This window comes from Acidovorax sp. SUPP1855 (assembly GCF_030158955.1).
Lineage (GTDB): Bacteria > Pseudomonadota > Gammaproteobacteria > Burkholderiales > Burkholderiaceae_C > Paracidovorax.
Map to the genome: position 1 here is coordinate 57,672 of NZ_BQXI01000003.1, position 112,939 is coordinate 170,610.

Here is a 112,939-nt window from a genome sequence, read left to right on the forward strand (position 1 = left end):
ATCCTGCAGCCACCGCAGTTGCAGCGCCGCCCGCCGCCACACCACCTGCACCGGCTCGCGCAGGCCTTCCCACAGCACGGCCGTGCGCAGAATGTCGTGCCGCGCAATCACGGCGTTGAAGCTGGCCGCAAAGTGCTCCAGTCGCTCGCGGCTGTCGAACAGCAGTTCGTGCGAGGTCACGTAGGCATCGTGCTGCGTGTCCAGCATGTGGTGGAACAGCATGCCCTCCTGCAGCGGCGCCAGCGGGTAGATGTCCTGGATGTTGGCCGCGCCCCCGGGCACCACGGCTGCGATGCGTGCGATCTCCTGGGCATCGAGTTCCACCAGGGTCAGCATCTGCGGCGTGATCGCCGTGCAGCCTTCGGGGATCAGATTGGGTGGCACGTCGATCTCGCCGGTACCCGGCTCCTGCGCCTGCCCCTGCTCCCGCTGCAACGCCTGTGCAAACTCCGCCAGCCTCGGGTGCTGGAACAGCATGCGCACCTGCACGCGCAGGCCCTGGGCGCGCACGCGCTCCAGCAGGCCCAGGGCCAGCAGCGAATGCCCGCCCAGTTCGAAGAAGCCGTCCCGGCGGCCCACGCGCTCCACGCCCAGCACCTCGGCCCAGATGCGCGCCAGCATCTCCTCCAGCTCGCCTTGCGGTGCCTCGTATTGCTGCACCCCGGCCATCTCCGGCTCCGGCAGCGCCTTGCGGTCTACCTTGCCGTTGACCGTTAGCGGCAGGGCATCGAGCACCACGAGGGCGGACGGCACCATGTAGTCGGGCAGCACCTGACCCAACCGCTCCTTCAGCGCCCCTTCCTCGACCGCATCGTTCAGCGAGACATACGCCACCAGCCTTGCGCCGCCCGGCCCCTCCTGGGCCAGCACCACGGCCTCGCGCACCTCGGGCTGGGCCAGCAGCTGCGACTGCACCTCGCCCAACTCGATACGGAAGCCCCGGATCTTGACCTGCTGATCGGCTCGGCCCAGGTATTCGAGTTCGCCCTGTGCCGTCCAGCGCACCAGATCGCCTGTGCGGTACAGGCGTTCGCCGGTGTTCGTGAACGGATTGGCGATGAAGCGCTCCGCGCTCAGGCCTTGCCGGTTCAGGTAGCCCCGCGCCAGGCCTTCACCCGCCACGTACAACTCCCCGGCCACGCCCTGCGCCAGCAGGTTCAGGCTGCCATCGAGCACGTACAGGCCCAGGTCCGCAATCGCCACGCCCACAGGGCTGCGCCCGCCTTCCAGGTCCGCCTGCGTGATGGGCCGGTACGTCACATGCACCGTGGTCTCGGTGATGCCGTACATGTTGATGAGCCTGGGGCTCTGATCGCCGAAGCGCTCGAACCAGGCCCTCAGGCTCTCGGGCTCCAGTGCCTCGCCGCCGAAGACCACATGGCGCAGCGACAGGCCCGCACCGCCCTGCCCTTCATGCCCGTCCTGCTCCACCGCATGCACCAGTTGCCCAAAGGCCGAGGGCGTTTGATTGAGAACCGTGACGCGCTCGGCTCGCAGCAAGGCCAGGAAGTCCTGCGGCGAGCGGCTGACCCAGTACGGCACCACCACCAGGCGCCCGCCCGTGCACAGCGCCCCAAAGATCTCCCACACCGAGAAGTCGAAGGCGTAGGAGTGAAACAGCGTCCACACGTCGTCGGGCCCGAAGCCGAACCAGGCCTCGGTGGCATCCAGCAGCCGCGCCACGTTGCGGTGACTCAGTTGAGCGCCCTTGGGGCGGCCTGTGGAGCCGGAGGTATAGATCACATAGGCCAGCCCGTCCGGGCTCACCTGCACCTGCGGGTCGGTGTCCGGCTCGCCCGACAGGTCCAGCGTGTCGATCTCCAGCACCTGCAGCCCGGCCGTGCCGGGAATGCGTTCACGCACCGACGAATGAGCAAGCACCAGGCCGATGCCGCTGTCCTGGACCATGTGCGCCAGGCGATCGGCAGGGTAGTCCGGGTCCAGCGGCACATAGGCACCACCGGCCTTGAGAATGGCCAGCAGCCCCACCACCATCTCCACCGAGCGCTGCATGGCAATGCCCACCCGGGTCTCCGGCACCACCCCCAGCGCCATCAGGCGGTGGGCCACTCCGTTGGCTCTCGCGTTGAGCTCTCCATAGGTCAGGCTCTGATCCTCGCAACGCAATGCAACGGCGCCAGGCTGGTTGATTGCCTGCCGCTCCACAAGACGGTGCAAGGGAGAGTGACCTTGCGTTTGCTTGTGTGTGGTTCGGGCCAACGCGTGCAACTGTGCCGTTTCCGCTGCGGGCAGCAAATCGGCGGACCCCACGCAACAGTCCGGCCGGTCTGCGAACACCGACAGCATATGGACCCACTGGTCCGCAAGCCGGGCGATGCGCGAGGGCTCGAACAACTCGCGCGCATAGCTGAACCTTGCATGCACGCTGCCGTCGGGCCGCTCCGTGGTCTCCAGCATCCACTCGAACTGCGCAGCCTTGTCGGCAGCGTCGCAGAGCTCGGCGTCCAGGCCCGGCAGTTGCTGCAGCGCCCGGTAGTCCTCGCGCAGGTGGTTGAACATGACCTGGAACAGCGGGCTGCTACCCAGGCTGCGCTCGGGCTGCAGGGCTTCCACCAGCCGCTCGAAAGGCAGGTCCTGATGGTCTTGCGCCTCCAGCGCCGCCTGGCGGACCTGGTCCAGCAGTTGCCCGAATGGCATGGACTCGTGCAGCCTGGCGCGCAGCACCTGGGTATTGACGAAGAAGCCGACAAGTCCTTCGGTCTCCACGCGATGCCGGTTGGCGACGGGCACCCCCACGCGGATGTCCTCTCCGCCGGTATGCCGGTGCAGCAATGCCTGGAATCCCGCCAGTAGCACCATGAACAGGCTGGCGCCATGCCGGTCGGCCAGCGAGCGCAGCCGTTTCACCAGGTCGGCCGACAGGGCCAGACCATGGCGCGCTGCCTGGTATCGCCCGTCGCTGCTCCGTTGCTGGTCTGCCGGCAGCTCAAGAACCGGGTGCTCGTCGCCCAACTGCTGCTGCCAGTACAGCAGTTGCCTGTCTGCCTCACCCGCGTCGAGCCAGCTTTTCTGCCACAGCGCATGGTCGGCATACTGCACCGCCAGCGGCGCCAGGGCTACGGCCTCGCCCAGAACCACGGCTCGGTAATGCTGCGCGAACTCGTTGACCACGATCTGCAACGACCAGCCATCGGCAACGATGTGGTGCATGACCACCACGAATAGATGCTCCTGGGGCGAAAGCCGAAGCACCACGGCCCGCAACAGCGGTCCCCGGGCCAGGTCGAACGGCTGGCTGCAGATGCGCTGCATTTCCGCTTGCTGCGTGTCTGCCTGGCCAGGCTCGCCCAAGTCCAAACAGCTGAAATCGACTTCGGCATGTTCGCGGATGAGCTGCTGGAGCTGGCCCTGCTCTCCCATCCTGAACACCGTGCGCAGCGATTCATGGCGCTGCACCACACCGGAGAGCGCTGCTCTTGCCGCCTCGACATCGAATTCACCACGCAGCCGCATCACACCCGCCAGGTGGTAGGCCGTGCTACGGGGATCAAGCTCCCACAGAAACCACTGTCGCGCCTGGGCCGCCGAGGCTGCGCATTCGCCAGAGGCCTTCGCGTCGCGTAGCAGGACGGGAAATTGGCCGATAGACAGCCCCTGCGCCTTGAGTTGCTGGTAGACGAGGCGGCGCTTTTCATCCGAAAGCCCTGCGAATTTTTCCGCGACATACCGCACATGATCGAGGCCCATCAAACGTTCTCCAGACTGTCGACAAACGAGGCCATCTCGCGCAACTTTGCGCGCTGATCGCCTGAGGTGGCAATGCGAGCGGCCATGGCGGACAGCTCAGGGGCTTCGAACACGTCCTTGACGGCAAGGCCGGTCTGCATGGCGCTTTGAACGCGCGCCACCATCTGCGCCGCAAGCAGAGAATGGCCGCCCAGTTCGAAGAAGTTGTCGCCGCGACCCACGCGCTCCACCGACAGCACCTCACGCCAGATCCGCGCCAGCCCTTGCTCTGTATCGCCAGACGGCTCTTCATGGGCACGCGACGATCCCCCAGCGGGATCGGGTAGCCTGACCCTGTCCACCTTGCCATTGGCATTCAGGGGTAACGCCTGCAGTTCGACAAAGGCCGAAGGCAGCATGTAGTCGGGCAGGGAAAGCCGCAGGCTTTCACGCAGCGCGCCAGTGTCTACCGCAGCGCCAGGCTGCCCAACGACATAGGCCACGAGCCGGCTGGTGCCTGCCAGTTCCTGGGCCACAACGACAGCCTCTCGCACCGGCTCCAGCTCCAGCAGGGCCACCTCCACCTCGCCGACCTCCACGCGAAAACCTCGAATCTTCACCTGGTGATCGACCCGCCCCAGGTATTCGAGTTGCCCGTACTCATCCCATCGCGCCAGGTCCCCCGTCCGGTACAGACGGCCAGCATGGGGGCCCAGGGGGTCCGCCACAAAGCGCTGCGCCGTGAGCGCAGGTCGGCCCACATAGCCTCTGGCGAGTGCACCGCCCAGGTACAGCTCGCCGACCACGCCCGGCGACACCGGCTGCAGCGCGGTATCCAGCACGCGCAGAATGGCCGTCGAGGCGGGCGATCCGATAGGAGGCAGCGTCCGGCCATCGCCGGCATCCACATCGAAGCTGCTGACCACGTGGGTTTCCGTGGGGCCGTATTGGTTGACCAGCCGGCACCGGGGCATCCGCTGAAGCCAGGCCCTCAGTTCCTCGGTCAGTTTCAGTTGCTCGCCGGCCGTGATGATCTGCCGAAGCGCTGGCAGGTTTCTGTCCAGGCGCAGCGCCGCTTCGGCCAACAGTTGGAGCACGGCATAGGGCAGGTACACGCGCTCCACCGCCCGCTCCTCCATCAAGGCCAACAGCAAGGAAAAATCCCTTCTCTGGGCGGCGTCCGTTTGGACCAGGGTAGCGCCTGAGCACAGGGCCACGACGACCTCCTGGTAGCCCACATCGAAGCAGGGCGAGGCGAACATCAGCGTGCGCGCGGCCCCCGGCATGCGGTCGATCTGCCATGCGGCCAATTGCGAGAGCACGCCTTGCCGCATCGCAATGCCCTTGGGCCGCCCGGTGGAGCCGGATGTGAACAGGATGTACAGCAGGCCATCCGCATTCAGCGCAACGGTCGGATTGCTTCCCGACAGATGCTCCCATGCCACGCGGCGAAGGTCGATGGCGACCAGCCCGCCGAAGACACCCGACAGAGCAGCCCCCACATCCGCGTGATGGATGAAGGCATCGGCCCGGCTGTCTTCGAGCATGACGGCGATTCTGTCGGCAGGGTACTCCAGGTCCAGCGGCACATAGGCGGCGCCCGCCTTGAGGATGGCCAGCAAAGCCACCACCGAATCGACGCCGCGCTCCAGCGCCACGGCCACGCGACGCTCAGGGCCGATGCCCCTTTCCAGCAACAGATGGGCCAATCGGTTGGCACGAAGGTTCAGCTCGCCGTAGCTGAGGTTTTGCCCCGCGCATTCGATGGCGACCGCCTGCGGCTGCAGCTCTACCTGGTTCTCGATCATCTTCACGAGAGAGGCAGGGCCGGCGCCGTGCTCACCTGCCCGGCTCCACGCATCGAGCTTGCGGATTTCGGTGGCGCCGAGGATGTCGATCTCGGACAGCCGCGCTCCAGGCGTTTCCACCAACGCCGCCAAGATCTGGTCAAAGCTGCCCGCCAGGCGTTCGACCATCGGCGCATCGAACAGCTCCTGCGCATAGCTGAACTGCGCGCTGATGCGGCCATCCTCCCACTCGACCGTGTCCAGCATGAACTCGAAGATGGTCGATCTTTCGATGTCCAGATAGCCCTCGAACCGCAGCCCGGGAAGCTGCTCCAGCACCTGGTGGCCTTTTCTCTGGTGGTTGAACATCACCTGGAACAGGGGACTGACGCTCAGGCTGCGCTGCGGATGCAGCGCCTCCACCAGCTGTTCGAAGGGAAGGTCCTGGTGCGCCTGGGCCTGCGCCACGGCATCCCGGGCCTGCGCCAGCAGTTCGGACAGCGTCAACTGGCCATGCAGCTGTCCCCGCATCACCTGCGTATTGACGAAAAAGCCCACGATGCCCTGGCTCTCCGCCCTGTGCCGATTGGCGGTGGGCACGCCCACACGGATGTCCTGCAAGCCCGTGTAGCGGTGAAGCAGCGCCTGAAATCCTGCAAGCAGCACCATAAACAGGCTCATGCCCTGGGCCTGTGCTCTGCGCTGCAGGCCTCGCACCCGGTCTGCGGACAGCGTGATGGCGTGCTGAGCTGCCCGGTAGCGGCCATCGGCTCGGCGTGGCCTGCTGGCGGGCAATTGCATGACAGGGTGCTCGTTGCCCAGCCTATCCCTCCAGTACGCCAACTGCCGCGGCCCTTCGCCGGCTTCCAGCCATCCCTTGTGCCATGCCGCGTAGTCCGCATACTGCAGGCGCAGCGCCGGCAGGGTCAGGCGCGGCCCCGCAAGGCGCGCTCGGTAACGCTGCGCGAACTCTTCGACAATGATCTGCATGGACCAGCCGTCCGAGACGATGTGGTGCATGACCACCACCAGCACATGCATGTGCTGTGCCGCGCGGATCAGCGCCAGCCGCAATAGCGGCCCACGGGACAGATTGAAAGGCGTGGCGATGGTGTCGAGCGCCTGCCGCTGCACGGCAGCATCACGCTGGTCCTCGGGCAGGGCCGAGAAATCAATCAATGGCATCGCGGCCCCAGGCAACTCGGCAGGCGCCTGGACCTGCTGCCACACCTGACCCTGCTCGTCTGCGCTGAACACCGTGCGCAGTGATTCGTGGCGCGCCACCAGTTCATCGAAGCTCGTGCGCAGGGCGTCCAGGTCCAGCTCACCGGCCAGCTTCAGAGCGCCTGCGATATGGTAGGCACTGCTGTGAGGGTCCAGTTGCCAGAGGAACCACTGGCGCATTTGGGCGTGCGACGGCACGAGCGGCTTGTTGCGCAGTTCCTGGGCCAGCACAGGGATCGCTTGGTCCTGGTCCTGCACCGGACAGGCCACCGTGGACTGTCCTGCCACTGGAGGTGCCTGCAGCATCTCGGCCAATTGCTGCAGGCTGACCTGCTCGAACAATTGCTTGGGCACCAGCTTGAGCCCGTGCTTTCGCGCCTTGGCCACCACCTTGAGGGCCAGGATGGAGTCTCCGCCGATCTCGAAGAAGTTGTCCCTGCGGCTGACGGGCTCGCGCCCCAGCACCTCCGACCAGACCGCTGCCAGCGTTTGCTCGGTCGGCCCCACCGGCGCCTCATGGCCGCCGCACTCGGCCGTCTCTGGCTCCGGCAGGGCATGGCGATCGACCTTGCCATTCATGGTCAATGGCAGCCGCGGCAACACCACGATGGCCGCTGGCAGCATGTAGGGCGGCAGGGTGCGCGCCAGGGACTCGCGCAGCGCGGCCACATCGATCACCTGCCGTTCCTGCGCGACGACGTAGGCCAGCAAGCGTTGCTGCCCGTTTTCGGCCTCGCGCACAATGGCTTCGGCACTCGCGACACCGGGCAGCTTTCGCAACGCCTGGGCCACTTCACTGAGCTCGACGCGGTAGCCGTGCAGCTTGATCTGGTCGTCGTTCCGACCCAGGAATTCGATGCTGCCATCCTCGAGTTGCCGCACGCGGTCCCCGGTGCGATACAGGCGCTGGCCCGCGCACCAGGGGTCCGCTACGAAGCGCTCACAGGTCTGGCCATGCCTGCCTTCGTAGCCACGTGCCAAGCCTGCCCCACCCAGGTACAGCTCGCCGGCAAGGCCCTGCGGCACGGGGCTCAGCCATTCGTCCAGCACATGGGCGCAGCTGTTGCGCAGCGGCAGGCCCAGCGGCACCGTGCCTGCCTCACGGGCGGCCGCAGCGGCCTCCTGGGTCAGCACCCCGACCGTGGTTTCCGTCGGGCCATAGTGGTTGAGCACTTTGGTGAAGGGGCTCAGGGCGGCGATCTGTGTGCACAAAGGCCAGCCCGTGGCCTCACCGCCCAGCACCAGGCGATGGCGTGGCAGGACCTGCTCAGGCCGGGCCGCGCTCAGCAGGGCCTGCAAATGGCTGGGCACGATCTTGAGCACATCGATCTGGTGCGTTTGCATGTAGTCCGCAAAGGCGTCTGGATCGAAAGCGCGCTCAGGGGAGATGAGGTGCAGCAGACGCCCAGAGCACAGCGCGCCGAAAAGCACCGTATGCCCCAGGTCTGCAGCCACTGTCGACACCATGGCCATGCTGGACGCATCGACCGGCAGGTCCAGCCGGGCCAGCACACCCTGCACATAGTTGGCCAGCGCGCCGTGCGTGATCACGACCCCCTTGGGCTGGCCCGTGGAGCCCGAGGTGTAGATGAGGTAAGCGGCCTGGTCCCGGTGAAGGGTCGCGGTCTCCAGCGCATCGGCCTCGAGTTCTGCGGGTTCCGAAAGCGCCAGCGGCCATACCGGGACCCCCGGTTGCCATGCAGGAGGCTGCAGGGCCAGCACCAGGCGGGCGCCGCTGTCGCGCAGCTGATAGGCCAGCCGGTCGGCCGGCAGCTCGGGGTCCAGCGGCACATGGACGCAGCCGGCCTTGAGTACGGCCAGCATACCCAGCACCATTTCCGGCGAGCGCGGTGCCAGCACCCCGACGCGGGTTTCCGGACCCAGACCTTGCGTGCGCAGCCGCGCCGCAAGCTGGTTTGCCGCCTTGTCCAAGTGCCCGAACGATGCAGTGCGCGATTCGGCACGCACCGCCAAGCCCTGGCCCTGGCTGGCCACGGCGGCATCCCAAAGGGAAAGCACCGTTATGGCCTGCGGACTTGCGGGCTGCGACACGGCAACCGTCTGCAGACCCTCGGCCGGGTCAGTCAGCGCAAGGGCCGCCAATGCCCTGTCGGGCGCCGTCACCACCTGCTGCGCACAACGGGTCAGGCCTTCCGCAAAGACCGCAATCCGCTGCGCATCAAACAGGCCCGTGTCGTAGATGAAAACGCTTTCGATGCCTTCGGCCCGATCTGTGAAATCCAGGCTCAGATCGAAGTGCGCATGGCCTGCGGTCATGGCCTGAATGCGCACGTGCAACCCGGCGACGCTGCGCTCGCGCTCCATCGCGTCCTGTTGCGTGCACTTGACCTGAAACAACGGATGCACGCCCGGCTGGCGCTCCGGCGCAAGCGCCTCGACCAACATGTCAAACGGCAGGTCGGCATGTTGCTGCGCGTCGAGCACAGCATGCCGCACCTGCTCCAGCAGTTCGCCAAAGCCCATCTGTGGCGCGACATCGACCTGCACCACTTGGAGGTTGAGCAGATAACCGATCAGCCCATGGGTCTCGGCCTTGCCCCGGTTGGCGATGGGCGTCCCAACGCGGATGCGGCGCTGGCCGCTCAGGCGGTACAGCAACAGGTCGAGCAAGGCCGTCATCACCATGAACAGCGAGGCACCACGCGCTCGCGCCATGGCACGCACCGCATCGGACAATTCAATGGGCCAGACGAAACGGTGGCGACCCTCGGCCGCATCCGTTACCGCGCCGCGTACATGGCTCAGGGGCAGTTCCAGCGGCTCATGCGCGCTGCCCAGGCGATCGCGCCAGTAGCGCAGTTGTCGTTCGCGCTCGCCGCCGTCCAGGCGCTGGCGTTCCCAGGCCGCGTAGTCGGTGAACTGTATGGGCAGCGGCGCCAGCGCATGCGGCCGGGCGCCGAGCCTGGCGGCGTAGCACTGGAAAAGCTCGTCCACGAGAATGCGCAACGACCACCCATCCGCCGCAATATGGTGCAGGGACAGCGCCAGCACATGGTGCTGTTCGCCCAGGCGGTACAGGCAGGCGCGCAGCGGCACCTCCCGGTCAAGGGCAAAGGGCGTCTGCGCGAAGTCGGCCAGCGCGTCTGCCAACGCGTCTTCGATCCTGGCCTGCTCGCGCAGATCGACCACTGGAAGTTGCAGCGGCACACCCGCCTGCGGTTGCACGGCCTGCAGCGCCTGACCGTCGCCACCGATCGTGATCAGCGTGCGCAGGATGTCGTGCCGCGCCACCAGGTCACCCAGCGCTGCGCTCAGCGCCGACGCGTCGAGGGGGCCGTCCATTTCCAGACTGCCTGCCAGGTTGTAGGCCGGGCTCTCGGGAGCAAGCTGCCAGGTCAACCAAAGGCTGCGTTGCGCATGGGAAAGCAGCGCGGGGGTGGCCGGGTCCCGGCGCGGAATGTCCTGACCACCACGTGGCGCTGCTCGACCACCGCCGCGCAGGCGGGCATCGAGTTGGGCGCGCTGCTCGGGGCTGAGCCGGGCGCGCAGGGACTGTATATCTTGCGGTGCTGTCATGGCAATCTTACGAATAGAGTGGCGAGGCGGTTGTCGGACTGGGCTCGGCTTCGGCGTCCAGAAACTGGATTTCCTCGATCAACCGGGTTTCAACGAATTCGGCCAGCCGCCGCACCGTGGGCGTGCGCAGCAAGGCCGCAGGATGGATTTCGACGCCATAGGCCTGGCGCACGCGCGCCAGCAGTTGGATCGCCATGAGGGAGTCGCCGCCGAGCTCGAACAGGTTGTCCTCGGCGCCCACAGGAGCCACGCCAAGGAACCCGCTCCAGAGCGCGGCCAGCCCGGTCTCCAGCTCGCCCTCGGGTGCTACGAAGCCGGCCAAACCACCGGGCCGCGCCTGGACGCATGGCGACTCGGCCGCCACTGCCGAGGCCACAGGCAGTGCCTGAGTCAGCAACGCGGCGAGGTCGGCATGGCGGCGCGCTTCGAGGTCTGTGGTGGATACGCAGACATGGGACCGCACCGGGCTGGCCAGGATGTGCTCGAACAGGCGCACGCCCTGCTGCGGCCCGATGCCTACGCCCTCGGGCATGGACGTCTCCGCAGCCATGCCCACACCGCGCCACCCGTCCCAGCCCACAGAAATCAGCGGCCAGCGGGCCCCGCGGCCATGCGCGACGGCCAGGGCATCCAAACAGGCATTCGCAGCCGCGTAGTCGATGCGGCCCAGGCCACCCGCCACGGCGGCCAGCGAAGAGCACAGCAGCATGAAGTCCAGCGGCTGCCCGTCAAGGGCCGCCAGCAAGGCCCGCGTTCCCTGGAGCTTGGGTGCGAGCACCTGCATCACGGCGGGTGCCAGCTTGTCTGCAAGCATGCCTTCGCCAGCCAGACCGGCCGCGTGAATGACGCCATGGATTTCGCCGAACGCGCACCGCACCTGAGCGAACGCGGCGCGCAATTGGGATTCTTCGCCCACATCGGCTTCCACCAGGCAAAGCTGCGCGCTCAGGCCTTCGATGTCCAGCAATTGCTGCAGCCGGGCGCGCAGCGCGGGTGCCGTCTGCGCATCCTGCACCAGCGCCTGCCACTGGCTACGCGCAGGCAGCGGCGAGCGGCCCAGCAACACCAGCCTGGCCTGCCAGTGCTCCGCCAGGTGCCGGGCCAACGCAAGCCCCATGCCGCCCAGGCCACCAGTGATCACATAGCAGCCGCCACGGCGCAGGCGTGGCGCGGGCGTGGAGGAGGTCTGCATCGCGATTCGCTCGTAGCGCTTGGCCCAGCGGTGTGGGCCGCGCAAGGCTACGCAGGCCTGTGCGGGCTCGTTGAACTCCGCGAGAATGCGATGCGCCAGCGCAGTGGCTTCATCAGCCGCACACTCCTGCGCAGGCAACACATCCACGATGCGGCAGGCCATGCCCGGCAGTTCCTGCGGAATCACGAGGCAGGGGCCATGAAGCATGGCCTTGGCAGGCTGCAAGGCCTCGGTGCCTGTCACGTCCTCCAACCCGTCCGTGACCAGCAGCATCTGCAGCCCATCGGCTGCATGCACCGCAGGAAGGGAGTCCAACGCCTGGGCCAGGGCCAGCGGGGCCAGCAGGCAGCGCTCGGCAGCCTGTGCGTCATCGAACGGGCCCAGGCTCCAAAGGTGGCAGATGTGTGCCACGGGGCCGACCTCGGCCGCAATCTGCTCCAGCGCGCTCATCCAGTCGCCACGCTCGGCCATGCGCAGCGCATGGTGCCCAGCGCCCAGACGCTCGTGGCGCAGGCCGGGCTCGATGCGCACCAGCGGGGCGGACTGGGTGACGGACCAGACTTGCGCCAAGGACTCAGCCAGCGCCGATCCGGACTCGGCCAGCAGCAGCAAGCAGCCACCAGCCTGTGCGACCGCGGCTTGGAAGTTAGGCAAGGCGCGTTGCCAGACCGGGGCATACAGCCAGTCGAGGGGATCGCGTCGGGTCTCCGCCATGGAAGACATCGGGGACACCGTTGTCTCCTGGCCTCGTCCTGCGGCGGCAACCCAGTGCGATTCACGCTCGAACGGATAGCTAGGCAAAGGCACGCGACGCGCACCCTGCGCGCTGCGCAGGAGTGGCGCCTGGGCCGCTTCCAGGCCCGCTGTCCAGAGCTGGGCCAGGCAGCGCGCTGGCTGGTCGGACTGGAGTTCCTCGCGATTGACTCCGGCCTGCGAGGCCAGCACGGGACGCGAGCCGGCCTGGGGATGGCGCCGGGCCAGGCTGGTGAGACTTTGGCCGGGGCCGACTTCCAGCAGGATGCGGTCGCTTTTTTCCAGCAGCGTGTCCAGCCCCTGGGCGAAGCGCACCGTGCCACGCAGGTGTCGCAACCAATAGCGCGGGTCCTGGGCCTCTTCATCACCGATCCAGCGGCCGCTGAGATTGGAGACGAAGGGAATGGCGGGCCGGCTGAACGCAACCCGGGCCATCTTCTGAGCGAAGGCGTCAAGCGCGGGATCGAGCAGCGAAGAATGGAAGGCGTGTGACACCTGCAACCTGCGCAGCAGCACGCCTGTGCCTGCCAGTGCCTGCTCGGCTGCCGCAATGGCTTCGGGCCGACCCGAGAGCACGCACAGATCGGCCGCATTGACGGCGGCGAGATCGCAGCCTCGACCCAGCCAGTCCTGCAAGGCAGACTCGGGCAGGCCGACCGCCAGCATGGCGCCAGGCGACGTGGACTGCAGGATGCGGCCGCGCGCAACGACCAGATCCAGCGCATCGCCGAGCGTGAAAACCCCCGCAATGCAGGCCGCCACGTATTCGCCAATGCTGTGACCCAGCATGGCCTCAGGCTGCAGGCCCCAGGACATCCACAACCGCGCCATGGCGTATTCGACGATGAACAGCGCGGGCTGCGTGGCTTCGGTCCGGGCCAGCGCCCGCGCTGCCTGCTCGTCGGACGCATGCGCCAGCAGCCAGGGCCGCAGGTCCATGCCGGTCTGTCCCCTCACCGTGTCACAGCAGCGGTCCACGATGTCGCGGAACACGGGCTCCTGCGCGTGCAGGCAGCGCGCCATGCCCGCATGCTGTGCACCCTGGCCCGGGAACAGAAAAGCCACGCCGGGCTGCGGCGAAAGCACGCTGCCCTTGAAATGCACCGGGGCCGCCGGACGGCCCAGTGCCTCGATGGCCTGGGGCACGTCCTGAGCCAGCACGGCCAGTCGATGCGCATGGCGCTTGCGGCCCACACGCAGCGTGTGCGCCACATCGGCCAGGGCCAACCCCGGGTGCTGCTCCAGATGCCGGGCCAGTTGGCTGACCGAAGCCTGCAACGCCTGGGGTGTTCGGGCCGATAGCAGCAGCAATTGAGGGGCCTGTTCGATTGCCCCAGGTGGAGAGGCTTGCAGCATTGCGGGGACCTCCTCCAGCACCACATGCGCATTGGTACCGCCCATGCCGAAGGAGCTCACGCCTGCACGCCGGGGAAACGGGCCGGCAGGCCAATCCTGCGCCTCGGTCTGGACGCGGAAAGGGCTGGTGGCGAAGTCCACGCGCGGATTGGGTGTGGCGAAATTCAGACTGGGTGGCAGCGTGCGGTGGCGCAGCGCCATCACGGCCTTGATCAGGCCGGTCACGCCGGCCGCTGCGTCCAGATGGCCGACATTGGTCTTGACCGACCCGAGGGCACAGTGGCCAGGCGCGCGCCCTGTCGTGCCAAAGGCTTGGGTCAACGCCGCGATCTCGATGGGATCGCCCAGCATCGTGCCCGTGCCATGGGCCTCGATGTAGCCCACGGAAGCCGCATCGACCCCAGCCATGGCCTGGGCCGCGCGTATGGCCTCGGCCTGACCATCCACGCTGGGCGCGTTGTAGCCGATCTTGCGTGCGCCGTCGTTGTTCACGGCACTGCCACGGATCACGGCATGGACGGTATCTCCGTCGCGCAGCGCGTCGTCCAGCCGCTTGAGCACGACCAAGCCCGCACCGCTGCCCAGCATGGTGCCATCGGCGCGCGCATCGAAGGCACGGCAATGGCCATCCGAGGAAAGGATGGCGCCCGCCTGGTGCAGGTAGCCCGCGCCTTGCAGCAAGTTGAGCCAGACACCGCCGGCCAGGGCCATGTCGCACTCGAAGCCCAGCAGCGACTGGCAGGCCATGTGCACGGCCACCAGCGAGGTGGAGCAGGCCGTCTGCACCGTCACTGCCGGGCCGCGCAGGTTGAGCTTGTAGGCCACGCGCGTGCACAGCGCATCGGCCGCATTGCCGTTGAGCAAGGCGATCAGTTCGGCAATGCCGCCGCTCCACTGTGCACGCCCCAGCAGATGTCGCATGAGGTAGAGATTGGCGCCCGCACCCGCGAACACGCCGGCCGCCACATCCAGCCGCTCGGCGTCGTAGCCCGCGTTCTCCAGTGCTTGCCAGGCGCTTTCGAGGAAGATTCGCTGCTGGGGATCGATCTGGCCAGCCTCGCGCGGCGTGTAGCCAAAGAAGCCGGCATCGAACCAGTCCATGCCCTCGAAAACCACACCGGCCTTCACGCAGGCCGGGTCGTCCAGCAAGGCCTGGTCCGCGCCATGGGCCCGCAACGCTTCATCGCTGAAAACGGTCACGGATTCGCGGCCTTCGCGGATATTGCGCCAGAGCGCGTCCACACCGTCCGCACCCGGAAACCGCCCGCCCATGCCGATGATGGCGACTTCCACGCCACTGTAGCCCGCATCCTGAGCACGCATCAATTCACCTCCTCGGTCAGGCCGCGGCGGCCCAGCAACGCCGCGCGACGGCGCTGGGCGCGTTCGTCGGCCTGCAGGTCCTGCGCAGCGCCAGACACAGATCCGACACCGGCGCCACGTTGCGCTTCGATGCGACGCGCCAGCGTGGCCACGGTTGGGTACTCGAACATGTCGATCACCGAGAGACCGCTACCCAACGCATCCTCGATCAGCCGGTGCGCGCGGATCAGCAGCAGCGAATGCCCGCCCAGGTCGAAGAAGCTTTCGTTGGCGCCTACGCGTTCGAGTTGCAGCAACTCGCGCCAGATGGCTGCAATGGTTTTGGCCACGCCACCTTCGGGCGCCTCGAACGGCCGCGTGCCGTCGCCATGTGCAAACGTGGGCACCGGCAGCGCCTTGCGGTCCACCTTGCCGTTGCTGTTGAGCGGCAACGTGTCCAGACGCACGAAGAGGGCCGGCACCATGTAGTCGGGCAGACTGCGTACCAGCTGCGCCTTGAGCGTGCCCGGGTCCTGCAGCGCAGCGCCCTCGCCGGTCAGATAAGCCACAAGCCGACTGCCACCTTCGGTCGGCGCCGCGACCACCACCGCCTCGCGCAGACCTTCGACGGCCAGCAGGGCCGCCTCGATCTCGCCCAGCTCGACACGGAAGCCGCGGATCTTGACCTGGTGGTCCAGGCGGCCCAGGTACTCGATCTCGCCCTGCTCGTTCCAGCGCACCAGGTCGCCCGTGCGGTAGGCGCGCTCGCCGGACTCGGCCGAGGGGCTGGCCACGAAGCGCTCGGCCGTGAGCGCGGGCCGGCCCCAGTAGCCCCGCGCCAGCGCCAGACCGCCCAGCAGCAACTCGCCGGCCACGCCACGCGGCACGGGGTGGAAGCCGGCGTCGACAACATGCACCTGCACATGGTCCAGCGGCCGCCCGATGGGCACTGCCTGAGGGCCGGGCTCGCGGCAATCGTGGTAGGTGACTTCGATGGCTGCTTCAGTGGGCCCGTAAAGGTTGAGCAGGCTGGCGCCGGGCAGCATGGCCAGCGCACGGTCACGCAGCTCGGCCGGCAGCGCCTCTCCGCTGCAGACGATGTGCCGCAGCCCCGAGCAGGCCTGGGCATGGCCGCTGGACAGAAAGGCCTGCAGCATGGAAGGCACGAAGTGAATGCAGCTGACGGCGTGGCATTCGACCAGGGCCGCAATGCGCGCAGGATCGCGGTGCTCCCCAGGCCCTGCCAGCGCCAGGCGGGCACCCGTGGACAGCGGCCAGAAGAACTCCCAGAACGAGATGTCGAAGCTGAACGGCGTCTTCTGCAGTACGGTGTCCTGTGCACTCAGCGGGTGGTGTCGCTGGCCCCAGGCCAGGCGGTTGCACAGCGCACGGTGGCGGTTCCCCGCGCCCTTGGGCCGCCCCGTGGAGCCCGAGGTATAGATGACATAGACCAGGTTCTCGCCCTGCATGGCGACCGCAGGGTCATGGGCTGGCTGAGTGGACAGGTCGAGAGCATCCACGGCCAGGCACAGGGGCTGTAGCTCACGCGGCAGCCGCACCATCAGGCCCGACTGGATCAACAGCACGCCGATGCCGCTGTCCTCGGCCATGTAGCGCAGGCGCTCGGCCGGGTGCTCGGGGTCCATGGGCACATAAGCGCCACCGGCCTTCATGATCGCCAGCAGGCCGACGACCATCTCCAGCGAGCGCTCCATTGCGATGCCGACCTGGACTTCGGGGCGCACGCCGAGAGCAATCAGGTGGTGCGCCAATCGGTTGGCGCGCGCATTGAGTTCGCCATAGCTCCAGGCGCCGTCCCCGAAGACCAGGGCCGTTGCCTGTGGGTCGCGGCGCACCTGCTGCTCGAACTGAGCGTGTACCAGCTCGGGCACGGCATGGCCGCCCTGTCCCGTCTGCCAGGAAACGAGCTGGGCACGTTCTGCATCCGATAACAAGTCCACCTCGCCCACGGCAACCTCCGGGCCAGAGGCCAAGGCCTCCAGCATGCGCACATAGTGCTGGCCCAGGCGCTCCATGGTGGCGGGAAGAAACAGCTCGGCCGCATAGTCCATGCAGATTCGCACGGCACCGCCCGCGCGCTCGCGGACTTCCAGAGAGAGCTCGAACTGCGCGGCGCCTCCAGGCACTGCGACCGCCTCAGTCGCGCAGCCCGTCATGCGCTCGAAGCCGCGCAGATCCTCATGCACATGGTTGAACAGCAGCTGGAACAGCGGCGGGTGCGACAGACTGCGCTGAGGCTGCAGGTCTTCCACCAATTGATCGAAAGGCAGGTCCTGGTGGGCCTGGGCCTCCAGCGTGGCGCGCCGGGCTGCGGCGAGCACCTGGGCCAGCGGGGTACGGCCGTCGATCTCGGCTTGCAGCACCAAGGTGTTGACGAAAAAGCCGATCAAGCCCTGTGTGCCCGCATGCTGGCGGCCCGCCACGGGCACGCCCAACCGCAGCACCGGCTGGCCCGTGTAGCGGTGCAGCACAGCCTGGAACCCTGCAAGCAGCACCATGAACAGGCTGGCGCCAGACTCGGCGGCGCGCATGCGCAGCGCATCCACCAGCGGTGCACGCAGCGCAAAGCCATGCTGGGCGGCCGAGTAGCTGGCCACTGCGGCGCGCGGCCGGTCGCTGGGCAGGGCCAGCACAGGATGATCGCGGCCCAGTTGCCGGCGCCAGTAGGCCAGTTGCCGCTCTCGCACCCCGCCATCCAGCCAGGCCGCATGCCAGGCCGCGTAGTCGGCGTACTGCAATGCAGGGGCCGCAGGCTCGGCGGCGGCCGCAGGATCTCCCAGATGGAGATACTGCTGCGCGAGTTCGTCCAGCAGGTTCTGCATGGACACGCCGTCGGACACGATGTGGTGCATGACTAGCACGAGGCGGTGGTCATGCGGCCCAAGCCGCATCAGCAGCGCGCGCAACAGCGGGCCAAGGCCCAGGTCGAAGGGCCTGGCACGCAGGCGGAGCGCCTCGTCGCCAGCGCGCTGTGGATCGGAGCCCAGGTCCAGCAGGTTGAATTCCAGGCCGCCCGCGTCAAGCACATGCTGTTCGGCAGAGCCATCGGCCGCAGGCCGGAACACAGTGCGCAACGCGTCATGGCGCGCCACCAGGCGCTCCAGGGCCGCGTGCAGCCGTTGCGCATGCAGCAGGCCGCCCAACCGCAGTTCCACCGCCACGTGGTAAGCCGTTCCCGCAGGATCCAGATGCCAGAGAAACCACTGCCGCTGCTGGGCATGGGAGAGGGGCTGCGCCTCGCCGCGGTCGCGCGCCACGGGGCCTGGGCGTGGGCCTGACGTGGTGGTGCGATTGGCGTGGGCAGTCGCCTGATGCAGCTCACGCAATGCAGCCGCGCATTCTGAGAAGCGGGGCCGGTCAAAGAGCAGGCCGGGCGCGAAGTCCACACCCCAATGCGCCGATACGCATGCGGCCAGTTGCGCGGCCGAAAGGGAGTTGCCGCCCAGCAGGAAAAAATGGGGATCGCCCTCAGGCAGCTCGGCGCAGCGCAGGGTCTCGCACCAGATCGCTGCCAGAGCAGTCTCGGTTTCGTCGCGCGGCGCGATGGAGGCCGTTTTGGACGCGTCCGCATCGCCATTCGCATTGGTCGCGGAATCCACTGCCTCCACGAAGGCCCCGTGCTCCCAGACCGCATAGGCGTCCAGGCTGCGCTGCGCCCAGCCCTTCTTGCAGGCTTGGCGTTGGAGCTTGCCGCTCGATGTTCTGGGCAGGGCGCCGGGTTCGAGCAGGACCACGACGGCCGGCGCCTCGCCAAAGGCCGTGGCCACGGCCACGGCCAGTGCATCGACCAGGGCCTGGCGTGGCACCAGTTTTTGCAAGCCGCGTGAAATCTCGGCCGCCACACCTATGCCCTCACCCGCAGGTCCATCCACCGAAAAGGCCGCCACGCGTCCCTTGCGCACGGCTTCCACCTCGGCCTCGACCACGCGCTCGATGTCCTGCGGATAGAGGTTGTGGCCGCGCACGATGATCAGGTCCTTGATGCGACCTGCCACATGGACCTGGCCGCCGTGCACAAAGCCCAGGTCGCCCGTGCGCAGCCAGCGCTGGCCGGCATGTTCGACAAAGGCCTGTTGCGTCTCCTGCGGCTTGCCCCAGTAGCCCTGGCTGATGCTGGGGCCGCGCGCCCAGATTTCACCCACGCGGCCGGATTCCAGAACCTTCAGGCTGTCGGGGTCGACAATTTCTACGGCATGGCCGGGAACGGCAGGGCCGCAGCCCACGAGCAAGGTCTGGGAAGCCTCGGGACCCTCAGCAGCGTTGCTGGCAGGCTCCGCCTTGCCCAGGCCCAGGGCGTCGGTATCGAAGGCCGTGACGGCAGCGCCCGCGCCCCGTGCGCCGCCCGTGATGAACAGGGTGGCTTCGGCCAAGCCGTAGCAGGCATAGGCCGCGTCGGGCCGCAGGCCGCAGGGGGCAAAGCGCTGCGCAAAGGCCGAGACCGTGTCTGCGCGCACGGGCTCGGCGCCCGTATAGGCCAGTCGCCAGCTCGACAGGTCCAGTTGCGCCAGCTGCGATGGCTTGATGCGCTCCAGGCACATCCGGTAGGCGAAGTCGGGGCCGCCGCTGATGGTGGCGCGGTGGCGCGAGATCAGCTCCAGCCAGCGCACCGGGCTTTCAAGAAAGAGGCGCGGCGAAGTCAGCACCAGCGGCAGCCCGCTGTACAGGGGCTGCAGCAGGCCGCCGATCAAGCCCATGTCGTGGTAGAGCGGCGCCCATGAGACAAAGCGATCACCCGCGCCTATTTCCATGCGCTGCTGTATGGCAGCCTCGTTGGCGATCAGGTTGCCGTGGCTGACCATCACGCCCTTGGGCGCCGAGGTCGAGCCCGAGGTGTATTGCAGGAAGGCGATGTCGGCGCCGGTGGGCGCATGGAGGACCCATGCGGGGGCATCAGCGGGGTCTATGCGATCGGCGGCCATGGCGGCGATGCCGGCAAAGCGCGCATCGGCCCCGGGCAGGGCTTCAATGACTTCGGCCGTGCTGATCACACAGGCGGCGCCAGCGTCGCCGACGATGCCCAAAAGCCGTTCCAGATGCTGTGCGCGCAGCGATTCCAGCGGCGGTACCGGCACGGCAATGACGCCTGCGTAGAAGCAGGCGAGCATGCTGGCGGCATAGTGCTCGTCGTTGTCCATCATCACCAAGGCACGCGCGCCCGCAGGACAACGGTGCTGCAAATGGGCGGCCAGCGCTCGCACGCGGCGCTCGAAGTCGCCATAGCTGTGGTGGCGCTCGACCAGGTGGCCGTCCTGCATGGCGGCCACGGTGAGCCAGATGTCATCGGGCCGCTGTTGCGCCAGCCCCCTCAGATGCTCGACCAGGCTGGCCGGCGCCTGCCCCTCTGCTGCAATTGCACTTTGTCCACTCAGCATGTCAGCTGCCTCCCGGGTTCTCAGAAACGATCCAGATTGCTGCGCGGCTCGGCCATGGCGACGATGACCTTGCGCGGTCCCTTGAAGGGCGAGCGCGCATGGGCCACGAGCATGTTGTCCAGCATCAGTACGTCGCCCTGCTCCCAGGGGAAGCTGACGGTCTCGGCGTCGAGCGCGGCGCGCACCTCGGCAAAGATGTCGTCGCTGATCGTCGATCCGTCGGCAAAGAAGGTGTTGCGCGGCAGGTTCTCGATGCCGTAGATTTCTTCCAGCACCTCGCGCTCTTCGGGCTCGCGCGCCGAGATGTGGAACAGGTGCGCCTGGTTGAACCACACCATCTCGCCCGTCACGGGATGGCTTTCCATGGCCTGGCAAAGCTGGCGCGTTCGCAGGCCGTCGTCTTCCTTCCACTCCCAGTCCATGCGCGCATGGCGGCAGAAAGCCTCGACCTCGGCGCGACTTTCGGTGTTGAAGACCTTCTGCCAGGGCACGTCCATTTCGCCGAAATTGCGCACGTAGAGAATGCCGGGCTCGAACAGCTCTCGGATATGCGCCGGAATGCGCCGGTAGACCGCGCGGCTGTCGGCAATCGGCGTCTCTCCGCCCTCGGGCGACGCGGTGACGCAGTGAAACCAGATCTTCATGGGCCACTCGCGCGTATAGGCCTGCTCGTTGTGCAAGGGGATGCTCTGGTGGGCCGGGTACTCGGTGGAGGTGTAGACGCCCGCGCCGCTGGATGCCTCGACCGCGCTGCGTGGCGTGGAGGCAAATTCGTATTTCAGCAATGGATGGCCGAAGGCGGAAGCAAAGCGCTGGAAGGTCTCCACATCGGGCACGGAAAAACCGCGCAACAGCACGCCGCCCGTGGTCAGCAGCGCTTCGTCGATGTCGCGGCGCAGCGACTGCAGCGCGGCAAGCAGGTCCTGGCCTCGGTGGGCCGGCGTCATGAGCAGAGGAAGAAGAGATCCGGCGGGTGCCTTGCGCTCGAAGCGCTGAAGGGTTTCGTTCATGTCGATTCCTTGGTACGCCACGCAAGAGCTGCCGCGTAGCCCGGCGGCGCTGGCAGCGCCATTGCTTGAAAACCATTCCACTCGGGGACTTCGCTGGCAATCGCCAGCCGCCCATCCGCTTGGGGACTGATGTCGATGGAGCACAGGTGCTCGGCCACACCGATGCCGATGGCCTTGAGCACGGCCTCCTTGCCCACCCAGCGCTGGTAAAAAGCCGAGAGCACGTCGGGGGCGCGGCGCACGCTGTCGCGCTCCTGAGCCGTGCACACGACGTCCAGCATCACATCCGCATCGAGATCGCTGCGCTGCTGCTCAATGTCCACACCCAGGTGCATGACGCCGCAGGGATCAGCCAGAGCAATCAATGCGTGGTCTCCCGAATGCGAGACGTTGAACACCGGTGCGCACTGCGGCGCCTCATCCACGAAAGGCTTGCCATGGGGCCCCATGGACAGCGGTACTTCGGAAGGACAGCAGCCCAGCCGCTGCCCCAACAGGCAACGCACAGCGTTGCGGGTTTGCGCGAAGCGCACCCGGTCGGCCCGCCGCACGTAGCGCCGGGCGCGGCTGCGCTCCTCGGGTGTCAGGTGCTGCAGTGCCTGTTGCGCGTCGGCCTGCAGATCGAGATCCAGGCGAAAGATCTCGATGCCCGCCGGCAGCGCATCAGGCATGAGCGCGAGATGCATGGCTTTCTCCTGCCACCGACCATGCCAAGCGTTGCTGCAGTGCGGACAGCACCATGGCTTCATGCTGCTTGATGAAGAAATGGCCGCCATCAAACCAGTCGAGCGAGAAGCCCGTTGCCGTCTCGGCGGACCAGGCGTCCATGCGCTCGGCCGCGATGTCATCCTCACGCCCCGCAAAAACATGCAGCGGCATGGGCAGCGGTGGCTCGGCCGCATAGGCAAAGCTTTCGCAGACACGGTAATCGGCCCCGAGCACGTCCAGCGTGATGCGCATGAGCTCCGGACTGGCGAAGACGTCTTCGGGTGTGCCGCCCTGCTTGCGCAGATCGGCGATCAATGCCTCATCGTCGCCCTTGCGCGCAAAGCGCTCCGGATCGCGGCGTGAAGGCGCAGGACTGCCAGAAGCGACCACGGCCAGTGGCAGTTCGCACCCCGTGGCACGCAGATGGTGCGCCATGCCGAAGGCCAAGAGCGCGCCCATGCTGTGCCCGAACAGGACGAAGCGTCCTTGCATGGCACTGCGCTGCTCGCGGCAAACCAACGCCACCATCTGTGCGAAGTCCTCGACGGCCGGCTCGCCCAAACGACCTCCGCGCCCAGGCAACTCCACGGGAACCAGATGCATCCACTGCGGCAGTTGCCGGCGCCAGCGCAAATACATCGTGGCACTGGCGCCGGCGCAGGGCAGGCAGAGCAGGTTCAGGGGGGCAGCCATGCCGGTCAACCGGCAGCAGAATCAGACGTCTCCAGCCGGAGGGAGCCGGCATCCGAGCGAGCACGCTCCTGCTCTTGCATCCATACCCGCAAGGACTTGGGACGCATGTCAGTCCAGGTCCGGTCTACATACTCAAGCACCGTCTTTTTGTCGCCCTTGACACCCTCCACCGCGGTCCAGCCGCCCGGGACGGCTTTCCAATGGGGCCAGATGGAATATTGCTCTTCATGGTTGACCAGCACGATGAAGGTTTCGTCTTCGCGGTCGAAGCAGCTTGTAGACATGAGATCGTCCTTATGCAGTTAAACAGTGATGGAGTCGGCAAGGCCAACGCTTGTCTAACGAGACGATCGGAGATTGCTTTTGTTCATGCCGAGTCAGGCATCCAAGGCTGGCCGGCCTTGTCGCGCTGGAAAATGACCACGCTGCCGGTCGGGCTGTAGCGGGCACAATTGCACGTCCCGCCCTCCTCGACCGCACCGGGATGAGTGCTTCTGCGGGGCCTCCTCAGCGACCTTCCTGTCTCTCGGTGGGGAACAGGCATTGACAACCGCGACTCGCGTGACCTCATCTGCCCGGCCATCGATACTGCGAAGGACGGGTTCGGCGTGCAGGCGGTGAGGAACGCCTCAGGCTCCCCCGAGCCACCTATCCAAAGAGTTCTCACACCCGCTCATGCACGATGCGGGCGTGTTCAGGCATGGCACTCAAACGGCAAGCGACTCCCGCAAACGATCCCCTGCGTAGGCCTGCGCCAGCCGCGCCTTCTCCAGCACCGCGGCCGCACCGAAGAACTCGTGCGCGACGCCTTCGTATTACCGGCGCTCCACCGGCGTGCCGGCCTTTTGCAGGGCGTCTTCCAGCTTCGCTCCGTCGCTGCGCAGCGGGTCCAGGCGGGCGTTGATGATGGTCACGGGCGGCAACCCACGCAGGTCGGCGTCGATGAGGGACAGGCGGGGGTCGGCCAGGTCGTCCTCCGTGCGCACCAGATGGTCGACGAACCACTTCACCATCGCGCGGTTCAATGGCTTGGCGATGGCGTTTTCGAGGTATGACTCGGTGTTGAGGCGGGTCTGCGCCACGGGGTACACGCTCAGCACGTGCCGGGGCAGCGGCAGGCCGGCGTCCCTGGCGGCAATGGCGGTGGCCAGGGCCAGGTTGCCGCCGGCGCTCTCGCCAGCCAGCGCCAGGCGGCGGGAGTCGCCCCCGATGCGGGAGGCAAACTGGGTGAGCCAGCGGTAGCTGGCCAGGGCGTCGTCCCAGGCGGCGGGGAACTTGTGCTCCGGTGCCTGGCGGTAGTCCACCGACACGACGATGGCGTGCGCCTGCTTGGCCAGGCCCCGGGCACCGCCGTCATAGACCTCCTTGTCGGCGATGACCCAGCCGCCGCCGTGGAAGAACAGCACCACGGGCAGCTCGGCGCCCTGGCCGGTGGCGTCTTCCGGTGCATAGATGGTGGCCTGCAGTGGGCCGTTGTCGGTGTCGATGGACAGGGGCGTGGCGCGCACGCCGGGCACCAGCGCGGTGGGGTCGGTGGCGCGGCCTTGCTGGGTCAGCAGGTGTTTCACGGCATCCGCCACAGTGGGCTGGCTGCGGGCTTCCTGCACGCTGAGTTTCTCGATGGCCTTGGGGTGCAGCGCCTCGTGGGCCTTGGCCAGTTCGAGCTGGTCATCGTCGGCGCGGATCGCGGCGATGGTGTTGGACAGTGCGTTGACGATGGGGTTGGGCTCGCCGTGCTTTTCGTCGCTCATGGGACATTCCTTCGAAACGGTGAATGGATGAGCGGTCACTCTATGGAGGCTTGGTGGAGGGCTTGGGCAGTGCCGCGTCAGACGCCACGCCGGGGCAGCGTGCGGCGCACAGGAGGCGCGTTTGACGGCAAGTTTTACGGCAGGGGAAGAGCCACGCGCCGTGCGCCCGGTCACGGGGCGCAGGCAGATCACGCCCGTCACGCGAAGGAATGCGTGAAAAAGAAAGGATCAGTGGACTTGGCTCGTGCCTGCCCCGCCGCCCTCAGCGGAACCCGCCCCGTGTCGGGTCGTGTGGTAACCGCGCGGCGCGCGGGCCGCCTTCCACCCGGTCGGGAGCCACGCGTTGGCGTTGTTGCTCGGCCAGGGCCGTGCGCGCGAGATGCAGGCGCTCGGCCGCCTGGTGCAGAGATTGCCGCAGCGCCACCGCGGCCGATCGAAGCCGGCGCGCACGCTGGATGGGGTCTTCGTCGTCTTGCGTGGACATGCCGATCCCCTGGCAAACGGTGTTCCCGCGGGTAGCGGGGTGGCGGCCGGCAAAAGTCCGCGGGGCCTGCACGGCCTTCGCTTGCACGCCGATCGGTTCGGACTGCTCCAGGCGACGCAGCCAGCCAGACGGCACCATCCCCTTCAGCCACGACATGAAGCCGGCCGTCCGGTTGCAGTCGCCCCCTCTTTTTTGCATGGGATACGGTAAATGACATCGATATTCAGCTTCAACAAGCTGCGGACCGCCATGGGTTCAGCAGGCGCCTCGGCCGAACCGGCACCTTCCGCCACACCCGGCACGCCGAGCGGCAAAAGCAAGTCCTCGAGCGGTTTCAACGGGCTGCAGGGCCGCGAGAACCCGGCGCAGAGCGGTGGCATGGCCCCGCGCGGCCGCTCGCCGATGATGCAGGCGTTTTCCAACGCCGCGATGCACGCCCACGGGGCCGTGCACCAGGCATCGCAGGGCATGCAGAACGACGTGCAGAAGCTCAAGAACGGCTATTCGGCGTTCCGCGCCGAGTCCCATGCCGCGTCCCGCCCGGGCTTCAGCTATCCGCAACTGGCGGGGGAACATCGCCTGGCACAGGCCGACCATCGGCAGCGCGCGCAGGCGGCCTATTCCCAGGCGGCAGGCCATGCCCGTGCGTTTTTCGGGGAAACGGCCCATGGCATGTCGCAAGGAGCGCACCAGGCGGCGTCCTCCCTGGCATCGACGATGGAACGGTTCGATCCGCGCCGGCTGGCCCATCAGGCCAAGCGGTATGGCAACGCAGCCCTGCACCAGGCGACACAGGTGGCCATGGTGGGCGTGGGCGGCGCGCTGCTCGCAGGTGCGGCCGTGGCCCATGGCATGAATGCGGCACGGTACAAGGTGGGGCAGGTCGCGCACTCCGTCGCCCAGAGGGTGGACCACGCGGTCCAGTCGGCGGCGTACCGCGTGGACCACGCCGTGCAATCCGCGGCCCACCGGGTGGACCACGCCATGTACCGGGCGGAACACAAGATCCATAACATGGGGCATCGCATCGACCAAGCGGTGCAGTCGGCCGTCTATCGGGCCGAGCACAGGGTGCAAACCGCGCTCAACCAGGCGGCCTACCCGTTCCATGCGGCGGCGCACACCTACCAGTCGCTGGCGCATGCGGCATCGGTGTTCAAGCACGACATGGCGCATTTCGACCCTTACCGCATGTCAAACCAATACCAGCGATACCAGTCCAGCTGGTGATGCCGGTCGATTGCTCACAACGAACCTGATCGCCGCCTCGGCCACCTCATCTCGCAACATCTGCCATGACCACCGAATACCTCGCCGAAACCCCTGTGACCTCTGACGCATCGCCCCTTGAAACCGCTTGCGACGCACCACCGCCCCCGTTCGACGAACGGGCCCTGCTGGCGCACTATGTGCTGCGCGATTTCGAGCAAGCCGTGGCCAACGTGGAACAGCAGCTGTATGAATCCGAGCCCGCGCCCGATGCGTCGTCGGAGTCTCCTCCCACGCAGGAGGCCCTGGAAGCCTTGGCCGAGGAGCGCAGGGCGCTGGCGCGCGACATCGTGGTCGGCGCATGGCTCAACCGCAACAACCCGGATTGGGACCCGGCCCGGCCGGAAACCCATCGGCCCGATCCGAACGATCCGCTGCTGGCGATTCTCCAATCCGTGCAGGAGCCCGCACCCGCGGACTGACGGCATGGCAGCGTGAAGCCACGCTGCCCGACAGTCGCCGTGCTGCGGATGGACCGCCATTCAAGCGGCGCACGGCCGGGGGCCGCCATGGCCCTCAGCGCGCAGTGGGCGGCACGGCCTTTTTTCGGGACGCCGCCGCACCGTCGATCTCCCGCAGCAGCCGCACCCCCACCAGCGTGTAACGCGTGTCCGGGCTGTTCCAGTTGCGGTACGAGCACCGCGCATACAGCGGCCAGGTGTGCCAGGAGCCGCCGCGGCGCACGCGCACGTTGCCCTGCGCGGGGCCCTGCGGATCGTCGCGCGCCGACTCGGCATAGGCAGTGTCGCCGTGCCAGTCCGATACCCACTCCCACGCGTTGCCGACCATGTCGTGCAGACCGAAGGCGTTGGCAGGGTAGCTGGCCACCGGCGCGGTGAAGGCATGGCCGTCGTGGCCTTGGAGCGCCTGGGCCTGCCAGCGGGGCCAGTAAGGCACGGCGTCCTGGTCGAACGTGTTGGCGTGGCGCACCAGGCCTTCAGGATCGTCGCCGTGCGGATAGCGGGTGCGCGTGCCGGCGCGGCAGGCGTATTCCCACTCGGCTTCGGTCGGCAGGCGGTAGCGGTGGCCTTCGGTGCTGCTGAGCCATGCCGCCATCGCGTGCGCGTCGTGCCAGGTGATGTTGACCACGGGGTGGTCATCGCCCTGCGCAAAGCCCGGGTTGCGCCAGGAGTAGCGCCGGTCGCGCCCCTCGAAGGCGTCGCCGCGCGCGGTGCTGGCCGGATCGTAGCCGGGGTTGTAGCCATAGCCGCCCGTGCCGTCGGCCTCGGATTCGGCGCGGTAGCCCGATGCCTCGATGAAGCGGCGGAACTGGCCCACGGTCACCTCGGTCTGGCCCAGGTAGAACGCGCGGCGGATGCGCACTGTGTGCACGGGCGCCTCGTCCGCCAGCAGGGTGAAGCGCTGACGCTCCATGAGCGGGTAGGACGCCGCCAGGGCCTCGGGGGATTCGTCGCTGCCCATGCGAAAGCGTCCGGCCGGGATGCGCACGAAGGGCATGCCGATCAAATTGGTCCAGACCGTGGCGGCGGGCGGCTGCGCTCGCGCGAAGGTCGGAACCGCCAGCCCCAGCACCGCCGACAGGGAAGACAGAACACGGAGCGTGGAAGGGCGCATGGCGATTCCCTGAAGGTTCCCGGAGACCGGAGGGGATCAGTGTATGCGGGCGGGGGTGGCCTGCGAAGGGTTCAAGCCAAATTGGCTTCCACGGCATATATCACTATGGCATATTGCTACAAAAATAGGAGCAAATTTTCATCGACTCACCGTGCCCGCTGCCCTTCCACCCCGCCCCGCCCTGCCTGGGCCACGCCACCTGCCTGGCCACCACGCGGTCGGCCAGGTGGACGTCGCGGTTGTCACGGGAGATGACGTCCAGCAGGTGACCGCCCGAGCCCAGTTCGGTGTAGAAGAGGCGGCGAAAGGTGAGGTCTCGGTCGTCCACCCATCCGTCGGGCATCAGCATCGGGACCCCTCCACGGCGAGACAGGCACCAGCGCCAGCCGCTTGCGCTGCCCGTCCATTCCCATGGTGTGCACCAGCCCGTTCATTCCCTGAAGGCAGCGAGCGGCGGGCGGATGCGGCAGACCTCGGCCTTCTAAACGGGAGCCGGCAGCTTGCTGCGCCATGCCAGCGCCGCCACATAGCCCGGCGGTGCCGCGAGCGCCATGGCCTCCAGCCCGGACCATTGCGGCACGGTGCTTTCAACCGACCACCGGCCGTCCCGGCCGGGATGAATGCCCACGCAACGCAGGTGTTCGACAATGCCCACGCCGATGGCCTTGAGCACCGCTTCCTTGCCCACCCAGCACTGGTACAGGGCGCGCTGCGGATCGGTCGCCCGGGCCACCGGGACGCGCTCCCGATCGGTCAGAACGGTCTGCGCCAGGGAATCGATGTCCAGTCCTCCGCGGCATCGCTCGATGTCGATGCCTACGACGCTGACGGCACCCGGGTCCGCCACGGCGATCAGGGCATGGCCTCCCGAATGCGACACGTTGAACAGCGGCACCTCGCCACTCCGGTCAACGAACGGCTTGCCATGGGCATCCTGCGCCAGCGGCACCTCGGCGGGCCCGCAGCCCAGGCGGTCGGCCAGCAAGCGCCGGGTGGCCGCGCGGGTTTCGGCAAAGCGCCGGCGATCCGCCGCCCGCAGGAACCGGCTGGTGCGCACCCGCTCTGCCGGACTCAGAACGTCCAGGGGCAATGCGCCATCGCTTTCCAGATCGAAGTCGAGGCAGTAGCCCTCGATGCCCGTCGGCAACGGCTCAAGCAAGCGCTGCAGCGGCACGCGCACCCCCCGCTGTGGTCTGCGCCAGGCGGCACACGAACGGCGCCAGAAAGGGGCTTTCCTGTGGTCGCGAAGAGAAGTGCCCGCCGTCTAGCCAGCCGCGCGTGCGCGTCGCGCTCGACTCTGCCGACCAGGCCTGCATGCTCAACGGATCGATGCGGTCCTGCCGCCCAGCCAACACGTGCCACCGCACGGGTAAAGCGCCTGGCTCGGTGTGGCGAAAGCTCTGGCACACCCGGTAAGCCACCGCGAGCGCATCCAGCGTGAGGCGCAACAGCCCGGCGCTTTTCCAGGCCCCCTCCGGTGTACCGACTGGATCCCGCAAGTCGGCGATCAGCGCGGCATCGTTGCCTTTGTCCACGAACCGATTCGGTTCACGCATCGAGGAAAGTCTCGTCGTCGCAGTCGAGGCCGCTGGTTGACATGGATACGTCCTTGGGCGGTGGAGAGGAAATGGCCGCACGACGCCGGCAGCCAGACAGACGGATCAGTCCTGCGCCTTGGGCAGGGCTTGCATCGAGGTGCTCTCCTCCAGATCGCCCATGGGTGCCGTCAGGCCGGCCAGCAGCCAGAGCCGCGCCGCCTTGTCGTACGCCTTGCGGTGCGCCTCGTCGGCCGCCAGCCAGTGCATCATCGCCGCGCGGGCAGCCGGGTCGAAATTCTCTCGGTCGTACTCGCGCTGCACCCAGTCCCACGCCACGGCCCAATGGGGGTCGGCTTGTGTCATGCCTCAAACTCGCTCGCGCCGCGGCGCATCGGTGGCCAACCGACCGGATGCGGATGCACCGGCCCTGACTGACGGCCACCTTACCGCAAGTGGGCCTCGCCGGGCAAAGCGCTTTTTCGGAAAGTGCGGAGTTCGATGGCGCCGTGGCGAACGGCTCAATCGTCCGTGAGCAGGTGGTGCAGGGCGGCAATGGCCTGGGTGGCCTCGGCGATCAGCCGGTTGACCAGCCCCAGCGCGCAGCCCAACGAAATGGCGATGTCGCGCTGCGTCATGCCATCGAGCCGGTACAGCTGGAATGCCACGCGGGTTCTCGTGGGCAGGTCCGCCAGCGCCTTTTCGATCAGGCCCACGAGCTGCCGATCGCGCATCAGGCGGTCGGGCGACCCGGGCCCGGCCACCTCCAGGGCTTCGACATCCATGCCGGAGGCAACGCAGTTGCGCTCCACGGCCTGCCGCCGGCAATGGTCGAGCGCCAGATTGCGCACCACCTGGCAGCAGTAGCCGATGGGCTGGTCGATCTTGCGTTCGCTCGCACCGCCGACGATGCGCAGATAGGCGTCCTGCACGATGTCGTCCGCCAGATCCATCGTGCGAACGATTTTGTGCGCCACGCGCAAAAGCTGCGCCCGGTTGGCCACGAACACCTCTCCGAGCGATGGCCCGGACGAATGCAAAGACATGTACAGCACCTCCCAGTGAACTGAATAAATCGCCACGGTCCGGGGCGGCTGACTGCCTTGCCCCTGGCCCGGCGGGGCGCCCGCCTACCGCCCCGTTGCCATCCTGCGCCAAAAGAGCAAGCGGTTATTTCATGAACTATTTCATCGATCATCCATGAAATGTTAATGAGAATTATTATTAATTGGTGACAGAAAGAAACCGCGAATCCGCGGTGACTGACCTTACCCATGAAGACGTGCGAGCGCGGAAGATGAAGACAGGGGGATGGCGCCAACGCACGCGTCCTGCTGCATGGCCTCGGTCAGAAAATGCTGCGAACCGCCACAGCGGCGCGGGGATCGCCTCCGATCCCGGGCCCTCGGAAGGTGGGCGACGCCTTCCACAGAGCCAGGGCCGGGAGCGCTCCTCTCAAATATTTGCTACTGAATTCATAGCAACAACGGCAAACAATCCGCCGGCATGAGCGGCTTTTGACTGCCATGACTGCCAATGGCAGCCAGCGGACCTTCTCCGCTGCTTCGGCCTACCCCTGCGCGCCCTCGTCGTCCCCTTCGTCGTCCGGGGCGGCACGCCGCTCGTGCACGGCCTTCACGGCCGGGCGTGCCAGCACCTCCACATAGAAGGCATCCGCCCCGTCCGCCGCCGCAGCGCCCACGCGATCGATCAAGTCGGCCAGCGGCACGGTCTCCGCAGACTCCTTCGTCAGGCCGAAGCGGCAATCGAAGTCCCAGTAGTTCGATCCGGCGGGCAGTTCACGCTTGCGTTCGCGGCGCAGGTATTGGCGGATTTCATGCTTGACGCCATCCAGAACACGCTCGCGCTGCTTGTTGGGGGAAATGAGGGTGAAGTTTTTTCGCATGGGCGATGGTAGCCCCAGTGGGCCGCCCGCCATGCCCGCGCCACCGCATGGCCGCCATGGCAAAGAAACTTGAATCCGTTGCAGCACCAGCCCCGTACCCCACCACAGGAAGACGGCGGAGGCGATCCATGGCATGCAGTGCCGGGCATCGGCCGGCCCCGCTTTCCTGCCTCTCCGGCAACGGCTCCCTGCCGCTGGACCGACATGTGACCTTCGTGCTTCGCACACCACCAGGAACCACCATGATCGACATCCCTGCATCGCCCCTTGAAATCCTGCAACGCCGCTCCGACAAGCTCAAAGAGCGTCGGATGTTCTTTCGCAAGACCGGGGGCTTTGCCGCCGGCATGGCGGGAGGCGCCATCCTCACCGCGTGCGGCGGCGGATCGGGCCCGGCCGTCGGCGCCGACGCGCCCACCGACCCGGAGATTCTCAACTTCGCGCTGAACCTGGAGTACCTGGAGGCGCAGTTCTACCTCTACGCCACGACCGGCGCCGGCCTGCCCGATGCGCAGACCACCGGCACGGGCACGCGCGGCACCGTGATCGGCGGCACGAAGGTGCCCTTCTCCGACCCGGTGGTTGCGGCCTACGCCAAGGAGATTGCCGCCGACGAACTGGCCCATGTGAACTTCCTGCGGGCCGCCCTGGGATCGTCCGCCGTCGCCATGCCGTCGATCGACGTGGGCGGCACCGACCCGAACGGTGCCTTCTCCAAGGCAGCGCAGGCCTCGGGGCTGATCCCGGCCGGGACGGCCTTCAATCCCTACAAGGACGATCTGAGCTTTCTGCTGGGCGCCTTCATCTTCGAGGACGTGGGCGTCACGGCCTACAAGGGCGCCGCGCCGCTGATCCAGAACAAGACCTACCTGGAGGCCGCTGCCGGCATCCTGGCCGCAGAGGCCTACCACGCGGGCCTGGTGCGCACGGTGCTGTATTCGAAGGGCATCGATGCCCAGGCGGCGGCAGGCAAGATTTCCGACGCGCGCGACACCCTGGACAACTCCAAGGACCTGGACCAGGGTATCGCGCCCGACGCCAGCGGGGCGTCGAACATCGTTCCGCTGGACGCCAACGGCATCGCCTACAGCCGCTCTCCTGACGACGTGCTCAACATCGTCTATCTCACGCCCAACGCGGCCAGCCAGGGCGGATTCTTCCCGGCCGGTGTGAATGGCAGCCTGCGGCTGAGCAGCGTGTACATGTAGCCGTCTAGGCACCGCCGCGGCGTCGTGCCGCCGTGGTCTCCGCGCACCCCCGCCCATCCTTGCAGGAGTCCTTGCCATGCCATTGCATTCCCATGATCCGGCAAGCCATGCCGAAGTGCCCGCGCATCACGCCCTGTCCTGGCGCCAATGGCTGGGGCTGGGCATCGTGGCCGCGGGCCTGGCCATCCTCTCGGCACAGGCCATGGGGGGCCTGGTCAGCGGGGACGACCGGCTGCGCGGCGCCCTGCTGGGCGGGCTCATGGCCGCGGCAGCGACGGCGCTGGGCACGCTGCCCGTGCTGCTGTCGCAGAAGTTCTCGCAACGCACGCACGACACCATGCTCGGCTTCGGCGCCGGGGTCATGCTCGCGGCCAGTGCTTTCTCTCTCGTCATTCCCGCCCTGGCCGCGGCGAATTCCCAGGGCGCCGGGCCGTGGGGAGCGGGCGGCATCGTGGGCGCGGGCATCCTGGGCGGGGCCCTGTTGTTGCTGCTGATCGATCGCGCCGTGCCGCACGAGCATTTCGTGAAAGGGCTGGAAGGCCCGCAGGCCCGCGCCATCAAGCGCGCCTGGCTCTTCGTGCTCGCCATCACGCTGCACAACCTGCCCGAGGGCCTGGCCATCGGGGTCGCCTTCGCCGGCCCGGACGGCGTGGGTGCCAAGGCGCTGGCCGCGGGCATCTCCATCCAGGACGTACCCGAGGGCATGGTGGTGGCGCTGGCCCTGCGCGGCGTGGGCTACGGCCGCTGGATGTCCGCGGGCCTGGGCGTGGTGTCCGGCCTGATCGAGCCGGTGGCGGCCGTCATGGGCGTGGCACTGATCGGCCTGTCGGCCAGCCTGCTTCCCTGGGGGCTCGCTGCGGCCGCAGGCGCCATGCTGTACGTCATCAGCCACGAGATCATTCCGGAATCCCACCGCAAGAGGCACGAGGCCTTCGCCACGGGAGGACTGATGCTGGGCTTCGTGGTGATGATGCTGCTCGATACCGCCCTGGGATGAACGGCCCATCCCGGCTTTGCAACGCTTTCCATCGATGAATCGACCCTGATGTACTTATTGAATTTTCAGTAAATCCTGAAAACTCAGTAAACCTGAAGCACAATCGCGGCATGACACAGATCAAGCCGCTCCCCTCCCTGAATCGACAATTCGTGGCCCATTTCGGCGAAATGGGCAGCCGCTGGGGCATCAACCGCACCGTCGGGCAGATCTACGCCCTGCTCTACCTATCGCCGCGCCCTGTCAATGCGGATGAAATCGCCGAGACGCTGGAGTTTTCTCGCTCGAACGTGAGCATGGGCCTGAAGGAACTGCAGGCCTGGCGGCTCGTCCAGTTGCGCCACCAGCCGGGTGACCGGCGCGAGTACTTCGAAGCGCCGCAGGACGTGTGGCAGATCTTCCGCACCCTGGCCGAAGAGCGCCGGCGCCGCGAGATCGAGCCCACGCTGTCCATGCTGCGCATGGCCCTGCTGGAAGAGCCCACGTCCGAGGACGAACGCCATGCGCAGCAGCGCATGCAGGACATGCACGACCTCATCGACCGCCTGATGACCTGGTTCGACGACGTGCAGCGCCTCGCCCCGGAGACCGCGATGCAGCTCATGGGCATGGGCACCGCCGTCACGCGGGTGCTGGAGTTCAAGGACCGGCTCACCGGCAAGGGCGGCACCGGCAAGCAGGGCGGAAAGGACCGGTAGATCGCCATGGACACCTTCATGCTCTCGCGGATCCAGTTCGCGGCCAACATCAGCTTTCACATCCTGTTTCCCACCATCAACATCGCGCTGTGCTGGTTCCTGGTGTACTTCCGGCTGCGCCACCGGGCCGCCGCCGACACCCCGGCCGCGCAGGGCTGGGAGCAGGCCTACTACTTCTGGACCAAGGTCTTCGCGCTGACCTTCGCCCTCGGCGTGGTGTCGGGGGTGACCATGAGCTTTCAGTTCGGCACCAACTGGCCCGGCTTCATGGAGCGCGCCGGCAACATCGCGGGCCCGCTGCTGGGCTACGAGGTGTTCACCGCGTTCTTCCTGGAGGCGACATTCCTGGGCATCATGCTGTTCGGCCGCCAGCATGTGAGCGACCGCGTGCACCTGATCGCCACCCTGCTCGTGGCCGGGGGCACCACCCTGTCGGCCTTCTGGATCCTGAGCCTCAACTCCTGGATGCAGACGCCAGCAGGCTTCGAGATCATCGATGGCAAGTTCCACGCGGTGGACTGGCTGGCCATCGTCTTCAACCCCTCTTTCCCCTACCGCCTGGGCCACAAGCTGCTGGCGTCCACGCTGACCGCCGGTTTCCTGCTGGCCGGCGTGAGCGCCTGGCAGCTGATCCGCGGCACGGCCACGCTCGGCACGCCCTTGGCGCTGCGCGCCGCCCTCGTCGCGGTGGCCGTGGCCATTCCCGCGCAGATCCTGATGGGCGACATGCATGGCCTCAACACCTTGCAGCACCAGCCTGCCAAGATTGCCGCGATCGAAGGCATCTGGCACACCGAAAAGGGCGCGCCGCTCACGCTGTTCGGCTGGCCCAACGAGAAGGAGGGCCGCACCGACTACGCCGTGCAGATCCCCAAGGCCGCCAGCCTGATCCTGGCGCATAACAGCGAGGCCGAGCTCAAGGGCCTCGACGCATTCCAAGGCGCGCATCCGCCCGTCGCGCCCGTGTTCTGGAGCTTTCGGGTGATGGTCGGCATGGGAATGCTCATGCTGGCGGTGGCATGGTGGGGCGCCTTCGCGCTGTGGCGCCGCCGCAAGGAGGCCTTGCCCGTGGCGTCGCTCCCGCGCGCCCTGCTGTTCACCCTGGTGGCCATGACCTTCTCGGGCTGGGTGGCCACGCTGGCCGGCTGGTATGTGACCGAGATCGGACGCCAGCCCTACCTGGTGTACGGCCTGCTGCGCGCCGCCGACACGGTGGCGCAGCACCCACCCTCCACCGTGGCGATGTCGCTCACCGCCTATCTGGCGGTGTATGTCACGCTGCTGGTGAGCTATGTCGCCGTCATCAAGTACATGGCCGAACACGCTGCCATGCCCACGCCGGCGGTCCGCCCGCCGGCGCCGCAAGCCGTTTGAGGTGCCCGCCATGGAAATGACCCTTGCCAATGTTCTGCCCCTCGCCTTCATGGCGGTCATGGGCCTGGCCCTGCTGGCGTACGTGGTGCTGGACGGCTACGACCTGGGGGTGGGCATGCTGCTGCCCTTCGCCACCGATGCCGAAAAAGACACCATGGTCTCCAGCATCGGACCGTTCTGGGATGCCAACGAAACCTGGCTGGTGCTGGGCGTGGGCGTGCTGCTGGTGTGCTTTCCGATGGCCCACGGCGTGGTGCTTTCAGCGCTCTATGCGCCGGCCACCGTGATGCTGCTGGGCCTCATCCTGCGCGGCGTGGCGTTCGACTTCCGGGTGAAGGCGCGCGACGCGCACAAGACCGCCTGGAACCGCACCTTCGCCGCCGGCTCGCTGGTGACCACGCTCGCGCAGGGCTGGATGCTGGGCGCCTACGTGACCGGCTTCGCGGGAGGCCTGTGGCCCACGCTGTTCGCCGCCGGCATTGCTGCCACGCTGCCCGCGGCCTACTGCATGCTGGGTGCCGGCTGGCTGCTCATGAAGACCGAGGGCGACCTGCAGCGCAAGGCGTTGGCGTGGGGCCGCGCGGTGCTGTGGCCCATGGCCCTGGCCTTGGGCGCCATTTCGCTGGCGACGCCTTTGGTCAGCCACACGGTGTTCGAGAAATGGTTCGGGCTCCCCCAGCTCTTCGTGCTGCTGCCCATTCCCCTGGCCTGCGCCGCAGCGCTGTTCGCGATCCACCACGTGCTGCACACCCCGCGCATCGTGAACGCGGGCTACGGCTGGATCGTGTTCGTCGCCACCGTCGCAGTGTTCCTCCTCGCGTTCTTCGGGCTGGCGTACAGCCTCTATCCCTACATCGTCATCGACCGCATCACGGTTTGGCAGGCGGCGAGCGCGACAGAATCGCTCGCGGTGGTGGCTATCGGCGTGGGCATCACCCTGCCGGCCATCGTCGCCTACACCATCTTCATGTACCGGGTGTTCTGGGGCAAGGCGAAAGCGCTGACGTACGGGCTTTGATATGGCTGCCCGGGCACGCCATGCCATGGCAATCAGGGCCATGGCGGCGTGTGCACCTACACCGGCCGGGCAGATTTGGCCGGCCGTTGCGAAGACGATTGCATTAGGATTCCCGCAACATGAGCAGCAGCGAAAAGCCCCCCGTACCCGGCCCGTGGCAAGCCTACGTGGCCGAAGGCGCCCCCGGCGAAGTGTCCGACCACAAGGACGACATTTTCTTTGCGGCCATCGAAACCACCCGCATGCCCATGCTGGTGACCGACCCCCGACAGCCCGACAACCCCATCGTGTTCTGCAACCGGGCTTTCGTGGCGATGACGGGCTACTCCGTCCAGGAGATCATGGGGCACAACTGCCGATTCCTGCAGGGCCCGGCGACCGACCGCAACACCATTGCCGCCATCCGCGAAGCCATCGAGCAACGGCGCGAAATTTCGCTGGAGTTGCTCAACTACCGCAAGGACGGCTCCTCGTTCTGGAATGCCCTCTTCATCTCACCGGTCTACAACAGCCGGCGCGAGCTTGTCTATTTCTTCGCCTCGCAACTGGACGTGAGCCGGCGGCGCGATGCGGAGGAAGCCCTCTCGCAGGCGCAGAAGATGGAGGCCCTGGGCCAGCTCACCGGCGGCATCTCCCACGACTTCAACAACCTGCTCCAGGTGATGTCCGGGCACCTGGACGTCATGCGCGTCAAGAACCGCAACAACCGCCTGGGGCCGCAGGACATCGACCGCTCCATCGACAGCATTCGCAGTGCGGTATCCAAGGCATCCACGCTGACCCAGCAGTTGCTGGCCTTCTCGCGCAAGCAAAAGCTCAAAGGTCGGGTGGTCAATCTCAACAGCCTCGTCCGGGGCATGGCCACGCTGGCCGAACGCACGCTGGGCGAAGCCATCGAGATGGAATATGTGCTCGGCGAAGACCTGCCGAACTGCGAGCTGGACACGACGCAGCTCGAAGTGGCTGTGCTCAATCTGTTGCTGAACTCCCGTGATGCCATGCCCAACGGAGGCCGCATCCGCGTGGAAACCCAGGGCATCCACCTGGATGCGCAGGATGGCGACACCTTCTCCGGACTGCAGTCCGGCCACTACGCCACCATCTCCGTGACGGACACCGGCGCCGGCATCCCGCCCGAAGTGGTGTCGCGCGTGATGGACCCCTTCTTCACCACCAAGGAAGAAGGCAAGGGCACGGGCCTGGGCCTGTCGATGGTGTATGGCTTTGCCAAGCAGTCGGGCGGCGCAGTCACCATCTATTCGGAAGTGGGCCTGGGCACCACGGTGCGCATGTATTTCCCTGCCGTGCACGGCCGCCCCCATCCCGACCTGGCCGAATCGCTGACCCCGAAAAACCGGGGAGGCAGTGAAACCATCCTCGTGGTGGACGACCGGGTCGAGGTGGCCGAACTGGCCCAGGCCATGCTGGAGGGGCTGGGCTACACCGTGCACGTGGCGCACAGCGCCCACGCCGCGCTGAAACTGGTGCGGGCGTTGCCGCAGGACGCGCTGCCGGATCTGCTTTTCACCGACGTGGTGATGCCCGGGGGATTGAACGGCTACGAACTCGCGCGGGAGATGCGCAAGACCGTGGCGGGCATCCACATCCTGCTCACTACAGGGTTCGACCGCGACATGGGCAGCCTGGCCAACGTGGCGCCGACGGAGTTCGAGATCCTGAAAAAACCCTATCGGTTGGCGGACCTGGCACGCAGCGTGCGCATGGTGCTGGACGGCGCCACCGGCACCCGGACCTGACCGCATGCACCCGGGCGCGCGATGCAGTGAAATTTCGCGCCGCCAGCAATCCAATGGCCACAGGCCTGCGTACAGGAAGCAGGCCGCACATTCCGACGCGGCATTCCAGGAGCCGCACATGCCGAAAAGCACCGCCAATGCCATTCGATGGGCCGAGCAGGGCATCGTGCCCGACCAGATGGTGCGATACGGCATTAGCCGGCTTCTGAAAGAACGCCTTCAGGAAATGCGCAGCGGCGATGCCGAAGCCACGGCAGAGCAGACGCAGGCCTTCGTGGATGCCATGCGCAGGGCCGAGCTGGCACCGCTGCCCGACAAAGCCAACGAGCAGCACTACGAGGTGCCGGCCGAATTCTTCGGCGCGGTGCTCGGCCCGCATCGCAAGTACAGCAGCGGCTACTGGGGCGACGGAGCCGCCACCCTGGCGCAGGCAGAAGAAGCCGCGCTCCTGCGAACGTGCAAGCACGCCGGGCTGGCCGACGGGCAGCGCATTCTGGAGCTGGGCTGCGGCTGGGGGTCCCTCACGCTGTGGATGGCGCAGCGCTACCCCGCCAGCCGCATCACTGCCGTCTCCAATTCGCACTCGCAGCGCGCCTACATCAATGCGGAAGCGGCCAAGCGCGGTCTGTCCAACGTACAGGTGATCACCTGCGATTTCAACCGCTTCGACATTGCGGCCCGCTTCGACCGCATCGTTTCGGTGGAGATGTTCGAGCACCTTCGCAACTGGCCGCAGGCCTTCGCCAACGTATCGCGCTGGCTCGCACCCGGGGGCCGGTTCTTCATGCACGTATTCGCCCACCGCGAAGCGCCCTATCCGTTCGAGGAGCGCGATGCGAGCGACTGGATGAGCAAGCATTTCTTCTCCGGTGGCATGATGCCCAGCGACGATCTGGCCCTGCACTGCCAGGACGATCTGCAGTTGCGGCGGCGCTGGCGCTGGGACGGCACGCACTACGAACGCACGGCCCGCGCCTGGCTGGACAACATGGATCTGCAACACGATGCGCTCATGCCACTGTTCCGCCGCACCTACGGAGAGGACGCCCAGGCATGGTGGAGCCGGTGGCGCCTGTTTTTCCTGTCGGTGGAAGAACTCTTCGGCTTTGACGGCGGGCAGCAGTGGTGGGTGAGCCACTACCTGTTCGACCGACGCGACTGATCGGAACGGCATGAATGCATCGGCTACCGTCACCTGGGCCCTGTACGGCCTCGCCTGGGCCCTGTCCGCTTCCGTTGCCACATGGCTGGTGAGCCTGGCCCGCAAGGACGCCAGCCTGGCCGATCGCGCGTGGCCCGTGCTCATCGCCGGCTGCGGCGCCGTGTACGGGGCCTTGGCCCCGAGCCTCGGGGCCCGGGGCATTGCGTTGCTGCTGCTGTCGGGGATCTGGGGACTGCGGCTGTGCGCCTACATCACCGCACGCAATTGGGGGCACGGCGAAGACCACCGCTACCGCGCGATGCGCGAACGCAACCGCCCGAACTTCGCCGTCAAGAGCCTGTACCTCGTGTTCGGCCTGCAGGGCGTGCTGGCCTGGATCGTCTCGGCGCCTTTGCTGGCGGGTCTGGCGGCATCGCCCCACCCGCTGGGCACGATCGATGCGATCGGCATCGCCCTGGCCGGATTCGGCATCGTGTTCGAGGCGGTGGGCGATGCGCAGATGGCGCGCTTCAAGTCCGATCCCGCCCATGCGGAGCAGGTCATGGACCGGGGCCTGTGGCGGTTCACGCGCCACCCCAACTATTTCGGTGAAGCCTGCGTCTGGTGGGGCCTCTGGCTCTTGGCGCTCGCAGGCACGGGCTGGGCGGGCGTGTGGACCATCGTGTCACCCGCGCTCATGACGGTCCTGCTGCTGCGCGTGTCGGGCGTGGCGCTGCTGGAAAAAGACATCGCCGAGCGGCGCCCGGCCTACCGCGAGTACATGCTGCGCACCAATGCCTTCATTCCGGGACCACAGCGCACCGGAGGCCCCCGATGACCGGCCGCCTTGCATCCTGCGGCCGGCAAACCGCCTGGTGCGTTGCCGCCGCCTTGCTGTGGACCGCCACGGCCATGCCTGCGGCCGCGGCAATGCCGCCGGCCAACGAGTGGAATTTCCAGGTGGCCCTGGATGGCACGCCGATCGGTGAACACCGCTTTCGCCTGTCGGCGCCTGCGGCCCAAGAGCGTGTGCTGACCAGCGAAGCACGCTTTGCCGTCAAGCTGCTCGGCCTGGTGGTCTATCGCTACCGGCACGATGCCCGTGAACTTTGGCGAGATGGATGCCTTGAAGCCATCACCGCGGAGACGCAGGACGACGGCAAGGTCAACAAAGTGGACCTGCGCTTTCCCGCACCGGGCAGCACCACTCCGCCCGCCGAAGGCATGCCCGCGTGCACCTTGAGTTTTGCCTACTGGAACCCGGCCATCCGCAGCTCGACGCAGTTGCTCAATGCCCAGACCGGCAAGATCGATGCCGTGCAAGTGGTGCGGCAGGGCGAAGGCACCCTCGACGTGCGGGGCGAAACCGTGGCGGCAGTGCGCTGGCGCATCACCGGGCTGCCGCACCCGATCGACCTCTGGTATGCCGCCGACGGCGCGTGGATCGGCCTCGATTCCACCGTGGGCAGCGGCCGCCGACTCAGCTACCGATTGAAATAACCGACCCCCAGGAGAACACCCATGATGATCCGCCCCCTTGCCGTCGCCTATGCCTCCACGGCCCTGGTCTTCCTGGCGCTCGACGCCGTATGGCTCTCCACCATGGCCGACCGCCTTTACCGCCCCGCCATCGGGCACCTCATGCAGGACAAGTTTTCGGTGGCGCCTGCGGCGTTGTTCTATCTGATCTACGTCGCCGGCGTGGTCGTGATGGCGGTGTTGCCTGCGGTGGAGCAGCGCAGCTGGGCATCGGCCCTGGGCATGGGCGCCCTGCTGGGGCTGATCGCCTATGCCACCTACGACCTGACCAACCAGGCCACCCTGAAAGACTGGCCGTGGAGCGTGACGATCGCCGACATGTGCTGGGGCGCGTTCGTCACGGGCGCAGCCGCCACGGCAGCGTGCCTGGCCACCCTGCGCTGGGGCGGTCCGCTGCGCTGATTGGTTGTCGCCACCCGCCCTTCGACAAGGGCGCGCATCTGCTCACATGCCGGCGAGCGCGCCGACCCATCGCGCGATGGCGCCATCGAAAACCACCCGGCCCTCGATACCCGCCAGGCAGATGCATTCGCCGCCCGGCTCCACCACCGGCTGATGGTGGACCTGCCTATCGGCGCCGTCGAAATCTCCCGGGCCGAACCGCGCGCGCCCATCGTGGAAGGCGCCATGCAGCACCTGGGTCCATTCCACCTCGCTGTGCGTATGCTGCGGCAAACGCTTGCCCGCACCGATGCGCAGGAGCAGCACGTTGGCCTGGGCATCGTGAGGCAGGGTCACGCGGCTCCAGCGCATGCCGGGGCACAGCCAGCGCCAGGGGGAGACCTGGCAGGCATCGAGCGCATCGGGCCAGAAGGCGCCTTCCGGCCAGGACGCCGGGCGTGTCGATGACCGCCGGCCAGGGACAGGGCGATGTGCAGCGCCGTCGATGGCGGCCAGGGTGCACGCCAGGGCATCGGGCTGCAACGTGGCCGGGGCGATGCCGTCCAGCATGGCACCGCCGACCATTTCGAGTGTGCACAAGCGCTCGCGGCAGTGCGCGCACATGGCCACATGCGCCTGGATCAGCAGCGAGGCGGCCGCGGGCAGGTGCCCGGCGGCCTGGGCCAGCAGCACTTCGTCGGCAGGATGGTGTTGGATCGTCATGGCTCAAGGTGGCCGAGCAAGCGGCGCAAATGGTTCATCGCCAGGCGGACCCGCGATTTCACGGTGCCCAGCGGAATGCCCAGATCCTGCGCGATCCGGGCGTGGGGATGCTCTTCGAAGAAAGACAGCCGCAGCACCTGAGCCTGCTCGGGCGCCAGCTGCTGCAGGGCATGCCGCACGTCGCTCTCCTGTTGCGCGGCGTAGCAGTGTTCTTCAGGCGCGGGCGCCGTGTCGGGCAGCTGCTCGCCCTGGCCTTCGTCCTGTTCCAGCGCCAGATTGGATCGGCGCCGAAAGTGGTCCACCCGCAGGTTGCGCGCAATCGTGAACACCCAGGTGGAAACTCCGGCATCCGCCGGGTCGAACAGGTGCGCCTTGCGCCAGACACTGACCAGTGCCTCCTGAGCCAGGTCCTCCGCCACGCTCTCCGGGGTTCCGAGGCGCATGAGGTAAGCCTTCACGCGCGGAGCGAAGTGCTTGAACAGCGCCGCGAACGCCTGCCGGTCGCCCTGGGCGGCCACCGCCTGGACCAGGGCGCTCAACGCGTCTCCCGTCGGATGGGCTCCATGGGTGGGTGGCTGGGTCACGATCGACAAATAAGGAGGCCAGGATTTTCGAGGCCTGGAAGGCCGCTCTGCGGGCTGGCGGACGGTGGTCATGCTGCTCATACGCAACACCCGGCGGATTAGATCACGCCCATCTGGTGGAATCCAAACGCGTGGTCACTGCGTATACCGACACAATACTCCGCGAGGAGACTTCGAGGATGGACGCAATGACAATCCACGCGGCGCCCGCGCCCGCATCGCCCGCCAAGGCCGCCCCGGAGGGTCGGCCGCTGGACGTGGCCGTGATCGGCAGTGGCATTTCCGGCCTGTCGGCCGCGTGGCTGCTCGCCCAACGCCACCAGGTCACGCTGTTCGAGGCCGACCAGCGGCCCGGCGGCCACAGCCACACCGTCCACGTGCCCGGGCCGGAGGGCGACATCGCCGTGGACACCGGGTTCATCGTCTACAACGAATCGGCCTATCCCAACCTGACGGCGCTGTTCGCGCACCTGCAGGTGGCCACGCTGGCCACCGACATGTCCTTCGGCGTGAGCCTGGACGGCGGCGCACTCGAATACAGCGGCACCGGCTTCGGCGGCGTGTTCGCCCAGCGCCGCAATCTGCTGAGCCCCCGTTTCTGGTCGATGCTGCGCGATCTGGTGCGCTTTTACCGCCGGGCGCCCGCCGATGTCCGCCAACTGGGCGACCTCTCGCTCGATGCCTACCTCGACCAGCACGGCTATGGCCGGGCGTTCCGCGAGGACCACCTCTATCCCATGGCCGCCGCCATCTGGTCCACGCCCGCGGCGCGCATCGGCGAGTACCCCGTCCAGGCGTTCGTGCGCTTTTGCGAAAACCACCACCTGCTGAACCTCGGGCACCGCCCGGCCTGGCGCACCGTGCAAGGCGGCAGCCAGCGCTACGTGCAGAAGATCACGGAGGTTCTCGGGCAGGGGCTGCGGCTGGACAGCGCGGCCATCGAAGTGCGGCGCACCACCGATGGCGCCTACGTGCGCACGGGCGATGCGCAGGAATCGCGGCGCTTCGACCAGGTGGTCATCGCCACCCATGCCGACCAGGCCCTGCGCCTGCTGCCGGATGCGAGCCAGGCAGAGACCGACCTGCTCGGCGCCTTCGGCTACAGCCGCAACCGGGCCGTGCTGCACAACGACCCGGCCCTCATGCCCCGGCGCCGCGCGGTGTGGTCCAGCTGGAACTACGCCGCCGAGCGCGAACGCAGCGAGGCCCTGAGCGTGACCTACTGGATGAACCGCCTGCAGCACATTCCGGACGCCACCCCTCTGTTCCTCACCCTCAACCCGACGCAGGAGCCGCACCCCCGCCACCTGCTGCACACGCAGACCTACGAGCACCCGATCTTCAACGGCGCCGCCATGCAGGCCCAGCGATCGCTCTGGTCGCTGCAGGGCCAGCGGCGCACCTGGTTCTGCGGCGCCTACTTCGGCTCCGGGTTCCACGAAGACGGGCTGCAGGCCGGCCTCGCCGTGGCGGAGGCTCTGGGCGGCGTGCGCCGACCCTGGAGCGTGGACGACGAATCCGGCCGCATCCACCTGCCCGCGGCCTCTGCGCACGCAGCGGCACGCCCGGGAGCCGCGCGGTGACGGGCCAGTCAGCGCTCTATACCGGCCGCGTGATGCACCAGCGGCTCAGCCCGGCGCGGCACCGGCTGCAGTACCGCGTCTTTTCGCTGCTGATCGATCTGGACGAACTGGCAGGGCTCGACCGCCGCCTGCGGTTGTTTTCCGTCAACCGCTTCAACCTGTTCAGCCTGCACGAGAAGGACTACGGCGGCGCCGAGGGCCTGCCGATGCGCCAGCATGTGGAACAGCAACTGGCCCGGGCGGGGCTGGCGCCCGACGGCCGCATCCAGCTGCTGACCATGCCCCGCATCCTGGGCTACGCCTTCAACCCGCTGACCGTGTACTTCTGCCACCGGCTCGACGGCGCGCTCCAGGCCCTGCTCTACGAGGTGAACAACACCTTCGGCGAGCGCCACAGCTATCTGATTGCCGTCCCCGAAGCCGAGCAGCACGCCACCCGCATCCGGCAGTCGTGCGACAAGGAATTCCATGTATCGCCCTTTCTGGGGCTGTCGATGCGGTACGCCTTCGACATCGCCCTGCCCGCGGCGCAGCGCGACCACCTGGGCGTGGGCATCACGGCCAGCGATGCGAACGGACCCGTGCTGGTCGCGCGCTTCCATGCGCGCCGCCGGCCGCTCGACGACCGCGCCCTCGCCCGCACCTTCCTCACCCACCCGCTGCTCACGCTGAAAGTGATGGGCGCCATCCACTGGGAAGCCCTGAAACTCTGGATCAAAAGGGTGCCGCTGCACACCAAGCCGCCCGCGCCGGCCCTGCCCGTGACCATCATCAAAACCAAAGACCTATGACCCTCCCCACCCCCTCCACCGGACTTCCGACGGACGGCACGCATGCGGTCGCGTCGATGCCTCGCCGGGCCACCTGGCGGTCGCGGCCCCTGCAGCGCGTGCTGCGCCGCCTGCTGACCAACGTGCGCTGCGGCACCCTGACCGTGGAACTGCCCGGCGGCGAACGCGCCGAAGGCCGCGGCACCGAGCCCGGGCCCCACGGCACCCTCGTGCTGCACCGCTGGCGCCCGCTGTGGCGCCTGGCCGTGGGCGGCGACCTGGGCCTGGCGGAGAGCTACCGCCAGGGTGAATGGTCCAGCCCCGACCTGGCCGCCCTGCTGGAGCTGGGCGTGCGCAACGAGGCCGGCTGGGGCCGCGCGCTGCAGGCCAGCCTGCCGGCGCGGCTGCTGGCGCGGCTGTTCCACCTGCGCCGCGCCAACACCCGCCGGGGCAGCCGCCAGAACATCTCGTTCCACTACGACATGGGCAACGATTTCTATGCCCAGTGGCTGGACCCGGACATGCTCTATTCCAGCGCCATCTACGGCACGGGCCAGGAATCGCTGGAGCAGGCCCAGCAGGCCAAGCTGGCCCGCATCGCCACCCTGCTGGCACCCCGGGCCGGCGAACGCGTGCTGGAGATCGGCTGCGGCTGGGGCGCCCTGGCCATTGCCCTGGCCCGCGACACCGGCGCATCGGTGACCGGCCTCACCCTGTCGTCCGAGCAACTGCGCCACGCCCGCCAGCGCGTGCACGAAGAGGCGCTCACCGAGCACATCGACCTGCGGCTGCAGGACTACCGCGACGTCGAAGGCCAGTTCGACCACATCGTCTCCATCGAAATGCTGGAGGCCGTGGGCGAGCGCTACTGGCCGGCCTATTTCCAAACGCTCAAAGAGCGGCTGCGCCCCGGCGGCCGGGCGGTAGTGCAGGTCATCACCATCGCGGACGCACAGTTCGAGCAGTACCGCAGCACCACCGACTTCATCCAGCGCTACATCTTTCCGGGCGGCATGCTGCCCTCGCCCTCGCGGCTGCGGCAAGCGCTGGCGAACGCGGGCTTGGCGCTGCAGGCCGCGGAAACCTTCGGCCCCAGCTATGCGACCACCCTGGCCGAATGGCGCCACCGCTTCCTGAGCGCCTGGCCCACGATCGAGCCGCTGGGCTTCGATGCGCCGTTCCGTCGGCTGTGGGAGTACTACCTGTGCTATTGCGAAGCCGGCTTCAGCACCGGCCGGGTGGACGTGGGCCTGTACACCATCGTCCATGCGCCGCCGGGCGCCCCGGACACGCCTGGCGCATCGCACCGTCCCGGGTAAACCGCACGCGCCCAGCGCCCCACACGGCGGGGTGCGTGCCAGAATCTCGCCATGCTTGCCCACACGGCTTATTCGGCCCATGCCGCCCTCGTTCCGCGCCGCTCCGACGACACCACGATGGGAACGCTCTACCGCGCCGCGATCGGCCCGGTCAATGCCGACTACTACCTGCCCGCCTTCGAGCGGCTGGACACCGCGGGCCGCCCGCTGCCGCGCTGGAACTGGGCCGCGGCCCTGTGCACGCTGAACTGGCTGGTGTTCCGCCAGCTCTGGGGGGCCGCCCTCGTCTATGTGGCGGCCCTCGAAGGCGTGGCGCTGCTGGTGTTCGCGCTGGGCCAGTACGTGGCGCAGTGGCCGCTGCCGGTGCTGTCGGGCGTGCTGCTCGCTCTCCTGCTGGCCGCCACGGTGGTGCCCGGGCTCTACGGCGACGCCATCTTCCACGCCGAGGTGCGCAAGCGCATCACCAAGGCGCTATCGGCCTCGGCCACCTTGCCCCAGGCGGGCGAATGGCTCGCCCGCCGCGCAGCGACCCGGCGCCGGCTGGGGTGGATCGCCGCGGCCAACGTGGCGCTGGCGGTGGCCGCGCTGGCGCTGTACCTGCTGCTGCCTGCCGGGGCTTCTTTGGCAGGCCCTTCCGCCGGCAGCCCCCCTGCGGCAGCGCCCACGCCCGCCGCATCGGCCGTGCCAGCGACCGCCATCGGGGTGGCACCTGCCGCCAGGCCGGCGGCATCGAATGGGGCCAGCGGTGCCGTGCTGGCCGAAGCGCCGGCCACCGCCCCGCTCCCCGGCCCCGCCCCCCCCGCAGCCGGGGCCAGTGCGCCCGCTGCGCCCGTCCCTGCGGCTTCGCTGCCGGCGAAAGCACAAGCCCCGCAAGCCACTCCGCGCGCGCCAGCGGCCTCCTCCGCCGCGGCCCCGGCCATAGCGGTTCCGGCATCCGCCGTCGCCTCCCAGGTCCCGGCAGAACCCACGCGGGCCACGGCGCTCAGCGCGTCCTCCCCCGTGCAGTCGCCCGCCGCCCGGCCCGCTCCATCCGCGGCCTCCGTACCCACCACCGTGCCAGCGCAGGCGGCAGCCGCATCGGCACCAGCGTCGGCCCCGGCCACGGCGGCCTCGAAAGCCGCACCCGCCAGCCGCGCGGCTGCCGAACCTGCCAAACCGCGCGCCTCTGCGCCCAAGCCAGCCGCGGCTCGGACGGCGACGGCCCCGGAGAAAGCCGCCGCCTCGACCACCAGTGCCTCCAGTAGCGTCAGCTCGACCTCCGCCGCCGACCGGCGCCTGTACATCAACGTCGGCCTCTTTGCCGAACCCGCCAATGCGCGCCGCGCCCATGCCCGGCTGCGGGAGGCCGGCTTGCCGGCCACGTCGCAGCCCGTCACCACCTCGGGCGGGCAGAAGCTGCTGCGCGTGCGGGTGGGGCCGTTCGCCTCCGCGTCGCAAGCCAACGCGGCGGCGGCCAAGGTGCGCGACCTGGGCCTGGATGCTTCCGCGGCGGCGCTCCCTGCGCCGGCGCGGAATTGACCCTTCGGCCCCCCCTGGCCGAGGGGACGGCGCGGGGACCGCTGCCGCGTTACCACTGGTGACCCTGCCGCCAACACCCTGCGCTAAGGTGTGCTCCTTTCATTCACCAACGACATCGCTTTCCACCATGTCCCAACGCTCCCTGACGGCCCTCGCCCTCACCGCCGCCGCCCTGCTGGCCGCCGGCTGCACCACCAACGCCCCCTGGGGCAGCGCCACGCCGGGCACCACCAGCAGCACGGGCGCGCCCGCGGGCGGCATCTGCAGCGGCCCACCCGCACAGGTGGTGGTCGGCCAGAACAGCACGGCCAAGGTGGTGGAAGACGCCCGGGTGCGCTCCGGCGCGCAGATGGCCCGCGTGCTGCGCCCCGACCAGATCGTGACCAAGGAGTTCGACGCCACCCGACTGAACCTGCAGGTGGATGCCAACGGCCGCATCGTCGCGGCACGCTGCGGCTGACGACCGGCACCCGGTCGGCTCGGCCAGTGGTGGCTGGCGGTCCAGGCGCCGGAGCGCCCGCCCGTCAGTCGGCCAGAAAGAGCGCCTGCAGGTCGCTCAGGAAATCGAAGCCCCGCTCGGTCGGGCGCACGCGCGCCATGTCGCGCTCGATCAGGCCCTTGCGCTCAGCCTCGTCCAGCGCCTTGGCAATCGCGGTCAACGGCAGGCCCGTGCGCGCCATGAAGTCCTGCAGCGCAAACCCCTCGCGCAGGCGCAGCGCGTTGAGCATGTATTCGAACGGCAGGTCCGCCCGGCGCACCTCGTCGTCCTGCGCCACCGCATGGCCTGCCAGCGCGTGGTCCATGTACCGCCCCGGGTCCCGAAAGCGCACCTGCCGCACCACGCGGTGCGCGAAACTGATCTTGCTGTGCGCGCCCGCGCCGATGCCCAGGTAGTCGCCGAACTGCCAGTAGTTGGTGTTGTGGAAGCAGCCGTGGCCCTCGCGCGCATAGGCCGAGATTTCATAGCGCTGCAGCCCGGCCTGCGCCGTCATCTCGGTGATGCGGTCCAGCATGGCGTAGGCCTGGTCGTCCTCGGGCACCACGGGCGGGAACTTGGCGAACACCGTGTTGGGCTCGATGGTCAGGTGGTAGATCGAGATGTGCGGCGGCCCCAGCGCCAGCGCGGTGCGCATGTCCTGCTCCAGATCGGCGAGCGTCTGGCCCGGCAGGGCGTACATGATGTCCAGGTTGAAAGTCTCGAACGACTGCGCAGCCTCTTCCACCGCGGCCATGGCCTGTGCACCGTCGTGCACCCGCCCCAGCGCCTTCAGGAAACGGTCGTCGAAGCTCTGCACGCCGATCGACAGCCGCGTCACCCCGGCCGCGCGGTACGCCCGGAAGCGGTCTTTCTCGAACGTGCCGGGATTGGCCTCCATCGTGATCTCGCAGTCCGCCTCCAGGCGCAGCCGCGCGCGCAGGCCGCCGATCAACTGGTCGATGGCGGCGGGCGAGAACAGGCTGGGCGTGCCACCGCCAATGAAGATGCTGTGCACCGTCCGGCCCCAGATCAGCGGCAGCGCCGCCTCCAGGTCGGCCATCAAGGCGTCCAGGTAGCGCTGCTCGGGCAAGGCCTGCGCAACGCCACCCTCGCGGTACTCGTGCGAGTTGAAATCGCAGTAGGGGCACTTTTTCAGGCACCAGGGCAGGTGCACATACAGCGACAGCGGCGGCAGGCTGCCCAGCTGCAGCACGCCCGGCCGCATGGAGTGCTGCACGTCGCGCACGGGCGCCGGCGCGGCCTCGGGAACGATGGGAATGGAAAGGGACACGGCCAGGAATCTCCGAAAGGTGCCAGCGCCTCAGAACCAGCGCTCGCGCATCAGCGCCAGCATCTGCTGTGCCGACCGGCCCCGGTGGCTGTGAGCGTTCTTCACCTCCGTCGGCAGCTCGGCGAAGGTCTTGCCGAAATCGGGCACGACCATGATCGGATCGAACCCAAAGCCCTGGCTGCCACGCGGCTCGCGCGCGATCTCGCCCACGACCCGGCCCACGGCGATGAGCGGCTCCGGGTCCTCTGGCGTGCGCAGCGCCACCAGGGTGCTCACCATCGCCGCGCGGCGCTGGTCGATGCCCTGCATCTGCTCCAACAGCGCGCGCACGTTGTTCGCGTCGCCCTTGTCGTAGGCGAAACGGGTCGCGTAATACGCCGTGTCCACGCCCGGCAATCCGTCGAAGGCATCGACGCACAGGCCGGCGTCATCGGCCAGCGCCGGCAGTCCGGTGTGCTGGGCGGCAAAGCGCGCCTTGGCCAGCGCGTTCTCCACGAAGGTCCGAAAGGGCTCGGCCGCCTCGCCGACGCCCAGGTCCGCCTGGCGCACGAGCACCACGCCGAGCGGCGCCAGCAGCGTCTGCAGTTCGGCCAGCTTGCCCTGGTTGTTGGATGCGAGTACGAGTTTCATGGTCAAAATGGCTTCCAGCACATATTTATCTAGGGCATACCGCTACAAATTTAATAGCAAATGCGATTTCCATCGGTGCAAAGGGGTCGTCCAGGGACGGCCAAGGCCGCGTTCGCTATCGCTATCCGTTGCGCAGCGCCTGCTGCTGTAGCGCCACCAGTTCGGCCACGCCCTTTTCGGCCAGCGACAGCAGGCGGTCCATCTCCTGGCGGGTGAACGCCACGCCTTCGGCCGTGCCCTGCACCTCCACGAAGTGGCCGGCGCCGGTCATCACCACGTTCATGTCGGTGTCGCAGGCCACGTCTTCCACGTACTCCAGATCGAGCAGCGGCGTGCCTTCCACGATGCCGACCGAAATGGCCGCCAGCGGGGCCGTGATCGGCGATTCGGCCAGCTTGCCGCGCGCGATCAGATGGGCCACCGCATCCTGCGCCGCGACCCAGGCACCCGTGATGGCCGCCGTGCGCGTGCCGCCGTCGGCCTGGATCACGTCGCAGTCGAGCTGCAGCGTGCGCTCGCCCAGGCGCTGGAGATCGAACACGGCCCGCAGGCTGCGGCCGATCAGGCGCTGGATCTCCTGCGTGCGGCCATTCTGCTTGCCGCGGGCCGCCTCGCGGTCGCTGCGGGTGTGGGTGGACCGGGGCAGCATGCCGTACTCGGCCGTCACCCAGCCTTCGCCGCTGCCGCGCTTGTGGGGCGGCACGCGCTCTTCCACCGACGCGGTGCACAGCACCTTGGTGTTGCCGAACTCGATGAGCACCGAGCCTTCGGCGTGCATGGTGTAGCGGCGGGTGATGCGCACCGGGCGCAACTGGTCGGCGGCACGGCCGCCCGGACGGGTGAAAGAGGTCATGGAATGGGGTCCGGTAGAAAACGAAAACAGGGCGGCGAAAACGAAACGGTCACCCGGCAGGCGCTGCGTCCGGCCGAGCGCCGGGCGGAGCGAGCGTTCAGGCCTTGCGGGCCGCCGAGCGGCGGATGGCCTCGTTGATCTCGGCGATGGAACGTTCGATGGCCTCGTCGTCCAGGTCGTCGTCCACCATGTCGAGTGGACCGGCCTGGATCGTGGAGGAAAACCCGTCGTCGCTGATGCTGTCGGTCGAAATGCCCTGGGTGGATTCGAACGCGTCCGGCGTCTCCCACTCCAGCGCCACCACGGTCACGTTGTCGCTGGTGTCGCCGGCCTTGCGCAGCGCGTCTTCGACCAGGTCGGGCACCGACTGCGAGACCGGCAGGCGGCTCAGCTGGCGGGCGATGGTCTCGTCGTCCAGCGTGCCCCACAGGCCGTCGGAGCACAGCAGGATGCGGTCGCCCTGCTCCAGGGCCACCGGGCCGGTGATGTCGTAGATGGGCTTGGTCGGCGATCCCAGGCAGGTGAACAGCACATTGCGGTTCACCCGCTCAATGCCCTGCAGCGGCATGTTGCGCAGCTCCAGGTACGAATGGTCGCGCGTGCGCGTGAACAGTTCGCCCCCGCGCACCATGTACAGGCGCGAGTCGCCGCAGTGGATCCAGCTGGCGGACCCTTCCTGCACCACCGCCACGACCAGCGTGGTGCGAGGCGTGTCCAGCATGCCGCGGTCGGCCGCGTAGCGAAGGATCTGGTGGTGTGCGGCCAGCAGCGCGTCGGCCAGAAATCCGTGCACGTCTTCCAGCGTGGGCTTGGCGTGCCGCTGGAACGCGGCGGACACCGTCTGCAGCGCCAGTTGCGCCGCCACTTCGCCCTCCGGATGGCCGCCCATGCCGTCCGCCAGGACGAACAGGCTGGACTCCCGCGTGTAGCAGTAGCCCATGCGGTCTTCATTGGTTTCGCGGCCGCCCCGACGGCTGACCTGGAAGACGGAGAATTTCATTTCGGCTTCGCCCCCATTCGCGTGGCCTCGCCCACCTTCTGCACATTCTTCTTGGTATCGGACACCAGCGTATCGAGCTGCAGCCGCATCTTCTCGCCCACGGACAGCTTGGTGTAGCGCCGCTCGCCCTCGCGGCTCAGTTCCTTTTGCAAGGCGAAGACCGATTGGGGCCGCGACAGCGGATCGAGCGCCATGCACCATTCAACCACCTCGATCAGGTTGTCGGAGTACACACCGCGCAGCTTGGTCAGCGCCAGCGACAGGCGGTCCTTGTCGGAGCGCTGCGGCGCCTCGTTGGGCGGGAATCCCTGCATGCAGGCGTATATGCAGGCGCCGATCGCGTAGATGTCCGTCCAGGGGCCCATCGACGAATCGCGGCGGTACATCTCGGGCGCCGCGAAGCCGGGCGTGTACATCGGGCGGATGAAGTTGCCCTCCTTCGAGAGCACCTCGCGCGCCGCGCCGAAGTCGATCATCACCGCCTTGTTGTCGTCGGTGATGAAGATGTTGGCCGGCTTGATGTCGAGGTGCAGCATCTTGTGCTGGTGCACGATGCGCAGGCCGCGCAACACCTCGTCAAACAGCGAGCGGATCGTGGACTCGCGGAACACCTTCTGCGTTTTGAGGTCGCGCGCGGTGATGATGAAGTCCTGCAGGGTGGCCCCTTCCAGGTAGTTCATCACCATGTAGACGGTTTCGTTTTCCCGGAAGAAATTGAGCACGCTCACCACCGAGGCGTGCGAGATCTGCGCCAGGGCCCGGCCTTCCTCGAAGAAACTCTTGAGGCCCAGGCGGTACAGCGACAGCTTTTCAGGAGGCACCTTGGGCAGCAACTCGCCCGGGCCGCGGGTGGCCAGGGAAGACGGCAGATATTCCTTGATGGCGACCTGCTGACCGTCGGGGTCGATGGCCAGATACACCACGCCGAAGCCGCCGGAGGAGAGCCGGCGCACCACGCGGTAGCCACCAATCGTGGTGTCGGGCGGCAGGGGGGCCGGCTTGATTTTTGACATATTTTGCGAAGAAACCTCGGGCACGAATCGGAACCCGGATAATCGCCGGATCGCAAGCAACCACCGAAAAGTCCAATGGCAGTTTACAGCATGACCGGATACGCCAGCGCACAGCAAAGTGCATCCGCGGGAGGGGGCGAAACCGATGGCCGCACCCGCCGCCTGGGGCTGGAGATCCGGTCCGTCAACAGCCGTTTCCTGGATCTGTCGTTCCGCTTGCCCGACGAGTTGCGCGCCCAGGAGCCGGTGCTGCGCAGCCTGCTCACCGCCCGCCTCAAGCGGGGCAAGGTCGAAGTCCGAGCCTCCATCGAAAACGAAGACACCACCGCCCTGCCCGACCCGGCACCCCGCCTGCTGCAGCGGCTGAACTCCGCGCAGGACGCCGTGCGCGCGTGGCTGCCCGACGCGGCCCCCTTGAGCGTCGCCGACGCCCTGCGCCTGTGCGCGAATGCCGGCTCCGTCCAGGACGACTGGAGCGATGCTGTCCCGGCCCTGGCCGAGAAAGCACTGAAAGATCTCCTCCAAGCCCGCGAACGCGAAGGCAAGCGCCTGTCGGCCATGCTGCAGGACCGGCTCGAACAACTGCGCGCCCTGGCCCACCAGGCCACGCCGCTGGTTCCCAAGCTGGTGGAGCAGCAGCGCCAGCGCTTCATGGAACGCTGGAAGGAGGCCATGGCCCTGGCCGACAACGCCACGCTGCCCGAAGCCGCCCAGGACCGCGCCCTGACCGAGGCCACCGCCTTCGCCATCCGCATCGACGTGGCGGAAGAGATCACCCGGCTGGATTCGCACCTGGACGAGATCGAACGCCTGCTCAAGAAAGGCGGCGAAGTGGGCAAACGCCTGGACTTTCTCATCCAGGAACTGCACCGCGAAGCCAACACGCTCGGCTCCAAGTCCGCCGCGATGGAACTCACGCGCATCAGCGTGGACATGAAGGTCCTGATCGAGCAGATGCGCGAGCAGGTCCAGAACATCGAGTGAGTGATAATCCTTTTTTGATAGCAGCCAGCACCTATCCCGCATGGACTACCCTGGAAATCTATTCGTAGTGGCAGCGCCCAGCGGCGCGGGCAAATCGAGCCTGGTCAAGGCATTGCTGGAGCTGGACTCCCATGTGCAGCCCTCGGTCTCGCACACCACCCGGGCACCGCGTGGGCAGGAAAAGCACGGCCGCGAATACTTCTTCACCTCGGAGCAGGAATTCGACGCCATGGTCGCCTCCGACGGCTTCGTGGAGTGGGCCCACGTGCACGGTCGCCGCTATGGCACATCCCGCAAGGCCATCGAGGAGCGCATCGCGCAAGGCGCCGATGTGGTCCTGGAAATCGACTTCCAGGGCGCGATTCAGGTCAAACAGGCCTTTGCGAATGCCGTCCTCATCTTCATCCTCCCCCCCAGTTGGGAAGAACTGAGATCCCGCCTGGAACGCCGCGGGGAAGACGCTCCGGACGTGATCGAGATCCGGCTGAAGAATGCCGCCCAGGAAATGGAACAGGCATACAAATTCGACTTCGTTATAATCAACGAACTCTTTGAGCGTGCGCTTTTCGACCTGAAAACCATCGTCCACGCTCAGCGGCTGAAGTATGCGGCGCAACGCCGTGCATGGGCCGACACGTTCGAATCCCTCAATATCACCTGATCCTTCTGGAGAAGACGCATGGCCCGCATTACCGTTGAAGACTGTCTCGAGCACATCCCCAACCGCTTTCAACTCGTGCTGGCAGCCACGTACCGCGCACGCATGCTGAGCCAAGGCCATGCCCCAAAGATCGAAAGCCGCAACAAGCCTGCGGTGACCGCCTTGCGCGAAATCGCCGAAGGCAAGGTCGGCCTGGAGATGCTGAAAAAGGTCCCGGGCTGACGCGCCCAGGTCTGCTGCTGCAGCCCAATAGCACCGCTTTGCGGTGCTTTTTTTTGGCCAAAAACCACGATCTCCCCAGCAAGCTACATTAAAGGGATGAATGCGGTCTTGAATAAACCATCTGCCCAAGACCCGCGCCCCGGCGAAAGCGGGGCGGCGGGCGGTACGTCCGCAGCAGCCGCCAACGCAGCAGCGGCCAGTTTTGCGGCCCTCACGGAGAACCTCGGCTACCTCGACGCAGCCAGCATCGAACAGGTGCGGCAGGCCTACCGCTTCGCCGACGAAGCCCACCTGGGGCAGTTGCGCAACAGCGGCGAGCCCTACATCACCCACCCCATCGCAGTGGCGGCCCAGTGCGCCACTTGGAAGCTGGATGGACAGGCGCTGATGGCGGCACTGCTGCACGACGCCATGGAAGATTGCGGCGTCACCAAGTCCGATCTCATCGATCGCTTCGGCCTGCCGGTGGCCGAATTGGTGGATGGCCTCACCAAGCTCGACAAGCTGCAGTTCAACACCCGCGAAGAGAACCAGGCCGAGTCCTTCCGCAAGATGCTGTTGGCAATGGCCCGCGATGTACGGGTCATTCTGATCAAGCTGGCCGACCGCACGCACAACATGCGCACGCTCTCGGACATGCCGCGCAGCAAATGGGGCCGCATTTCTTCCGAAACCCTCGAGATCTATGCCCCCATCGCCCACCGGCTCGGGCTGAACCAGACCTACCGGGAGCTGCAGGATCTGTCATTCCGGCATCTCCATCCCTGGCGCTACGCGACCCTGTCCAAGGCGGTGAACAAATCGCGCAACCGCCGGCGCGATATCGTGCAGCGGGTTCAAACCGAGGTCGACACCGCGTTTTCGAAGCTGGGCATGAAAGCCCGCCTCGCAGGCCGCGAGAAAACGCTCTATGCCATCTACCAGAAGATGGACACCAAGCACCTGAGCTTTGCCCAGGTGACCGACATCTACGGCTTTCGCGTGATCGTGCCGACCGTGGTCGATTGCTACACGGCATTGGGCGTGCTGCATCAGATGTACAAGCCTGTTCCTGGGCGATTCAAGGACCACATCGCCATCGCCAAGCTCAACGGCTACCAGTCGCTGCACACCACCTTGGTCGGACCTTCCGGGGTCAACATCGAATTCCAGATGCGCACCGAGGAAATGCACGTGGTAGCGGAAGCCGGCGTGGCCGCCCATTGGTTGTACAAAGCACAGGACGCAGACGGATCGGCCGCGGAGCGCCTTGGCACCAAGTGGCTCCAGTCACTGCTGGATATTCAGAACGAAACGCGGGATGCCGCGGAGTTCTGGGACCATGTGAAGGTCGACCTGTTCCCCGACGCGGTTTATGTCTTCACCCCCAAGAGCCAGATCATGGCACTGCCACGGGGCGCCACGGTGGTCGATTTCGCCTATGCCATCCACAGCAATGTGGGTGATCGCACCACGGCCGCCAAGATCAACAACGAGCAGGTCCCCCTGCGGACCGAGCTCAAGAACGGCGATGTGGTGGAGATCATCACGGCGCCGGTGTCCACGCCCAATCCCGCCTGGCTGGGCTTCGTGCGCACGGGCCGCGCACGCTCGAAGATTCGCCACTACCTCAAAACGCTGGCCCATACCGAATCAGCGGGACTGGGCGAAAAGCTTTTGACCCAGGCCCTGAGGGCCGAGGGGCTGGAACGCCTGCCGACCGAGTCGGAGAACCAGGCACTGTGGGACAAGCTGCTCCGCTTCACAGGCAATCGAACACGCAATGAACTCATGACCGACATCGGTTTGGGCAAACGCATTGCGGGCATCGTGGCAAAACGCCTCATGGTGCTGATGACGGAGCATGGACACCGACCCGATGCCCTGTTGCTGACGCGTGAAAGGTATTCTTCCCACGAAACCCTGTCCCAAGGTGGCGTGACTTTGGACGGCAGCGAGAACGCATCCGTTCAATACGCGAATTGCTGCCGCCCGGTGCCGGGAGATCCCATCGTCGGCTACCTGGGGCGCGGTGAAGGGCTTGTGGTTCACAACGCCCAATGCAGCGTGGCAAAAAAGCTTCAGCACAAGGACAGCGAACGTTTTATCGCCGTGGACTGGGCCGATGAGCCAACGCGCATGTTCGAAACCGGGATCGTCGTGACTGTGGCCAACGGCAAGGGCGTCCTGGCACGTATCGCCGCCGAACTGGCGAGCTCAGAAGCGGACATCGTTCACGTCGACATGGACGATGAAGCCGCCATGGACACGACCGATTTGCGTTTTGTCATCGCTGCACGAGACCAGTCACACGTCGAGGCCTCCTTGCGCAATTTGCGCCGAACGCCCGCAGTGCTTCGCGCTTTCCGCGTGCTGCCCCAGGGGTAAGGCCGGCACACTGGCCCTATGCCACCGGTTGGGGATAACGGACGTCCAAAACCTCCAGCGTCCGCGTGCCACCAGGCGTGGCCAACTGAACCTGATCCCCTTCGCGGGCCTTCAGTAAGGCCCGAGCCACCGGCGACACCCAACTGACTTGCGCCAGGCCCGTCTCGACCTCGTCGATTCCCAGGATCGTGATGGTGCGCTCGACGCCTTCATCGTCCGCATAGTGGACCGTGGCACCAAAGAACACCTGATCACTTCCGGCGTGAATGGCGGGATCGACCACCTCGGCAATTTCGAGTCGTTTGGTCAGAAACCGAATCCTGCGATCAATTTCGCGCAGGCGTTTCTTGCCATACAGGTAGTCCCCGTTCTCCGAACGGTCCCCATTGCTTGCAGCCCAATGAACCACTTCAACGATCTTGGGCCGCTCGTTGTCGATGAGATCCAGCAGTTCATCGCGCAGCTTGGCGTAACCGGAAGGGGTGATGTAGTTCTTGCTACCCGCAGGAATGGGTGCAGGGGAAAAATCTTCGTCATCGGACTGATCCGATTCTTTGGTGAATGCCTTGCTCATGGGTGCATTTTGATGCAGAGAGCATTCGAATCCCCAACGGAAAAAGCCCTAGAACATCACTGTTCTAGGGCTTACCGTTTGGTGCGGCTGGCAGGAATCGAACCCACGACCCCTTGGTTCGTAGCCCACCAAAAGCAACCTGCACTTTTATAAATCAACGACTTAGCGGCGCCCACACCCGCTTCAGTGCACAGGGCTGCTTCCTAGTGCATTGGAAGGTCACGCAAAAGTCACGCACTCCTCGCGCTCAGGACTCGCCAACCATTCCCGGTCTATCGGGGCATGGCCCGAGCTGCTGGCGTTCTTCATGCAATGACCACCCACCCGTGTGCATTTGCCCGCCCCAATCCGCAGCTTCCGTCACATATACACGCGTGACGCACCATGCGCGAGCCCAGGATTTTCAAAATTCCGGGGAGGGTTCGGGGAAAGCCTGATTTCCCTAATCGAATTCTGAAATCGTCCTGAAACCCGCGTGGTTGCTGAGTTTTCCGCATCTAAAGAAATCTGATTTTTTTCTGATTTAACCTAATTCCATCAGCATTGCAGACCATGACCACCCGTTTTAAAAATAATCAATGAAATCAACAACTTATGCACTCACCCTGATTCCAGTTAGGCCAAATCAGAAACAAGCCTGATTGGCTCAAACCCGCGCCAGCATTGGCCCAGCAGGCGGTTCACAAGCCCGAATCAGGAAATCAGGTTTTTCCCGAACCCTTCCCGGCTTTGATCCCCGCGCCGCTATCGCTCGCGGTGCATCCTCTCGAACTGCGCGCGGTTGTATTGCGCCTCCAGCCACGTGGCCATCGCGTCAAGCGCACTCTCGGCAAGCGGCATGGTCGGGGCGCAAAGCCAGGTTTGCCGCCATCGATCGAGCCTCCCCTCGTCCCACTCCAACCCCTCGATCAACATCGCGCCATCGGCGCGCCGCTTGACCACAGCGGGCGAGGACAGCCCGTCCAAGATGGGAGTCACGGCCCCGTCCATGGGATGCAGGGTCAGGCCCCACTTGCCGCCGTCGTACTCTTTGCTGATGAGCAAGCCGGTCGGCATGGCACGCTCACGGATATATCGCCTGGGCAAATACACGCCACAAAACCGCAGGCGAATGACGCACGCTGGCACGCCGCCGGTCCGCCTGTTGGCGTTGTCTGCAAGACTGCCGGGGGCGGCGCCGATGGGCCGCGTGATGCCTGGGAGGTTCATGAAATCACTGTATTTAAATACAGTAATGATGCCAAAGACTTTTTCCCGGGAGCGTAAAAAGCCGGCAAATTCCGTCATGCGGGACTAGTCACAAACCGCCCGCAAAGCCGCGCCAGGCCTAGCGCTGCCAAGGTCCGGCAGCACCGTGAAAACAACTCCATTTAGCGGGCAGGCGGGGCGGGGTCTCGACTGCGCGCCGGCACTCCCCGGAGGCGCCCCGGGTGGGTGGTGAGTGGGGGTGTCGAAGGGGTCAGGGCGGCCCGCAGAGGGGCCGGGAAGGCGGGTACAGCCGGGAGGCAGGGGAAGGACACCCTTGCAACGCCCCACCCCTGCATGGGCCAAGAAGAAGGGCCGCTCGCGGCGGCCCTGTTTGAATGCGAAAGGTGAGGTCGCTATCTATTTGGTAGCAGCCTCCCCCTCGCCTTTGGTACCGACGACATAGGGCTCGAAGCGCACCACCTCATCGCCCATCCAGTCGTTGAGCGCGCGGAACGTGGTTTGCAATGGCGCGATCTCATTGCGTGCGAACACCTCGGCCGCCGGCAAGATGGCGCCGAAGCCGCCCGTGTTGCTGGGCACGATGCCCATCAATTGGGGCGGGATGCGATGGGCCGCGAGCACGTCGTCGCGGCTCACGTTTTTGATGTTCAGGAAGTCGTCCTTGGCGGTCACCTCACCCACCGGGATGATCTTGACGCCATCGGTTTTCCCGTTGGGGGCGTACATGAACAGGTTCCGGAAATTGCCCGGGCCCTTGCTGTTGCGCAGCGCTTCGCGGATGGCGTCAATGTCCTCCTGCTGGTGCGCGGCGTCGCTGATGTACATGATGAAGCCGGCATGGCTCCCGTTGTTGTAATACTTGCGCCGGAACAGGGTGGCCGACTCGTTGAGCCAGGCCGCCTGCAGCGTGGCCAGGTATTCGGGCAGGCCGTACACCTCCTGATTGATATCGGCCTCCAGCAGGTGGAACACGCTGCCGCGCTTGAATTCGTGCTCGTCCTGCCAGCCGCGCACGAAGTAGTAGAGGTCCAGTTCCTCGCCGCGGCGCATGTACTTCGCCAACGCGTGTTTCAGACCCAGGTCGCGGCCCAGCATGTTCGGGGTGCGCTCCAGATAGGCGTTGCCGAAGGTGAGGTAGTCCAGCGCCAGCCGCTTGAAGGTCTCGCGGTCCAGCAGCTTGTGGGGCACGAACGTGCTGGCCAGCACGTTGCGTTTGAAGTAGAGCGCGGAACTGTGGTGCGTGGCCGAGCGAAACGAACGCGCCAGGCCGTCCCAGCTCACGGGCGGCTCGTACCACCGGCCATTGAGCCAGCTCTCGAAGTAGTCGAGGATTTCGCGGCCATCCATCACGGGCGTGGGATCGCCGAAGGTGAACGCTTCCACGCGCGCGGGCGGCGAGGCGCCGTCCGTGACGCTGGGTCCGGGCAAGGCCGCGGTGTCGGGGGTGGTCATTAGGTAATCTCCATGATCGAACGGTTGGCGGCCACGTCGCCTTCCAGCGGCTCGTTGTCCATCGCGTGCATGCACGCCCAGGCCAGGTCCGCGTGGCTCGTCGCTTCGCTTCGGCCGGCGGCGAAAGTGGCCTGCCGGCCGCTGGCGGTCAGAATCTTCTTGATGGCCAGGAACGCCTGCGCTATGTCCACGGCGCCGGCATCGAACTCCAGCCGTCCCTTGCTGATGACGCTCTTGGCTTTGAGCACCAGCCGGGTTTTGACCTCCACCGAGTAGTGGTAGCTGCGCGCCGCGGGAAAGAACTTTTTGACGAGCTGGAAAACGCCCTGTCCGATGCCCGTGGTATCGATGCCGATGTGGGCGACGTTGTAGGTTTGCGTGATCTTTTGGATGGCTTCCGCCTGGGCCTCGAAGTCCAAGCCTCGGAACTGCTGGCGGTGCAGCACGCGGAACTTGCCTCCGGGTGTTGACGGGGGAGCCAGGACCACCAGCGCGGCCGAGTCGCCCGTGTGGCTGGGGTCGTAGCCGACCCACACGGGCCGATAGCCGAAGGGGCGAAGCAGGAACGGTTTGAAGTCGGGCCATGTCTCCCAGGAATCGACCTGGCATCGCTGCAGCTCGGCCAGCGGAAACACGCTGTAGCTGTCATCGATGAACCCGCACATGAGCAGGTTCTCGAACTCGTCCGCGCTGTATTCGTTGCGCAGCTCGTCCAGATCGAACAGGTTGCAGCCGCCGCGCTGCGCGTCGATGATGTTGACGATCTGCCGCCAGATGCGGTCCTCGCCGGTGAAGCCTCCGCCCAGGTGGCCGTGCGACAGGTCCAGCGTGATGCGGTCGGCCTTGGCGCGCTTGCGGTTGTAGCGCTCGCCGCTCCACAGGGCATGCGCCGGGTGCTGGATGCTGCTGGGCGTGGAGAAGTAGGTCTTGCGCCAGTGCTTGTGCATGGCCATGCCCGACGCGACCTTGTTCAGCTCATCGAATTTGCGCGTCCAGAAGCACTCGTCAAAGTAGAAATTGCCGTGGTAGCCCTGCGCCGTCAGCGCATTGGTCCCCAGGAAATACAGGTGTGCGCCGTTGCTCAAAACGATGGGATCGCCCGACAGCTCCACGCCGCACGCCTCTTTCGCAAACGCGATGATGTACTGCTTGAAAATGTGCGCCTGGGCCTTGGACGCTGATAGAAAAATCTGGTTGCGCCCCGTCGCCAGCGCGTCGGCAAGCGCCTCCCGCGCGAAGTACCACGTGGCGCCGATCTGCCGCGATTTCAAAATGAACCGCGTGCGCTGGTCCATGTTGTCGCGCCACACCTGCTGATAGCCGAACAGGGAACCCGCGAACGCATCCAGCAGCATCTGGTGCTCGGTCTCGTCGAAGTGGTTGCGCTCGGGCCGCTTTTTCGGTTTCGCGTTGCGCCGCTCGATCGCCGGATTCAAGTCCGCGTCCTTGCCGGTCTTTTCGTACTTCTGCACGCGCGCCAGGCGCTCGATCTGCCGGCCCAGCAAGTCGATTTCCTTGAAATCGCCGCCGGTCTTGCCCTCCTTCATCACCAACTGCACGAGCCGCGTTTCGAGGGCCGCTTCCACGCGCTGCGCGGGCTGGGCCTTGTCCCAATCCTCCGCGTCTTTCCACCCCTGCACAGTGCTGCGCGGCTCTTGGATGTATTCGGCGATGGAAGACACGCGCCAGCCTTGCCAGTACAGATGCCGCGCAGCTCGGCGCTTGTCCGCCGCCATGCCATCGGCAGGCAGAACGGAGAACGGCGGGAGCTGATAGGCAGGCGCAGCGGCAGTCATGGGCACCGAGGTTATGGGCCGATCCACACGCGCGCGACCCCTGCGAACGCCCTTCCGGGTGTGCCCGGGCCGCACACATGCGGCATGCGTTGAAACCACGAGGCGCCGGCGAGACGATGGCGGCACACGCAACCAGCGAGCCCATTCCAACCCCGAGGACCCCGACACCATGGCCGACAAGACCGCCCCGAAATCCAAGTTTTTCCGCGTTGCGACCGAAGGCGCGACCACCGATGGCCGCACCATCGACCGCGCCTGCATCGACCAGATGGCCACCAACTTCGACCCCAAGAAATACGGCGCCCGCGTCTGGCTGGAGCACTACCGCGGCGTGATGCCTGACAGCCCGTTCAAGGCCTACGGCGACGTGTTGGCGGTCGAGGCGCGCGACGTGGAAGACGGCAAGCGCGCCCTGTTCGCTCAGATCGCCCCGCTGCCCGAGCTGGTGGCCATGAACAAGGCCAAACAGAAGATCTACACCAGCGTGGAAATCCACCCCAAGTTCGGCGACTCGGGCCAGGCCTATCTCACCGGTCTGGCCGTCACCGACAGCCCGGCGAGCCTGGGCACCGACGTTCTCACCTTCGCGCAGCAGAAGCCGAGCGCGAGCCCTTTCACTGGCCGCAAGTCGGACCCGTCGGCGCTTTTCAGCGAGGCGGTGGAGGTTGCCCTCGAATTCGAGGATGCACCGGAAGCCTCAGGCCTGGGCGCCCTGTTCGCCGACGGGATGAAGGCCATCAGCGAGAAGTTCAAGGCGCGGGGCAAAGGCGACGACGCCCGCTTCGCCCAGGTGCTGGAGGGCTTCCAGCAGTTCTCCGACCTGGCCGAAGACCTGGCCGAGCGCCACGACGCCCTGCAGGCTTCGCACGATGCCCTCGCCAAGAACTTCGGCGCGCTGGACGCCAAGCACGCGGCCCTGCTCAAAACGCTGGAAGGCACGCCCGCCGGCAACCACACGCAACGCCCGGCAGCGGCCGGCGGAAACGGCCGCGTCCTGACCGACTGCTGAGCGCCCAACCTTTCAATTCAAACGGAAAAATCCATGCATAACGATACCCGCGTTCTCTATAACGAATACCTCGCCAGACAAGCGCAGCTGAACGGAGTGTCCAGCGCCTCCCAAGGCTATTCGGTTACGCCGACGGTGCAACAAATTCTGGAGGACAAAATCCAAGAGTCGAGCGAGTTCCTCGGCAAGATCAACATGGTGCCCGTGCGCGAGAAGTCGGGCGCGAAATTGGGACTGGGGATCAACGGTCCCGGTGCAGGCCGAACGAACACCGAAGTGCGGGACCGCCAGCCGCGCGACTTGCACACCCTGGATTCCACCGGCTACTCGTGCGAGCAGACCGAGTTCGACACTTACATCCGGTATGCAACGCTGGACGCGTGGGCGAAGTTCAAGGACTTCCAGACCCGCGTGCGGAATCAGATCATCCAGCGTCAAGCCCTGGACCGCATGGTCATTGGCTTCCATGGCGTGAGTGTTTCCCCTGACTCCGACTTGCTGGCAAATCCCATGCTGCAAGACGTGAATAAGGGATGGCTGCAGCACCTTCGCACTGATGCGCCGTCACGTGTCATGCAGGAAGTAAAGCCTGGCAGCGGCGCAGTCAAAATTGGTGCTGGTGTTGGCATCGCGGACGGCTACAAGAACATTGATGCGCTGGTCTTCGACGCGATCAGGTTGATGGACCCTTGGTATCACAACAATCCGCGCGTGGTGTGCATGCTGGGGCGCACGTTGCTGGATGACAAATACTTCCCGCTCATCAACACCCAGCAAACGCCGTCGGAAACGCTTGCCGCCGATATCGTCGTCAGTCAAAAGCGCGTGGGCGGGTTGCAAGCCGTGGCGCTCCCCTATTTCCCTGACAACACGCTGCTCATCACCACGTACGACAACCTGTCCATCTACTGGCAGGAATCGGCACGTCGCCGCCGCACGGAAGAAAACGCCAAGCGCAGCCGCATCGAAAACTACGATTCGTCGAACGACGCCTACGTGGTCGAAAACTACGGCCTAGCGGCGATGGTCGAGAACATCCAGTTCGTCGGCTGAGCGCGCACGGGAGACGGACCGCCATGACGACACCCGCACGACGCCATCAAATGCGCGTCCTGGCCGAGCAAGCGGCCAAGGCCGCACCGCCCGGCGATGAAGTGGTCGGAAGCGCCTACGAGCTGATGCTCGCGCAGCTCTACGACCACCGCCGCACCCTCAAGGCCATCCAGTCCGTGGAGCGCAAGATCGAGGCCAAGCGCGCCTTTCTGCCGCTGTACGAAGACTGGCTCACGGGCGCCCTGGCCGGGGGCCAGGGCGGCCAAGACGTAGTGCTCACGTCGCTGATGGTGTGGCACTTCGATTGCGGCTCCTGGGCGCGCGGTATGGAGTTGGCCGCTTACGCGCTGGCCCATGGACTCACGCTGCCGGACCAGTACAACCGCGACCTCACCACGCTGCTGATCGATGAAGCCAGCACCGCAGCCCTCGCCGGCAAGCTCGTGGGCGACGAAGCCATGCGCGTGCTGGCCGAAGTGGACCAGCTCACGGACGGGCGCGACGCGCCGGACCAAGCGCGGGCCAAGCTGCACAAGGCCATCGGCTACGCGCTCATGGGCAAGAGCCCGACCCATGAGCCCGACCTGGCGACGCTGGACCTCTCCCGCGCCCACCTGGCCATGCAGCAATTGCAACGCGCCCACGAACTGTTCGCGCAGGTGGGCGTGAAAAAAGACATGGAACGGTTGGAGCGCCGCCTCAAGGCCGACGCCCCGACCACCTGACCGAGCGTACCCCGCACCCTGGCGGCTCCGGTGTCTGCCCCATTGCCAAGCCACAAGCGCGGCACGCAAGGCCGACACCGGACCACCGCCACCTCATTTCCTGACCCATCGCCATGACCTTCATCACCACTGCCAACCCGCCCGCGCGCGGCGAGGAAGCCGCTCCCGCGAACGACCCGTGGTTTCCCGCCGTGTCGCCCGACGAAGTGCGCGAGGCTGCGCTGCTGGACGGCACCGTTACGCCTGTGCGGCTGCGCCATGCGTTGATCGAGGCCATGGATACCGTCAACGGCGAGTTGGCCGCGTTCCGGGCGCAGCAGGAAGCGGCCGGGCATGCATCGCTCGCCGCCATCCCTGCGGGACAGCTCGCGGGCCGGTCGGTCAACGTCGTGCGCTACCACCGCGCGATCAATGCCTGCGTGCAAGCGCTGGTCGCTGAGGCCCACCGCGATATCGACACCACGCCCCACAGCGACGGCAAAGGCGACCGCATCCGCGAGCGCCTGGGGGAAAAGATCGACGCCCACCGGCAGGCCATGCGCTGGGCGATATCCGACCTCCTGCGCATCCGCCGCACCACGGTGGAATTGATCTGATGCAGGCCATCGCCCGCGACCGCGAAACGCTGGATGCGCTGTGCCTGCGCGTGCTCGGCCGAACCGCGGGCGTGGTCGAAGCCACGCTCGCCCTGAATCCTGGGCTCGCCGCCCAAGGTGCGCAGCTCACCGCCGGCACGGCGGTGCAGCTCGCCGACCTCCCCGAAACCCCCACCCTGCCCACCGTCAATCTGTGGGACTGATCCATGCCTGCAACTCCTATTCCCCGCGGTATCCGCAACCACAATCCCGGAAACATCGACCGGACCGCAGATCGGTGGCAAGGGATGGCCGCCGACCAAAGCAGCGACCCCCGCTTCGTCGTTTTTTCAGAGCCGAAATGGGGCCTGCGCGCGCTCGCCAAAGTGCTGTTGTCGTACCAGCGTAAGTACGGGCTGCGCACGCCCGCGGCCATCATCGGCCGGTGGGCGCCGCCATCGGAAAACGACACCGCCGCCTATGCCCGCCAGGTCGCCCGCGCGCTGGGCGTCGGTGTGGATGACCGCATCGACCTGCAGGACGCCGACACCCTCGCGCGCATCCTGCCGGCCATCGTCGCCCACGAAAACGGCCAGCAGCCCTACGCCCCCGATCTCATCGCGCAAGCCGTTGGCCTGGCACTGGAGTGAGGCGTGGAACCTCCTGACCTCAACAGTGTGCCGGGCGGCCCATTCGCCGCGTTGAGCGCAGCGGCGGCGGCCATCGCCGGCGGCGCCGTCGTGTTTCGCCAGTGGCTGAGCCGCGGAGCGGCCGACCGGGCAGACGACGCCGGGCGCGTGTCCGCCATCAACGTCTACAAGGAACTGCTGGAAGCCGAGCGGCTGGCGCGCGCGGAGGCGGACAAGCGCGCCGATGGCTTCGCCAAAGAGCGAAACGATGCGGTGACCGCGCTCGGGGAACTGCGCGGGCAGCTCGCCGCCATGTCCCGACAACTGGAAGACCAAAACGCCGAGCTGGGCGCCCTGCGCGAACAGGTCCGGGCACTCAAGGAGCAAATCGATGCAAAGCCATGAACGGGTGGGTCGATACCGAGCCATCGCCGCGGCCGCCGTCATGTTGGTGGGCATGGTCGGGATGGTCGGAGGCGGCGCAGGCCTGGGCTACTGGGCCGGCGTGGAGCGCATGCGCGGCATGCTCGCGGAAGACCGGGAAGACCACCTGGGCGAAATCGCGCGCCTGCAGGAGGCGAACCGCATCGCATTGCAGGCGCTGACGGGCCGGGTGGCGCATGCCGCCGACCGAAGCGCCGAGGCGGCCGATACCGCGTCGGCCGCTGCAGAGACGGCGCAGGCCGCCGCGGCCACGGCCGGCAAGGTCGCCAAGGCGGCAGGCATGCCTGCTGCGGCCTTGGAGCACGACCGCCGAGCCATCAACACCACCATCAACCGGGCCAACGCCCGCATCGCAGGAGAAGCCGCAAAATGAACCGCCTTGCCTCGATTGCTGTTCTTGCCTTGGCCGGCTGTGCCGCACCTGCTGCACCGCCCCAGCCCGATCCCGATCCCGTCCCAGCACCCAGCAGCGCCGCGCCGCGCGACTGCCCCCCCCTACCGATCTTGCGCGCGGGCGCCTCCAGCCTCGAACGCCGCGTGCACACCCAAACGATCGTGCGCATGTATGCCGACTGTGCAGGCGCCGGGGACGCGCAGTGATCCTCTCCAACCTCAAGGCCTACGCCTGGCAGCTCGCGGCGCTGGCGCTCGCTGTCGCGTTGCTCGCACAAACCAGGGCGCGCCACGTGGCCGAACTCGATGCCGCAACCACACGCACCACGCTATCGGCCGAGCGTGAACGCGCATCGTCCGCCGCGCTCGCGCAATCCGAAGACCACCGCAGAAAGGAAAAGGAACTCCGCAATGGACACGACCGAATCGAAGGCGCCACCCAGGCCGAGCTGCTGGAGGCTCGCGCCAGCGCTGAGCGCGCTGTTGCTGCTGGCGACCGGCTGCAGCGCGACCTCGCCGGCTATCTCACCGCCCACCGTCAGCGCGCCCTCGCTGCCGCCGCTGCCGGCCAGTGCGAGACAGACGCCGGCCCCGTCGATCTGCTCGCCGAGCTGCGCCGACGCGCTGACCAGCGAGCGGGAGCACTGGCGGCAGTCGCTGACGATGCCCGCATCCGCGGCGCCGCCTGCGAGCACGCCTACGATGCCGCAGTCGCCACCTTGAACAAGCCTGGACCCGATGCTCAAGCCCGGTAGCCTGCGCGACCACCTCACGCGGGCATTGCCCGAGCTGGCGCGCGACCCGGGCAAACTGGTGGTCATGATCCGGGCCGGCAGCACGGCGACGCGCGCCACCGGCACGCTGGCATTCGAATACGCCTACACCCTGCAGGTCCTGGTGCTGGACTACGCCGGCCACGCGGACGCGGTGATCGTGCCCCTGCTGATGTGGCTGCAGGTGAATCAGTCCGACCTCATCGACCACCCCGAAAAGCAGCGCAAGGCCCTGCGGTTCGACGTGGAGTTTCTGAGCGCCACCACCGTGGACCTCGCCGTCGAAATCGACCTGACCGAATCGGTGATCGTGCGCCCACGCGCCGACGTGGCCGGCGGCCTCGATGTGATCCACATCGAGGAACCGCCACACCCAACGTACCGGCCCATCCCTGAGCAATGGTCGCTGTGGCTGCGCGACCAGAAGCTCGCGGAGTGGACCCACGATCCCAGGCCCTGACCATGGACGATCTGCAACGCCTGGAAGACTGGGTGGCGCCGCTGCTGGCGCGCCTGAGTGCTCCTGAGCGGCGCGCGCTCACCCGCACCGTGGCTCGGGAACTGCGCAAGAGCAATGCCGCCAGCATGCGCGACCAGCAAGCGCCGGACGGCACCGCCTGGACGCCACGGAAAAACAAACTGCGCGACCAGCGCGGCGCCATCCGGGCCAAGGCGCAGGCCATGTTTGTGAAGATGCGCGCGGCGAAGTACCTGCAGGCGCGCGGCACGCCCGACGAAGCCGTGGTGCAATTCGCCGGCCGCGCGGACCGCATCGCCCGCGTGCACCACTTCGGCCTGCGCGACCGCGTGAAGCCAGGAGGGCCGGAATACGACTACCCAGCCCGACCCCTGCTGGGCATCACGGATGCACAGATGGAACGTGTGCGCGACCTCCTGATGCAGCACCTCGCGACCAAGGGCTGACCGGACCGCAAAAGCCGCCTGTGTGCGGGCCGCACACACCGGGCAGCGCGCGACTTTTCGCGCGTGCGTGGGCACCATCAACGGCATGGATCGCCCCGACTCTCAGCCGACCTCACCGCTCGAAATCCTGCGCCGCCTGGAGAACCTGCTGCGCCTCGGAACGGTGGCCGAGGTGGACCACGAAGCCGCGCGGTGCCGTGTGCGGACCGGCAACCTCACAACCAACTGGGGCCCCTGGCTGAGCCTGCGCGCGGGTGGGCCCAATGGCCGCCAATGGTGGGCGCCCGTCGTCGGCGAGCAATGCCTGCTGCTGTCGCCCGGCGGTGACCTGGCCAACGCGGTGACCCTGTGCGGCATCGCCTGCGACCCCATGCCTGCTGGTAGCGCCTCCCCGACCGAATGCCGCACTGATTGGAGCGCTACCGATCACCTCACGCACGATCGCGCAGGTGGCGACCTCGTGATCGAATGCGCGCGCTCCATCACCCTGCGCGTTGGCGCGACCGTCCTGCGCCTCACGCCGGACGGCGCCACCATCACGCCCGACCTTGTGGCCGCGGATCGCGTCAGCCTGGTGCAGCACGTGCACACCGAGGTGCGCAAAGGCCAGGACAACACGGGCGCGCCGCTGTGAATCGCACCACCGGCCGCTCGCTCGCCGGCCTGGAGCACTTGCGCCAGTCCGTGGGCGACATCCTCACCACGCCCATCGGCTCGCGCGTGATGCGCCGCGAGTACGGCTCCCTGCTGCCCGAGCTGATCGACCAGCCCGACAACCCGGCCACGCAGATCCGCGTCTTCGCCGCCGTGGCGGGCGCGCTGATGCGTTGGGAGCCACGTCTGCGGCTCACGCGCGTGTCCATCACCCGCGATGCGCCCGGCCGCGCCGAGGTGCTGATCGATGCCATGCGCCTGGACACGCCCCGCCAGCCGCAACCGCTCACCTTGCGGGTGCCTGTGGGCCTGCGACAAGGGAGCGCCGCATGAGCGAACCGGACCTGGCGCAGCTCGCGCCCCCGAACGTCGTGGAGGCGCTGGACTTCGAGTCCATCCTCTCGGCGCACCGGGCCGATCTGATCGCGCGCTACCCCGCCGCGGCCGACGTGCTGCAGCTCGAATCCGAGCCGCTGGCCAAGCTGCTGGAAGCGCACGCCTACCGCGAGCTGCTGTACCGGCAGCGCGTCAACGATGCCGCCCGGGCCTACCTGCTCGCCTATGCCAGCGGCTCCGACCTCGACCACAAGGGCGCGTTCTACGGCGTCCCGCGGCTGGCCGGCGAAGACGACGCGCGCTACCGCAAGCGCATCCAGTTGCGCATCCGCTCCCTGGCCGGCAGCGGCACGCGCGAGCACTACGAGCTGGGCGCCCTGACCGCATCGCAAAACGTGTATGACGCCGTGGCCACGCAACCGCGGCCCGGCCAGGTCCTCGTGCTGCTATGGCTGCACGATGCCACCCAAGCCGCGGACACTCTCGCCACCGTGTTGGCGGCCCTCAACGCGGAGAATGCCCGCCCCTTGGGCGTGCCGGTGTCCGTGGCCACGGCCCGGCCGCGGGCCATCGACGTGACGGCCACGCTGCGACGCGAGGCCGGAGCGCCGCTCAACCTGGTGGCGCAGATCGCCGACGCGCTGCCGGCAGCGCTGGCAGCCTACGCGCGCCTGGGCCGTGCCGTGCCCCGTAGCTGGGTCACAACGCGCCTGCACGTCGCGGGCGTTGCCAGCGTGTCCTACCCGGACCCCACCGCGCCCGCGGAACTCACCGCCCTGGCCAGCGACGAATACCCGGTGCTCGGCACCCTGCAGCTCGTGGACGGTGGGCTCGCATGACGCCCAGCGCACCCATGCCCCGCCGGCACCTCCTGCCGCCCCAATCCACAGCATTGGAGCGGGCGGTCGATGAAACCTCGCCCGCGTGGGACGGCATCGCCGCCGCGTTCACCCCGCCCAGCGTGGGCGAGCCAGCCACGTTCGCGCCCTGGCTCGCCGCGGAATACGAGCTGGCAGAGTTCGCGCCGTACTTCGAGGGAACCGCCGAGCTGATCGCCAACGGCCTGCGCTGGCTGTTCGAGCGCGGCACCGCCGCTTCAGTGCTGCGCGCCCTGTCGTGGGTGGGCTTTCCGGATGCGCGGGTCGAAGAAGACGGCCCCTACCTCCACATCCACACCGGCCGCATCCCCACCGATGCGGAAATCGCCCACCTGGCACACGTGGTGCGGGCGTCCATCCCGGCGCACGTGTCCCTGTACCGAGCCGTGCACGGCCTGGACTGGCGCCCGCTGGTCCTGGACCGCGGCCCGGCCCTGGACGCGGGGATGCTCGATGGCTACTCGGGCGTGATGGGCGACAGCGGCGTGGTGCTGTCCTTCGGCCAGCGCCGCGGCGCTTTGCTGCCTTCGTCGCCCGTGGCAACGCCCCAGGGGAGTACCGAGCAAACCCGGGTGTCAGTGTCCCGCTACGACGACATGCCGCTGCTCGATGCATGGCGGCTGGACTCCCGTGTCCTGGCCGGTGTGTCGGGCGGTGTCATGGAGATCTCCATCCACGCGAGCGAGGCGCCGCAGCCAGGCGGGGGCACGTCCGGACTGCAGGCGACCCGCGCCGGCCTGGCCGCATGGACGGCGCCCGCCCCCATCGGCGCACGCATCGAGGCCCGCAGCGATTTCGCGCCCATCCCCGTGCACCCGCCGCGCCGTTGGGGCGGCCCGTGGGGCGGCCCATGGCGACAGAACTTCTACTTCACATCACGCGAGGAATAAAACATGGCCGTCTTGCAAGAAGCGGGGCGCATCGCGCTCGCCCGCGCCGTCGCCGCCCAGCCGATTTACCTGGCCTGGGGCCGGGGCCGCCCCGAGTGGGATGCCCAAGGCATCGAACCCGAGCCCACCAACGCCGGCGGCCTGGTGGACGAAATCGGCCGCCGGATGCACACCTCCATCGGCTACGTGCTGCCGGCGCAAGACGGCGAGATCGAGCTGCCAGACCGCAGCCGCTACACCACCAGCGCCACGCCGACGAAATGGCTGCACGTGCGGTGGACCTTCGATTTCACGGACGCCGCCGGCGAGACGGTGCGCGAGCTGGGGGTGTTCCTCGGTGGAACCCAGGTGCCGGGCCTGCCAGCGGGCCAGCGCTACTTCACCGCCGCCCAGGTCGCCACGCCCGGCGACCTCTACACGCTCGAGCGCCACGAGCCGTTCAAGCGCGCCGGCGGCACGCGCCAAGCACAGGAATTCGTGCTGCCCTTCTGAACCAATCCCCATGACCATCTACAACCATTTCCGTCCCGAAGACAACGTCGAGGCCATCCAGTTCCGCCAGGACAAGGTGCTGCAGTCCGCGGAACTCAACGCGGTGCAGTCCGCAGCCCAGGCGCGGCTTCAGGGGATTGCCGACGCCCTGCTCAAAAACGGCGACGTGATCCGGGATGCTCGAATCGTCGTGAATGCCGACACCGGCGCCACCGTCGCGCAGGCCGGCGCGATCTACCTGCAGGGCGCCGTGCGCGGGGTGCCGCCCGCCGCCCTGTCCATCCCGGTGGTGGGGGTCGTCAACGTGGGGATCTACCTCCGCTCGTCCGTCGTCACCGAGCTGGAAGACCCCTCGCTGCTCAACCCCGCTGTGGGCTCGCCTGCTCACCAGCAACCGGGCGCGCAGCGCCTGGTGGTCGCCCCAGTCTGGGGTTATGCGGGCGACGGTCAGCCCGGCGACTTCTTTCCGGTGTGGACGGTGGAGGATGGCTATGTGCGCTCCAAGGAACCGCCGCCGAACCTCGATGCAATCACCCAGGCGCTGGCGCGATACGACGTCGACTCCGCGGGCGGAACCTACATTGTTGAAGGCCTCGCCGTTGACATGGCCGCCGATCTGCCAACGGGCGAACAGGTATACACCGTCGCCGAAGGGCGCGCCCGCGTGGCCGGATATGGCCACACGCTGCAGACCTCACGCCGACTGGTCACCGCTGCCGTTGCCGACTTGCTGACGGTGGACAGCGAGCCGCATCTGTCGGCGACCGACGGCGCCCAGCGCATCGACCTGGGCCGCCCACCCTGCAAGGGCATGCCGGTGGTGCGCATCACCGCTCGCCGCACGGTGCAGATCGTGCACGGCGGATTCTCAGGCGCGGCCGATCCCCTGCCTGACCCGAGCGTCGTGCAGCTCGAATCGGTCAAACAGGCGGGCAACGCGTTCGCCAAGGATGCCGACTACAAGCTGACCGGCGGACAGGTGGACTGGAGCCCGAACGGTGCCGAGCCAGCACCCGGCAGCACCTACGAAGCCACCTACCTCTACATCAAGAATGCGGCGCCCACCGCGGCGGACGCGCGCGGCTTCACGGTTTCCGGCGCGATCGCGGGAACGATGGTGCTGGTGACCTACGAGCAGCAACTGCGCCGCATCGACCGGCTGTGCCTGACGCGCGACGGCGCGTTCGTCTGGGTGCGGGGCATTGCCAGCGCCTGGACGCCGACCGCGCCCGTGGTGCCCGACGACATGCTCGCGCTGGCGAGCGTGTACCAGACCTGGGACAGCGACCGGCGCGTGGTGGCCGACGGCGTGAAAACCGTCCCCATGCAGCAGCTCGCCGGCGAGCGTCGCCGCGTGGACGGCATCATCCTGGACCTCGCAGAGCTGCGCCTGGCCACCAGCGCCCAGGGCCTGGACTCGGGCGTTAAAAAAGGCCTGTTCGCGGACCCCTTCCTGTCGGATGCCCAGCGCGATGCCGGCCTGCCCCAAACCGCAGCCATCGTCCACGGATCGCTGCAGTTGCCCATCACCAGCACCGTGCACCAGCTCGGGCGCAACATCTCCGATCGCATCGCGCCGGCGCACACGTACCGGATCGTGCTGTCGCAAACGCTGCGCACCGGCTCCATGCAGGTCAACCCCTACATGGCGTTCGATCCCATCCCGGCCGCCGTGGCGTTGACTCCCAATGTGGACCGCTGGACCGACGTGTCCACCGTCTGGAAGTCGGCGGTCACCGAGCGGCTGTATGCCGGCTCGGGCAGCGTCAGCACACTGGCCGGCGCGAGCACTGCCACCCGCGTGCTGTCCGAAGAGTCCCGGCCGCTGGAGACCCTGCGGTCCATCACCGTGCGATTCGACATCGCGGGCTTCGGCCCGGGCGAACCCCTGGGCGCGGTGACCTTTGACGGAATCCCCGTGGTGGCCCAGCCGCTGGCCGGCGGCGCGCTCATCGCATCGTCCCAGGGCGCGCTGGCCGGCACGTTCGCCATTCCTGCCGGCGTGCCTGCGGGCACCAAGGCCGTGCTGTTCTCCGGCACGCTCGGCAGCAAGGGTTCGCAGACGTTCATGGGCCAGGGCACCGCCATGCTGCGCACGCAGCAGAGCGTGACGACGGAAACGTGGGCCCTGTCCAACCCGGTGCCCGCAGTGGTCACGGGCGGCGCAGTGTTCGGCCCCAGCGGTGCGGGCTCCACGCCCGTGCAGAACTCCAGCAAGTGCTCGAAGTGGCTGTACGACGGCTATTTCGACCCGCTCGCGCAAACCTTCGTGTGGGACGAAACGGGGCAGTGCTGCGGTGCCAAGCTGTGGTTCACGGCCAAGTCCGGCCCCGTCGTCGTGCAGGTGCGCGAAACGAGCAACGGCGTGCCCACCCAGGCGGTGGTGGCCGAGCAACGGGTGGCACCCGAGGCCATCGCACTGGGCGGCGCAGAGACGGTCATCGCCTGGACCCCGGTGGTGCTGCAGGGCCGGCGCGAATACGCCCTCGTCGTGCTGTGCGACGACGCCATCACCGCAGTGTCGGTGGCCGAGCTGGGCAAGCAAGACCCGGTGGCTGGCTATGTCACGAGCCAGCCGTACCAGGTCGGCGTGCTGCTGTCCTCGTCCAACGCGAGCACCTGGACCCCGCACCAGGACCGCGACCTCGCCTTCGCGCTGCTGGCGCCGAGGTACACGGAGACGGAGCGCGTCATCGACCTGGGAACCGCCGACGTGGTGGACGCCACGGACCTGATGGTCCTCGGCTTTGCGGAACGGCCTTCGGCCGCCGCCAACCTCACCTTCGACGTGGAGTTCCCCGCGTCGATGCAAAGCGAGGTCGTGCGTCTGACCGACGGCCAGGTCGTCTGGCTCGCCGCGCCCTTCACCGGGCAGCTCAAGGTGCGCGCACGCATCACGGGCGACGTGAGCGCGGCGGCCGTGCTCGGCCCCGGGGTGCAATTGATCGCCGGTCACATCGAGCCCACCGGGACCTACATCACGCGCACCGTGAACGCCACCGGCGCGACGCGCGTGAAGATGGTCTATGAGGGCGACATTCCGGGCGGCGCGTCCGTACAGGTGCACGCGCAGACCACCGCGGCCAATGCGCCATGGGTGGCCGTGCCCTACGTGTCGGCCGCGTCCAACGCGGCGGGCGTGCGCGAGATCACCCACGAGCTGGCCGGCCTGGCCAACGCCACGGGCCTGCGCGTTCGGCTGACGCTCACGGGCGGTACCACGGCGCGCCCCTTCGTCCGCAACCTGCGCGGCGCCGTGCTGTAAGGAATCGACCATGCCCAGTCCCATCCTTGGCCAGCCGGTGGACGAGCGCACCGACGTGCTGGCGCTGCCCCTGCCGAGCCTGTCCAACTTCACCGAAGACGACGTGCCCCGCGTGCGCGAGGCGTTCGAGCTGATCGATGCCGGCGTGCACCTGCTGTCGCTGGAGTTGGACACGAAGGCCGACGGTGCGGCCACCGCCCAGGCGCTGGCCCAGCGGGCCACGACGGCGCAGCTCCAAGCGCTCGCCCTGGTGGCGGGGTCCAAGCTGCCCGCCGACTTTTCCACGCTCGCGCCTGCGGGGGCGCTGGACGGCCTCGAACTGGTGGCCCTCGCCAAGGCCGGCGCCACCGCCCGCGCCACCGTGGCCGGCCTGATGGCATGGCTTCGCACCCAGGACGGCACTTGGACGCTGGCACAGAAGTTCCCCGCCGGCCTGCAAACCCCCTCGCTCAATGGGGGGCAACTGGCTGGCCTCCGAAACAAGATCATCAACGGCCGGTTCGATCTGGTGCAGCGCGGCACGTCGTTTGCCACGCCGGCGGGCGGGGCCTACGGACTCGATCGCTTCTGCCACGTCAACACCACCGGCGCGGCCTACACGGTGTCGCAGGAGGCCGACGCGCCGCCGGGTGGCGAATTCCGCGCATCGATGCGCTACACGGTCACCGCCGCGGACGCGAGCATCACGGGCGCCAAGCAGTGCCTGGTCCGTTACTGGGTCGAGGGGTTCGACGCCCGCGACCTGATCGCCCGACCATTCGCTCTGTCCTTCTGGGTGCGCTCGGCTGTGGTGGGAACCCATTGCATCAGCCTGAAAAACACCGCAAACGACCGCTCGCTCGTGCTGCCGTTCACTGTGGCGGCGGCAAACACGTGGACCCGTGTGGCGCTGAGCGTGCCGCAGGGTCTCATCACGGCCGGCGGCTGGAACTGGACCAATGGCCAGGGCCTGGGCCTGGACTTCATCCTCGCCGCTGCCCCCCAGTTCCAAGGCGCTGCGGGCGAGTGGCTCGCAGGAGGCGTGCTGTCCACCGCCCAGCAAGTCAACGTGTTGGGCACCGTCGGGAATGTGTTCGCGGTCACGGGCATCCAGCTGGAGGCAGGCAATCGAGAGACGGCCTTCGAACATCGCCCCGTCGCGCTGGAGGCGGCGCTTGCCGGCAGGTACTTCGAGGTGCTCAACAACGCGAACGCCTATGCCTACGGCATGGGCATGGTCCCCAACAGTACGCAGGTGTGGGTTCCGCTCCCGTATGCGGAAAAGCGCGCGGCCCCGACCATCTCGTTCCCGGGTGCCATCGACAAGTTTCAATTCCAAATCGGGAGCGGGACGGCCTCCTGCACCTCGCGGCCCTTCGCCAGCTCGACGGGCACGAAGGCGGCCTTCCTCATCCTGCCGAGCACCAGCGCCGGGTTGTCGTCGGACAGCAAAGCATGCCTGGCCCTGCTGGCGGCCGATGCGCGCATCGAAATCTCTGCGGAATTGTGAACATGGCCGACTACCAACTCACGGCGACCGCCATCGTCATCCGCACCGCAGACGGTGCGTGCATCCCCACCGACCCGGAAAACCGGGACTACGCGGCCTACGTCGCGTGGTGCGCGGCAGGCAATGAGCCGCTGCCCTACGTGCCCCCGCCCCCGCCCCCGGCGCGCGTCCCTGACGAGGTGTCGATGGGGCAGGCCCGGCTCGCCCTGCACGACATGGGCAAAACGGCGGCCGTCGAAGCCGCGCTCAACGCCCTGCCCGAGCCCGACAGGGCCCGGGCGCGCATCGAGTGGGACTTCCGCCCGAGCGTGCGCCGCGACAGCCCGCTCGTGGCCCAGCTCGGCGCGGCACTGGGCCTGGACACCGCAGCGCTCGACGCGCTGTTCATCCACGCCGCGACCCTGTAACCGCAACCCTCAAAGACCATGACCACCACCGCCTTCCTCTTCGCCGCCCTCGCCCTCGTGCTTGCCTGGTGCCTCGTTCCTTCGCTATGGGTGCTGACCCTGCCGGGCGTACCGACGCACCACCGGACAGCCGCCGCCCGCTCGTTCCTGGGCGCCTCGTTGCGCGGCCTGCTGATGCTCCCCGCCGATCTGCTCGCGCCCCTCGTCGTACCGCTTGCACTGTTGCAGACCCGGTGGGAAGACGAAGCACTGCCACGCTGGGCGCGCTGGTGGGGCAATGACGTGGGCATCAACGGCGACAAGTTCGACTGGGTGCCAGACCCCGTTACCGGCGTGGGAGTGGCGCAGCCTGTGCCGCTGGAAGACACACCCGCCGCCCGAGCGCTGTGCTACTGGGCACCTGGTCACCACCCGCGCAGCCGCTGGGCGCGCTGGATCTGGCTCGGCCTGCGCAATCGCGCTTCGGCCCTCGCGCTGCAGCTCGGCCACGCCGCCGACTACCGCCAGCCGGTGGACACGTGGGGCGACCCGGCCACGGGCCGCGGCCATGCCGGCTGGGTGCTGCGCCACCACGCCGGTGCCTACCAGCTCCACGCCACCCGCCGCGTCGGCTCCATCTGCCTGCGCACCAACTACGGCCACAAAGTGGACTTCACCACCTGGGGCCGCCCGGTGCTGCCCGTCGTGTGCATCGCCCTGTCCGCCCTGGCTTGGAAGGCCGAGCCATCGCCGGCCGCACAGTCCTGACCCCTCACCCCTCCCACCTCAAACCCTGGAGCAATCACCCATGGCCACCGCCTCTTACCACCACGGCGTCCGAGTCGCCGAAATCAACGAAGGCACCCGCAGCCTGCGCATTCCCTCCACCGCCGTGATCGGTCTCGTGGCCACCGCCTCGGATGCGGACGGCACGGCCTTCCCGCTCGATACGCCGGTGCTGGTGACCAACATCGACGCGGCCATCGCCAAGGCCGGCAAGCTGGGCACGCTGGCCCAATCGCTGGACGCCATCGCGGACCAGTCGCGCCCCCTGCTCGTGATCGTGCGCGTGGCCGATGGGGTCGGCGCCGACGCCGAGGCCAAGGCGGCCGACCTGCAAAGCAAGGTCATCGGCGGCAACGTGGACGGCAAGCGCACGGGCCTGCAGGCCCTGCTGGCCGCGCAGGTGCAGCTCAAGGTCAAACCGCGCATCATCGGCGCGCCCGGCCTCGATACGGAGGCGGTCACCACCGAACTGGTCAAGGTCGCCCAGCGCCTGCGCGCCATGGCCTACGCGGACACGCCGGCCGAAGACGTGGCCGGCGCCCTCGCCTACCGCCAGAAATTCGGCGCGCGCGAGTTGATGCTGCTGTGGCCGGCATTCAAGCGCTGGGACACCGCGACGAACCAGGTGGTGACGGCGCCTGCCAGCGCCTACGCGCTGGGCCTGCGCGCCCGCATCGATCAGGAGACGGGCTGGCACAAGACCCTCTCCAACGTCGCCATCAACGGCGTGATCGGCCTGTCCAAGGACGTGCATTGGGACCTGCAGAGCCCGGACACGGACGCGGGCCTGCTCAACGCCGCCGGCATCACCACGCTGATCCAGCAAAACGGCTATCGCTTCTGGGGGTCGCGCACCTGCAGCGACGACGAACTCTTCGCCTTCGAGAGTGCCACGCGCACCGCCCAGGTGCTGGCCGACGTGATGGCCGAGGGCCACATGTGGGCGGTGGACAAGCCGCTGCACCCCCACCTGGCGAAAGACATCATTGAAGGCATCAGCGCGCGCCTGCGCAGCCTCAAGGCCGAGGGCTATCTGCTGGGCGGCTCGGCCTGGCTGGACGTGGCAGTCAACGAAACGGCCACGCTGAAGGTGGGCAAGCTGACCATCGACTATGACTACACGCCCGTTCCGCCGCTGGAAGACCTGAGCCTGCGCCAGCGCATCACCGACCGCTACTTCGGCGACTTCGCCGCGCTGGCCACCAGCACCGCGGCCACCGCCTGATCCCCCCACCGCCCCAAAGAATCTAGGAGAACCCCATGGGACTGCCCCGCAAACTCAAGCACTACGCGCTCTTCCAAGACGGCATTTCGCACGTCGGCGAAGTGCCGGAAATCACGCTGCCCAAGCTCACGCGAAAGATGGAGGATTACCGCTCGGGCGGGATGAACATGCCCATCAAGTCGGACTTCGGCATGGATGCCATGGAGATGGAATGGACCGCCGCCGGCTACATGCGCGAGCTGTTCCTCTCCTGGGGCGCCGCGCGCCATGACGCGGTGCTGCTGCGCTTCGTCGGCGCCCTGCAGCGCGACGACGCCGAGGCCGTGGACTCCCTCGAAATCACCGTGCGCGGCCGGCACGTCGAACTGGACCCCGGCAACGCCAAGCCCGGCGACCAGACCGCCTTCAAGGTCAAGAGCGCCATCAGCTACTACAAGGTCGTGCTCAACGGCGAGACGCTGATCGAGATCGACGCGGTGAACCTGATCGAGATCGTGGGCGGCGTGGACCGCCTCGCCGAAGTGCGCTCCATCCTGGGCATGTAAGACCGGCCCTCCAACCTCCCACCATCCATCTGCCATCCCATGACCGAGCAAACCACCCCAACCGAATCCCTGTCCACCAGCACCGAAGGCGCGGTGCCCGCCGCGCTCGCGCCGAACACGGTGGAGCTGGCCAACCCCATAAAGCGCGGCGACTCGTCCATTACCCATGTGACCCTGCGCAAGCCTCGCGCGGGCGAGCTGCGGGGCCTGTCCCTGTCCGCCCTGCTGGAGCTTCGCGTCGAAGCGCTGCAGAGCCTGGTGCCGCGCATCTCGTCGCCCGTGCTGCACTCCCAGGACGTCGCCAACCTCGAACCCTCCGACCTCGTGTCCATGGGGGGCGTGGTGATCGATTTTTTGCTGACTCGGGCGCAGAAGGCGGAATTCCTGAGCGCGTAGAAGACGCCATGGCCGACCTGGCGCTCGTCTTCCACTGGACGCCGGCCGACATGGCCGGCTTTTCCGTGGCCGAGCTGGTGCAGTGGCGCGAGCGCGCCCGCGTCCGCTACGAGCGCCAGGCCGACTGACCCCCCACAACACAAGGAACCCCATGGCTGAAACCCTGCGCCTGCGCGTCGTGCTGGACCTGGCCGCCAAGGCCCTGCGCCCGCTGCAGCAGATCGCCGCCGGCAGCGGCAAAGCGGCGCGCTCACTCAAGGAAGCCCGCGACCGATTGAAGCAACTGCAGGACCAGCAGGCCGCCGTCGGCAACGTGCAAAAGCAGGCCGCCGAGTTCGCGCGCCTGAACAACCTGCTCAAGGTCAAGACCTCCCTGCTCGCAGGCCTGCGCGCCAGCGGCACCGCCACGGTGGCGCAGCTCGCGCGGGAGGAAGGCGCGGTGCGTAAGCTGTCCGCCGCCCTGGAGCACCAGCGCGCCGCGGCCGGCAAAGCCCGCGCAGCGCTCAACGCCATGGGCGTGTCGGGCAACCTGGGCACCGCGCAATCGCGGCTGCGTGCGGACATTGACGCCACCACGGCCTCGATCGACAAGCAGCGCTCGCACCTGCAGCGCCTGGCGGAAATCCGGGCCAAGGGCGGGCGCGCCGCGCTGCAGACCGCCGCCGCAGTGGGCGCCGGCTACGGCATGCGGCATGCCGGCATGGCGATGGTGGGCGGCCTGCAGCGCCCCATGGCCGAGGGCCGGCACTACAGCACCGAGGTGCTGCGCATCAACGCGCTGGGCCTGGGCGACCAAGCCGCGGCCGATGCGGTCAAGTTCGGCAAGTCGATGCAGACCTACGGCACCTCGATGGTGGACAACCTCGGGTTGATGCGCGATGCCATCACCGTGTTCTCCGACGTGCACCACGCCGAGCTGGTGGCGCCCACGCTGGCAAAAATGAAGTTTGCGAACGAGGCGGTGTTCGGCGCCGAGGACGGCGCCGAGAACGAAGCCAAGTTCATGGACATGCTGAAAGTGATTGAGCTTCGCGGGGGCCTGGCCAGCCAGGAGGCATTTGCCGGCCAGGCCAACATCGTGCAGCGCGTGCTCACCGCGACCGGCGGCCGAGTGGGGCCGGCCGAGTGGCTGAACATGATTAAAACCGGCGGTGTGGCCGCCAAGGGCCTGACCGACGAAGCGTTCTACTACCAGATGGAGCCGCTCGTGCAGGAAATGGGCGGAAACCGGGTCGGCACGGCGATGATGTCGGCGTACCAGAACGTGTACCAGGGCAAGACCACCAAGCGCGCCGCCGGCGTGCTGCAGGACCTGGGCCTGATCGCCGATCCGTCCAAGGTCAAGCACGACAAGGTGGGGCAGATTTCGCAGCTCGGCGTCGGTGCGCTCAAGGGCTCGGAAATCTTCCGCCACAACCAGTTCGAGTGGATGGAAAAGGTGATGCTCCCCGCCCTCGCGGCGAAGGGCATCACGGAGCGCCAGCAGGTGCTGGACACCATCGGCGGCATGTTCTCCAACCGCACCGCCTCGGGCCTGTTCGCCCAGATGTACCTGCAGCGCGACCAGATCCACAAAAACGCCGGCCTCAACTCGCGCGCCGACGGCATCGACCAGCTCTACACCAAGGCCAAGGAAACGCCGGCCGGCCACGAGATCGAGCTGCGCAAGAAGCTGCAGGACGGCTACCAAGAGTTCAGCACGGCGGTGATGCCCGTCTACATCGACGCGCTCAAGGTGGCCACCAGCGCGGCCAAGGGACTGGTGGGCTTCATGCGGGAGTTCCCCGTGCTGACGAAGGTGGCCGGCGTGGGCCTGGGTGCGGTCGCCATCGGCTTGACGGCCCTCGGGGCGCTGATGATCCCGCTGGCGCTCGTCGCGGGCAAGGCCCTGCTGCTGCGCTTCCTGTTCGCGCGCCTGGGCGTGGGCGCTATGGCCATGGGTGCGGCTTCCAAGGTGGCAGGCGCAGGCATGGCCGTGCTGCGCATGGGCGGGGGCGCGCTGCTCGGCGCGCTCAACCTGCTGCGTGGCGGTGCGGCCATGCTGCTGGGCGGCCTGCGCGTTCTCGCCGTGTTCCTCGTCGCCAATCCGATCTTCGCGGCCTTCGCACTGCTGGCCGGTGCGGCCTACATGGTGTGGCGCAACTGGGACGGCATCAAGGGCGGACTGCTCGCCATCTGGTCGGAGTTGTCGGCGGGGGTGAGTGCCTGGTGGGCCAACACGGCGGCCGGCGCCGCCGCCCTGTGGCAAGACCTCGTGGGCCTCAAGGATCGGTTCATGACCGCCGGCAGCGACCTCATGGCGGGATTGATGGACGGCATCAGCGCGCGCATGGGCGAAGTGCGCGACAAGGTGGTCGGCGTGGCCTCGATGATTGCCGAGTGGTTCCGCGAAACCCTCGGCATCGCCAGCCCGAGCCGGGTGTTCATCCAGTACGGCGGCTGGATCTCGGAGGGCGCAGCCCTGGGCATCGAGGGCGGCCAGGGCATGGTGCGCAAGGCCGCCGCGGGCGTGGCCACGGCGGCAGCGCTCGCGGCCCCGATGGCTGTGTCGGCGGCCGGCCTCACGGTGGACGCCCGCGCGCCGCTGTCCGCTGCCGCGCCTGCGGCGCAGGTGATCGGCGGCAGCACCTACAACATCAGCATCACCGCGTCGCCAGGCATGGACGCCCAGGCCCTCGCACGGGCGGTCACGGCCGAGCTGGATCGGCGCGAGCGGGCCAAGCGCGCCGGCTCCCGTTCGTCGCTCGCCGAAATCAACGGAGATTGACCATGCACCTGATGGCCCTCGGGCAGTTCATTTTTTCCATGCCCACGCTCGCTTTCGACGAGTTCCGGCGCACGTGCTCGTGGCGCCACCCTGCGAACTCCCGCGTGGGCGTGCTGCCGGCGCGGCAGTCGCTCGGACCGGGCGAGGACACCATCACCATCGGCGGGCTGCTGGTGCCGCTGATCGCCGGCCGCCTGTCGTCCCTGCGCGAACTGCGCGACATGGCCGACACCGGCAAAGCCTACGCCCTGGTGTCCGGCACGGGGGAGGTATTTGGCGCATACGTGATCGAAAGCCTGGACGAATCGCGCACCGTGCACATGGCCAACGGGGCGCCCCGCCGCATCGAGTTCGGGCTCACGCTGCAGCGCAAGGCCGACGTGCAGGCCGAGCCCGGGGGCGGTGCGGTGCCGGCGCCGGATGGGGAGGCCGCATGGGAGATGTGATCGAGGGCAGCGCCTATGCAGCCGACGAGCCCGGCTACTCGCTCGTGGTGGACGGGCGCAACATCACCGCCAAGATTGAGCCGCGGCTCATCAGCCTCACGCTCACCGAGGCCCGCGCCGGCGAGGCCGATGAACTGTGCATCGAGCTGGACGATTCCGACGGCGCCGTCGTGTTGCCGAGCACCGGCGCATCCATCGAGCTGCGCCTGGGGTGGGCTGCGCAGCTCGTGGACAAGGGCACGTTCACCGTGGACGAAATCGAGCACCACGGCGCCCCCGATCTGGTCAGCATCCGCGCGCGCTCGGCCGATCTGCGCAAGCGCCTGCGCATCCGTGCAGAGCACAGCTACCATGACACCACCATCGGCCAGATCGTCGGCACCATCGCGGCCCGCAACAACCTGATCGCGCGGGTGGATGACCGGCTGGCGGGCGTGCACGTGCAGCACTTCGACCAGACCCACGAAAGCGACCTCAACTTCATCACGCGCCTGGCCCGGCGCTACGACGCCGTGGCCACGGTCAAAAAAGGGCACCTGCTGTTCCTGCCCACCAGCGGCACGCGCACCAGCTCGGGCGCATCGCTGGCCCCGGTCACCATCACACGGCGCGAGGGCGACCAGCACCGCTACCACACGGCCGACCGGCACGCCTACAGCGGCGTGCGCGCCTACTGGCAAGACCCGAAACGGGCACGGCGGCGTGGCGTGATCGCCGGCGTGAAGGGCAACGAGAAGAAGCTCAAGGAAACCTATTCGAGCGAGGCCGACGCCATGGCCGCCGCGCGGGCCGAGCGCGAGCGCATCGAGCGCGGCAAGGCAACCTTCGAGCTGACGCTCGCCATGGGCCGGCCCGAGCTGATGCCGCAGACGCCCGTCACGGTGTCGGGCTTCAAGCCGCAGATCGACGCCACCGACTGGCAGGTTGTCAAGCTGACGCACACGCTGGGCGACCAAGGCTTGACCACGCGCATGGAACTGGAGCGGGCTGGCTCGCCCGAGGGCGCGTCCACCGCGGGGGCGCCGGTGCCCGACGATGACGCGCCCGGGGACTACGAGGACTGAGCCTTGCGCGCGCGCCGGTACAGCGCGTAACCCGCAAGCGCTCCCGCGAGCGCTGACGCCGGGATGATCCCAAACACCAGCAGGAGGGCCAGCATGTTGGACCGCTCTTCGCCCAGGGGGTAGCCGGCACCGAACAGGCGATCCCAGGCAGCGGACGCGAGGACGCCGAGCACAACGCCCAGCACGGCCCCGCAAATGAGGTGGATAGTGACTTTCATGCGAGTTGCCAGAACCATACCGCCTGGGCTTTTTCCATGTCGGAGACGTCGCTAAAAATGCTGTGCACGCCGAACCCTCCCACACGCATGTGGATGCGCAGCCAAGACCCGCGGTCGGTCAGTCGGCTACCGTTCCAGAGGTCGATGTGGTCGCCCTGCATCCCTGGCCCCCAGTAGTTTTGAAAGAAAACCAGGCCGGTGCGGTCCTTCATACCGGCGCTGCCCTCGGCCCGCCCGAACGCCTGCGCGCCCGTGAATTTCTCGATGCGGATCGGCAAGCGCGTGCCGCCGGCCGCCACCCAGTCGGCCACCTCCTGCGCGCGGATGGGGTACTTCGTCGCCCCCTGCTGCCAGGACCACACGCCCCGGAACGTTTTGAAGTCCACGCCCGCGCGCATGAGCGCCGCGGAGAAGTTGATCGCGCACTGGTTTTCGTAGGCTGCTTTATTCAGCAGCGGGGCGTCGCCTTTGACGTTGGGATGGCTCTTCCAGATATCTTGAAAGTTCGGCATTTGCAAGCGATGTGGCTGTAGTTGATGTGGTCCGCCGCACCTCAGTGCCGCAGCCTCCCTCATGCGCGCAATTAGGTACGCCGAGGCTTGCCCGAACCTGACTCTTTGACGCTATCTTTGCGCCCAAAGGAAACCGAAACACGCTGAAAAGTTGGCGCGAAATGCTCATTTGTCTCGAGGCATTCACGTGAGCACTTCTAGTTCACCCCCCGCAACCTAGTCGGTATCAACATCCGTGTAGGATTAAGGATACTTTTGTGAGCATGCTGCGGAATTGATAGCGAGAGATGGCGCGGAATAAGGCTTCCGAGTTCGTGCACACCTTCGGAATTTTGCAACAACCTTCAGATAACTATTGACGGTACCGGCATTAGCCCCTAATCTATCCCTGTCGCTACAACAACTTTGCATGAGCTGTTTGAGCGATTTTATTTACAATGTGTTTTTTTCCGTGCTAGAATGGCGGGCTTTTTTTGGAGTGGATCATGAGTGCAAACGAACGGCTAGAGCAAGCGCAGGCAGCGCTGTGTGAGCGTGGAGTGCGCGACGTGAAGTTTGTCTTCGCCCCTGGGGTGACTGCCGTCCCATTGAGCGAAGTACAAGTAAAGGTATTCGACTTTGTGGATGCTTATCTCAAGGGTCGGTCCACTCCAGTGATGCGCGTAGGGGATGCACCTATCCCCGCGTAAGCTTGCGACCCTATAATAGGGTCCCGCTGATAATCCAAGAGGCCCTACGGGGCCTTTTTTCATTCTTATGCACATCAAGCTAGTCGACATTCATAACTGCAGAGCCAGGGCGCATGATTTTGCTCACCAGTACAGCTTGCAGTTCATTGGTTCAGATGATCCTGAAAAGAGTGTGGATAGGCTGATTGATATTTACACTAGCTATTTAGCAAGACCACGCCCGCAGATTCTCGAACTTGATATCGACTTTAAGGAAAGTGCTGTTTATTCCGGTGTGTTCATTAAAGATGGACATCATGTAGATATCTGTATCGCTAAGAATCTTAATCTTTGCTGGAAACGTTTCGCCATAGCTAAGGAAGTTTTCCACAGCGTACTGGACGAGGAAGAATTCAGGAATATGAATATCAACGAGCACTTACAGTCCGTGCTCAATGATTTCCCTAGTGAAGATGCTAAGCCAAACAGATCAGTGGCGTCTGAATGGCTCACCGAGATGGCAACGATGGAGTTTCTGTTCCCTTACGAGAAGCGGAAGTCTGAGTTGTCTGCTAGTGCTCACGGCCAGTTGAACTACAGGAACATCGCTCAGAAGTATCGGATTCCACAGGTGAAGGTGGAAAGGTATCTTTCGGCGGAATACATGGAAAATCTGGGAAAAACAATCTAGGCGAGGGCGTACGGCAGTACGCCCTTCTTGATTACGGTTTTAGTTTGCACAAGAGGCGCGACCTTACACCCATGTTGGCGTTCCATTAATTAGGTGGCACGTTTTTTCTGATAGCTCCATACGCACGGTTGAGCCTGGCGAATAGAGATTATTGTGATATTTACAAGACGTCACGCGTGATAGGCCGCCGAGTTCGTTGTAAGCCTCATTTTCGATAACTAGCCCACATTTGGACGATACTGTCCACCCAAACACAGCACCAAAAAAAAAGCCCCGGCAAGAATGCCCCGGCTTGTTGCGATGTACTTGTCGATATGCGTCACGGCATTGCCCGCAACAACTTGGCCGGCATCACGGCGCACGATCACTCTCCCTTGCACTTTTTCTCCCTCGCGTGGCTAATCAGCATGGAAACAAATTTTCACATGCGAGGGGAGTTCCGCTGGCTGCGCCTCCATTCCCAAGGCGCTACGGGCGCAGGGTCCGCCCACAAGCCGGCACGAGCGGCCCGGGCTTGCGCCTCCAGGCGGGACAGGGGCGCATCCCGCTTCGCTGCATACCGCTTGTATACCCATGCCATGCCGCTGCGCACTAGCTCGCCGCCTGCGTCTTGGCCTTGGCAAGCCACGTCGGCCACCAACCGCCCGTAACGGTCCGTGGTGCGCGGCGCGATCTGCGCCCGCTGCTGGAAACACAGCGCTGCCAAGTGCTGACGGCTGGCATTGCCGAAGGCCTGGCGGCGCTCCGGAGCGTCCACCGCAGCAAGACGCACGGTCACCTGCTGATAGTTGCCTGGCTCACCGCATCGAGCTTTCAGGGTGTCGCCGTCGGTGATGCCGACGACCAAGCAAACAAGGGCAGCTGCCAGCGCCACTACTTGCGTTTTCCCACGCTGAACGACACCCCACCGCTGTTGCTTTGATCGCCTGCGATCGACTGGCCTACATCGCCGCCGATCTTCACGGTGTTGCCGGTCTTACTTTTCCCCTCTGTTGCCCGACTCGCAAGTGCGGCCACGGCCTGGACAGCACTCCTGCCCTGCACGTCCGCCCTTTTGTACAGCTTCACCAAATCAGCCTCATCGGAAGCAAGCTCGTCAACGTGGATTGCTTCACGCGTGCCAGTCAAGACATAACGAACATCGACATTTGATATCGACATGATGGCAAGCGCGTCTCCCCCAGGCGCAGTCTCGCCACTTTCCCACGCTGCTACCGAGCGTTTGGACACGAACGAAACCTCCGCAAGTGTCCCCTGCGACCAGCCAAGGCGCTCACGCTCCTCTTTCAAACGGCCACCTACAATCTTGCGAATTTCTTCATTCATACTATTGCTTGATGCAGATTTCTGCATTACCATCGGTCCATGTTGTAACCATCCAGTTCCAAATAGTACATGACCAAATCAGCCTCACTGCCCGCGGGCGGCGCCCCAGAAGAGAGGGTGCTGCACGACAAGCCCATCCCCTTGCGCTTGCTCGCGGGCGAGCGAAGCGAAGCCATCGCACTGGCCGCAAAAGAGGGCCGCAGCGTCAGCAACTTCGCCCGTCAGGTGTACCGCGACGGCATGGCCTTGCGCCGCGCCCAGACTGAGCGTGCAGCGTGATGACTGCCGCTGTCTTCATGACCTCCCCCATCGCATCGCCATCGTGCCCAGTGGTCCAAACAACCACCAACAAACTCAATTGCGCAGCTATGTGCAATGCCGTACTGCAAGGGGTTTCATCGTGAATGCCAACCGGCAGCCGCACGCAAGCGGCACCATCGAGCGCGCACTGCGCCAAGCTCTGAGCCAACCCGGCAGCGCCATCCAAGAGGCCGCGGCCTGGGATGGGTCGGCCGTCAGCCGATTCCTGAGCGGCCAGCAGGGCGTGCTAATCAGCAAGATCGACGCGCTGGTCAACGCTGCCGGCTATGTCCTCGTGAGTCGCAAGTATCTGGACGCCATTGGCACGCTGGGCGAAGTCGGCATGTACTGCCACTGCGCACGGGCCGGCGCGGGCGAATGCGGCCCTGCTCGGCAAGGCCAGGATGGCGAGCAACAGGTCATCCACTTCCGAGGTGCACGCCCATGAGGATGATGTGCCCGCACTGCAAAGACATGGCGTACACCCGCACGAGCGGCCAGCTCACGGTAACCAGCCGCGAAACCGTATTTGCCTGTCGCAACCCCGAGTGCGGGCACACGTTCACTGCGGTGACGGAAATCAACCGCACCCTGTCACCCAGCGCCATTCCCGACCCGAAGGTGGTGCTCCCGATATCCAGCCACGTGCAGCGCGCCCTCCTGCAGCACCAACTGCAGACGATGCCAGGCGCCGCCTACACGCCATCCACGCGCCAGCAAACCGGCGACCTGTTCGAGGCCTCACCGGCCGCCGGATAGGCCCCTAACCCCTCCCCCACGTAGCTGACTTGCGGTGCCCCTTTTGGGCACTGCGGGATTCGCTCGCCCAAAAAACGCCACGCAGGAGAAATCGAGATGAAAAGAGCCCTCAAGCCCGCAGAGCCCACCAGCCTGCACGACCAAGCAATGGCTTTTGAGAACACCCGCCATGCCCAGCGCTTGGCGCAAATCAAAAGCATGGCCTCGAAGCTGCGAACCTTTGACAGCAACTACATGCCGGCGATCCGCGCCGCCGGCATCCCTCTGCATGCCGATGAGTTCAACTGCTGGGGCAAACGGAGCGCCCTATACATATGTGGAGCGACGCTCAACCCGCAGCGCAACGCGAATCTGGAAACCCTGCTGCGCAAGCTGGGCATGCGTGAAACCAAGCGCACGAATTACCCCACCGGCGGATATGCAATCGACCTCACCAAGGGTCACCTCACCGTTCACCTGAGCGTCGATTCCCACCGACTCCCAAAGCCTGCGGAGGCTGTGACATGCGCGTGATGGCCTTCCGCTCCGCACTGCTTGCCTGGGCCTGCGCACTCGCTGGGTTCGTGCTGGAGGCTCTGCAATTGGTTTGGCTTGCAGCAGCCATTGCGCTGGTCGCCTTCGTCGCCTATGCGGCTGCATGGGGGCGCCCATGACGTTCCGCGTTACCCACATCGACATGCACCACCGCCGCCGGCGCCTGGTGGTGCGCAACGTCTGCAACCGGGCTGCTGCACTCGCCTGGGTTGAGCAAATGTATGGACAGGCCTGGTACTTGGCCGCGATGCACCAGATCGAGGGCAATTGATGTCGGATCTTCTGCACGAGATCGCCGAGGCGCTCAAGAACGACTATGGATTCAAACCCAGCCAGTCGAAAAAACACCTGCAGAAGGGCAAGTGCCCGAGCTGCGGCGAGAAGAGCCTTTGGACCTTCGCAGACACCCCGTGGGTGATTCGTTGCGAGCGCCTGAACAACTGCGGTTTCGAGGAACACGCGAAAGACCTTTACCCCGACCTGTTCAACTCTTGGACCGAGCGCTACCAGGCGCCCGAGCAGGCCAAGCCGCAGGCAGAACAGAACCCGCACGCTGCCGCCGATGCGTACCTCCGTATCGCCCGCGGCTTCGACCTCGCGCTGATCGCCGGCACCTACACGCAAGAGACTTACTTCGACCCGAAGGCAGATAGCGGGCGCGGGGCGGGCACGTCCACCGTCCGCTTCAAGGTGGCCGAGTCTTGGTGGGAACGGCTGATCGACCGCCCCTGGCGCTTCGGCAAGAAGAAGGCCAACTTCGCCGCGGGCAAAAGCTATGCGGGATTCTGGTGGGAGCCGCCGCACCTGACCTTCTTCGCTCCAACGCCCGAAACCCCAGCGGACGCCCCGAAGCCTCCCATGGAGCTTTGGCTAGTGGAGGGCATCTTCGACGCCATCAGCCTGGCGCACCACGGCATCGCAGCCGCTGCGCTGATGAGCTGCAACAACTACCCCGGCCACGCGCTGGAGTCGCTGCGCCGACTACTTGCCATGCAGGGCCACCAAGTGCCCGAGCCCAAGCTCGTGTGGGCCTTGGACGGCGACAAGGCAGGCCGTGACTTCACGCGTCGCCATGTCGAGCGCGCACGCGCTGATGGCTGGGCTTGCGAAGCCGCACAGATTCCCCAGCGCGAGAACCTCGGCAAGGTGGGCAAGCGCGACTGGAACGACCTGCACCAGCGGGGCCTGCTGGAGCCGAAGCACATCGAAGAGTACCGCCACCAGGGCGCCCTGCTGCTGGCGGACAGCGCCGAAGAAAAGGCACTGCTGATCTACAACCGCACCGGACGTACCTCGTTCGACATGACGTTCGACAACCGGCTGTACTGGTTCACGCTGGACTTGGAGGCCTACGGCAAGGCGCGCGAGACCATCGAAAAGGCCCAGGCCAAAGGTGATTGCGACGATGAGAAGGCGGCCAAGCTGCTGGACGAGTCTCTGCGCGCCAGCAAGACGCTCGCCCAGATCGCCAATTGCCGGCCCGAGGCGCTGTACTACCAGGCGAACCCCGTCACCGACGAGGCCTGGTACTACTTCCGGGTGTCCTTTCCAGACGACCGCGCCCCCATCAAGGGCACGTTCACCGCCGGCCAGCTCACCACCTCAAGCGAATTCGAGAAGCGCCTGCTGCACATGGCCCCGGGCGCCATGTTCTCGGGCAGCAGCCAGCAGCTCAAGCGGCTGATGCAGTTCCAACTGGAGAACCCCAAGGTGGTCCAAACGGTGGACTTCGTGGGCTACACCGCTGCGCACAAGGCCTACATCCTGGGCAAGGTGGCCGTGCGCAACGGGGAGATCCACGAGGCCAACGCCGAGGACTATTTCGACTTCGATCGCCTCGCGATCAAGAGCCTGCAGAAGTCGATCAACCTGCAAATCAACACCGACCGCGACGGCTACGACCGCTCGTGGACACAGCACCTATGGGCGGCGTTCGGCGCCAAGGGCTACATCGCCCTGGCCTTCTGGTTCGGGACCCTCTTCGCCGAGCAAATTCGCGCCGAGCACCAGTCGTTCCCGTTCCTCGAAATCGTGGGCGAGCCCGGCGCCGGCAAAAGCACGCTGATCCAGTTTCTGTGGAAGTTGCTCGGGCGGGACTACGAAGGCTTCGATCCGGCGAAGTCCACGTCGGCCGGCCGGCTGCGCACCTTCACACAGGTATCGGGCCTGCCGATCGTGTTGATCGAATCCGACCGCGAAACCAAGAACGGCAATCAGGCCCACGTGCGCTCCTTCGACTGGGACGAGCTGAAGGACGCCTACAACGGCAACCCGATCCGCACGACAGGGGTGAAGACTGGAGGAAACGAAACCTACGACCCGCCCTTCCGCGCCTCGATCGTGATCAGCCAGAACAACCAGGTCCAAGCCTCGCAGGCCGTGATGGAACGGATATGCCACATGACGTTCTCGGCTCAGGGCCACACGCCCACGAGCTACGAGCATGCGAAGGCGCTTGAGAAAGTGGCGATCGAGCAGGTCAGCGGGTTCATCCTGGCGGCCCTTCGCCGCGAGGCCGAAGCGATGAAGGTCATCACAGAGACGCATGACGCCAACGTGTCGTTCCTGCTGGACCAGGACGGCGTGCACAAGCCGCGCATCGCCAAGAACCACGCGCAGTTGCTGTCCATCGCCCAGGCGCTGCGCGCAGTGGTCCGCATCACCGACGAGCAATTCGCCTTGGTGAAGGAACAGGTGGTAGCGATGGCCCGGGAGCGCCAGCAGTCGATCAATGCGGACCACCCGCTGGTGCAGGACTTTTGGGAGGCGTTCGACTACCTCAACGGCCTGCCGTTGGTCACCACCACCGGGCCGAAGGAAGTCCCGCGGCTCAACCACAGCCGTGACACCGACTTCATCGCGGTGAACCTGAACGAGTTCGTGGAGATGGCCTCCGCGCACCGGCAACAGGTGCCCCCGCTGGGCGAACTCAAGAAAGTGCTTCGCACCAGCAAGACCCGCTCTTTCAGCGAGGTCAAGACCGTCAACAGCGCCATCAAAACCCGCAACGAAGCCGGTAGCGAGGTCGGCCGCACCGTGCATTGCTGGGTGTTCAGGGCCCCCGGCGCATCCCGAAGAACGTGAACAGGAGCTTGCCATGCCAATCAAGATCACCCGGCCCACGGTGGGCGTGTACGACCAGAATTTTCGGTACCGCACCGCAGCGAAAACCGACATCCGGAAGACCTTCGCCCAGGTCAAAAAGGCCCAGGCCAAGGCGCAGGCACAGGCCACGACAGGACAGCAGCCGCTAGACCTGTCCGCTGCAGAGTTGCCCGAGGCCGATATCGCCTCCGTCCGCGAAGCGCTGGCGAACTCGCGAGATCGCATGGTCCTCGTGCCATTGCCGACCCGGGCGCCGAGGAGCCAGCGATGAATGCCCAGGCCCTGGCCGCTTTGGTGCCGCCGCTTCGCGGCTGTGCGCTGTGCATGCACAGCACGCGGATCGGCGAGGCGCTGCATTGCAACTGCCCGGCCGTGCGCAAAGTCTTCGGCCTGCAGCCGGTGCACGTCGTTCGGCAAACAGTTGGCGCGTGTGGCCCTGGTGCCGCTCACATGCACATGGACGCCTGGGGCGCACAGGTATGACCGCCGTTACTCCAGCCGATATGCGTGCCGCTTGGGAGGCCATGCGACAGCGTTCCGTCTTCCGCCATTGGCCCGCCGATTACGACGCGGTGATGGCCGATCCGGTGGCGTGTCGCCTCGTGCGCCTGGAGGCCACGGGCAGGTGCCGCCATCGGGCGGGACTCGACCCGCCCGCGTCGAGCGATCGCCCGCGCTGGCCCCCGCCCCGCGAATCCCCGACCGGCCTCGATTTCAAAAGCCGAGCCGCCGGCGAGCAGGGAGATTGATCCCGCAGCCGAGCCCTTCATCCACAACCATTTTTGCTATCGAAATTGACATGAAAACGATCGAGAACAACCTGAATTCTGACCATGCGGCGCGACCTGTGCTGAACGCATTTCAAGCGGTCCGACCTCGGGGCGTAGATCTGCCGAGCGCCGCACCCATCAAGCCCAACCGGGGTAGAGAACCCGGCCTGTTGAAGGGCTCACACGTGCGCGTCATGGACCGCAACGGCCGTCGCTCGGCGCCATTGGCGCCACGCACGGGCACGCTCACGGTGGAAGGCCAGAAGGCCGGTCAAGCCAGCGCGGACCGTCGCGCGGCACTGGTACGGGGGGGCCTGTGATGACAACAGTTCCATCGCCTCGCGCTCGTGCCTATCAGGCCTCGGACCTGCAACTACGCGCCGTGGAGGTCATCGACCTGGCCAGTCAGTTGGGCACAGAAGGCTTCCAAGGAATCGGCGTATTTGATCCATTGGGACGGTTCCTCGAGCACATCCTGGAAGACGGCCCGAAACACCCGAGTGTCGAGACGCTCGCCGCCGAGGTGCGGCCAGGCCTGGGCCTCGATGACGACGACGAATCGCTAGAACTCATGGGAGAAAACATGGCCGGCAAGGGCTTCTACGGTGTTGCGGTGCAGTTCGGCACGCCGGTTCGTAAGTACCTATCCGACACAGCTTGGCGCGCTGGCTGGGGATACCACTACCTCCGTTGGGTCTATGCCGACAGCATCGAAAGCGCGTGGGAACTGGGCGTTGCGTGGGCCAATGAGTGCGCCGAGAAGGACTTGACCAAGTTCAGGCAACCAGCAGAAAAAGCGGAAGGCCGTGCAGCATGACCGCCCCGACCAACACTCCCCAGGTGGAAACAATCCGCGCGCAATTCGAGTTGGCCTACGCGACCGCCTGGGCCTCCGACAGCCAGCGCACGGAGACTCCAGCGCAGCTTGCCGAGGTGGTGAAGACCTGGCGGGACAGTGACACCTACCCGATAGACATGCCGCGCTTGCGTTTTGGCTGGGAGGCCTACCAATGGGCTATTGCCCAGCGTGTCGCAGCGAAGGCAGTCCGAGAGTTTCACGCCGTGATCGCACCATGCGGCGAAGGCGTGCTTTTCTCAAAGCGGGCCGATGCGCGCTGGACGCTTACGGGCCAAGGCGTCGGAAGCGATGGGTTCGGGGTGCCGACGATCGCCGATGCATTCCGCGAAAGCTACGGTGATTCATCGCTTGAACTCGTGCAGGTGCGTGTGGTGGAAGGGGGAGCCGTATGAAGCCGCAGGAAGTGACCCATTTCCACCTGTTCGGCGGCGCCGGCAGCGGTGCGGCAGGCTTCGAGGATGCAGACCCGAGCATCGGCGCGATGAAGGGCCGCATGGTGCTGCTCGGCGGCATCGACGTGGACGCCCGGGCGTGCCGGGACTTCTTCACCATCAATGGCGTAGCGCAGGCCTGCGTGGATCTGTTCAGCCTAGACCAGTACCTGGCCTGGCACGGGCACATGCCGCCCGAGGGCTGGCGCGAGGCGACGGCCGACACAGTGCGCGCAGCGGCGCAATGGCGTTTTCCTGACATCGTGTTCCTGTCGGCACCGTGCAAGGGCTTTTCGGGCTTGCTGCCAGCGTTGCATGCGTCCACGTTGAAGTACCAGGCGCTCAATGAGCTGACGCTCCGCGGGGTGTGGCTGATGCTGGAGGCCTTCGGCGACGACTTGCCCGGACTGATCGTGTTCGAGAACGTGCCACGCATCGCCACCCGGGGCCGGCACCTGCTGGAACAGATCGTGTCGATGCTGCGCCACTACGGCTACGCCACGGCCGAGACCACACACGACTGCGGCACCCTGGGCGATGGCCTGGGCCAGAGCCGCCGGCGCTTCCTGCTGGTGGCGCGCCTGGTGCGCAAGGTGCCACCGTTCCTCTACGAGCCGCCCAAGCGTGCCCTGCGCTCGGTGGGAGAGGTGCTGGGCCATATCCCTTTACCTGGCGATCCTGTGGCCGGGCCTATGCACCGCATGCCTGCGCTGCAGTGGAAGACCTGGGTGCGCCTGGCCTTTGTGGAGGCTGGCAGCGACTGGCGCAGCCTGAACAAGCTGGCGGTGGAGAACGGGCACCTGCGGGATTTCCTGATCCTGCCCGAGATGCACCACGGGGTGCTGGGAGTGAACCCGTGGAGCGAGCCGACGGGCGTGGTGGCCGGGGCATCGCGTCCGAGCAATGGCACGTTCTCGGTGGCCGATCCGCGCTTTGCCCCGTCTGCGGCATGGAAGGATGGCCAGGCGCTGGGCGTGCGCAACTGGGGCGAGTCCACAGGAACAGTGGCGGGCCAGACGGGAGCGCTGCAGGGCGCCTACAGCGTGGCCGACCCGCGCCACGCAGGCCCGGCAAAGCACAGCAATGAGTTCCGCATCGTGCCCTGGGATGACTCGGCCCGCGCCGTGACCAGTGCACATGGCACCGGCCAGGCGGTGGCCGATCCGCGCGGTGGCGATGACCCAGCAGGACTTCACGGGAAATATCACGTGACGCCTTGGGGCGAGCACACCCGAGCGGTGATCGCAGGAAATGCCAACGGCGCCGCCGTGGTGGCCGACCCGCGCCCGAACATGCGCCGCGACAAAGGGGATGCCTACCTCACAGCCGGGCACTATGGCGTAGCGCGCTACGACGCACCGGCAGGCGCGGTGAGTGCATCGGCATGCCACGACAACGGGCCGTGGAGCGTGGCAGACCCCCGTACATCGCCCAGCTCTGCCTTCGGATATCCGGCACTTCCAAGGCCGAACGACAAGCTGGTGTGCCGCATCGAGGCGCGTGACGGCACCTGGCACCGGCCGTTCACCACGCTGGAGCTTGCCTGCCTGCAGAGCTTCATCGACCCGGAGGAGTATTTCGCGCCCGATGGACCGGCCAGTCGTGGCGAGCGCTTCGTGCTCGATGGCGAGAGTGACCAGCGGTGGCGGGAGGCGATCGGCAACGCCGTGCCGCGCAAGTCGGCCAAGGCGATAGGCACGGTCATGGGCCAGACCATCCTGCTGGCAAAGAACGGGGAGACGTTCGTGCTGGGCAGCACGCCGATCTGGGTGCGGCCAATGGTGGCCGCGCTGGCGGTGGCTAGCGGAACTGGCCCGTGATGCGCTCGATCGCGGCCTCTACTCCCTCCTCGAATTCGAGCACCCCGCCTTCGCGTTGCCTCAACCACCCGTGGGCGGCTTCCCTCAACTTTTCCAGCGATGCAGGCCCTACCGCCAAGGCTTGGCGCTCTGCATCAAGGACTACACGCAATGACAGTTTCTCCATTTTTTCACCTCGTATCGAGCAAGAGCGCCCGTATGCAAATTCTGGTGTCACGACAGACCAGCACCCAGGAAGGCGGTGAACAATGAACGGGCTACCGTACATCGAGATCTCGGCCGCCCTGCTGGGGGTGGTGGGCACGCTGCTACTGGCGGGGCGTTCGCGCCTGGCTGGCTGGGGGTTCGTGGCCTACCTCGCCAGCAACGCGGGGTGGCTTGTGTTCAGTTGGAATATGGCGCTTTGGGCACTGTTCGCGCAGCAGTTGGTGTTCACCGGCTGCAGCCTCTACGGCGTGTGGACGTGGCTGGTGCGGCCGGCGTTGGCACACACGAGAGGCGGTGCCCAATGATCCCCGCATTGAGCATTCGCCAGCCCTGGGCTTGGCTGATCGTGCACGGGTACAAAGACATAGAGAACCGCGACTGGCCGACCAACTTCCGCGGCCCGCTGCTGGTGCATGCAGGTCTAACGATGGCCAAGTGCCACTACGAGCAGACGGTGGCCGACCTCACGGCGGCCGGGTTGTGCCCGCCAGACCTTCCGGCATTCCACGATCTTCCGCGGGGCGGCTTTGTGGGTTGGACCCGCTTGGTGGACTGCTGCATCGACCACCCATCGCCTTGGAAGATGGAGGGCCGGCATGGATTCGTATTGCGCGATAGCCGCCCCATTTCGTTTGTTCCCTGGGCGGGCCGCCTGGGCTTCTTCAATGTACCGAAGGAGACAGTCCCTTCGTTTTCGGAAGCGTCCGCATGACGCAGCCGCGCTTCATCCGCGCGGGCCAGGCCCCAGCCTACCTGGGCATGGACCGCAACAGGTTCACGGAAGAGGTGCGACCGTCCCTGACAGTGATTCCGATAGGCAAGCGCGGCAAGGCCTTCGACCGGCTGGAGCTGGACGAGTGGGCGAACCTGTATAAACAGTCTCGTGGGCGCCCTGGTCGCACCGAGAAAGGAGCGATTTCATGCGAACTAGGACCAAAGGAATCCAGCTGGCCAGCGACGGCAGCAGGAGCGTCGATAAGCAATACAAAGGCTCGCGGATCTTCGAGCGGCTCGGAAAGGTCACCCAGGACGAAGCGGAGAGCTGGCTCAGGCAGCGCCAAGCAGATCTCGACGCCCAGCGGATCAACCAACTACGCTGCGGCGATCAACAGTTGTTTGCTGCTGCTGCGCAAAAGTACCTGATCGAGAGTGAGCGTAAGAAATTGCGCTCCCTCGAAACGGCGGCCTATCACGTGGCCCTGCTACTGCCCTATGTCGGAAGCATGGCGCTGGTGGACGTTTGCAATGACTCCCTGCAGCCCTTCATTGATGAGCGGCTGGACGAAGACGAGGTAAAGCCATCCACGGTGAACCGAACGCTGGAGGTGGCGCGCACGATCATGAATCGAGCTGCCCGCCTGTGGCGAACCGATGGGAAGCCATGGCTCGCCACCGCGCCATTGATCGAGATGCTGGACGAGAAGGCCACCAGGCGCCAGCCTTACCCCATCACCTGGCAGCAGCAGGCAAACGTATTGCCCCGGCTACCGGTCCACCTGCAGCGAATGGTGCTGTTCGCCCTCAACACCGGGGCGCGCGATGCCAACGTTTGCAGGCTGCGTTGGGAGTGGGAGCGCCAGGTGCCCGAACTGGGCCGCAGTGTGTTCGTGATCCCGCCCGCTGAGTTCAAAACCAACCGCACGCACGTGCTGGTCCTGAACGATGCGGCGTGGAGCGTTGTGCAGGAATGCCGGGGCATGCATCCGGAATTCGTTTTCACCTACCGCCGGGAGAGGGTCAAAAACCATCACCTGGCGCCCGTGATGGACTACAAGCCCATCGCAACGATGAACAACACCGCGTTTCAAAACGCCAGAGCTGCGGCCGGGTTGGAGCGCATGCGCGTGCACGACCTGCGGCACACCTTCGGCCAGCGCTTGCGCGATGCCGGCGTACCGGAGGAAGACCGGGCGCTCCTGCTGGGGCACGCGATCGATGGGATGCCACAACACTACGCCACGGCGACGATTGCCAGGCTGGTGGAGATGGCCAACAAGGTGAAAGAGACGTTCGACAGAACCACCCTTCTGCGGGTGGTCAACGGCTAGAAAATTTGCGTGGCTTGGGAAAGTCACGCAAAAACTCACGCAGCGCGTGAGTCAGGCACCCGAGGCCTGGAAACGAAAAAGCCCTGGAACATTGCTGTCCCAGGGCTTACCGTTTGGTGCGGCTGGCAGGAATCGAACCCACGACCCCTTGGTTCGTAGCCAAGTACTCTATCCAGCTGAGCTACAGCCGCTAAGCTTTGAATTATAGCATCTTTTCAACGCCGCCATTCATTTCTTGTTTTGATTTTTACGCGAACTCTGTGAGGAATTTCGCAATCAAGCAAGACTTAAATTCTAACCCATCTTTTGATGGCTGCTCGGCTTCGTTCGCAGAAAACGCAAGCATCTCAACTCTCATGTCCACGCATACGCCTGAACAGGCACACGAGGAATTGCCATGAACAGCCATCAAGCCCGTTGAACTGGTAGGGCGTGAGGGACTTGAACCCGCGACCAAAGGATTATGAGTCCTCTGCTCTAACCAACTGAGCTAACGCCCCCCGCGCCAATTGTATGTGCTTACTTGCGGTAACTCAGCGCATTGGAAACCAGCTTGGACGTGATGTCCACGATCTGGATCATCCTGTCGTACGGCATTCGGGTTGGCCCGATGACACCCAGGGTGCCGACGACTTGACCGTCCACTTCATAGGGAGCGGTGACCACCGAAAGCTCCTCGAACGGGACAATCTGGCTCTCCCCGCCAATGAAGATACGCACACCATCTGCACGGTTGGAAACATCGAGCAAACGCAGGATTTGCGTCTTCTGCTCGAACAGGTCGAACGCACGGCGCAGGTTGCCCATGTCGTTGGAAAAGTCGCTGACTGCCAGCAGGTTGCGCTCGCCAGAAATCACCACATTGTCCTGAGACTCCGCCATCGCCTCCGAGCCGACATTGACCGCAGCCTGCATCAGCGAGCCGATTTCTTCCCGCAACTGATCCACCTCCGTCTTCAAGCGCTCGCGCACTTGGTCCATGTCCATTCCGGAATAGTGGCTGTTCAGGAAATTGGCCGCCTCCACGAGATGCGATTGCGAGTAGTCCACATCGGTGAAGATCACGCGGTTCTGCACGTCTCCTTCAGGGGAGACGATGATGACCAGAAGCCGCTTTTCGGACAATCTCAAGAATTCGATGTGCCTGAACACCGAGGCACGCCGGGGCGCCATGACAACGCCCACGAACTGGGAAAGGCTGGACAACAAATGCGCCGCGTTGGCAATCACCTTTTGCGGCTGCTCTGCAGCCAGTTGCGGCGAATACAGCTGTTCGCGCTGCACTGTCAACATGGTGTCAACGAACAGGCGATACCCTTTGGCCGTCGGAATTCGGCCGGCAGAAGTGTGCGGGCTTGCGATCAGTCCGATCTCTTCGAGATCGGCCATCACGTTACGGATGGTGGCGGGAGAGAGGTCGAGACCGGACGCGCGCGACAGCGTACGCGAACCCACGGGTTGGCCATCGGCTATGTAGCGCTCTACGAGCGCCTTCAGCAACAACTTGGCACGGTCATCAAGCATTGAATCATTTTAATGATCTAATTTCCCAATGAAGCTCAGGTTCACACGGGTCGCACTCTTCGGCAAGTACCAGCCGCTCACTTCCAGCGTTATTTCTGACAGTTCGCGCAATGCCGTACAAGAGGTTGCCCAGTTCCTCAGAAATGAAGGCTGTGAACCCATACTGGAACAGGAAACGGCGAACAACACCGGTATTTCTGACTATCCGGCGATGCCGGTGGAACAGATCGGCAAGGAGTGCGATCTGGGGATGGTGATAGGGGGAGACGGCACGATGCTGGGCATCGGCAGGCAATTGGCCCCGTACAAAATTCCGCTGATCGGCATCAATCAGGGACGGCTGGGCTTCATTACCGATATCCCTTTGGGCGAGCATGCTTCGGCACTGAGGCCGATGCTCCATGGCGAGTACGAAGAAGACGCCAGACCCCTCATGCATGCCTGCGTGATGCGTCAGGACGAATGCGTATTTGAAGCACTGGCACTCAACGACGTCGTCGTCAATCGTGGCTCCACTGCCGGCATGGTCGAATTGCGGGTGGAAGTGGGCGGGCATTTCGTCTCGAACCAAAGGGCAGACGGGCTGATCATCGCTTCGCCCACTGGGTCCACAGCCTATGCGCTCTCCGCGGGAGGCCCGATGCTGCACCCCGCAATTCCTGGTTGGGTGATGGTCCCCATCGCACCCCATACGCTGTCCAATCGACCCATCGTGCTGCCGGATTCGACGGACATTGCGGTGGAAGTCGTAGGGGGCCGGGACGTCAGCGCCAATTTCGACATGCAGTCGCTGGCATCGCTCCAGCATGGCGATCGGATCGTGGTTCGGCGGTCGGAGCACTGCGTGCGCTTCTTGCACCCTCGAGGCTGGAACTATTTTGCTACGTTGCGCAAAAAGTTGCGCTGGAATGAAGGGGGCTCATAGATGGCGCTCAAACGGATCGCATTGCGCGATTTCGTCATCGTGGATGTCTTGGACCTGGATCTTCACAAAGGATTTACGGTTCTGACCGGAGAAACGGGTGCAGGCAAATCCATCCTGATCGATGCCTTGCAAATGCTGCTGGGCGGCCGCGCCGATGCCGGGGTGATTCGCGAGGGCACCGAGCGTACGGACATCTGCGCTGAATTCGATTGCCCACCCAGTTTGTCTGCATGGCTTGATGAAGCTGGCATACCGCAGGAGGAAAGCCTGCTGCTTCGCCGAACCATCGATCGGCAAGGAAAAAGCCGTGCTTGGATGAACGGCATTCCAGCAACCGCCACCCAAATGCGGACCCTGGGGGCGCATCTCCTCGATATCCATGGCCAGCACGCATGGCAGAGCTTGACGCGCCAGGAGGCCGTTCGCAGCCTGTTGGATGCCTATGGCGGCATCAGTACCGCGGCGCTGGAACCGCTTTGGACTCGCTGGCGTGACGACCGCAAAGCGGTAGTGCAAGCAGAAGCGGCCAGACATACCCTGCAACAGGAGCGAGAACGACTGCAGTGGCAGATCAGTGAAGTCGAAAAGCTGGGCCCGGCATCCAGCGAGTGGGAAGAACTCAATACCCAGCACAGCCGCCTTTCTCACGCCCAAGCCTTGCTGGACAGCGCGCAAACGGCCCTGTCCGCGCTGGAGGATGAAGAATCCGGTGCACAGACTCAATTGAGCCGCGCCTGCCATCTGCTGCAGGAGCAGCAAACCCTCGATCCCGAATTCAAGGCGATGGGAGAGGTTCTTCAATCGTGCATGGACCAGGCGGCCGATGTGGCCCACTCATTGCAAAGCTATCTTCGACACACGGAACTCGATCCCGAGCGCCTTGAACAGTTGGATTCACGCCTGTCGCTGTGGATTTCGCTGTCACGCAAATACAAGCGGGCACCATCGGAACTGCCGGCACTGCTGGAGGGATGGAAAGCGGAGCTCTCCCAACTGGAGACGGCAGCAGACCTGGAAGCGCTCAATGCGGCCGAACAGGCCAGTGGCACAGCCTATCGCAAGGCGGCGCAGGCTGTGTCCCGGCAGCGGACGACCGCAGCGCCACGGCTTGCCCAATCGATCACACAAGCCATGCAGGGCCTGGGCATGGTGGGCGGGCGGTTTGAGGTGCTTTTGGAACCGACACCGGAACCCGGCATTCAAGGTCTCGACAGTGTTTCTTTTCTGGTCGCAGGGCATCCCGGTGCCACGCCCCGACCCGTTGGAAAAGTCGCTTCTGGCGGGGAGCTGTCTCGCATCTCGTTGGCCATTTCCGTGACGACTAGCCAGTTGGGCGAGGCCCCTACCCTGATTTTTGACGAGGTGGACTCAGGCGTCGGAGGCTCCGTCGCCGAGACGGTGGGACGGCTGATGCAGCAGTTGGGCCGCGATCGCCAGGTGCTGGCCGTTACCCATCTTCCGCAGGTGGCGGCCTGTGCGGATCACCATCTGATCGTGGCAAAAACCAGTCAGGATCAGCACACCACCAGTCAGGTGGCCGTGGCGAAGGGAGAAAAACGCGTGATCGAAATGGCTCGGATGTTAGGAGGGGAACGCCAGTCGAAGGCGACCATGGCGCACGCACGCGAGATGCTCACCAGCAACCAACCCGCACAGATCAAGGCATGACGAAATGACGCTAGAGGTCGTATTGATCACAGGCATGGCGGGTTCCGGCAAATCCGTTGCCCTGCATGCCTTGGAAGACGCAGGCTACTACTGCGTAGACAACCTGCCACCCGAGCTGCTGGCCGCCTTCGTGGCGCTGGAGCATCAGCACCATGGCAACCGGATTGCCATCGCAATGGATGTTCGCAGCGCCACCGCATTACCGCTGGTTCCGCAGGAATTAAAACGCCTGCGCGGCGAGGGCGTGGTCGTCCATTCGCTGTTTCTGGATGCCACCACCGACACATTGATCCGGCGATTTTCGGAAACGCGCCGGCGCCATCCCCTCTCCAGAGACGAGTGGACAGAAGGCCAACGCGCGTTGCTGCAAACCATCGAACTGGAACGTGAACTGCTGGCCGAGCTGCGTGAGCAGTCCCATGTCATCGATACAAGCGCCATTCGAGCAGCGCAATTGCAGGGCTACGTCAAAAGCCTGATGCCCGCCCTGCCCGGTCAACTGACGCTGGTCTTCCAATCGTTTGCGTTCAAACGCGGGGTGCCTGTCGATGCGGATTACGTCTTCGACGTGCGCATGCTGCCCAATCCCCACTATGAGCCCACGTTGAAGGCATTGACAGGCAAAGACCAGCCTGTCATCGACTATTTACAGCACCAGGCTGATGTGAAACTGATGCAGGAACACATCGCGCAGTTCCTTTCGCACTGGCTGGAGCCTTTGGCGCAGAATCATCGAAGCTACGTGACCATGGCCATTGGCTGCACGGGCGGACAACACCGCTCGGTTTATTTGGTAGAGCGCTTGGCAGCGCACTTCAGCCAGCGTTGGACCACCCTGCGGCGGCATCGTGAGCTGGACGGCCTGTGACTTTCACGTCTCGCCACAGAGTGGCGAGACGTGGAAAAATCAGGACAGGTCCAGCAGCAATTTCCGGATGGGCGTTGGCATACCCAAGCGGTCCCAATCGGAAGCACCGAACCAGGCACCATCCACCGGAAGGTCCCATTCCGCTTGCCACGGGATTTGCACGGGATGGAGGTGCAGATCCCGATGGGTCAGGACATGAAGAAATCCCTCCAAATCCTGAAGCGGCGCAGGCCGTGATGCCAATGCTGTTTGCAGTGCTGCGCGTTCCTCGAACACCGGCAGGCAGTGCAGACCCGCCCAAATGCCGCTGGAGGGACGCTGCTGGAGCAAGACACGCCCATTTCCGTCCTGCAGCAGCATCAGCCACCACGACTCCGCACGACGCGACAATTTGCGGGTCCGCACGGGATAGCGTTCGGGGTCTCCGTCGCGGCGGGCTTTGCATTGCCGGTTCAAAGGGCAGACCATGCAGGTCGGTTTCTTTGGCGTGCACACCGTCGCTCCGAGATCCATCAGACCCTGGGTATAGCGCGGCATCGCATGCTGCAGATCACTGACTGGCAGCAAGGCACAGGCCTGATCCCAAAGAAGACGCTCATTCTTGGCGATTGCCAAATCGGCCGTGAAGCCAAGCACTCGCGTCAGCACCCGGCGAACATTTGCATCCAATATGGGAACACGCTCGGAAAAACAGAAGGCCGTGACCGCACCAGCCGTCGATCGGCCGATTCCCGGCAACTGGGCCAAGACCTCGGCGGTCCGAGGAAACTCGCCCCCGTGCAAATCCACGACTTGCTGAGCACAACGGTGCAGATTGCGGGCGCGACTGTAGTAGCCCAAACCGCTCCACAAGGCGAGCACCTCACCCTCCGTTGCCGCAGCCAGCGACTGCACATCTGGAAATCGCGCCAGAAAGCGTTCGTAATAGCCCAAGACGGTGACGACCTGGGTTTGCTGCAGCATGATTTCAGACAGCCACACCCGATAAGGATCTCGTGTTTGCTGCCAAGGCAAATGGTTGCGGCCATGCACCGCCTGCCACCGAACCACATCGGTGGCGATTTCCGGGGTGTCGCTCATGCCAGGGCAGTTTGCGGGCTGACCTGGGGCGGCTCGGCGCGCGGGACGGCTGCGAGTTGCTCCGTCATCTCATTCAAGCGCGTTTCCATTTGCCCCAACTCCTGCTCGGCCATTTCAATCTCCGCAATGCGCTCCACCAAACCGCTTGCTGCGTGCTGAATGCGGTCCACCGCTTCGATGCGACGTGCAAAGCTCCGTTTGCGCTCTCTCAATTGGGCATCCAGTTGCGCTGTTGCGGATTTGCTCCAAAGCTCCAGATCGTTGGCGACCGATTCAAACACCGTACGAAGCCGCATGCCGAGCGCACGGAACAATCGCTGCGCGAACTCAGGCTGCGCCAGTTTGAGGGCATTGCCCACGCCCAGGTACTGCAAATGCCGCTGCTCAATTTGTGCGATTTCCTGCAGGAAGGGCTCCAGTTGCGGAGTCGGAGGCACTTGGAGTGAAAAGCCGAAGTCCGTGTTGAGCTGTCGGAATGTACCGCCCAACATGGCATGGATTTCAGTGCCCGAAGATTGCGCCTTGTCCACGATGGCCTGCAGCCGCTGGAAGGTCTCCGCGTAGACTTTGCGCACGCCCAGCTTCAGTCCCTTTTGCTGCAATGCGTCTGTGAGCAGCGCCAGTTCGGCCTTCAGCGAACGTGCTCCGAGCTCATGGAAGATATCGCGCAGCAATTTGAGATGGACCGCACGCACCGCCTGAATCTTCGCGGTGCTCAGCTCGAACTCCCGCTGCTCCTGCTCGATCCGAGTGCGCATGGAATCGATGACGGAAGCATTCTTTCCGCGCAAACTCCGCAATTCCAGCATCTGGTCATCGAGATCGCGCCGGCGGATGTTGATCACGCGGGAGGTTTCCGAACGCAGGCCGGCAATGCCCGCTGCCACGGCAGAGCGGAGAATGGACTGGCGCTTGCCCATCACCCCTTGTGCCAGCGCCTCTTCCAAAAGAGGCAAGCCGCTGCGCTCCAGCAACAGGTCATCGCACTGGATTTTGGCGATCAACCCTTTCTGGGCTGACACCAGCATGACGTGCTCTTGCGAGATACCCAGCATCTCGGCAGAGGTCAGGCGCTGGCGCTCCAGTTGTTCTTGAACCTGCTCAGGCGAGTTCAGGGTGTCCCACAGTGTGTCGATCTTGTTGAGGACCACCAAGCGGGCATCCGCATTTTCAGACGGGGCTGCCAGATGTTCCCGCCAGATCAAGAGATCGGACCGCGTGACCCCGGTGTCCGCCCCCAGGATGAAGACCACCGCATGCGCCTGTGGAATCAGATTGATCGTGAGTTCGGGCTCCGCACCCACTGCGTTCAGTCCGGGCGTATCCAGAATGACCAAGCCCTGCTTGAGCAACGGATGGGGAATATTGATGAGGGCATGGCGCCACATCGGAACTTCCACCAGGCCGCTGGCGTCCGGTACCGGGTTTTCTTCCGGCAGGTCGTCGTGCCAGAAACCCAGCGCTCGCGCTTCATCCAAGGTGACGCGACGGACCTCGGCCACCTTCTCGAGCGAGCGGGCCATCTGCCCCGCATCATTGACATCCAAGGGAATCTGCACCCAGCGTTCGGGTTTCAGGCGCCACTCGGCCAGTCCCTGCACCTGCAGCCGGGTGTCGATGGGAAGCAGGCGCAGGCTCACAGGCACGCCGGGGTCGTAGCCCAATTCCGTCGGGCACATCGTCGTTCGTCCCGCGCTGGCAGGCATGATCCGGCGGCCATAGTCGGCAAAGAAGATGGCGTTGATCAGTTCGGACTTGCCCCGTGAAAACTCCGCGACGAAAGCCACCATGACTTTGTCGCTGCGCACTTGACCCTCCAGTCGCTGGAGCTTCTCGCCAACAGCCGCATCCATGAGGGAATGCGACGCCATCCAGTCGGCCAACTGCTTCAGTTGAAGTGCGAATGCCCGACGCCACGCGCCGTGCTGGTCGAACTGTTCGTTAAAAGAGGGTCCCACTTTGCTCCCGAGTGTCGCTGCGCCCGCACGTGCAGGAGCCTTCGCAAAATATAGCACCCCACGAACTTCTTGAAAGCTCGAAACGGCGTGGTGCCACCCCTCTTAACCCTATGCCTTCTGGCAACGGATGCAATAGTAGGTGCTGCGCTGGCCTTGCCGGATCATTCGCACTGGAGACCCGCAGGCCCGGCACGCCTCGTTGTGCCGTCCATAGACATGCGCCTCCAGCTGGAAATGGCCCTCACTGCCGTCCGCGCTGGCAAAGTCCCGCAGCGTGCTGCCGCCGCGCTCCACCGCGCGCGCCAGTACCTCGCGGATGGCTGCGTGCAGGCGGCGAACCCGCGCCAAGCCGATGGTCGATGACTTCACGGTCGGGCGGATGCCCGCCAGGAACAGCACTTCCGATGCGTAGATGTTTCCAACCCCCACCACCACTTTGCCGCTGAGCAAGACCTGCTTCACAGGCGCCCGGCTCGCACGCAAACCGGCAAATAGGCCGTCGACGGTGAACAGGTCGGAAAGGGGTTCCACCCCCAGTGAACCCAACAGCTTCTTCGCTTCTTCAGCGCCCTCGTCTCGCGCCCAAACCACTGCGCCGAACCTTCGAGGATCCCGCAGGCGCAAGGTCCCCAAGGTCGTTTCCATTTCAAAATGGTCGTGTGGACCACGCGCTTCCAGCGATTGCCCCAGACGAAGGCTCCCTGACATGCCGAGATGGATCAGGAGAAGCCCTCCGTCCAGGTCCAGGAGCAAATACTTGCCCCGGCGCCGCACTGCCGTGATGGTGCGGCCAATCAACCCCTCGGGCGAGCAACCGAGTGGCCATCTCAATGGTTTGCCCACCGTGACCGACTGGATTACCGCGCCGGAAATCCCCTTCGCGATGCTGAGTCGCGTTACTTCCACTTCCGGCAACTCAGGCATGCCTGCACGCTCCACAAAGACGTTGAACCATGGATTATTATGGGTTGATGGCGCAATCACATCGACTCTGGACCATCACCCTGGCATGCGCCATGGTGACGGGAACTCTTTCTGCACAGGCGCAAAATTCGCCGGCACCGACATCGCAAGCCGGGCTTCGAGCGTCTCAGGAGACTTCCAGCGATGCAGCCGCCGCGCTCGACGCAGAACTGTTCTATGAAATCCTGCTCGGGGAGATCAGCACCACGGGAGGGGATCCCGGCACCGGTTATTCGCTCATGCTCGAAGCAGCCCGCCGCAGCGGCGATGGCCAGCTTTATCGACGGGCCGTCGAGATTGCCCTGCAATCGCGCTCGGCCGAATATGCGCTGGCGGCAGCGAGGGCATGGAAAAGCGCACAGCCTCAGTCGCGCGAGGCCAACCGGTACGTGTTGCAGATCCTCATTGCGCTCAATCGCATCGAGGAGACGTCCGACCTCCTCAAGCAGGAATTGGATCAATCGCCTGCGAATGACAGGGCGATGACGCTCCAGGCCATTCCGCAGTTGTACGGACGGGCCAGCGACAAGGCCATGGCCGCCAAGGTCGTCGAGCAGGCGCTGGCAGATCAGCTTAGCAACCCGGCATCCGGCCCGTCCGCATGGATCACCATCGGCCGAATGCGTCTGGCCGCGGGCGACAAGAAGGGTGGACTGGAAGCCGCACGCCAGGCCCAGACCATGGATGCGCCCGCCGAAGGCGTCGCCTTGCTGGCGCTGCAACTGCTGGAAGCCGGCGAGACAGAGGCCGAGCCATTGGTTGCCCGCTATCTGGCCGGGACACCCAAGCCGGAAATCCGCATGGTGTACGTTCGCACCCTGCTGGACTCACAACGCTATGCGGAAGCCTCCAAGCAGGCGGATCTGCTGACCCAGAGCACGCCGGACATGGCAGAAGCCTGGCTGGTCAAAGCCAGCCTGCATTTGCAGGCCAACCGCCTCGATGAGGCGTATGCGTCCCTGACGCAGTTTCAGAAACTCCTCGAGGCACTGCCTGCGAGCGATCCGCGCCGCAGCGCGATGACGCAGGCATTCCTGCTGCAAGCCCAGATCGCAGAAAAGCGGGGCAACCTGGCGGAAGCGGAGGCTTGGCTGGGCCGGGTCGAGAACTCCGCAGAACTGCTGACGGTGCAAAGCCGCAGGGCATCCCTGCTAGCTCGCCAGGGCAAGTTACCTGAAGCTCTTGCGCTCATTCGCGCGCTGCCCGCGAAGACACCCCAGGAAGAGCGAATGAAATTGCTCGCCGAGGTCCAGCTGCTGCGCGATGCACAGAAATACCGGGAAGCCTATGAAGCCCAAGCCAAGGCCGTTGCCTTGGCTCCGCAAGACAACGAACTCGTCTATGACCAAGCCATGCTGGCCGAAAAAGCGGGCTTGCTGGACGAGATGGAAAAGCTGCTGCGGCAGATCATTGCCCGCCAGCCCGACTACCACCATGCCTACAACGCCTTGGGATATTCATTCGCGGAGCGCGACATCCGGCTGCCGGAAGCCAAACAGCTGATTGCCAAGGCGCTGGAATACGCGCCCGGCGACCCGTTCATCATGGACAGTCTCGGCTGGGTCGAGTTTCGGCTCGGTAATCGGAAAGAAGCCGCGCGCTTGCTCGGCGATGCATTCAAGGCGCAGCCCGATCCGGAAATCGCGGCCCATCTGGGCGAAGTGCTGTGGTCGCTTGGAGAGCGCGATCGCGCGACATCTGTCTGGAAAGAAGGCCTGCGGCTGAACAAGGACAACGACACCCTGCGCCAGACTTTGAAGCGCCTGGGGGCCAACCCTTGATGCGGCATGCCGCAAGCGGTGTTCGCCGCGCAGATGCCAAAAGCGCCTGGCCTGCCTGGAGTACCTGGCTGGCAACGGTGGCCTTCTTGCTCCTCACGGGTTGTGCGCAGCACGCCCACTTGGCCACGCAGGATGCAGCGCCCAGCGATGCATGGAGCGGCCGGCTCTCGCTGCAAGTGGACGATCCCGCCGCACAACCGTTGAACGCTGCATTCGAATTGCGAGGCGCCCCCGAACAAGGGGAACTGACGCTTCTCAACCCCTTCGGCAATGTGATGGCCAAGCTGGCGTGGTCGCCCGGGCTGGCCACACTGACCAACGGATCGGAAACGCGACGATCCGACTCGCTGGACGCGCTGGTCCTGCAGCTGACAGGCAGCACGGTGCCGGTTTCCGCCTTGTTCGGCTGGCTCAAACGCGAACCCATCGCGGTCGATGGCTGGGAGGCAGAACTCGACGGCATGGACCGTGGAAGGCTCGTCGCTCACCGTCGCAGCCCCTTGCCGCACGCCACACTGCGCATTGCCCTGGACCGCTGAAACACATGCGGTCTTTGCACGATGTGCCGGCGCCGGCCAAGCTCAATCTCTTTCTGCACATCACCGGGCGACGCGCCGACGGCTATCACCTGCTGCAATCGGTGTTCATGCTGATCGATTGGTGCGACACGCTCCATTTCGAACTGCGCGAGGACGGCGGGATCACCCGGGAGGACCTGTCGGAGGCTCTGCCCCCACAAGACCTTTGCGTGCGCGCAGCCTCGGCCTTGCAGCTTGCCACCGGATGCACGCTGGGCGCACACATAGGCATTGAAAAGCGAGTTCCAGCGCAGGCGGGTATGGGGGGTGGTTCGTCCGATGCGGCCTCGACCCTGCTGGCCCTCAACCGATTGTGGAACCTGCAACTGACGCGTGGGGAACTGGAGCGCATCGGGCTGTCGCTGGGCGCCGACGTGCCATTTTTTTTACGCGGCCATAACGCTTGGGTGGAAGGAATTGGTGAGACAATACGCCCGCTTGAGAAAGCGCATGCACTGCCAAGAACACAATTCCTGGTGGTCAAACCAGAAGCGGGATTGGATACGAAATCGATTTTTTCGCACCCTTCCTTAAAACGCGATTCTGGCTGTGCTACAATCTTAGGCTTTGCTGCAGCACACTACCAGTTTGGAAGTAACGATCTGCAGCCGGTTGCTCAAGCAATGTGTCCCGAGATCGGTCAAGCCCTTCAGTGGCTGGAATCGAAAGGGTTACAAGGCCGAATGACTGGCTCGGGAAGTGCAGTGTTTGCGCAGATGCCACAGGCAGTGAACTTGCAAGACGCGCCCGGCGCGTGGCAAGTCAAGGCATGTGAAAATCTGATGATTCATCCTCTGGCAGGATGGGCCTCGGATCAGGATTTCGGTTGATTACTTTCAGTGATCGACCTGTGTAGGGGAGTCGCCAAGCTGGTTAAGGCACCGGATTTTGATTCCGGCATGCGAAGGTTCGAATCCTTCTTCCCCTGCCAAATACTTTCGCACACGGGCTTTTTTTTAGACTGCTGGGTCGCTCATGCAAGCCAATCACCCCGACTTCATGGTTTTCACCGGCAACGCCAATCCTGGGATGGCGGCGGACATTGCCCGGCACCTCGGCACCACGCTGGGTGCAGTGGACGTAGGCCGTTTCTCCGACGGCGAAGTCACTGTCGAAATCAAGCAGAACGTCCGTGCCCGCGATGTGTTCGTCGTGCAGTCGACCTGCGCGCCGACCAACGAAAACCTCATGGAACTGCTGATCATGGTCGATGCGCTCAAGCGCGCTTCGGCCGAACGCATCAGCGCGGTGATCCCCTACTTCGGCTACGCACGCCAGGACCGCCGTCCGCGCTCCAGCCGCGTGCCGATCTCCGCCAAGGTGGTGGCCAACATGCTGCAGGCCGTGGGCGTGGCCCGCGTGCTGACGATGGACCTGCATGCAGACCAGATCCAGGGCTTCTTCGACATCCCGGTGGACAACATCTACGCATCGCCCGTGCTGCTGGGCGACCTGCGCCAGAAACAATACGACGACCTGATCGTCGTGTCGCCCGATGTGGGCGGCGTGGTGCGCGCACGGGCCCTGGCCAAGCAGTTGAACTGCGATCTGGCCATCATCGACAAGCGCCGCCCGAAGGCCAACGTATCGGAAGTGATGCATGTGATCGGCGAGATCGACGGCCGCAACTGCGTGATCATGGACGACATGATCGACACCGCCGGCACGCTCGTGAAGGCCGCTGAAGTGCTCAAGGAGCGCGGCGCCAAGAAGGTGTACGCCTATTGCACGCACCCCATTTTCTCGGGCCCGGCCATCGAGCGCATCGCCAAGGGCTCCGCACTCGACGAAGTGGTCGTGACCAACACCATCCCCTTGAGCGAAGCCGCCAAGGGATGCACCAAGATTCGCCAGCTCTCCGTGGCACCGCTGATCGCAGAAACGATCCAGCGCATCGCCAAGGGAGAGTCGGTGATGAGTCTGTTCTCGGACCAGGACAACCTTTTCTGATGACGTCCGCCCTCGGGGCGGAAGGGATGGCAGACCTCCTTCGGGAGGTTTGTTCGTTCGGGAACACAAGCAGGTCCGCTGCCAGGTGGCACGGGTCTTTTTCAACAGGGCTGAGCTGGTCGCGGCCGGCCCTCACAGGAGCTAACCATGAACTTCGTCGCTTTTGAGCGCGCCAAGCAAGGTACGGGTGCGAGCCGCCGTCTGCGCAACACGGGCAAGACGCCCGGCATCGTCTACGGCGGTGCCGCCGAGCCCCAACTGATCGAGATCGACCACAACGCGCTGTGGCACGCCCTCAAGAAGGAAGCCTTCCACTCCAGCGTGCTGGACATGGAAGTGGCCGGCACCACCTCCAAGGTGCTGCTGCGTGACGTGCAATACCACCCCTACAAGCAACTCGTGCTGCACATCGACTTCCAGCGCGTGGATGCCAAGACCAAGCTGCACATGAAGGTGCCACTGCACTACAGCGGCGCTGAAGAATCCGACGCCGTGAAGGTGGACAAGTGCCTGGTCAACCCCGTCGTGAACGAACTCGACGTGTCGTGCATGCCTTCGGACCTGCCCGAATTCATCGCCGTGGACCTGACCAAGCTGAAGAAGGGTGCATCGCTGCACCTGAAGGACATCAAGCTGCCCCGCGGCGTGAGCGCCGTGATCCGTGGCGGCCAGAACAACCCCGTTCTGGTGTCCGTGACCAACCCCGTGGTCGAAGTGGAAGCACCTGCTGCCGACGCAGCACCTGCCGCCGACGCCAAGGGCGGCAAGGGCAAGAAGAAGTAATTAATCTTCTCCCCAACTGTCGCCGTCCCGGCGACAGGAGGAGGGCAACCTCCTGGCGGGCCGCTCCGGCGGCACCGCTCCGAACGGCCCACCTGCGTGGGCCGTTTTTCTTGGGCACACACGGATAATCGCGGACACCATGATCAAACTGTTTGTGGGCCTGGGCA

The 112,939-nt window shown here is 65.9% G+C and carries 110 protein-coding genes, 3 tRNA genes and 1 pseudogene (2 of these 114 only partly in view); 75 read left to right on the top strand and 39 right to left on the bottom strand.

Features of this window, described 5'->3' with window-relative positions; all coding sequences use genetic code 11:
• The 10 genes and pseudogenes from AVMA1855_RS03395 to AVMA1855_RS03440 all read right to left on the bottom strand — a co-directional run.
• Positions 1-3,588 (bottom strand): annotated as a pseudogene (locus AVMA1855_RS03395) (amino acid adenylation domain-containing protein); its annotated part reaches 9,342 nt to the left of the window's first position; the annotation flags it as partial.
• A 119-nt stretch (positions 3,589-3,707) separates the two neighbouring features.
• Positions 3,708-10,235, bottom strand: coding sequence for a non-ribosomal peptide synthetase (locus tag AVMA1855_RS03400; RefSeq protein ID WP_284424607.1), 6,528 nt, complete (start codon positions 10,233-10,235; stop codon positions 3,708-3,710).
• A 7-nt stretch (positions 10,236-10,242) separates the two neighbouring features.
• The gene (locus tag AVMA1855_RS03405; RefSeq protein WP_284424608.1) at positions 10,243-14,859 is read right to left on the bottom strand and encodes a type I polyketide synthase; all 4,617 of its coding nucleotides are present in this window, start codon (positions 14,857-14,859) and stop codon (positions 10,243-10,245) included.
• A complete protein-coding gene (locus tag AVMA1855_RS03410) occupies positions 14,859-20,231 on the bottom strand; it encodes a non-ribosomal peptide synthetase (protein WP_284424609.1) in 5,373 nt (1,790 codons plus the stop codon). Before AVMA1855_RS03410 ends, AVMA1855_RS03405 begins: the two co-directional genes overlap by 1 nt.
• A 20-nt stretch (positions 20,232-20,251) precedes the next feature.
• Positions 20,252-21,241, bottom strand: coding sequence for a TauD/TfdA family dioxygenase (locus AVMA1855_RS03415; protein ID WP_284407648.1), 990 nt, complete (start codon positions 21,239-21,241; stop codon positions 20,252-20,254).
• On the bottom strand, positions 21,238-21,927 hold the full coding sequence (locus AVMA1855_RS03420) for a 4'-phosphopantetheinyl transferase family protein (RefSeq protein WP_284424610.1): 690 nt from the start codon (positions 21,925-21,927) through the stop codon (positions 21,238-21,240). Before AVMA1855_RS03420 ends, AVMA1855_RS03415 begins: the two co-directional genes overlap by 4 nt.
• Complete coding sequence (locus AVMA1855_RS03425; protein WP_284424611.1) at positions 21,905-22,642, bottom strand: thioesterase II family protein; 738 nt, start codon at positions 22,640-22,642, stop codon at positions 21,905-21,907. Before AVMA1855_RS03425 ends, AVMA1855_RS03420 begins: the two co-directional genes overlap by 23 nt.
• 5 nt (positions 22,643-22,647) lie before the next feature.
• Entirely contained in the window at positions 22,648-22,926 is a 279-nt protein-coding gene (locus AVMA1855_RS03430) for an MbtH family protein (protein ID WP_272564786.1), read from the bottom strand.
• A 531-nt stretch (positions 22,927-23,457) separates the two neighbouring features.
• Complete coding sequence (locus tag AVMA1855_RS03435; RefSeq protein ID WP_284424612.1) at positions 23,458-24,393, bottom strand: alpha/beta hydrolase; 936 nt, start codon at positions 24,391-24,393, stop codon at positions 23,458-23,460.
• A gap of 262 nt (positions 24,394-24,655) precedes the next feature.
• A complete protein-coding gene (locus tag AVMA1855_RS03440; protein ID WP_284424613.1) occupies positions 24,656-24,877 on the bottom strand; it encodes a hypothetical protein in 222 nt (73 codons plus the stop codon).
• A gap of 210 nt (positions 24,878-25,087) precedes the next feature.
• Between AVMA1855_RS03440 and AVMA1855_RS03445 the strand changes: the two genes are divergently transcribed.
• The gene (locus AVMA1855_RS03445) at positions 25,088-26,107 is read left to right on the top strand and encodes a hypothetical protein (RefSeq protein WP_284424614.1); all 1,020 of its coding nucleotides are present in this window, start codon (positions 25,088-25,090) and stop codon (positions 26,105-26,107) included.
• Positions 26,108-26,172: 65 nt separating this feature from the next.
• Complete coding sequence (locus tag AVMA1855_RS03450) at positions 26,173-26,568, top strand: hypothetical protein (protein ID WP_284424615.1); 396 nt, start codon at positions 26,173-26,175, stop codon at positions 26,566-26,568.
• Positions 26,569-26,662: 94 nt separating this feature from the next.
• Here AVMA1855_RS03450 and AVMA1855_RS03455 read toward each other — a convergent pair whose 3' ends face one another.
• The 7 genes from AVMA1855_RS03455 to AVMA1855_RS03485 form a co-directional block, all read right to left on the bottom strand.
• The gene (locus tag AVMA1855_RS03455) at positions 26,663-27,721 is read right to left on the bottom strand and encodes a formylglycine-generating enzyme family protein (RefSeq protein ID WP_284424616.1); all 1,059 of its coding nucleotides are present in this window, start codon (positions 27,719-27,721) and stop codon (positions 26,663-26,665) included.
• A gap of 103 nt (positions 27,722-27,824) precedes the next feature.
• Positions 27,825-28,070 (bottom strand): hypothetical protein, encoded by a 246-nt coding sequence (locus AVMA1855_RS03460; protein WP_284424617.1) that lies wholly within the window; start codon positions 28,068-28,070, stop codon positions 27,825-27,827.
• A 132-nt stretch (positions 28,071-28,202) separates the two neighbouring features.
• The gene (locus AVMA1855_RS03465) at positions 28,203-28,880 is read right to left on the bottom strand and encodes a 4'-phosphopantetheinyl transferase family protein (protein WP_284424618.1); all 678 of its coding nucleotides are present in this window, start codon (positions 28,878-28,880) and stop codon (positions 28,203-28,205) included.
• Entirely contained in the window at positions 28,873-29,277 is a 405-nt protein-coding gene (locus tag AVMA1855_RS03470) for a thioesterase domain-containing protein (protein ID WP_284424619.1), read from the bottom strand. Before AVMA1855_RS03470 ends, AVMA1855_RS03465 begins: the two co-directional genes overlap by 8 nt.
• Before the next feature lie 105 nt (positions 29,278-29,382).
• A complete protein-coding gene (locus AVMA1855_RS03475) occupies positions 29,383-29,622 on the bottom strand; it encodes a DUF4880 domain-containing protein (RefSeq protein ID WP_284424620.1) in 240 nt (79 codons plus the stop codon).
• Positions 29,623-29,777: 155 nt separating this feature from the next.
• A complete protein-coding gene (locus AVMA1855_RS03480; protein ID WP_272548815.1) occupies positions 29,778-30,302 on the bottom strand; it encodes a sigma-70 family RNA polymerase sigma factor in 525 nt (174 codons plus the stop codon).
• A 524-nt stretch (positions 30,303-30,826) separates the two neighbouring features.
• Positions 30,827-31,162 (bottom strand): DUF6172 family protein, encoded by a 336-nt coding sequence (locus AVMA1855_RS03485; protein WP_272564798.1) that lies wholly within the window; start codon positions 31,160-31,162, stop codon positions 30,827-30,829.
• Positions 31,163-31,404: 242 nt separating this feature from the next.
• On the opposite strand from AVMA1855_RS03485, the gene AVMA1855_RS03490 reads away from it, so the two are divergent.
• The 10 genes from AVMA1855_RS03490 (at position 31,405) to AVMA1855_RS03535 (ending at position 41,296) form a co-directional block, all read left to right on the top strand.
• Positions 31,405-32,370: a ferritin-like domain-containing protein gene (locus AVMA1855_RS03490; RefSeq protein ID WP_272564799.1), complete on the top strand. Its 966-nt coding sequence runs from the start codon at positions 31,405-31,407 to the stop codon at positions 32,368-32,370.
• A gap of 76 nt (positions 32,371-32,446) precedes the next feature.
• Entirely contained in the window at positions 32,447-33,367 is a 921-nt protein-coding gene (locus AVMA1855_RS03495; protein ID WP_284424621.1) for a ZIP family metal transporter, read from the top strand.
• Between the two features lie 110 nt (positions 33,368-33,477).
• Positions 33,478-34,065 carry a GbsR/MarR family transcriptional regulator gene (locus AVMA1855_RS03500; RefSeq protein ID WP_272564801.1) on the top strand — a complete coding sequence of 196 codons (588 nt, stop codon included), beginning with the start codon at positions 33,478-33,480 and terminating at the stop codon, positions 34,063-34,065.
• A gap of 6 nt (positions 34,066-34,071) precedes the next feature.
• A complete protein-coding gene (locus AVMA1855_RS03505) occupies positions 34,072-35,439 on the top strand; it encodes a cytochrome ubiquinol oxidase subunit I (protein WP_284424622.1) in 1,368 nt (455 codons plus the stop codon).
• A gap of 16 nt (positions 35,440-35,455) precedes the next feature.
• Positions 35,456-36,457: a cytochrome d ubiquinol oxidase subunit II gene (locus tag AVMA1855_RS03510; protein ID WP_502870259.1), complete on the top strand. Its 1,002-nt coding sequence runs from the start codon at positions 35,456-35,458 to the stop codon at positions 36,455-36,457.
• A 119-nt stretch (positions 36,458-36,576) separates the two neighbouring features.
• Positions 36,577-38,214 carry a histidine kinase famiy protein gene (locus AVMA1855_RS03515; protein ID WP_272564805.1) on the top strand — a complete coding sequence of 546 codons (1,638 nt, stop codon included), beginning with the start codon at positions 36,577-36,579 and terminating at the stop codon, positions 38,212-38,214.
• 118 nt (positions 38,215-38,332) lie between these two features.
• The gene (locus tag AVMA1855_RS03520; protein ID WP_284424624.1) at positions 38,333-39,376 is read left to right on the top strand and encodes an SAM-dependent methyltransferase; all 1,044 of its coding nucleotides are present in this window, start codon (positions 38,333-38,335) and stop codon (positions 39,374-39,376) included.
• 10 nt (positions 39,377-39,386) lie between these two features.
• Positions 39,387-40,193 (top strand): DUF1295 domain-containing protein, encoded by an 807-nt coding sequence (locus AVMA1855_RS03525; protein WP_284424625.1) that lies wholly within the window; start codon positions 39,387-39,389, stop codon positions 40,191-40,193.
• Positions 40,190-40,855 carry a DUF6134 family protein gene (locus tag AVMA1855_RS03530; protein WP_284424626.1) on the top strand — a complete coding sequence of 222 codons (666 nt, stop codon included), beginning with the start codon at positions 40,190-40,192 and terminating at the stop codon, positions 40,853-40,855. Before AVMA1855_RS03525 ends, AVMA1855_RS03530 begins: the two co-directional genes overlap by 4 nt.
• Before the next feature lie 21 nt (positions 40,856-40,876).
• On the top strand, positions 40,877-41,296 hold the full coding sequence (locus AVMA1855_RS03535; protein ID WP_272564809.1) for a DUF2177 family protein: 420 nt from the start codon (positions 40,877-40,879) through the stop codon (positions 41,294-41,296).
• Positions 41,297-41,338: 42 nt separating this feature from the next.
• Here AVMA1855_RS03535 and AVMA1855_RS03540 read toward each other — a convergent pair whose 3' ends face one another.
• Complete coding sequence (locus tag AVMA1855_RS03540; RefSeq protein ID WP_284424627.1) at positions 41,339-41,998, bottom strand: ChrR family anti-sigma-E factor; 660 nt, start codon at positions 41,996-41,998, stop codon at positions 41,339-41,341.
• The gene (locus AVMA1855_RS03545) at positions 41,995-42,537 is read right to left on the bottom strand and encodes a sigma-70 family RNA polymerase sigma factor (protein WP_284424628.1); all 543 of its coding nucleotides are present in this window, start codon (positions 42,535-42,537) and stop codon (positions 41,995-41,997) included. Before AVMA1855_RS03545 ends, AVMA1855_RS03540 begins: the two co-directional genes overlap by 4 nt.
• 233 nt (positions 42,538-42,770) lie before the next feature.
• On the opposite strand from AVMA1855_RS03545, the gene AVMA1855_RS03550 reads away from it, so the two are divergent.
• From AVMA1855_RS03550 to AVMA1855_RS03570, 5 genes are all read left to right on the top strand, one after another.
• Positions 42,771-44,165 (top strand): NAD(P)/FAD-dependent oxidoreductase, encoded by a 1,395-nt coding sequence (locus AVMA1855_RS03550; RefSeq protein WP_284424629.1) that lies wholly within the window; start codon positions 42,771-42,773, stop codon positions 44,163-44,165.
• Positions 44,162-44,956: a DUF1365 domain-containing protein gene (locus AVMA1855_RS03555; RefSeq protein WP_284424630.1), complete on the top strand. Its 795-nt coding sequence runs from the start codon at positions 44,162-44,164 to the stop codon at positions 44,954-44,956. The genes AVMA1855_RS03550 and AVMA1855_RS03555 overlap by 4 nt, the downstream gene beginning before the upstream one ends.
• Positions 44,953-46,254 carry an SAM-dependent methyltransferase gene (locus AVMA1855_RS03560; protein ID WP_284424631.1) on the top strand — a complete coding sequence of 434 codons (1,302 nt, stop codon included), beginning with the start codon at positions 44,953-44,955 and terminating at the stop codon, positions 46,252-46,254. The genes AVMA1855_RS03555 and AVMA1855_RS03560 overlap by 4 nt, the downstream gene beginning before the upstream one ends.
• Before the next feature lie 51 nt (positions 46,255-46,305).
• Entirely contained in the window at positions 46,306-47,772 is a 1,467-nt protein-coding gene (locus AVMA1855_RS03565) for an SPOR domain-containing protein (protein ID WP_284424632.1), read from the top strand.
• A 127-nt stretch (positions 47,773-47,899) separates the two neighbouring features.
• The gene (locus tag AVMA1855_RS03570; protein WP_284402682.1) at positions 47,900-48,232 is read left to right on the top strand and encodes an I78 family peptidase inhibitor; all 333 of its coding nucleotides are present in this window, start codon (positions 47,900-47,902) and stop codon (positions 48,230-48,232) included.
• A gap of 64 nt (positions 48,233-48,296) precedes the next feature.
• Here the strand turns inward: AVMA1855_RS03570 and hemW are convergent, their stop codons facing one another.
• The 5 genes from hemW to AVMA1855_RS03595 all read right to left on the bottom strand — a co-directional run bounded on the left by hemW (position 48,297) and on the right by AVMA1855_RS03595 (position 53,037).
• The gene (hemW, locus tag AVMA1855_RS03575) at positions 48,297-49,475 is read right to left on the bottom strand and encodes a radical SAM family heme chaperone HemW (RefSeq protein WP_284424762.1); all 1,179 of its coding nucleotides are present in this window, start codon (positions 49,473-49,475) and stop codon (positions 48,297-48,299) included.
• Between the two features lie 96 nt (positions 49,476-49,571).
• A complete protein-coding gene (rdgB, locus tag AVMA1855_RS03580; RefSeq protein ID WP_284424633.1) occupies positions 49,572-50,171 on the bottom strand; it encodes an RdgB/HAM1 family non-canonical purine NTP pyrophosphatase in 600 nt (199 codons plus the stop codon).
• Positions 50,172-50,292: 121 nt separating this feature from the next.
• Entirely contained in the window at positions 50,293-51,024 is a 732-nt protein-coding gene (rph, locus tag AVMA1855_RS03585) for a ribonuclease PH (RefSeq protein WP_272564819.1), read from the bottom strand.
• Positions 51,025-51,121: 97 nt separating this feature from the next.
• On the bottom strand, positions 51,122-52,024 hold the full coding sequence (locus AVMA1855_RS03590; RefSeq protein WP_284424634.1) for a PP2C family protein-serine/threonine phosphatase: 903 nt from the start codon (positions 52,022-52,024) through the stop codon (positions 51,122-51,124).
• Complete coding sequence (locus AVMA1855_RS03595; protein ID WP_272548837.1) at positions 52,021-53,037, bottom strand: serine/threonine protein kinase; 1,017 nt, start codon at positions 53,035-53,037, stop codon at positions 52,021-52,023. Before AVMA1855_RS03595 ends, AVMA1855_RS03590 begins: the two co-directional genes overlap by 4 nt.
• A 90-nt stretch (positions 53,038-53,127) precedes the next feature.
• Between AVMA1855_RS03595 and AVMA1855_RS03600 the strand changes: the two genes are divergently transcribed.
• The 4 genes from AVMA1855_RS03600 (at position 53,128) to AVMA1855_RS03615 (ending at position 57,271) form a co-directional block, all read left to right on the top strand.
• The gene (locus AVMA1855_RS03600; RefSeq protein ID WP_284424763.1) at positions 53,128-54,021 is read left to right on the top strand and encodes a YicC/YloC family endoribonuclease; all 894 of its coding nucleotides are present in this window, start codon (positions 53,128-53,130) and stop codon (positions 54,019-54,021) included.
• 40 nt (positions 54,022-54,061) lie between these two features.
• Positions 54,062-54,682, top strand: coding sequence for a guanylate kinase (gene gmk / locus AVMA1855_RS03605; protein ID WP_284424635.1), 621 nt, complete (start codon positions 54,062-54,064; stop codon positions 54,680-54,682).
• 18 nt (positions 54,683-54,700) lie between these two features.
• Entirely contained in the window at positions 54,701-54,904 is a 204-nt protein-coding gene (gene rpoZ / locus AVMA1855_RS03610; RefSeq protein ID WP_272564822.1) for a DNA-directed RNA polymerase subunit omega, read from the top strand.
• Between the two features lie 96 nt (positions 54,905-55,000).
• Positions 55,001-57,271, top strand: coding sequence for a RelA/SpoT family protein (locus tag AVMA1855_RS03615; protein WP_284402680.1), 2,271 nt, complete (start codon positions 55,001-55,003; stop codon positions 57,269-57,271).
• Positions 57,272-57,287: 16 nt separating this feature from the next.
• On the opposite strand, the gene greB is transcribed toward AVMA1855_RS03615, so the two are convergent.
• From greB to AVMA1855_RS03635, 4 genes are all read right to left on the bottom strand, one after another.
• Complete coding sequence (gene greB, locus AVMA1855_RS03620; RefSeq protein ID WP_284424636.1) at positions 57,288-57,845, bottom strand: transcription elongation factor GreB; 558 nt, start codon at positions 57,843-57,845, stop codon at positions 57,288-57,290.
• A gap of 744 nt (positions 57,846-58,589) precedes the next feature.
• On the bottom strand, positions 58,590-59,132 hold the full coding sequence (locus tag AVMA1855_RS03625) for a hypothetical protein (protein ID WP_284424637.1): 543 nt from the start codon (positions 59,130-59,132) through the stop codon (positions 58,590-58,592).
• Between the two features lie 318 nt (positions 59,133-59,450).
• Positions 59,451-60,506 carry a phage portal protein gene (locus tag AVMA1855_RS03630; protein WP_284424638.1) on the bottom strand — a complete coding sequence of 352 codons (1,056 nt, stop codon included), beginning with the start codon at positions 60,504-60,506 and terminating at the stop codon, positions 59,451-59,453.
• Entirely contained in the window at positions 60,506-62,242 is a 1,737-nt protein-coding gene (locus AVMA1855_RS03635) for a terminase large subunit domain-containing protein (protein WP_284424764.1), read from the bottom strand. Before AVMA1855_RS03635 ends, AVMA1855_RS03630 begins: the two co-directional genes overlap by 1 nt.
• Before the next feature lie 229 nt (positions 62,243-62,471).
• Here AVMA1855_RS03635 and AVMA1855_RS03640 point away from each other — a divergent pair, with 229 nt between their 5' ends.
• The 27 genes from AVMA1855_RS03640 (at position 62,472) to AVMA1855_RS03770 (ending at position 84,446) form a co-directional block, all read left to right on the top strand.
• Positions 62,472-63,311 (top strand): GPO family capsid scaffolding protein, encoded by an 840-nt coding sequence (locus AVMA1855_RS03640; protein WP_284424639.1) that lies wholly within the window; start codon positions 62,472-62,474, stop codon positions 63,309-63,311.
• Positions 63,312-63,344: 33 nt separating this feature from the next.
• A complete protein-coding gene (locus tag AVMA1855_RS03645) occupies positions 63,345-64,364 on the top strand; it encodes a phage major capsid protein, P2 family (RefSeq protein ID WP_284424640.1) in 1,020 nt (339 codons plus the stop codon).
• A 23-nt stretch (positions 64,365-64,387) separates the two neighbouring features.
• On the top strand, positions 64,388-65,089 hold the full coding sequence (gene gpM / locus AVMA1855_RS03650; RefSeq protein ID WP_284424641.1) for a phage terminase small subunit: 702 nt from the start codon (positions 64,388-64,390) through the stop codon (positions 65,087-65,089).
• A 113-nt stretch (positions 65,090-65,202) separates the two neighbouring features.
• The gene (locus AVMA1855_RS03655) at positions 65,203-65,685 is read left to right on the top strand and encodes a head completion/stabilization protein (protein ID WP_284424642.1); all 483 of its coding nucleotides are present in this window, start codon (positions 65,203-65,205) and stop codon (positions 65,683-65,685) included.
• Positions 65,685-65,888: a tail protein X gene (locus tag AVMA1855_RS03660; RefSeq protein WP_284424643.1), complete on the top strand. Its 204-nt coding sequence runs from the start codon at positions 65,685-65,687 to the stop codon at positions 65,886-65,888. The genes AVMA1855_RS03655 and AVMA1855_RS03660 overlap by 1 nt, the downstream gene beginning before the upstream one ends.
• Positions 65,889-65,972: 84 nt before the next feature.
• On the top strand, positions 65,973-66,314 hold the full coding sequence (locus AVMA1855_RS03665) for a structural protein P5 (protein WP_284424644.1): 342 nt from the start codon (positions 65,973-65,975) through the stop codon (positions 66,312-66,314).
• 3 nt (positions 66,315-66,317) lie between these two features.
• Positions 66,318-66,698, top strand: a complete 381-nt coding sequence (locus AVMA1855_RS03670; protein ID WP_284424645.1) for a hypothetical protein — start codon at positions 66,318-66,320, stop codon at positions 66,696-66,698.
• Positions 66,685-67,110 (top strand): hypothetical protein, encoded by a 426-nt coding sequence (locus AVMA1855_RS03675; protein WP_284424646.1) that lies wholly within the window; start codon positions 66,685-66,687, stop codon positions 67,108-67,110. Before AVMA1855_RS03670 ends, AVMA1855_RS03675 begins: the two co-directional genes overlap by 14 nt.
• Positions 67,111-67,333: 223 nt before the next feature.
• Positions 67,334-67,885 carry a DUF2514 family protein gene (locus tag AVMA1855_RS03680; RefSeq protein WP_284424647.1) on the top strand — a complete coding sequence of 184 codons (552 nt, stop codon included), beginning with the start codon at positions 67,334-67,336 and terminating at the stop codon, positions 67,883-67,885.
• Positions 67,869-68,363, top strand: coding sequence for a phage tail protein (locus AVMA1855_RS03685; protein WP_284424648.1), 495 nt, complete (start codon positions 67,869-67,871; stop codon positions 68,361-68,363). The genes AVMA1855_RS03680 and AVMA1855_RS03685 overlap by 17 nt, the downstream gene beginning before the upstream one ends.
• Positions 68,364-68,365: 2 nt before the next feature.
• Positions 68,366-68,827, top strand: coding sequence for a phage virion morphogenesis protein (locus AVMA1855_RS03690; RefSeq protein ID WP_284424649.1), 462 nt, complete (start codon positions 68,366-68,368; stop codon positions 68,825-68,827).
• Positions 68,828-68,912: 85 nt separating this feature from the next.
• Positions 68,913-69,461, top strand: coding sequence for a phage baseplate assembly protein V (locus AVMA1855_RS03695; protein WP_284424650.1), 549 nt, complete (start codon positions 68,913-68,915; stop codon positions 69,459-69,461).
• Positions 69,458-69,814 carry a GPW/gp25 family protein gene (locus AVMA1855_RS03700; protein WP_284424651.1) on the top strand — a complete coding sequence of 119 codons (357 nt, stop codon included), beginning with the start codon at positions 69,458-69,460 and terminating at the stop codon, positions 69,812-69,814. Before AVMA1855_RS03695 ends, AVMA1855_RS03700 begins: the two co-directional genes overlap by 4 nt.
• A complete protein-coding gene (locus tag AVMA1855_RS03705) occupies positions 69,811-70,656 on the top strand; it encodes a baseplate J/gp47 family protein (RefSeq protein WP_284424652.1) in 846 nt (281 codons plus the stop codon). Before AVMA1855_RS03700 ends, AVMA1855_RS03705 begins: the two co-directional genes overlap by 4 nt.
• The gene (locus tag AVMA1855_RS03710; RefSeq protein ID WP_284424653.1) at positions 70,653-71,585 is read left to right on the top strand and encodes a phage tail protein; all 933 of its coding nucleotides are present in this window, start codon (positions 70,653-70,655) and stop codon (positions 71,583-71,585) included. Before AVMA1855_RS03705 ends, AVMA1855_RS03710 begins: the two co-directional genes overlap by 4 nt.
• Positions 71,586-71,588: 3 nt before the next feature.
• Positions 71,589-72,077 carry a BW3TFN family phage tail fiber component gene (locus tag AVMA1855_RS03715; RefSeq protein WP_284424654.1) on the top strand — a complete coding sequence of 163 codons (489 nt, stop codon included), beginning with the start codon at positions 71,589-71,591 and terminating at the stop codon, positions 72,075-72,077.
• Positions 72,078-72,087: 10 nt separating this feature from the next.
• Complete coding sequence (locus AVMA1855_RS03720) at positions 72,088-75,342, top strand: DUF4815 domain-containing protein (protein ID WP_284424655.1); 3,255 nt, start codon at positions 72,088-72,090, stop codon at positions 75,340-75,342.
• A gap of 10 nt (positions 75,343-75,352) precedes the next feature.
• Positions 75,353-76,831, top strand: coding sequence for a hypothetical protein (locus tag AVMA1855_RS03725; RefSeq protein WP_284424656.1), 1,479 nt, complete (start codon positions 75,353-75,355; stop codon positions 76,829-76,831).
• 2 nt (positions 76,832-76,833) lie between these two features.
• Complete coding sequence (locus AVMA1855_RS03730) at positions 76,834-77,238, top strand: hypothetical protein (RefSeq protein ID WP_284424657.1); 405 nt, start codon at positions 76,834-76,836, stop codon at positions 77,236-77,238.
• 18 nt (positions 77,239-77,256) lie between these two features.
• Complete coding sequence (locus AVMA1855_RS03735) at positions 77,257-77,985, top strand: DUF7338 family protein (protein WP_284424658.1); 729 nt, start codon at positions 77,257-77,259, stop codon at positions 77,983-77,985.
• 40 nt (positions 77,986-78,025) lie between these two features.
• Positions 78,026-79,228 carry a phage tail sheath protein gene (locus tag AVMA1855_RS03740; protein ID WP_284424659.1) on the top strand — a complete coding sequence of 401 codons (1,203 nt, stop codon included), beginning with the start codon at positions 78,026-78,028 and terminating at the stop codon, positions 79,226-79,228.
• Between the two features lie 35 nt (positions 79,229-79,263).
• Positions 79,264-79,773: a phage major tail tube protein gene (locus tag AVMA1855_RS03745; protein ID WP_284424660.1), complete on the top strand. Its 510-nt coding sequence runs from the start codon at positions 79,264-79,266 to the stop codon at positions 79,771-79,773.
• A gap of 39 nt (positions 79,774-79,812) precedes the next feature.
• On the top strand, positions 79,813-80,169 hold the full coding sequence (locus AVMA1855_RS03750; RefSeq protein WP_284424661.1) for a phage tail assembly protein: 357 nt from the start codon (positions 79,813-79,815) through the stop codon (positions 80,167-80,169).
• 8 nt (positions 80,170-80,177) lie between these two features.
• Positions 80,178-80,297, top strand: a complete 120-nt coding sequence (locus AVMA1855_RS03755) for a GpE family phage tail protein (protein WP_284424662.1) — start codon at positions 80,178-80,180, stop codon at positions 80,295-80,297.
• A 23-nt stretch (positions 80,298-80,320) separates the two neighbouring features.
• The gene (locus tag AVMA1855_RS03760; protein WP_284424663.1) at positions 80,321-82,936 is read left to right on the top strand and encodes a phage tail tape measure protein; all 2,616 of its coding nucleotides are present in this window, start codon (positions 80,321-80,323) and stop codon (positions 82,934-82,936) included.
• Between the two features lie 2 nt (positions 82,937-82,938).
• Positions 82,939-83,382 (top strand): phage tail protein, encoded by a 444-nt coding sequence (locus AVMA1855_RS03765; protein ID WP_284424664.1) that lies wholly within the window; start codon positions 82,939-82,941, stop codon positions 83,380-83,382.
• Entirely contained in the window at positions 83,370-84,446 is a 1,077-nt protein-coding gene (locus AVMA1855_RS03770) for a contractile injection system protein, VgrG/Pvc8 family (protein ID WP_284424665.1), read from the top strand. The genes AVMA1855_RS03765 and AVMA1855_RS03770 overlap by 13 nt, the downstream gene beginning before the upstream one ends.
• Here AVMA1855_RS03770 and AVMA1855_RS03775 read toward each other — a convergent pair.
• Complete coding sequence (locus AVMA1855_RS03775) at positions 84,434-84,664, bottom strand: hypothetical protein (RefSeq protein WP_284424666.1); 231 nt, start codon at positions 84,662-84,664, stop codon at positions 84,434-84,436. The genes AVMA1855_RS03770 and AVMA1855_RS03775 overlap by 13 nt on opposite strands.
• Entirely contained in the window at positions 84,661-85,176 is a 516-nt protein-coding gene (locus AVMA1855_RS03780) for a type VI secretion system amidase effector protein Tae4 (protein WP_284424667.1), read from the bottom strand. The genes AVMA1855_RS03775 and AVMA1855_RS03780 overlap by 4 nt, the downstream gene beginning before the upstream one ends.
• Positions 85,177-85,932: 756 nt before the next feature.
• Here AVMA1855_RS03780 and AVMA1855_RS03785 point away from each other — a divergent pair.
• Positions 85,933-86,535 carry a hypothetical protein gene (locus AVMA1855_RS03785; RefSeq protein ID WP_284424668.1) on the top strand — a complete coding sequence of 201 codons (603 nt, stop codon included), beginning with the start codon at positions 85,933-85,935 and terminating at the stop codon, positions 86,533-86,535.
• 218 nt (positions 86,536-86,753) lie between these two features.
• Here AVMA1855_RS03785 and AVMA1855_RS03790 read toward each other — a convergent pair whose 3' ends face one another.
• Genes AVMA1855_RS03790 through AVMA1855_RS03800 form a run of 3 tightly spaced genes read right to left on the bottom strand, consistent with a single transcriptional unit; the run spans position 86,754 to position 87,888 of the window.
• Positions 86,754-86,897: a hypothetical protein gene (locus AVMA1855_RS03790; protein WP_284424669.1), complete on the bottom strand. Its 144-nt coding sequence runs from the start codon at positions 86,895-86,897 to the stop codon at positions 86,754-86,756.
• Between the two features lie 59 nt (positions 86,898-86,956).
• Positions 86,957-87,409 (bottom strand): thermonuclease family protein, encoded by a 453-nt coding sequence (locus AVMA1855_RS03795; protein ID WP_349817086.1) that lies wholly within the window; start codon positions 87,407-87,409, stop codon positions 86,957-86,959.
• The gene (locus AVMA1855_RS03800; RefSeq protein WP_284424670.1) at positions 87,409-87,888 is read right to left on the bottom strand and encodes a helix-turn-helix domain-containing protein; all 480 of its coding nucleotides are present in this window, start codon (positions 87,886-87,888) and stop codon (positions 87,409-87,411) included. The genes AVMA1855_RS03795 and AVMA1855_RS03800 overlap by 1 nt, the downstream gene beginning before the upstream one ends.
• A gap of 42 nt (positions 87,889-87,930) precedes the next feature.
• Here AVMA1855_RS03800 and AVMA1855_RS03805 point away from each other — a divergent pair, with 42 nt between their 5' ends.
• The 16 genes from AVMA1855_RS03805 (at position 87,931) to AVMA1855_RS03880 (ending at position 98,694) form a co-directional block, all read left to right on the top strand.
• Positions 87,931-88,140 carry a hypothetical protein gene (locus AVMA1855_RS03805; RefSeq protein ID WP_284424671.1) on the top strand — a complete coding sequence of 70 codons (210 nt, stop codon included), beginning with the start codon at positions 87,931-87,933 and terminating at the stop codon, positions 88,138-88,140.
• A gap of 157 nt (positions 88,141-88,297) precedes the next feature.
• Positions 88,298-88,609 (top strand): DNA-binding protein, encoded by a 312-nt coding sequence (locus AVMA1855_RS03810; protein WP_284424766.1) that lies wholly within the window; start codon positions 88,298-88,300, stop codon positions 88,607-88,609.
• A 26-nt stretch (positions 88,610-88,635) separates the two neighbouring features.
• Positions 88,636-88,920 carry an Ogr/Delta-like zinc finger protein gene (locus AVMA1855_RS03815; RefSeq protein ID WP_502870255.1) on the top strand — a complete coding sequence of 95 codons (285 nt, stop codon included), beginning with the start codon at positions 88,636-88,638 and terminating at the stop codon, positions 88,918-88,920.
• Positions 88,921-89,016: 96 nt separating this feature from the next.
• Positions 89,017-89,433, top strand: a complete 417-nt coding sequence (locus tag AVMA1855_RS03820; RefSeq protein ID WP_284424673.1) for a hypothetical protein — start codon at positions 89,017-89,019, stop codon at positions 89,431-89,433.
• Positions 89,424-89,573, top strand: coding sequence for a hypothetical protein (locus AVMA1855_RS03825; RefSeq protein ID WP_284424674.1), 150 nt, complete (start codon positions 89,424-89,426; stop codon positions 89,571-89,573). Before AVMA1855_RS03820 ends, AVMA1855_RS03825 begins: the two co-directional genes overlap by 10 nt.
• Positions 89,570-89,725: a hypothetical protein gene (locus tag AVMA1855_RS03830; protein ID WP_284424675.1), complete on the top strand. Its 156-nt coding sequence runs from the start codon at positions 89,570-89,572 to the stop codon at positions 89,723-89,725. The genes AVMA1855_RS03825 and AVMA1855_RS03830 overlap by 4 nt, the downstream gene beginning before the upstream one ends.
• On the top strand, positions 89,725-92,538 hold the full coding sequence (locus AVMA1855_RS03835; RefSeq protein ID WP_284424676.1) for a toprim domain-containing protein: 2,814 nt from the start codon (positions 89,725-89,727) through the stop codon (positions 92,536-92,538). The genes AVMA1855_RS03830 and AVMA1855_RS03835 overlap by 1 nt, the downstream gene beginning before the upstream one ends.
• A gap of 13 nt (positions 92,539-92,551) precedes the next feature.
• Positions 92,552-92,830, top strand: coding sequence for a hypothetical protein (locus AVMA1855_RS03840; protein ID WP_284424677.1), 279 nt, complete (start codon positions 92,552-92,554; stop codon positions 92,828-92,830).
• On the top strand, positions 92,827-93,042 hold the full coding sequence (locus AVMA1855_RS03845; protein ID WP_284424678.1) for a hypothetical protein: 216 nt from the start codon (positions 92,827-92,829) through the stop codon (positions 93,040-93,042). The genes AVMA1855_RS03840 and AVMA1855_RS03845 overlap by 4 nt, the downstream gene beginning before the upstream one ends.
• A 316-nt stretch (positions 93,043-93,358) precedes the next feature.
• Positions 93,359-93,649, top strand: a complete 291-nt coding sequence (locus AVMA1855_RS03850; RefSeq protein ID WP_284424679.1) for a hypothetical protein — start codon at positions 93,359-93,361, stop codon at positions 93,647-93,649.
• A 62-nt stretch (positions 93,650-93,711) separates the two neighbouring features.
• Entirely contained in the window at positions 93,712-94,146 is a 435-nt protein-coding gene (locus tag AVMA1855_RS03855) for a hypothetical protein (protein ID WP_284424680.1), read from the top strand.
• A complete protein-coding gene (locus tag AVMA1855_RS03860; protein ID WP_284424681.1) occupies positions 94,143-94,580 on the top strand; it encodes a hypothetical protein in 438 nt (145 codons plus the stop codon). Before AVMA1855_RS03855 ends, AVMA1855_RS03860 begins: the two co-directional genes overlap by 4 nt.
• Positions 94,577-96,439, top strand: a complete 1,863-nt coding sequence (locus AVMA1855_RS03865; protein WP_284424682.1) for a DNA cytosine methyltransferase — start codon at positions 94,577-94,579, stop codon at positions 96,437-96,439. Before AVMA1855_RS03860 ends, AVMA1855_RS03865 begins: the two co-directional genes overlap by 4 nt.
• A 248-nt stretch (positions 96,440-96,687) precedes the next feature.
• Positions 96,688-96,951 (top strand): nicotinamide mononucleotide transporter, encoded by a 264-nt coding sequence (locus tag AVMA1855_RS03870; RefSeq protein ID WP_284424683.1) that lies wholly within the window; start codon positions 96,688-96,690, stop codon positions 96,949-96,951.
• The gene (locus AVMA1855_RS03875) at positions 96,948-97,358 is read left to right on the top strand and encodes an ASCH domain-containing protein (RefSeq protein ID WP_284424684.1); all 411 of its coding nucleotides are present in this window, start codon (positions 96,948-96,950) and stop codon (positions 97,356-97,358) included. The genes AVMA1855_RS03870 and AVMA1855_RS03875 overlap by 4 nt, the downstream gene beginning before the upstream one ends.
• Positions 97,359-97,566: 208 nt before the next feature.
• Positions 97,567-98,694: a tyrosine-type recombinase/integrase gene (locus tag AVMA1855_RS03880; RefSeq protein WP_284424685.1), complete on the top strand. Its 1,128-nt coding sequence runs from the start codon at positions 97,567-97,569 to the stop codon at positions 98,692-98,694.
• Positions 98,695-98,808: 114 nt separating this feature from the next.
• On the opposite strand, the gene AVMA1855_RS03885 is transcribed toward AVMA1855_RS03880, so the two are convergent.
• The 3 genes from AVMA1855_RS03885 to hrcA form a co-directional block, all read right to left on the bottom strand.
• Positions 98,809-98,885: transfer RNA gene (locus AVMA1855_RS03885), tRNA-Arg, on the bottom strand.
• A 232-nt stretch (positions 98,886-99,117) separates the two neighbouring features.
• Positions 99,118-99,194 (bottom strand) — tRNA-Ile (locus AVMA1855_RS03890).
• A 19-nt stretch (positions 99,195-99,213) separates the two neighbouring features.
• Positions 99,214-100,218: a heat-inducible transcriptional repressor HrcA gene (hrcA, locus tag AVMA1855_RS03895; protein WP_284407617.1), complete on the bottom strand. Its 1,005-nt coding sequence runs from the start codon at positions 100,216-100,218 to the stop codon at positions 99,214-99,216.
• A gap of 28 nt (positions 100,219-100,246) precedes the next feature.
• Between hrcA and AVMA1855_RS03900 the strand changes: the two genes are divergently transcribed.
• From AVMA1855_RS03900 to rapZ, 3 genes are read left to right on the top strand one after another with little or no spacing between them, the layout of a single operon-like run.
• Positions 100,247-101,143, top strand: coding sequence for an NAD kinase (locus AVMA1855_RS03900; protein ID WP_284424686.1), 897 nt, complete (start codon positions 100,247-100,249; stop codon positions 101,141-101,143).
• The gene (gene recN, locus AVMA1855_RS03905; RefSeq protein ID WP_284424687.1) at positions 101,144-102,811 is read left to right on the top strand and encodes a DNA repair protein RecN; all 1,668 of its coding nucleotides are present in this window, start codon (positions 101,144-101,146) and stop codon (positions 102,809-102,811) included. It begins immediately after the preceding gene.
• A 4-nt stretch (positions 102,812-102,815) separates the two neighbouring features.
• Positions 102,816-103,679, top strand: coding sequence for an RNase adapter RapZ (gene rapZ, locus AVMA1855_RS03910; RefSeq protein ID WP_284424688.1), 864 nt, complete (start codon positions 102,816-102,818; stop codon positions 103,677-103,679).
• A gap of 39 nt (positions 103,680-103,718) precedes the next feature.
• Here rapZ and mutY read toward each other — a convergent pair whose 3' ends face one another.
• The 3 genes from mutY to mutM all read right to left on the bottom strand — a co-directional run bounded on the left by mutY (position 103,719) and on the right by mutM (position 107,641).
• Complete coding sequence (gene mutY, locus AVMA1855_RS03915) at positions 103,719-104,759, bottom strand: A/G-specific adenine glycosylase (RefSeq protein ID WP_284424689.1); 1,041 nt, start codon at positions 104,757-104,759, stop codon at positions 103,719-103,721.
• Entirely contained in the window at positions 104,756-106,717 is a 1,962-nt protein-coding gene (locus tag AVMA1855_RS03920; RefSeq protein ID WP_284424690.1) for a dynamin family protein, read from the bottom strand. The genes mutY and AVMA1855_RS03920 overlap by 4 nt, the downstream gene beginning before the upstream one ends.
• A 108-nt stretch (positions 106,718-106,825) precedes the next feature.
• On the bottom strand, positions 106,826-107,641 hold the full coding sequence (mutM, locus tag AVMA1855_RS03925) for a bifunctional DNA-formamidopyrimidine glycosylase/DNA-(apurinic or apyrimidinic site) lyase (protein WP_284424691.1): 816 nt from the start codon (positions 107,639-107,641) through the stop codon (positions 106,826-106,828).
• A gap of 29 nt (positions 107,642-107,670) precedes the next feature.
• On the opposite strand from mutM, the gene AVMA1855_RS03930 reads away from it, so the two are divergent.
• The 7 genes from AVMA1855_RS03930 to pth form a co-directional block, all read left to right on the top strand.
• A complete protein-coding gene (locus AVMA1855_RS03930; protein ID WP_284402292.1) occupies positions 107,671-109,461 on the top strand; it encodes a tetratricopeptide repeat protein in 1,791 nt (596 codons plus the stop codon).
• 119 nt (positions 109,462-109,580) lie between these two features.
• Positions 109,581-110,000 carry a lipoprotein insertase outer membrane protein LolB gene (locus AVMA1855_RS03935; protein WP_284402291.1) on the top strand — a complete coding sequence of 140 codons (420 nt, stop codon included), beginning with the start codon at positions 109,581-109,583 and terminating at the stop codon, positions 109,998-110,000.
• A gap of 5 nt (positions 110,001-110,005) precedes the next feature.
• On the top strand, positions 110,006-110,869 hold the full coding sequence (gene ispE, locus AVMA1855_RS03940; RefSeq protein WP_284424692.1) for a 4-(cytidine 5'-diphospho)-2-C-methyl-D-erythritol kinase: 864 nt from the start codon (positions 110,006-110,008) through the stop codon (positions 110,867-110,869).
• Between the two features lie 24 nt (positions 110,870-110,893).
• Positions 110,894-110,970: transfer RNA gene (locus AVMA1855_RS03945), tRNA-Gln, on the top strand.
• 44 nt (positions 110,971-111,014) lie between these two features.
• Positions 111,015-111,989: a ribose-phosphate pyrophosphokinase gene (locus AVMA1855_RS03950; protein ID WP_272548852.1), complete on the top strand. Its 975-nt coding sequence runs from the start codon at positions 111,015-111,017 to the stop codon at positions 111,987-111,989.
• A gap of 147 nt (positions 111,990-112,136) precedes the next feature.
• Positions 112,137-112,772 carry a 50S ribosomal protein L25/general stress protein Ctc gene (locus tag AVMA1855_RS03955; RefSeq protein WP_272564888.1) on the top strand — a complete coding sequence of 212 codons (636 nt, stop codon included), beginning with the start codon at positions 112,137-112,139 and terminating at the stop codon, positions 112,770-112,772.
• 139 nt (positions 112,773-112,911) lie between these two features.
• Positions 112,912-112,939 carry the 5' end (the start) of an aminoacyl-tRNA hydrolase gene (gene pth, locus AVMA1855_RS03960; protein WP_284424693.1) on the top strand. 581 nt of this gene lie beyond the right edge of the window, so 28 of the gene's 609 nt are visible here — the first part of the coding sequence; it begins with the start codon at positions 112,912-112,914; its stop codon lies beyond the right edge, outside the window.

Coding starts and splice junctions, on each gene's coding strand:
- greB (WP_284424636.1), bottom strand. CDS start 57,845: ATGAGCAAGGCATTCACCAAAGAATCGGATCAGTCCGATGACGAAGAT.
- AVMA1855_RS03525 (WP_284424625.1), top strand. CDS start 39,387: ATGAATGCATCGGCTACCGTCACCTGGGCCCTGTACGGCCTCGCCTGG.
- AVMA1855_RS03760 (WP_284424663.1), top strand. CDS start 80,321: ATGGCTGAAACCCTGCGCCTGCGCGTCGTGCTGGACCTGGCCGCCAAG.
- AVMA1855_RS03660 (WP_284424643.1), top strand. CDS start 65,685: ATGCAGGCCATCGCCCGCGACCGCGAAACGCTGGATGCGCTGTGCCTG.
- AVMA1855_RS03520 (WP_284424624.1), top strand. CDS start 38,333: ATGCCGAAAAGCACCGCCAATGCCATTCGATGGGCCGAGCAGGGCATC.
- AVMA1855_RS03930 (WP_284402292.1), top strand. CDS start 107,671: ATGGATTATTATGGGTTGATGGCGCAATCACATCGACTCTGGACCATC.
- AVMA1855_RS03415 (WP_284407648.1), bottom strand. CDS start 21,241: ATGAACGAAACCCTTCAGCGCTTCGAGCGCAAGGCACCCGCCGGATCT.
- AVMA1855_RS03870 (WP_284424683.1), top strand. CDS start 96,688: ATGAACGGGCTACCGTACATCGAGATCTCGGCCGCCCTGCTGGGGGTG.
- AVMA1855_RS03630 (WP_284424638.1), bottom strand. CDS start 60,506: ATGACCACCCCCGACACCGCGGCCTTGCCCGGACCCAGCGTCACGGAC.
- AVMA1855_RS03490 (WP_272564799.1), top strand. CDS start 31,405: ATGATCGACATCCCTGCATCGCCCCTTGAAATCCTGCAACGCCGCTCC.
- AVMA1855_RS03740 (WP_284424659.1), top strand. CDS start 78,026: ATGGCCACCGCCTCTTACCACCACGGCGTCCGAGTCGCCGAAATCAAC.
- AVMA1855_RS03595 (WP_272548837.1), bottom strand. CDS start 53,037: ATGTCAAAAATCAAGCCGGCCCCCCTGCCGCCCGACACCACGATTGGT.
- AVMA1855_RS03770 (WP_284424665.1), top strand. CDS start 83,370: ATGGGAGATGTGATCGAGGGCAGCGCCTATGCAGCCGACGAGCCCGGC.
- AVMA1855_RS03405 (WP_284424608.1), bottom strand. CDS start 14,859: ATGCGTGCTCAGGATGCGGGCTACAGTGGCGTGGAAGTCGCCATCATC.
- AVMA1855_RS03865 (WP_284424682.1), top strand. CDS start 94,577: ATGAAGCCGCAGGAAGTGACCCATTTCCACCTGTTCGGCGGCGCCGGC.
- AVMA1855_RS03755 (WP_284424662.1), top strand. CDS start 80,178: ATGGCCGACCTGGCGCTCGTCTTCCACTGGACGCCGGCCGACATGGCC.
- mutY (WP_284424689.1), bottom strand. CDS start 104,759: ATGAGCGACACCCCGGAAATCGCCACCGATGTGGTTCGGTGGCAGGCG.
- AVMA1855_RS03655 (WP_284424642.1), top strand. CDS start 65,203: ATGACCTTCATCACCACTGCCAACCCGCCCGCGCGCGGCGAGGAAGCC.
- AVMA1855_RS03785 (WP_284424668.1), top strand. CDS start 85,933: ATGCACATCAAGCTAGTCGACATTCATAACTGCAGAGCCAGGGCGCAT.
- AVMA1855_RS03840 (WP_284424677.1), top strand. CDS start 92,552: ATGCCAATCAAGATCACCCGGCCCACGGTGGGCGTGTACGACCAGAAT.
- AVMA1855_RS03590 (WP_284424634.1), bottom strand. CDS start 52,024: ATGAAATTCTCCGTCTTCCAGGTCAGCCGTCGGGGCGGCCGCGAAACC.
- AVMA1855_RS03445 (WP_284424614.1), top strand. CDS start 25,088: ATGACATCGATATTCAGCTTCAACAAGCTGCGGACCGCCATGGGTTCA.
- AVMA1855_RS03565 (WP_284424632.1), top strand. CDS start 46,306: ATGCTTGCCCACACGGCTTATTCGGCCCATGCCGCCCTCGTTCCGCGC.
- AVMA1855_RS03480 (WP_272548815.1), bottom strand. CDS start 30,302: ATGTCTTTGCATTCGTCCGGGCCATCGCTCGGAGAGGTGTTCGTGGCC.
- AVMA1855_RS03665 (WP_284424644.1), top strand. CDS start 65,973: ATGGCCGCCGACCAAAGCAGCGACCCCCGCTTCGTCGTTTTTTCAGAG.
- AVMA1855_RS03435 (WP_284424612.1), bottom strand. CDS start 24,393: ATGAGCGACGAAAAGCACGGCGAGCCCAACCCCATCGTCAACGCACTG.
- AVMA1855_RS03430 (WP_272564786.1), bottom strand. CDS start 22,926: ATGTCTACAAGCTGCTTCGACCGCGAAGACGAAACCTTCATCGTGCTG.
- AVMA1855_RS03470 (WP_284424619.1), bottom strand. CDS start 29,277: ATGCGTGAACCGAATCGGTTCGTGGACAAAGGCAACGATGCCGCGCTG.
- gmk (WP_284424635.1), top strand. CDS start 54,062: ATGGACTACCCTGGAAATCTATTCGTAGTGGCAGCGCCCAGCGGCGCG.
- AVMA1855_RS03600 (WP_284424763.1), top strand. CDS start 53,128: ATGACCGGATACGCCAGCGCACAGCAAAGTGCATCCGCGGGAGGGGGC.
- AVMA1855_RS03675 (WP_284424646.1), top strand. CDS start 66,685: ATGCAAAGCCATGAACGGGTGGGTCGATACCGAGCCATCGCCGCGGCC.
- AVMA1855_RS03510 (WP_502870259.1), top strand. CDS start 35,456: ATGACCCTTGCCAATGTTCTGCCCCTCGCCTTCATGGCGGTCATGGGC.
- AVMA1855_RS03540 (WP_284424627.1), bottom strand. CDS start 41,998: ATGACGATCCAACACCATCCTGCCGACGAAGTGCTGCTGGCCCAGGCC.
- hemW (WP_284424762.1), bottom strand. CDS start 49,475: ATGCGGCCGGGCGTGCTGCAGCTGGGCAGCCTGCCGCCGCTGTCGCTG.
- rapZ (WP_284424688.1), top strand. CDS start 102,816: ATGACGCTAGAGGTCGTATTGATCACAGGCATGGCGGGTTCCGGCAAA.
- AVMA1855_RS03820 (WP_284424673.1), top strand. CDS start 89,017: ATGAAAAGAGCCCTCAAGCCCGCAGAGCCCACCAGCCTGCACGACCAA.
- AVMA1855_RS03850 (WP_284424679.1), top strand. CDS start 93,359: ATGAAAACGATCGAGAACAACCTGAATTCTGACCATGCGGCGCGACCT.
- AVMA1855_RS03635 (WP_284424764.1), bottom strand. CDS start 62,242: ATGGCGGCGGACAAGCGCCGAGCTGCGCGGCATCTGTACTGGCAAGGC.
- AVMA1855_RS03450 (WP_284424615.1), top strand. CDS start 26,173: ATGACCACCGAATACCTCGCCGAAACCCCTGTGACCTCTGACGCATCG.
- AVMA1855_RS03410 (WP_284424609.1), bottom strand. CDS start 20,231: ATGCTGAGTGGACAAAGTGCAATTGCAGCAGAGGGGCAGGCGCCGGCC.
- AVMA1855_RS03875 (WP_284424684.1), top strand. CDS start 96,948: ATGATCCCCGCATTGAGCATTCGCCAGCCCTGGGCTTGGCTGATCGTG.
- AVMA1855_RS03505 (WP_284424622.1), top strand. CDS start 34,072: ATGGACACCTTCATGCTCTCGCGGATCCAGTTCGCGGCCAACATCAGC.
- AVMA1855_RS03835 (WP_284424676.1), top strand. CDS start 89,725: ATGTCGGATCTTCTGCACGAGATCGCCGAGGCGCTCAAGAACGACTAT.
- AVMA1855_RS03570 (WP_284402682.1), top strand. CDS start 47,900: ATGTCCCAACGCTCCCTGACGGCCCTCGCCCTCACCGCCGCCGCCCTG.
- AVMA1855_RS03560 (WP_284424631.1), top strand. CDS start 44,953: ATGACCCTCCCCACCCCCTCCACCGGACTTCCGACGGACGGCACGCAT.
- mutM (WP_284424691.1), bottom strand. CDS start 107,641: ATGCCTGAGTTGCCGGAAGTGGAAGTAACGCGACTCAGCATCGCGAAG.
- AVMA1855_RS03730 (WP_284424657.1), top strand. CDS start 76,834: ATGGCCGACTACCAACTCACGGCGACCGCCATCGTCATCCGCACCGCA.
- AVMA1855_RS03805 (WP_284424671.1), top strand. CDS start 87,931: ATGACCAAATCAGCCTCACTGCCCGCGGGCGGCGCCCCAGAAGAGAGG.
- AVMA1855_RS03475 (WP_284424620.1), bottom strand. CDS start 29,622: ATGACACAAGCCGACCCCCATTGGGCCGTGGCGTGGGACTGGGTGCAG.
- hrcA (WP_284407617.1), bottom strand. CDS start 100,218: ATGCTTGATGACCGTGCCAAGTTGTTGCTGAAGGCGCTCGTAGAGCGC.
- AVMA1855_RS03455 (WP_284424616.1), bottom strand. CDS start 27,721: ATGCGCCCTTCCACGCTCCGTGTTCTGTCTTCCCTGTCGGCGGTGCTG.
- AVMA1855_RS03500 (WP_272564801.1), top strand. CDS start 33,478: ATGACACAGATCAAGCCGCTCCCCTCCCTGAATCGACAATTCGTGGCC.
- AVMA1855_RS03880 (WP_284424685.1), top strand. CDS start 97,567: ATGCGAACTAGGACCAAAGGAATCCAGCTGGCCAGCGACGGCAGCAGG.
- AVMA1855_RS03535 (WP_272564809.1), top strand. CDS start 40,877: ATGATGATCCGCCCCCTTGCCGTCGCCTATGCCTCCACGGCCCTGGTC.
- AVMA1855_RS03625 (WP_284424637.1), bottom strand. CDS start 59,132: ATGACGGAATTTGCCGGCTTTTTACGCTCCCGGGAAAAAGTCTTTGGC.
- AVMA1855_RS03400 (WP_284424607.1), bottom strand. CDS start 10,235: ATGACAGCACCGCAAGATATACAGTCCCTGCGCGCCCGGCTCAGCCCC.
- AVMA1855_RS03495 (WP_284424621.1), top strand. CDS start 32,447: ATGCCATTGCATTCCCATGATCCGGCAAGCCATGCCGAAGTGCCCGCG.
- AVMA1855_RS03900 (WP_284424686.1), top strand. CDS start 100,247: ATGAAGCTCAGGTTCACACGGGTCGCACTCTTCGGCAAGTACCAGCCG.
- AVMA1855_RS03645 (WP_284424640.1), top strand. CDS start 63,345: ATGCATAACGATACCCGCGTTCTCTATAACGAATACCTCGCCAGACAA.
- AVMA1855_RS03720 (WP_284424655.1), top strand. CDS start 72,088: ATGACCATCTACAACCATTTCCGTCCCGAAGACAACGTCGAGGCCATC.
- AVMA1855_RS03550 (WP_284424629.1), top strand. CDS start 42,771: ATGACAATCCACGCGGCGCCCGCGCCCGCATCGCCCGCCAAGGCCGCC.
- AVMA1855_RS03460 (WP_284424617.1), bottom strand. CDS start 28,070: ATGCTGATGCCCGACGGATGGGTGGACGACCGAGACCTCACCTTTCGC.
- AVMA1855_RS03640 (WP_284424639.1), top strand. CDS start 62,472: ATGGCCGACAAGACCGCCCCGAAATCCAAGTTTTTCCGCGTTGCGACC.
- AVMA1855_RS03860 (WP_284424681.1), top strand. CDS start 94,143: ATGACCGCCCCGACCAACACTCCCCAGGTGGAAACAATCCGCGCGCAA.
- AVMA1855_RS03780 (WP_284424667.1), bottom strand. CDS start 85,176: ATGCCGAACTTTCAAGATATCTGGAAGAGCCATCCCAACGTCAAAGGC.
- ispE (WP_284424692.1), top strand. CDS start 110,006: ATGCGGTCTTTGCACGATGTGCCGGCGCCGGCCAAGCTCAATCTCTTT.
- AVMA1855_RS03725 (WP_284424656.1), top strand. CDS start 75,353: ATGCCCAGTCCCATCCTTGGCCAGCCGGTGGACGAGCGCACCGACGTG.
- AVMA1855_RS03800 (WP_284424670.1), bottom strand. CDS start 87,888: ATGCAGAAATCTGCATCAAGCAATAGTATGAATGAAGAAATTCGCAAG.
- AVMA1855_RS03615 (WP_284402680.1), top strand. CDS start 55,001: ATGAATGCGGTCTTGAATAAACCATCTGCCCAAGACCCGCGCCCCGGC.
- gpM (WP_284424641.1), top strand. CDS start 64,388: ATGACGACACCCGCACGACGCCATCAAATGCGCGTCCTGGCCGAGCAA.
- AVMA1855_RS03750 (WP_284424661.1), top strand. CDS start 79,813: ATGACCGAGCAAACCACCCCAACCGAATCCCTGTCCACCAGCACCGAA.
- AVMA1855_RS03710 (WP_284424653.1), top strand. CDS start 70,653: ATGACGCCCAGCGCACCCATGCCCCGCCGGCACCTCCTGCCGCCCCAA.
- AVMA1855_RS03425 (WP_284424611.1), bottom strand. CDS start 22,642: ATGGCTGCCCCCCTGAACCTGCTCTGCCTGCCCTGCGCCGGCGCCAGT.
- AVMA1855_RS03950 (WP_272548852.1), top strand. CDS start 111,015: ATGCAAGCCAATCACCCCGACTTCATGGTTTTCACCGGCAACGCCAAT.
- AVMA1855_RS03735 (WP_284424658.1), top strand. CDS start 77,257: ATGACCACCACCGCCTTCCTCTTCGCCGCCCTCGCCCTCGTGCTTGCC.
- AVMA1855_RS03685 (WP_284424648.1), top strand. CDS start 67,869: ATGCTCAAGCCCGGTAGCCTGCGCGACCACCTCACGCGGGCATTGCCC.
- AVMA1855_RS03765 (WP_284424664.1), top strand. CDS start 82,939: ATGCACCTGATGGCCCTCGGGCAGTTCATTTTTTCCATGCCCACGCTC.
- AVMA1855_RS03695 (WP_284424650.1), top strand. CDS start 68,913: ATGGATCGCCCCGACTCTCAGCCGACCTCACCGCTCGAAATCCTGCGC.
- rdgB (WP_284424633.1), bottom strand. CDS start 50,171: ATGAAACTCGTACTCGCATCCAACAACCAGGGCAAGCTGGCCGAACTG.
- AVMA1855_RS03690 (WP_284424649.1), top strand. CDS start 68,366: ATGGACGATCTGCAACGCCTGGAAGACTGGGTGGCGCCGCTGCTGGCG.
- AVMA1855_RS03830 (WP_284424675.1), top strand. CDS start 89,570: ATGACGTTCCGCGTTACCCACATCGACATGCACCACCGCCGCCGGCGC.
- AVMA1855_RS03530 (WP_284424626.1), top strand. CDS start 40,190: ATGACCGGCCGCCTTGCATCCTGCGGCCGGCAAACCGCCTGGTGCGTT.
- AVMA1855_RS03515 (WP_272564805.1), top strand. CDS start 36,577: ATGAGCAGCAGCGAAAAGCCCCCCGTACCCGGCCCGTGGCAAGCCTAC.
- AVMA1855_RS03715 (WP_284424654.1), top strand. CDS start 71,589: ATGGCCGTCTTGCAAGAAGCGGGGCGCATCGCGCTCGCCCGCGCCGTC.
- AVMA1855_RS03420 (WP_284424610.1), bottom strand. CDS start 21,927: ATGCATCTCGCGCTCATGCCTGATGCGCTGCCGGCGGGCATCGAGATC.
- AVMA1855_RS03775 (WP_284424666.1), bottom strand. CDS start 84,664: ATGAAAGTCACTATCCACCTCATTTGCGGGGCCGTGCTGGGCGTTGTG.
- AVMA1855_RS03440 (WP_284424613.1), bottom strand. CDS start 24,877: ATGTCCACGCAAGACGACGAAGACCCCATCCAGCGTGCGCGCCGGCTT.
- AVMA1855_RS03485 (WP_272564798.1), bottom strand. CDS start 31,162: ATGCGAAAAAACTTCACCCTCATTTCCCCCAACAAGCAGCGCGAGCGT.
- AVMA1855_RS03845 (WP_284424678.1), top strand. CDS start 92,827: ATGAATGCCCAGGCCCTGGCCGCTTTGGTGCCGCCGCTTCGCGGCTGT.
- rph (WP_272564819.1), bottom strand. CDS start 51,024: ATGACCTCTTTCACCCGTCCGGGCGGCCGTGCCGCCGACCAGTTGCGC.
- AVMA1855_RS03705 (WP_284424652.1), top strand. CDS start 69,811: ATGAGCGAACCGGACCTGGCGCAGCTCGCGCCCCCGAACGTCGTGGAG.
- AVMA1855_RS03815 (WP_502870255.1), top strand. CDS start 88,636: ATGGCGTACACCCGCACGAGCGGCCAGCTCACGGTAACCAGCCGCGAA.
- AVMA1855_RS03745 (WP_284424660.1), top strand. CDS start 79,264: ATGGGACTGCCCCGCAAACTCAAGCACTACGCGCTCTTCCAAGACGGC.
- recN (WP_284424687.1), top strand. CDS start 101,144: ATGGCGCTCAAACGGATCGCATTGCGCGATTTCGTCATCGTGGATGTC.
- AVMA1855_RS03825 (WP_284424674.1), top strand. CDS start 89,424: ATGCGCGTGATGGCCTTCCGCTCCGCACTGCTTGCCTGGGCCTGCGCA.
- AVMA1855_RS03955 (WP_272564888.1), top strand. CDS start 112,137: ATGAACTTCGTCGCTTTTGAGCGCGCCAAGCAAGGTACGGGTGCGAGC.
- rpoZ (WP_272564822.1), top strand. CDS start 54,701: ATGGCCCGCATTACCGTTGAAGACTGTCTCGAGCACATCCCCAACCGC.